General features: G+C 32.5%; 90 protein-coding genes, 1 tRNA gene and 16 pseudogenes (1 of these 107 running past the window's edge). 41 read left to right on the top strand and 66 right to left on the bottom strand.

Going from position 1 to position 115,343, the window contains the following annotated elements:
- The 4 genes from iolD to iolG all read right to left on the bottom strand — a co-directional run.
- Positions 1-307, bottom strand: partial view of a 3D-(3,5/4)-trihydroxycyclohexane-1,2-dione acylhydrolase (decyclizing) gene (gene iolD, locus DT250_RS04555; protein WP_149212658.1) — the start only. The gene continues 1,628 nt to the left of window position 1, outside the view; the window shows 307 of its 1,935 coding nt (coding positions 1-307); its start codon is at positions 305-307; the stop codon falls past the left edge of the window.
- Positions 308-461: 154 nt separating this feature from the next.
- The gene (locus DT250_RS04550) at positions 462-1,925 is read right to left on the bottom strand and encodes a CoA-acylating methylmalonate-semialdehyde dehydrogenase (RefSeq protein WP_149212657.1); all 1,464 of its coding nucleotides are present in this window, start codon (positions 1,923-1,925) and stop codon (positions 462-464) included.
- A 78-nt stretch (positions 1,926-2,003) separates the two neighbouring features.
- Complete coding sequence (gene iolC / locus DT250_RS04545; protein ID WP_016135862.1) at positions 2,004-3,002, bottom strand: 5-dehydro-2-deoxygluconokinase; 999 nt, start codon at positions 3,000-3,002, stop codon at positions 2,004-2,006.
- A 98-nt stretch (positions 3,003-3,100) separates the two neighbouring features.
- Entirely contained in the window at positions 3,101-4,126 is a 1,026-nt protein-coding gene (gene iolG / locus DT250_RS04540) for an inositol 2-dehydrogenase (protein ID WP_149212656.1), read from the bottom strand.
- 493 nt (positions 4,127-4,619) lie between these two features.
- Here iolG and DT250_RS04530 point away from each other — a divergent pair, with 493 nt between their 5' ends.
- Positions 4,620-5,900 carry an MFS transporter gene (locus tag DT250_RS04530; RefSeq protein WP_149212654.1) on the top strand — a complete coding sequence of 427 codons (1,281 nt, stop codon included), beginning with the start codon at positions 4,620-4,622 and terminating at the stop codon, positions 5,898-5,900.
- A gap of 88 nt (positions 5,901-5,988) precedes the next feature.
- Here the strand turns inward: DT250_RS04530 and DT250_RS04525 are convergent, their stop codons facing one another.
- Positions 5,989-6,990, bottom strand: a complete 1,002-nt coding sequence (locus tag DT250_RS04525) for a LacI family DNA-binding transcriptional regulator (RefSeq protein WP_149212653.1) — start codon at positions 6,988-6,990, stop codon at positions 5,989-5,991.
- A gap of 295 nt (positions 6,991-7,285) precedes the next feature.
- On the opposite strand from DT250_RS04525, the gene DT250_RS04520 reads away from it, so the two are divergent.
- The 3 genes from DT250_RS04520 to DT250_RS04510 all read left to right on the top strand — a co-directional run bounded on the left by DT250_RS04520 (position 7,286) and on the right by DT250_RS04510 (position 10,650).
- On the top strand, positions 7,286-8,275 hold the full coding sequence (locus DT250_RS04520; RefSeq protein WP_149212652.1) for an S-layer homology domain-containing protein: 990 nt from the start codon (positions 7,286-7,288) through the stop codon (positions 8,273-8,275).
- A 619-nt stretch (positions 8,276-8,894) separates the two neighbouring features.
- Positions 8,895-9,614, top strand: a complete 720-nt coding sequence (locus DT250_RS04515; protein WP_149212651.1) for an S-layer homology domain-containing protein — start codon at positions 8,895-8,897, stop codon at positions 9,612-9,614.
- Between the two features lie 739 nt (positions 9,615-10,353).
- The gene (locus DT250_RS04510) at positions 10,354-10,650 is read left to right on the top strand and encodes a hypothetical protein (protein ID WP_046955327.1); all 297 of its coding nucleotides are present in this window, start codon (positions 10,354-10,356) and stop codon (positions 10,648-10,650) included.
- A 128-nt stretch (positions 10,651-10,778) separates the two neighbouring features.
- Here DT250_RS04510 and DT250_RS31605 read toward each other — a convergent pair whose 3' ends face one another.
- Positions 10,779-10,871, bottom strand: coding sequence for an IS3 family transposase (locus DT250_RS31605; RefSeq protein ID WP_179952832.1), 93 nt, complete (start codon positions 10,869-10,871; stop codon positions 10,779-10,781).
- 23 nt (positions 10,872-10,894) lie between these two features.
- Entirely contained in the window at positions 10,895-11,065 is a 171-nt protein-coding gene (locus DT250_RS31600) for a hypothetical protein (RefSeq protein ID WP_046955328.1), read from the bottom strand.
- Positions 11,066-11,537: 472 nt separating this feature from the next.
- On the opposite strand from DT250_RS31600, the gene DT250_RS04500 reads away from it, so the two are divergent.
- Positions 11,538-12,212: a hypothetical protein gene (locus DT250_RS04500; RefSeq protein ID WP_149212649.1), complete on the top strand. Its 675-nt coding sequence runs from the start codon at positions 11,538-11,540 to the stop codon at positions 12,210-12,212.
- Between the two features lie 358 nt (positions 12,213-12,570).
- On the opposite strand, the gene DT250_RS04495 is transcribed toward DT250_RS04500, so the two are convergent.
- Both DT250_RS04495 and DT250_RS04490 read right to left on the bottom strand, forming a co-directional pair.
- On the bottom strand, positions 12,571-13,035 hold the full coding sequence (locus DT250_RS04495) for a hypothetical protein (RefSeq protein ID WP_149212648.1): 465 nt from the start codon (positions 13,033-13,035) through the stop codon (positions 12,571-12,573).
- Between the two features lie 246 nt (positions 13,036-13,281).
- Positions 13,282-13,536: a hypothetical protein gene (locus tag DT250_RS04490; protein ID WP_098654071.1), complete on the bottom strand. Its 255-nt coding sequence runs from the start codon at positions 13,534-13,536 to the stop codon at positions 13,282-13,284.
- A gap of 196 nt (positions 13,537-13,732) precedes the next feature.
- Between DT250_RS04490 and DT250_RS04485 the strand changes: the two genes are divergently transcribed.
- Positions 13,733-14,359, top strand: a complete 627-nt coding sequence (locus DT250_RS04485; protein WP_097816769.1) for an ATP F0F1 synthase subunit alpha — start codon at positions 13,733-13,735, stop codon at positions 14,357-14,359.
- 244 nt (positions 14,360-14,603) lie between these two features.
- On the opposite strand, the gene DT250_RS04480 is transcribed toward DT250_RS04485, so the two are convergent.
- Positions 14,604-22,202: a non-ribosomal peptide synthetase gene (locus tag DT250_RS04480; RefSeq protein ID WP_149212647.1), complete on the bottom strand. Its 7,599-nt coding sequence runs from the start codon at positions 22,200-22,202 to the stop codon at positions 14,604-14,606.
- 366 nt (positions 22,203-22,568) lie between these two features.
- Between DT250_RS04480 and DT250_RS04475 the strand changes: the two genes are divergently transcribed.
- The 3 genes from DT250_RS04475 (at position 22,569) to DT250_RS04465 (ending at position 26,380) form a co-directional block, all read left to right on the top strand.
- Positions 22,569-23,495, top strand: coding sequence for an aldo/keto reductase (locus DT250_RS04475; RefSeq protein WP_098602066.1), 927 nt, complete (start codon positions 22,569-22,571; stop codon positions 23,493-23,495).
- A gap of 483 nt (positions 23,496-23,978) precedes the next feature.
- Complete coding sequence (locus DT250_RS04470) at positions 23,979-25,631, top strand: pyridoxal phosphate-dependent decarboxylase family protein (RefSeq protein ID WP_149212646.1); 1,653 nt, start codon at positions 23,979-23,981, stop codon at positions 25,629-25,631.
- 104 nt (positions 25,632-25,735) lie between these two features.
- Positions 25,736-26,380 (top strand): GNAT family N-acetyltransferase, encoded by a 645-nt coding sequence (locus tag DT250_RS04465; protein WP_149212645.1) that lies wholly within the window; start codon positions 25,736-25,738, stop codon positions 26,378-26,380.
- An 842-nt stretch (positions 26,381-27,222) separates the two neighbouring features.
- On the opposite strand, the gene DT250_RS04455 is transcribed toward DT250_RS04465, so the two are convergent.
- Both DT250_RS04455 and DT250_RS04450 read right to left on the bottom strand, forming a co-directional pair.
- A complete protein-coding gene (locus tag DT250_RS04455) occupies positions 27,223-27,633 on the bottom strand; it encodes a hypothetical protein (RefSeq protein ID WP_149212644.1) in 411 nt (136 codons plus the stop codon).
- A 127-nt stretch (positions 27,634-27,760) separates the two neighbouring features.
- Positions 27,761-27,979, bottom strand: coding sequence for a helix-turn-helix transcriptional regulator (locus DT250_RS04450; RefSeq protein WP_149212643.1), 219 nt, complete (start codon positions 27,977-27,979; stop codon positions 27,761-27,763).
- A 144-nt stretch (positions 27,980-28,123) separates the two neighbouring features.
- Here DT250_RS04450 and DT250_RS04445 point away from each other — a divergent pair, with 144 nt between their 5' ends.
- Positions 28,124-28,450, top strand: coding sequence for a helix-turn-helix domain-containing protein (locus DT250_RS04445; RefSeq protein WP_149212642.1), 327 nt, complete (start codon positions 28,124-28,126; stop codon positions 28,448-28,450).
- Positions 28,451-28,674: 224 nt separating this feature from the next.
- Positions 28,675-29,463: pseudogene (locus DT250_RS32650) on the top strand (tyrosine-type recombinase/integrase).
- A 650-nt stretch (positions 29,464-30,113) separates the two neighbouring features.
- Here the strand turns inward: DT250_RS32650 and DT250_RS32155 are convergent.
- The 3 genes and pseudogenes from DT250_RS32155 to DT250_RS32645 all read right to left on the bottom strand — a co-directional run.
- On the bottom strand, positions 30,114-30,509 hold the full coding sequence (locus tag DT250_RS32155) for a Cthe_2314 family HEPN domain-containing protein (RefSeq protein WP_255450005.1): 396 nt from the start codon (positions 30,507-30,509) through the stop codon (positions 30,114-30,116).
- A gap of 428 nt (positions 30,510-30,937) precedes the next feature.
- Positions 30,938-31,726: a TRADD-N-associated membrane domain-containing protein gene (locus tag DT250_RS04430; protein WP_149212641.1), complete on the bottom strand. Its 789-nt coding sequence runs from the start codon at positions 31,724-31,726 to the stop codon at positions 30,938-30,940.
- 443 nt (positions 31,727-32,169) lie between these two features.
- Positions 32,170-32,584: pseudogene (locus DT250_RS32645) on the bottom strand (site-specific integrase); the annotation flags it as partial.
- Between the two features lie 988 nt (positions 32,585-33,572).
- On the opposite strand from DT250_RS32645, the gene DT250_RS04420 reads away from it, so the two are divergent.
- Positions 33,573-34,496: a hypothetical protein gene (locus DT250_RS04420; RefSeq protein WP_149212640.1), complete on the top strand. Its 924-nt coding sequence runs from the start codon at positions 33,573-33,575 to the stop codon at positions 34,494-34,496.
- A gap of 270 nt (positions 34,497-34,766) precedes the next feature.
- On the opposite strand, the gene DT250_RS04415 is transcribed toward DT250_RS04420, so the two are convergent.
- From DT250_RS04415 to DT250_RS04405, 3 genes are all read right to left on the bottom strand, one after another.
- A complete protein-coding gene (locus DT250_RS04415; protein ID WP_149212639.1) occupies positions 34,767-35,033 on the bottom strand; it encodes a hypothetical protein in 267 nt (88 codons plus the stop codon).
- Positions 35,034-35,247: 214 nt separating this feature from the next.
- Positions 35,248-35,553 (bottom strand): hypothetical protein, encoded by a 306-nt coding sequence (locus tag DT250_RS04410; RefSeq protein WP_149212638.1) that lies wholly within the window; start codon positions 35,551-35,553, stop codon positions 35,248-35,250.
- A 29-nt stretch (positions 35,554-35,582) separates the two neighbouring features.
- Positions 35,583-35,954 (bottom strand): hypothetical protein, encoded by a 372-nt coding sequence (locus DT250_RS04405; protein ID WP_179952831.1) that lies wholly within the window; start codon positions 35,952-35,954, stop codon positions 35,583-35,585.
- A gap of 568 nt (positions 35,955-36,522) precedes the next feature.
- Between DT250_RS04405 and DT250_RS04400 the strand changes: the two genes are divergently transcribed.
- From DT250_RS04400 to DT250_RS32135, 4 genes are all read left to right on the top strand, one after another.
- Positions 36,523-36,593 (top strand) — tRNA-Val (locus tag DT250_RS04400).
- Positions 36,594-36,759: 166 nt separating this feature from the next.
- The gene (locus tag DT250_RS32145; RefSeq protein WP_255449999.1) at positions 36,760-36,960 is read left to right on the top strand and encodes a hypothetical protein; all 201 of its coding nucleotides are present in this window, start codon (positions 36,760-36,762) and stop codon (positions 36,958-36,960) included.
- 140 nt (positions 36,961-37,100) lie between these two features.
- Positions 37,101-37,409 carry a tyrosine-type recombinase/integrase gene (locus tag DT250_RS32140; RefSeq protein ID WP_255449998.1) on the top strand — a complete coding sequence of 103 codons (309 nt, stop codon included), beginning with the start codon at positions 37,101-37,103 and terminating at the stop codon, positions 37,407-37,409.
- Positions 37,390-37,821 (top strand): tyrosine-type recombinase/integrase, encoded by a 432-nt coding sequence (locus tag DT250_RS32135; RefSeq protein ID WP_370513116.1) that lies wholly within the window; start codon positions 37,390-37,392, stop codon positions 37,819-37,821. Before DT250_RS32140 ends, DT250_RS32135 begins: the two co-directional genes overlap by 20 nt.
- Before the next feature lie 116 nt (positions 37,822-37,937).
- Here the strand turns inward: DT250_RS32135 and DT250_RS04390 are convergent, their stop codons facing one another.
- The 3 genes from DT250_RS04390 to DT250_RS32130 form a co-directional block, all read right to left on the bottom strand.
- Entirely contained in the window at positions 37,938-38,678 is a 741-nt protein-coding gene (locus tag DT250_RS04390; protein ID WP_149212637.1) for a hypothetical protein, read from the bottom strand.
- A gap of 10 nt (positions 38,679-38,688) precedes the next feature.
- Entirely contained in the window at positions 38,689-39,624 is a 936-nt protein-coding gene (locus tag DT250_RS04385) for a DUF4747 family protein (RefSeq protein ID WP_149212636.1), read from the bottom strand.
- A 230-nt stretch (positions 39,625-39,854) separates the two neighbouring features.
- Positions 39,855-40,178, bottom strand: coding sequence for a helix-turn-helix domain-containing protein (locus DT250_RS32130; RefSeq protein ID WP_255449996.1), 324 nt, complete (start codon positions 40,176-40,178; stop codon positions 39,855-39,857).
- A 541-nt stretch (positions 40,179-40,719) separates the two neighbouring features.
- Here DT250_RS32130 and DT250_RS04375 point away from each other — a divergent pair.
- Positions 40,720-41,226 (top strand): hypothetical protein, encoded by a 507-nt coding sequence (locus DT250_RS04375; RefSeq protein ID WP_149212635.1) that lies wholly within the window; start codon positions 40,720-40,722, stop codon positions 41,224-41,226.
- Between the two features lie 841 nt (positions 41,227-42,067).
- On the opposite strand, the gene DT250_RS04365 is transcribed toward DT250_RS04375, so the two are convergent.
- Together DT250_RS04365 and DT250_RS04360 are read right to left on the bottom strand one after the other, a co-directional pair.
- The gene (locus DT250_RS04365; RefSeq protein WP_149212634.1) at positions 42,068-46,276 is read right to left on the bottom strand and encodes an NACHT domain-containing protein; all 4,209 of its coding nucleotides are present in this window, start codon (positions 46,274-46,276) and stop codon (positions 42,068-42,070) included.
- 455 nt (positions 46,277-46,731) lie between these two features.
- A complete protein-coding gene (locus tag DT250_RS04360) occupies positions 46,732-46,923 on the bottom strand; it encodes a hypothetical protein (protein WP_255449995.1) in 192 nt (63 codons plus the stop codon).
- Positions 46,924-47,240: 317 nt separating this feature from the next.
- Between DT250_RS04360 and DT250_RS04355 the strand changes: the two genes are divergently transcribed.
- On the top strand, positions 47,241-48,266 hold the full coding sequence (locus tag DT250_RS04355; protein ID WP_149212633.1) for an AIPR family protein: 1,026 nt from the start codon (positions 47,241-47,243) through the stop codon (positions 48,264-48,266).
- 998 nt (positions 48,267-49,264) lie between these two features.
- Here DT250_RS04355 and DT250_RS32125 read toward each other — a convergent pair.
- The 3 genes and pseudogenes from DT250_RS32125 to DT250_RS32115 all read right to left on the bottom strand — a co-directional run bounded on the left by DT250_RS32125 (position 49,265) and on the right by DT250_RS32115 (position 50,826).
- A pseudogene (locus tag DT250_RS32125) lies at positions 49,265-49,546 on the bottom strand (DNA/RNA helicase domain-containing protein).
- 62 nt (positions 49,547-49,608) lie between these two features.
- Entirely contained in the window at positions 49,609-50,136 is a 528-nt protein-coding gene (locus tag DT250_RS32120) for a DNA/RNA helicase domain-containing protein (RefSeq protein ID WP_149212631.1), read from the bottom strand.
- A gap of 189 nt (positions 50,137-50,325) precedes the next feature.
- Positions 50,326-50,826, bottom strand: coding sequence for a hypothetical protein (locus DT250_RS32115; protein WP_149212630.1), 501 nt, complete (start codon positions 50,824-50,826; stop codon positions 50,326-50,328).
- Between the two features lie 802 nt (positions 50,827-51,628).
- Here DT250_RS32115 and DT250_RS04330 point away from each other — a divergent pair.
- The 4 genes from DT250_RS04330 (at position 51,629) to DT250_RS04310 (ending at position 58,049) form a co-directional block, all read left to right on the top strand.
- Positions 51,629-52,810, top strand: a complete 1,182-nt coding sequence (locus tag DT250_RS04330) for an AAA family ATPase (protein ID WP_149212629.1) — start codon at positions 51,629-51,631, stop codon at positions 52,808-52,810.
- Complete coding sequence (locus tag DT250_RS04325; RefSeq protein WP_149212628.1) at positions 52,788-55,055, top strand: S8 family peptidase; 2,268 nt, start codon at positions 52,788-52,790, stop codon at positions 55,053-55,055. Before DT250_RS04330 ends, DT250_RS04325 begins: the two co-directional genes overlap by 23 nt.
- A 20-nt stretch (positions 55,056-55,075) precedes the next feature.
- Positions 55,076-55,372, top strand: a complete 297-nt coding sequence (locus DT250_RS04320) for a hypothetical protein (RefSeq protein ID WP_149212627.1) — start codon at positions 55,076-55,078, stop codon at positions 55,370-55,372.
- A gap of 841 nt (positions 55,373-56,213) precedes the next feature.
- Entirely contained in the window at positions 56,214-58,049 is a 1,836-nt protein-coding gene (locus DT250_RS04310) for a DNA/RNA helicase domain-containing protein (protein ID WP_149212625.1), read from the top strand.
- Between the two features lie 171 nt (positions 58,050-58,220).
- On the opposite strand, the gene DT250_RS04305 is transcribed toward DT250_RS04310, so the two are convergent.
- Positions 58,221-58,646, bottom strand: coding sequence for an HD domain-containing protein (locus DT250_RS04305; protein ID WP_149212664.1), 426 nt, complete (start codon positions 58,644-58,646; stop codon positions 58,221-58,223).
- Positions 58,647-58,809: 163 nt separating this feature from the next.
- Between DT250_RS04305 and DT250_RS31590 the strand changes: the two genes are divergently transcribed.
- The 3 genes from DT250_RS31590 to DT250_RS04295 all read left to right on the top strand — a co-directional run bounded on the left by DT250_RS31590 (position 58,810) and on the right by DT250_RS04295 (position 59,994).
- The gene (locus DT250_RS31590) at positions 58,810-58,953 is read left to right on the top strand and encodes a hypothetical protein (RefSeq protein WP_179952829.1); all 144 of its coding nucleotides are present in this window, start codon (positions 58,810-58,812) and stop codon (positions 58,951-58,953) included.
- Positions 58,954-59,222: 269 nt separating this feature from the next.
- Entirely contained in the window at positions 59,223-59,585 is a 363-nt protein-coding gene (locus tag DT250_RS04300; RefSeq protein ID WP_149212624.1) for a hypothetical protein, read from the top strand.
- Between the two features lie 136 nt (positions 59,586-59,721).
- Entirely contained in the window at positions 59,722-59,994 is a 273-nt protein-coding gene (locus DT250_RS04295) for an HU family DNA-binding protein (protein ID WP_048525006.1), read from the top strand.
- Positions 59,995-60,498: 504 nt separating this feature from the next.
- Here DT250_RS04295 and DT250_RS04290 read toward each other — a convergent pair.
- The 4 genes and pseudogenes from DT250_RS04290 to DT250_RS04275 all read right to left on the bottom strand — a co-directional run bounded on the left by DT250_RS04290 (position 60,499) and on the right by DT250_RS04275 (position 64,996).
- Entirely contained in the window at positions 60,499-61,077 is a 579-nt protein-coding gene (locus DT250_RS04290) for a GNAT family N-acetyltransferase (RefSeq protein ID WP_149212623.1), read from the bottom strand.
- 532 nt (positions 61,078-61,609) lie between these two features.
- Positions 61,610-63,040 (bottom strand): annotated as a pseudogene (locus DT250_RS04285) (IS4 family transposase).
- 107 nt (positions 63,041-63,147) lie between these two features.
- Positions 63,148-64,092, bottom strand: a complete 945-nt coding sequence (locus DT250_RS04280; RefSeq protein ID WP_149212622.1) for an ABC transporter permease — start codon at positions 64,090-64,092, stop codon at positions 63,148-63,150.
- On the bottom strand, positions 64,085-64,996 hold the full coding sequence (locus DT250_RS04275) for an ABC transporter ATP-binding protein (protein WP_149212621.1): 912 nt from the start codon (positions 64,994-64,996) through the stop codon (positions 64,085-64,087). The genes DT250_RS04280 and DT250_RS04275 overlap by 8 nt, the downstream gene beginning before the upstream one ends.
- A 274-nt stretch (positions 64,997-65,270) precedes the next feature.
- Between DT250_RS04275 and DT250_RS04270 the strand changes: the two genes are divergently transcribed.
- The gene (locus DT250_RS04270; protein WP_149212620.1) at positions 65,271-66,254 is read left to right on the top strand and encodes a glycerophosphodiester phosphodiesterase family protein; all 984 of its coding nucleotides are present in this window, start codon (positions 65,271-65,273) and stop codon (positions 66,252-66,254) included.
- Between the two features lie 330 nt (positions 66,255-66,584).
- On the opposite strand, the pseudogene DT250_RS04260 reads toward DT250_RS04270, so the two are convergent.
- Together DT250_RS04260 and DT250_RS04255 are read right to left on the bottom strand one after the other, a co-directional pair.
- Positions 66,585-66,791 (bottom strand): annotated as a pseudogene (locus tag DT250_RS04260) (IS4 family transposase); the annotation flags it as partial.
- Between the two features lie 334 nt (positions 66,792-67,125).
- Complete coding sequence (locus DT250_RS04255; protein ID WP_149212619.1) at positions 67,126-68,337, bottom strand: metallopeptidase domain-containing protein; 1,212 nt, start codon at positions 68,335-68,337, stop codon at positions 67,126-67,128.
- A 177-nt stretch (positions 68,338-68,514) separates the two neighbouring features.
- On the opposite strand from DT250_RS04255, the gene DT250_RS31585 reads away from it, so the two are divergent.
- On the top strand, positions 68,515-68,685 hold the full coding sequence (locus DT250_RS31585) for a hypothetical protein (protein WP_179952828.1): 171 nt from the start codon (positions 68,515-68,517) through the stop codon (positions 68,683-68,685).
- A gap of 410 nt (positions 68,686-69,095) precedes the next feature.
- Here DT250_RS31585 and DT250_RS04250 read toward each other — a convergent pair whose 3' ends face one another.
- From DT250_RS04250 to DT250_RS04230, 5 genes and pseudogenes are all read right to left on the bottom strand, one after another.
- Positions 69,096-69,821, bottom strand: coding sequence for a G1 family glutamic endopeptidase (locus DT250_RS04250; RefSeq protein ID WP_149212618.1), 726 nt, complete (start codon positions 69,819-69,821; stop codon positions 69,096-69,098).
- Between the two features lie 263 nt (positions 69,822-70,084).
- Positions 70,085-70,561 (bottom strand): annotated as a pseudogene (locus DT250_RS04245) (phage portal protein); the annotation flags it as partial.
- Positions 70,562-70,630: 69 nt separating this feature from the next.
- A pseudogene (locus DT250_RS04240) lies at positions 70,631-71,032 on the bottom strand (terminase B); the annotation flags it as partial.
- A gap of 157 nt (positions 71,033-71,189) precedes the next feature.
- Positions 71,190-71,997: pseudogene (terS, locus tag DT250_RS04235) on the bottom strand (phage terminase small subunit).
- 21 nt (positions 71,998-72,018) lie between these two features.
- A complete protein-coding gene (locus DT250_RS04230; protein WP_098347573.1) occupies positions 72,019-72,198 on the bottom strand; it encodes a hypothetical protein in 180 nt (59 codons plus the stop codon).
- Positions 72,199-72,295: 97 nt separating this feature from the next.
- Here DT250_RS04230 and DT250_RS04225 point away from each other — a divergent pair, with 97 nt between their 5' ends.
- A complete protein-coding gene (locus tag DT250_RS04225; RefSeq protein WP_088123119.1) occupies positions 72,296-72,517 on the top strand; it encodes a hypothetical protein in 222 nt (73 codons plus the stop codon).
- A 130-nt stretch (positions 72,518-72,647) separates the two neighbouring features.
- Here DT250_RS04225 and DT250_RS04220 read toward each other — a convergent pair whose 3' ends face one another.
- From DT250_RS04220 to DT250_RS32110, 5 genes and pseudogenes are all read right to left on the bottom strand, one after another.
- Positions 72,648-73,076: a tyrosine-type recombinase/integrase gene (locus DT250_RS04220; protein WP_088123118.1), complete on the bottom strand. Its 429-nt coding sequence runs from the start codon at positions 73,074-73,076 to the stop codon at positions 72,648-72,650.
- Between the two features lie 459 nt (positions 73,077-73,535).
- Entirely contained in the window at positions 73,536-73,853 is a 318-nt protein-coding gene (locus tag DT250_RS04215; protein ID WP_149212616.1) for an LCI fold-containing protein, read from the bottom strand.
- 803 nt (positions 73,854-74,656) lie between these two features.
- Positions 74,657-75,217 (bottom strand): hypothetical protein, encoded by a 561-nt coding sequence (locus DT250_RS04205; RefSeq protein ID WP_016089897.1) that lies wholly within the window; start codon positions 75,215-75,217, stop codon positions 74,657-74,659.
- A gap of 374 nt (positions 75,218-75,591) precedes the next feature.
- Entirely contained in the window at positions 75,592-76,062 is a 471-nt protein-coding gene (locus DT250_RS04200; RefSeq protein WP_255449993.1) for a DUF6773 family protein, read from the bottom strand.
- A gap of 1 nt (position 76,063) precedes the next feature.
- Positions 76,064-76,260 (bottom strand): annotated as a pseudogene (locus DT250_RS32110) (helix-turn-helix transcriptional regulator).
- A 368-nt stretch (positions 76,261-76,628) separates the two neighbouring features.
- Here DT250_RS32110 and DT250_RS04195 point away from each other — a divergent pair.
- Together DT250_RS04195 and DT250_RS04190 are read left to right on the top strand one after the other, a co-directional pair.
- On the top strand, positions 76,629-77,075 hold the full coding sequence (locus DT250_RS04195) for a hypothetical protein (RefSeq protein WP_149212614.1): 447 nt from the start codon (positions 76,629-76,631) through the stop codon (positions 77,073-77,075).
- Positions 77,076-77,821: 746 nt separating this feature from the next.
- A complete protein-coding gene (locus tag DT250_RS04190) occupies positions 77,822-78,367 on the top strand; it encodes a GNAT family N-acetyltransferase (protein WP_227557853.1) in 546 nt (181 codons plus the stop codon).
- 161 nt (positions 78,368-78,528) lie between these two features.
- On the opposite strand, the gene DT250_RS04185 is transcribed toward DT250_RS04190, so the two are convergent.
- The 6 genes and pseudogenes from DT250_RS04185 to asnB form a co-directional block, all read right to left on the bottom strand.
- Positions 78,529-79,128: a TasA family protein gene (locus DT250_RS04185; protein WP_149212612.1), complete on the bottom strand. Its 600-nt coding sequence runs from the start codon at positions 79,126-79,128 to the stop codon at positions 78,529-78,531.
- Positions 79,129-79,386: 258 nt separating this feature from the next.
- On the bottom strand, positions 79,387-83,628 hold the full coding sequence (locus DT250_RS04180; RefSeq protein WP_149212611.1) for a S8 family serine peptidase: 4,242 nt from the start codon (positions 83,626-83,628) through the stop codon (positions 79,387-79,389).
- A 403-nt stretch (positions 83,629-84,031) separates the two neighbouring features.
- Entirely contained in the window at positions 84,032-84,673 is a 642-nt protein-coding gene (locus DT250_RS04175) for a response regulator (RefSeq protein WP_088123113.1), read from the bottom strand.
- A 1-nt stretch (position 84,674) separates the two neighbouring features.
- A complete protein-coding gene (locus tag DT250_RS04170) occupies positions 84,675-86,507 on the bottom strand; it encodes a GAF domain-containing sensor histidine kinase (protein WP_149212663.1) in 1,833 nt (610 codons plus the stop codon).
- Between the two features lie 454 nt (positions 86,508-86,961).
- Positions 86,962-87,516: pseudogene (gene satA, locus DT250_RS04165) on the bottom strand (streptothricin N-acetyltransferase SatA).
- Between the two features lie 216 nt (positions 87,517-87,732).
- Positions 87,733-89,559, bottom strand: a complete 1,827-nt coding sequence (gene asnB / locus DT250_RS04160) for an asparagine synthase (glutamine-hydrolyzing) (RefSeq protein ID WP_149212610.1) — start codon at positions 89,557-89,559, stop codon at positions 87,733-87,735.
- Between the two features lie 402 nt (positions 89,560-89,961).
- Between asnB and DT250_RS04155 the strand changes: the two genes are divergently transcribed.
- Positions 89,962-90,531 carry a TetR/AcrR family transcriptional regulator gene (locus DT250_RS04155; RefSeq protein ID WP_149212609.1) on the top strand — a complete coding sequence of 190 codons (570 nt, stop codon included), beginning with the start codon at positions 89,962-89,964 and terminating at the stop codon, positions 90,529-90,531.
- 90 nt (positions 90,532-90,621) lie between these two features.
- Here DT250_RS04155 and DT250_RS32105 read toward each other — a convergent pair.
- The 3 genes and pseudogenes from DT250_RS32105 to DT250_RS04140 form a co-directional block, all read right to left on the bottom strand.
- Positions 90,622-91,063, bottom strand: a pseudogene (locus DT250_RS32105) (ArpU family phage packaging/lysis transcriptional regulator).
- Positions 91,064-91,609: 546 nt separating this feature from the next.
- A complete protein-coding gene (locus tag DT250_RS04145; protein ID WP_149212608.1) occupies positions 91,610-92,953 on the bottom strand; it encodes a patatin-like phospholipase family protein in 1,344 nt (447 codons plus the stop codon).
- Between the two features lie 174 nt (positions 92,954-93,127).
- Positions 93,128-93,574, bottom strand: a complete 447-nt coding sequence (locus DT250_RS04140; protein WP_097892073.1) for a hypothetical protein — start codon at positions 93,572-93,574, stop codon at positions 93,128-93,130.
- Positions 93,575-93,810: 236 nt separating this feature from the next.
- Here DT250_RS04140 and DT250_RS04135 point away from each other — a divergent pair, with 236 nt between their 5' ends.
- Positions 93,811-94,266 (top strand): exosporium protein D, encoded by a 456-nt coding sequence (locus DT250_RS04135; protein ID WP_088123109.1) that lies wholly within the window; start codon positions 93,811-93,813, stop codon positions 94,264-94,266.
- Between the two features lie 773 nt (positions 94,267-95,039).
- Positions 95,040-95,226, top strand: a pseudogene (locus DT250_RS32010) (hypothetical protein).
- A gap of 438 nt (positions 95,227-95,664) precedes the next feature.
- On the opposite strand, the gene DT250_RS04125 reads toward DT250_RS32010, so the two are convergent.
- From DT250_RS04125 to DT250_RS04115, 4 genes and pseudogenes are all read right to left on the bottom strand, one after another.
- The gene (locus DT250_RS04125) at positions 95,665-95,889 is read right to left on the bottom strand and encodes an XpaF1 protein (protein WP_016136195.1); all 225 of its coding nucleotides are present in this window, start codon (positions 95,887-95,889) and stop codon (positions 95,665-95,667) included.
- Positions 95,890-96,307: 418 nt separating this feature from the next.
- Positions 96,308-96,563 (bottom strand): annotated as a pseudogene (locus DT250_RS04120) (rod shape-determining protein MreC); the annotation flags it as partial.
- A 13-nt stretch (positions 96,564-96,576) separates the two neighbouring features.
- A pseudogene (locus DT250_RS32640) lies at positions 96,577-96,719 on the bottom strand (hypothetical protein); the annotation flags it as partial.
- A gap of 147 nt (positions 96,720-96,866) precedes the next feature.
- On the bottom strand, positions 96,867-97,373 hold the full coding sequence (locus tag DT250_RS04115; RefSeq protein ID WP_149212607.1) for a hypothetical protein: 507 nt from the start codon (positions 97,371-97,373) through the stop codon (positions 96,867-96,869).
- Between the two features lie 440 nt (positions 97,374-97,813).
- On the opposite strand from DT250_RS04115, the gene DT250_RS32100 reads away from it, so the two are divergent.
- Together DT250_RS32100 and DT250_RS04105 are read left to right on the top strand one after the other, a co-directional pair.
- On the top strand, positions 97,814-98,011 hold the full coding sequence (locus tag DT250_RS32100) for a hypothetical protein (protein WP_149212606.1): 198 nt from the start codon (positions 97,814-97,816) through the stop codon (positions 98,009-98,011).
- A gap of 18 nt (positions 98,012-98,029) precedes the next feature.
- Entirely contained in the window at positions 98,030-98,245 is a 216-nt protein-coding gene (locus DT250_RS04105) for a hypothetical protein (protein WP_149212605.1), read from the top strand.
- A gap of 75 nt (positions 98,246-98,320) precedes the next feature.
- Here the strand turns inward: DT250_RS04105 and DT250_RS04100 are convergent, their stop codons facing one another.
- Positions 98,321-98,635, bottom strand: a complete 315-nt coding sequence (locus DT250_RS04100; RefSeq protein ID WP_149212604.1) for a hypothetical protein — start codon at positions 98,633-98,635, stop codon at positions 98,321-98,323.
- A gap of 583 nt (positions 98,636-99,218) precedes the next feature.
- Between DT250_RS04100 and DT250_RS04090 the strand changes: the two genes are divergently transcribed.
- From DT250_RS04090 to DT250_RS04075, 3 genes are all read left to right on the top strand, one after another.
- On the top strand, positions 99,219-99,503 hold the full coding sequence (locus DT250_RS04090) for a DUF4183 domain-containing protein (RefSeq protein ID WP_001123250.1): 285 nt from the start codon (positions 99,219-99,221) through the stop codon (positions 99,501-99,503).
- A 530-nt stretch (positions 99,504-100,033) separates the two neighbouring features.
- The gene (locus tag DT250_RS04085) at positions 100,034-100,480 is read left to right on the top strand and encodes a MarR family winged helix-turn-helix transcriptional regulator (protein ID WP_149212603.1); all 447 of its coding nucleotides are present in this window, start codon (positions 100,034-100,036) and stop codon (positions 100,478-100,480) included.
- Positions 100,481-102,042: 1,562 nt separating this feature from the next.
- Positions 102,043-102,966 (top strand): S-layer homology domain-containing protein, encoded by a 924-nt coding sequence (locus DT250_RS04075; protein ID WP_370513115.1) that lies wholly within the window; start codon positions 102,043-102,045, stop codon positions 102,964-102,966.
- A gap of 143 nt (positions 102,967-103,109) precedes the next feature.
- Here the strand turns inward: DT250_RS04075 and DT250_RS04070 are convergent, their stop codons facing one another.
- Positions 103,110-103,508, bottom strand: coding sequence for a hypothetical protein (locus tag DT250_RS04070; RefSeq protein ID WP_149212601.1), 399 nt, complete (start codon positions 103,506-103,508; stop codon positions 103,110-103,112).
- A 319-nt stretch (positions 103,509-103,827) separates the two neighbouring features.
- Here DT250_RS04070 and DT250_RS04065 point away from each other — a divergent pair, with 319 nt between their 5' ends.
- Together DT250_RS04065 and DT250_RS04060 are read left to right on the top strand one after the other, a co-directional pair.
- Positions 103,828-104,601 carry a hypothetical protein gene (locus DT250_RS04065; RefSeq protein ID WP_149212600.1) on the top strand — a complete coding sequence of 258 codons (774 nt, stop codon included), beginning with the start codon at positions 103,828-103,830 and terminating at the stop codon, positions 104,599-104,601.
- A 390-nt stretch (positions 104,602-104,991) separates the two neighbouring features.
- On the top strand, positions 104,992-105,204 hold the full coding sequence (locus DT250_RS04060; RefSeq protein ID WP_149212599.1) for a hypothetical protein: 213 nt from the start codon (positions 104,992-104,994) through the stop codon (positions 105,202-105,204).
- A gap of 2,034 nt (positions 105,205-107,238) precedes the next feature.
- Here the strand turns inward: DT250_RS04060 and DT250_RS04045 are convergent.
- Positions 107,239-107,721 (bottom strand): annotated as a pseudogene (locus DT250_RS04045) (RNA-guided endonuclease TnpB family protein); the annotation flags it as partial.
- Here DT250_RS04045 and DT250_RS04040 point away from each other — a divergent pair.
- Positions 107,715-108,791: pseudogene (locus tag DT250_RS04040) on the top strand (S-layer homology domain-containing protein); the annotation flags it as partial. The pseudogenes DT250_RS04045 and DT250_RS04040 overlap by 7 nt on opposite strands.
- Before the next feature lie 259 nt (positions 108,792-109,050).
- Here the strand turns inward: DT250_RS04040 and DT250_RS04035 are convergent.
- From DT250_RS04035 to DT250_RS04005, 7 genes are all read right to left on the bottom strand, one after another.
- Positions 109,051-110,112 carry an N-acetylmuramoyl-L-alanine amidase gene (locus DT250_RS04035; RefSeq protein WP_149212597.1) on the bottom strand — a complete coding sequence of 354 codons (1,062 nt, stop codon included), beginning with the start codon at positions 110,110-110,112 and terminating at the stop codon, positions 109,051-109,053.
- Complete coding sequence (locus DT250_RS04030; protein WP_149212596.1) at positions 110,109-110,348, bottom strand: holin; 240 nt, start codon at positions 110,346-110,348, stop codon at positions 110,109-110,111. The genes DT250_RS04035 and DT250_RS04030 overlap by 4 nt, the downstream gene beginning before the upstream one ends.
- Positions 110,348-110,584 carry a hemolysin XhlA family protein gene (locus DT250_RS04025; protein WP_000348873.1) on the bottom strand — a complete coding sequence of 79 codons (237 nt, stop codon included), beginning with the start codon at positions 110,582-110,584 and terminating at the stop codon, positions 110,348-110,350. Before DT250_RS04025 ends, DT250_RS04030 begins: the two co-directional genes overlap by 1 nt.
- A gap of 83 nt (positions 110,585-110,667) precedes the next feature.
- Positions 110,668-111,027 carry a hypothetical protein gene (locus tag DT250_RS04020; protein ID WP_098375462.1) on the bottom strand — a complete coding sequence of 120 codons (360 nt, stop codon included), beginning with the start codon at positions 111,025-111,027 and terminating at the stop codon, positions 110,668-110,670.
- Positions 111,028-111,446: 419 nt separating this feature from the next.
- Entirely contained in the window at positions 111,447-112,409 is a 963-nt protein-coding gene (locus DT250_RS04015) for a M23 family metallopeptidase (RefSeq protein WP_149212595.1), read from the bottom strand.
- A 106-nt stretch (positions 112,410-112,515) separates the two neighbouring features.
- Positions 112,516-113,634 carry a lysozyme family protein gene (locus DT250_RS04010; protein WP_149212594.1) on the bottom strand — a complete coding sequence of 373 codons (1,119 nt, stop codon included), beginning with the start codon at positions 113,632-113,634 and terminating at the stop codon, positions 112,516-112,518.
- Between the two features lie 398 nt (positions 113,635-114,032).
- Positions 114,033-115,085, bottom strand: a complete 1,053-nt coding sequence (locus DT250_RS04005; protein ID WP_098048272.1) for a glycoside hydrolase family 25 protein — start codon at positions 115,083-115,085, stop codon at positions 114,033-114,035.
- Positions 115,086-115,343: the final 258 nt, after the last annotated feature.

Raw genomic sequence — 115,343 nt, 5'->3', positions numbered from 1 at the left:
CTGCAGAGGTAATCATATTTGCTGATCCAGGACCAACAGAAGAAGTACATGCCATAATTTGTTTTCTATGTTTTTGTTTTGCAAAGGCCATCGCAGCATTTGCCATTCCTTGTTCATTTCTCCCTTGGTATACTTCTAATTCCCCTGCATCTTCTTCTAAAGCTTGACCTAGGCCTACTACATTCCCATGACCAAAAATCGTAAAGATTCCCTTAATAAACTTTTGTTGCTTTCCATCAAACTCTACATACTGCTCGTTCAAAAATTTCACCAATGCTTGCGCGGTCGTCATTCTAACAGTTTGCATATAATTTGCTCCTTTCTATCTCTAACAGTCATTCTGCATATGAAAAAGGAGTATTAGGAATTTGATAGACTCCTAATACTTCCTTCTTATGTTTTACTACTTCCGTTACTTTTGCTTACAAGCAACTAGACAGATTCTACTTCTCTCTTAATAATTACTTTTCCCAACGAGATGTAAGCATTTTCTTTCTTGTATAAAACTCAACGCCGTCAGTACCGTTCGCATGAAGATCACCATAGAAAGAGTCTTTCCAGCCAGAGAACGGGAAGAATGCCATTGGCGCCGGAACCCCAACATTCACACCTAACATACCTGATTCAATAGTTTCACGGAATTGACGTACACTTGCCCCGCTATCTGTATAAATACAAGCTCCATTTGCAAAACGAGACTCATTGGCAATTTCAATCGCTTCATCCAATGATTTCACACGAACAATAGATAAAACAGGAGCAAAAATCTCATCTTGCCAGATTTTCATTTCTTTTGTAACATGGTCAAAAATTGTTGGCCCAACGAAGTAACCAGCTCCTTTTACAGCTGTATCTTCGCGTCCATCACGAACTAATGTAGCGCCCTGTTCTACACCTGAATCGATGTAATCAATTGTGCGCTCTTTATGGTTATCACGAATAACGGGTCCTAAAAACACATCTTCATCCAGACCATTGCCGATGACAATTTTATTTGCTTCTTCTACTAGTCTTCCAACTAATTGATCTGCAATTTCTTCTTCTACTGTTACAACAGAAGCAGCCATACAACGCTCACCAGCTGAACCGAATGCAGCACTAATAATTTGCTTTGTTGCTAGCTCAAGATTCGCATCATTTAATACAATGGAATGGTTTTTCGCACCCGCTAGTGCTTGAACGCGTTTTAAGTTTTCTGTTCCTTTTTTGTATACATATTCTGCAACAGGCTGAGAACCTACAAATGAAATTGCCTTCACTAATTTATGTTCAAGAAGACCGTTTACTACATCGTGAGCACCATTTACGATATTTAATACACCTTTTGGTAAGCCTGCTTCTGCAGCTAATTCTGCTAATTTTGCTGCTAGAAGTGGTGTACGCTCTGAAGGTTTTAATACAAATGTATTACCACAAGCAATCGCAAGTGGGAACATCCAGCATGGAACCATCATTGGGAAGTTAAAAGGTGTAATGCCGCCTATAACACCAATTGGGTAACGATACATGCCAGACTCAATACCTGTTGCAATATCAGGTAACTGTTTTCCCATCATTAATGTAGGAGCACCCGCTGCAAACTCCACGCACTCAATACCACGAAGAACTTCACCGTAAGCCTCGTTATAGCTTTTTCCGTTTTCAATCGTAATTAGTTTCGCTAACTCTTCCCAGTTATCTACTAGTAATTGTTGATATTTAAATAGAATACGAGCGCGTTTTGGTACAGCAGTTTTAGACCACGATTTGAACGCTTCATTTGCTGCTGATACAGCTTGTTCAACATCTACTTTTGTTGAAAGTGGTACTTGAGCGATTACTTCTCCTGTTGCAGGATTATATACAGCTTCCATCTTAGTTGAAATGGATTCTACCCATTCGCCGCCAATGTAGTTTTTTACAATTTGTGCTGTTTGTACTGTCATATTCATTCTCTCCCTTTTATGTAATGTAGAATCGTCCAGTAGGATACGCCCTTACTTGATTATTGATTTATGAAGTTTTTATACCAATTCTTCAGCCGTTTCCATGAATGCAGAAATCTCTGCTCTTGTTGGCATTGCATCAGAACAACTATGTTTAGAAATAACGATTGAAGCAGAAGCACCACCTAATCGCATCGCTTGAGGAATCTCAAGCCCTTGCATTAGGCCATAAATAAACGCAGAAGCATACGAGTCGCCAGCGCCAAACGTCTTTAACACCTTTGTTTTAAAGATACCGCCGCGGTGAGATTGACCGTCTCTCGTATAAGCGATTGAACCATCACCGCCATGTTTAATTACAACGATTTTCGCATGATGAGAAAACCATCTTTCAGCCGTAACTTGGTCATTAGATTGTTCGTAGTTTAATAGTTTTTCCATCATATCGAATTCTTCACGCGTTCCAATAATGACATCAGATTTTTCAGCCGCTAGGTTGTAATACACAGCCGTTTCAGCTTCTGACTGCCATGTATAAGGGCGGTAATCTACATCAAAAAATACAACTACATCATGCTTACGCGCATATTCTAATGCTAAAAATACCGCCTCGCGAGAAGGACTTTTCGCTAAAGCTGTTCCTGAAATTAAGAGTGCTTTTGATTGTTTAATATAGTCCTCAGATACCTCTGTTGGATCAAGGTTTAAATCTGCGACATTGTCGCGGTACATTAAAATACTGCAATCCTCAGGGCTTTTAATTTCTGTAAATGCTAGACCTGTCACTGCACCTGTACGGTCGATACATATCTGATCTGTATTAATCTTATTGTCCTGTAGATACCCTGTAATAAAGCGGCCCATTTGATCGTCGGACACTTTACCGATAAATCCTGTCTGTAAGCCGAGACGCGCCGCACCAATCGCAATGTTGGCAGGAGAACCTCCCACATACTTAGTAAACGTTCTTGTTTCTTCCATAGGACGTTGTGTTTCATTGGCATTTAAGTCAACGCATAAACGTCCAACTGCAATTAGGTCTAATGGACAATCTTCTTTAAAAATAAGTGGATTCATTATTACTACCTCCCATGCTTTATGGATGAATGATAAGGTTCATATTTTTTAAACCTACTATTCATTACTCTTTATCCATCTAGAAGTAAGCGCTCTCTTTATTGATTTAATGCAGGCTGTTTATGTTCAATTTGTACAGGTTTTCCTGTTAGTAAGGATTCCTTCGCAGCCTTCGCAATTCGCTCTGCTTGTAATCCATCATTACCACTGCAAATAACAGCTTGTCCTTCTATAATTGACTTTGTAAATTGTGTTACTTCCTCAATGTAAGCTTGCGTGTAGCGCTCTAAGAAGAAATAAAGCGGCTTATCTTTTACAATACCTTCTGTTTTTGACACTTGAACTGTTGTCGGGCAGCAATTATCCGCAGCAACCGCGCCTTTTTCACCAAACACTTCCACACGCTGGTCATATCCATAAACAGCTTGGCGGCTATTATCAATTACCCCTAAAGCTCCATTCGCAAACTTTAATGTGACAATTGCTGTATCCACATCATTTACTTCCTGAATGGATGGATCAATTAATGTTGTTCCATATGCAAATACTTCAACGACTTCACTATTCATCACATAACGAGACATATCAAAATCATGAATCATCATATCCATAAACAATCCGCCTGAAGAGCGAACGTATTCTATACTTGGCGGTTGTGGATCCCGAGACGTAATTTTTAAAATATGTGGCTGCCCCACTTCACCTTGTTGAATCAGATCATAAACTTTCCTGAAGTTCGGATCAAAACGACGATTAAATCCTACTTGAAGAGATACTCCCTGTTCTTTTACCACTTCTAATGCTTCTAATGTTTCTTCTACTGAGAAACTAACAGGTTTTTCACAGAAAATATGTTTTTTCGCAAGAGCTGCTTCTTTAATAATTTGCGCATGTGTATTTGTTGGTGAACAAATAAAGACAGCATCAATTTCTGGATCTGCTAATAAATCCTGATAGTTTGTAGTCAGAGTAGAAATCCCTTTATCTTGAGCCCACTTTTCTAGATGACTAATTACTACATCTGAAACCGCTTTAATTTTTACTTGTGGCATAAGTTGCAAATTATCAACATGTAGTTTCCCAATTCGCCCAGCACCAATAATCCCAATCTTTAAAACGTTCATATGATTTCTCCCTCTATATTAAAATTTAAGAAACGAAATGAAAGTCTATAGGGTTTAGCGTATCAAATCAGTTAAGCGCTTTCCCTATTTTTCTTCATTATACACACTTGATTCTAAATTGAAAACATTTTTATTTTTATGAATACTCCCCTTTTCATCCGAATTTTAAGTTCCCTCAATAAACGTATTACATAAAAATAAAAAATAAGAATTAGAAATAAATCATCTAAAAAGCTATAAATATATTCTTTTAAAATACTGATATAACAAAGATAACGAAGCCTTTTAAATAGTAATCCCCCATCTATAAGGTATTTCTTTCTTTTCATACTCACTATTATTTTATTGTCCAATAAGTAAATAGAATGACTCTATAAAAGAAAGTTGTAAATTGTCAAAAAATTTAATTGACGACCTCATAATGTAAGCGTATACTTTTTTTATCAAAAAGAATTAAGCGCTTAACCTAAAATAACTTATCGGTGGTGGGAGAATGAACGTTATTAGTTCAAACAAAACATTTATGGACAGGATTGGGATCCCTTCTAATTTAACTTGGGGATACATAGGAATTATCGTTTTTATGATTGGGGACGGGTTAGAACAGGGATGGTTATCCCCTTATCTCGTTGAACAAGGACTAACGCTAGAACACGCGGCTTTCCTGTTTACTATTTACGGAATTACTGTATCTGCTTCTTCTTGGTTTTCGGGGGTATTTGTACAAATGTGGGGACCAAGAAAAGTCATGACGTTTGGTTTAATATCATTCATTTTAGGTTCAATCGGGTTTATAGGTATAGGAATTCAACATATGAATTATCCCGTAATATTAATTTGCTATGCCCTACGAGGGTTCGGTTATCCCTTATTTGCTTATTCGTTTCTAGTTTGGGTATCTTACAGTACGCCTCAACAAATGCTTTCAAGAGCAGTTGGCTGGTTCTGGTTTGTATTCCAGCTGGGGCTTAGTGTTATAGGAGCCTTTTATTCTAGTTATATGGTTCCGAAAATCGGAGAAATTGCTACATTATGGAGCGCTTTAATTTTTGTTGTCGTCGGGGGATTATTCTCAATTGTTGTAAATAAGGATAAATTTAAAGCACAAACCGTAAGTGCTAACAAATCAAGCGAATTACTAAAAGGCATTACCATCGCATTTGAAAATCCTAAAGTTGGTATAGGTGGTATTGTTAAAATTATAAACTCGGCGGCTCAGTTTGGATTTGTTATTTTCCTACCTACCTATATGATGAAATACAATTTTACGATGACTGAATGGCTTCAAATTTGGGGGACTCTATTCTTTGTAAATATGGTGTTTAATATTATTTTTGGTATTGTTGGAGACAAGTTTGGTTGGGTAAATACAATTAAATGGTTCGGAGGAGTCGGTTGTGGAATTGTAACTCTTGCACTCTATTATGTACCACAAATGGTAGGACATAATTATTGGGCAATATTATTTGTTGCCTGTTGCTATGGAGCAACACTTGCCGGTTATGTACCTCTTACAGCATTAGTCCCATCTTTATCTCCTGAAAATAAAGGAGCTGCAATGTCTGTTTTAAATTTAGGTTCAGGATTATCAGCATTTGTTGGACCATTAGTAGTTACTGCCTTTATCGGTCCATTAGGTGTCGGCGGCGTGATGTGGATCTTTGCTGGTTTGTATTTCTTTGGTGCATTTTTAACTCATTTCCTTACTATTCCAAAGGAAAATAAGATGGAGCAGGATTTAAATACGAAAAGCGGTGAACAATTCTCTGTATAAATCCTAAATATAAAAGAAGGTCATCCTAACTATACTTAGTTACGATGACCTTCTTTTGTTACATTCAAATAGGCTTATAAAAAATCTATCATGTAATATCCTTTACTGAGGATCGCTCTACTAACTGAGGAATAATTGTAATTTTTTGCTTAGCATGCTCCTTCATTTCCATCGTTTTTAAGAGTTGTTCAAACGTACAGGCTGCCATTTGTGTAATTGGCTGTTCAATCGTCGTTAACCCTGGATCTGCAATCTCAGCGTAGATTGTATTATCAAATCCGATAATCGATAAATCTTCCGGAATTGAAAGCCCTTGTTTTCTTGCTTCATTCATAAGGCATATAGCAATCAAATCTGTACAAGCAAAAACCGCTGTAGGCCTGTTAGGCAAATAAAGTAATTCCTTACTTGCACGTTTACTATCTTCCACTGTCGAATAGCAGCTAATGATAGCCTCATCATCTAATGAAATCCCTGAATCCGTAAGAGCTTGTTTGAAACCAGTCAGTCTCCCTAAGCTACTTTTTCTATCCTTCTCCATCATAATCGTTAAAGATGTATGGCCTTTCTGCGTTAGATAACTTCCAGCTAGATAGCCTCCCCTCATATCATCAGTTGTCACAACATGAGTGGTGATGGAAGGATGATCTACAGTGAATAATACAAGTGGCAAATCTCGATTCACGATTTTTTTTACAAGTTTATAATCATTTAGTTCCGTTGCAATAATAATGCCATCTACTTGCTTTTTAAATAATAAATCAATGTATTCATGCTCACGTTTTGTTTGATGATCTGTACTACATAAAATGAGTGTATACCCTGATTCTCGTGCACTATTTTCAAAGGCTCTTGCTACTTCTGCAAAAAATGGGTTTGAGATATCTGGGACAAGTACCCCAATCGTATATGTTTTTTTACCTGTTAACGCTGCTGCTACACTACTTGGCTGGTAATCTAATTCATCCATTACCTGATTTACTTTGTTTATTGTTTTTTCACTAATACGCCCAGTTTGATTAATTACCTTGGATACAGTTGCTATTGATACACCTGCTTTTTCCGCAACATCATAAATTGTTGGTTTCACTTTAATTATCCCTTCTTAATCATCTTTTTCTATATTTTATCATAAAAATATTTTGCTTCTTGGTACACAAAAGGAATTCTTTTAAAATTTGTAAATACCTCTACCCTTAGGCGTCGTTCCTCTCATTAACATAACAACTAGCTCAAAGTGAATATTTCAACTAATAAATATCACATACCAACTTTTTACAAAAAGCACAATTTACATCTATACTAATGTCTATATAAATATTAATATGTATTATAGATATATATTGTATATAAAATCAAAAAATTTATTTTGGGAGAAATTAACTATGAAATTCAAAAACGTAATCGCAACTGGTTTAATTGCTGCTACTTTATTTGGCGCAACAAATCCAACACATGCACAGACTAAACATTTCAACGATGTACCACAAGGACACTGGTCTGAAGAATCGATTTATTATTTAGCTGATAAGGATGTAATAAGTGGGTATGGTAATGGAAATTTTGGATTTGGGGACAAAGTAACACGTGGGCAAGTTTCTGCTATCATTTCTAAATATTACGGTTTACGGGATGACAATTATTATGGTAAAAACTTTTCAGATATCAAAGGACATATGTTTGAAAGTAATATCAAAGCTGTTGTACATGCAGGTTTTATGAGTGGAGACAATACAGATAAATTCCGACCTGATGATACGTTAACTCGTTATGAAATGGCTGTTATTCTTCAAAAAGCTTTTGGTTTAGAAGTTAAAGGGAATGTGCCATTCAATGATATACCAAGGGGGCATTGGGCAACAGACTACGTACGTGCCTTGTATAGCAATGGGATAACAAGTGGTGTCGGACAAAATCAGTACGGTGGGCAATATAGCGTAACAAGGGAACAGTTTGCTAAGTTCATGTACAATTCAATCTTCATTCATGGTAAAGAAGATAGATCCTCAGAATTAATTAACCTTGCAAAATCTTTAGGTTTTGTTGATAGGGATGAGGAATATGGAACACTTGGATATAATCTCCATGGAAAAAAAGCTGACCCTATGTCTGACATTATAACTATATTCCCATATGGTAACGGTGGTGGTTATTGGGACTCTATAATTTTTATCGAGAGTAAAGATTCTGCAATTAATGAGCCTATCAAAGCATTATTCAATCAATTGCTGCCGACAAAAGGAGATTATTTATATTCTATAGTTAATAATCCAAGCCTACCGAAAACAAGACAAACTTTTGAATTAGATGGTAGAGAAGTTCAAGTAGATAATACATATAAACTAAGTGTTTCTTTTGGGAAGGTAAAAAAATAATTTACAAGAAAAGAGTTATTTAAATGTGGCTCTTTTTATAATATATTGAAATCTTTTTATTTATTCAATTCCTTCATTTTGTTCATTGTAATTCCTAATATTAAGATGTAAAATAACATTATCTTATATGCGCTTAAGATAGATCGGAATAAGAAAAGGAACCCTTCTGGGTTCCTTTTTCTATATTACACTAATTCCTATTGCTATAAGGATACCTCATACAATACATAGTAACCCAAAGTGCCCAAGTATCATACATAGAATTAAGCCTATAGAATATACAAAGACTTCTTTCCAATTTATCCATTCATATAGGGCAGGTAATTAAACGATGATTAAAACTCCTAATACAATTAAAACAACACACTTTCTTCAAAGTTAATCCTTTTTACTTGTCCTTTTACTGTCTCGATAATTGAAACTATCCCTTTCCCCTTTATAAAATCAACAAGATTTTATCCAAATCTAGTTACTAGTCCATCTCCAATTTTTAAATATGGCACCATTATATTTTATATCTACATAAATATATCTATCAAATACTTTATATTTATATATAATTATAATAGGTTTAAGTGTACTTATTAAAATAATATATCGCTTTTAGGGAGGAAATGTTATGAAAATAAAATTAGTTACATTATGCACTGCACTATCTATTAGTACCTTAACAATAGTTGGAGTTGGACATTATACCGCCCATGCCGAAGATGGCTTTATTGATGTACCACAAAACCACTGGTCATTTACAGCCATACATGACTTAAAAGAAAAACAGATCCTATCTGGATATGGAAATGGGATATTTGGCTTTGGGGATGATGTAACACGAGAACAAGTTGCCATTCTTATGTACAATTACCTCAAACCAGAAAATAAAGAAACATATACTAATCCTTATTCAGATATCAATTCTCTCACAACCCATTACTCAAAGGAGATTTTATCTCTCACAAACTTAGGAATCTTCACTGGAGATGAACATGGTAACTTCCGCCCTAAGGATACTTTAACACGCGCTGAAATGGCTTCTGTATTAACGAAGGCATTCCAGCTAAAAGCAACGGGAGCATTTACTTTTAAAGATATACCGAATGGATATTGGGCAAAGGATGCGATTCATGCGATTCATTCCAATCATATTGCGGAAGGCACAGGTAACAATAACTATAGTCCTTATATGAAGGTATCTAGAGAACAGTACGCACAATTTATCTTTAATGCTATGAACAGAAATAATAAACAAGGTAATAATAATTTACCGCTTATTCTTGTTGAAGAAGTTGGGGAAATTGGAGAGTCCCATGTTACTAATGGAGGAACAATATTTAAAGGATAAAATGCACTAATACAATATTAATAATTAACCATCTATATCTACTATTGAATAATACACCGTAAGTTTGCTAATAATATAAAATACCAAGTCTCCAATTCCCCTGGAGCTGAGCAGTTAGTTCATTCTAACTGCTCTTTTTATTTTTTATCGTCACGCTTCCATAGTATCTCCATATGTTGTATAGAGATATCTCCTTCTAAATTGTCATTGATGCCTCTTTCAAGTCCTAATGCACATCTTAAAAAGAGCACTTTTAAAAAGTGCTCTTTTTACTTTGCGTGTCACTTATCCAACGATGAATTGAGATTTTAACTTATGAATAATTTATAGAATTATTTCCAATACTACGAATAGATTGGTAACAGCCAATCTGTATCCATAATTAATCTCTAATTTTCTTGGATTCTCCCTGAGGCAAGGCGGTTATTTTTAATAACCGCCTTTCTTGTTTAGATTATAAATATTTACACATACTATTAACGGAATGGTTGAATCATTGTCATTGAAAATGTTCAGCGCTTCCGCTCCTTAAGAGAACAGTCTACGCAACTGTTCTCTTTCCTATTTCCTTTTTTCACACATATAATATGACAAGCATTATTAACTCCGCTACAATCAATCGCATTACAACATTTTCAACGTTTCCTCAACAATTTCTCAATATTTTTCATGGACAACAGCACACTTTCTCAACAGGTTTAATATCTTAATATTAAATACTGAAAGGAGATGTTGAAAAATGACTTGGTTCATTATTTTAGGATTTATGCTTATTTTAATAATAGGCGGTTTTCATGCACATAGTATTCATATCATTTTCAAAATAGGTTCAGATACAAAAGCTGTGCCAAGTTGGTCTTTCGTTAATAAAATAAACTTCCAAACATTAAAAGAATTAATAAAAGGACTAAATAAGGATAAACTTAAAATCCTTACAATAGGAGAACTTGTTATTCCTTTAAGTTTCTTTAATAGATTATTTAGCAAAACATTAATTTTTCTATTCCTATTCTTTTACTCTCAATATTTAAACTAACGTAATATGAGATGAGTTAAAGAATAGCAATCACTACGCGTAGCAAGCCAACAATCGATCGCCTATGATGAACTGGACCTGAAGAATTAAACAAAAAATTAAGCGGCTGTTTGAATGTGAGTCCGGTATTATACTGGACTCATTCTTTTTAACTGTACTTTGATTTTTTTACGATTGTAATAAACTATATAATTATCTAATACTATCTTAATATGTTCCATACCTTCGAATTTTTTAAGATAAATTACTTTTGCTTTGTCTTGTTCTGTAATTCCATCTCTTTTTGAACGAAGACCTTTAACTTTTTTAAGTAATCGATTTCCATACGTAAACATTCATTTTCATCTTTTAATGCCTTTATAGCCTCTTCAATAGCTACATTATCTAACTTCGATCTTGTATTTGTAATTCCCATAGCTGGATCCCCTTTCTTCTTTTATATAGGAAATACATGTCTTTTAAATCATATATTCCCCTTCATCTACGAACTATTTCAATGAATTCCTTAACAAAAACGATTCATTTATTTCCTTTGTTTTTAATCTATTTCTAAACATTTCAGATATACTCTTTGATAAATCCCACTATATTCATTCCATATTTTTCTCTCCAAAACGAACCGTAGTACATATTATCTACAACATATTTATAGGTTTTAATAGTATTTTTAACAAAATCTTCTTACATTTAAATAGACATACCACTTTAATCTGTCAACTCCACCTATATTGATAAATATGAAAAAACAAATTTATTTGACATTTCGATGACTTATAACAGGAAAATATATACATTAAATGAAACCTGATATATCTTTAATTTGTAAGTTGTAGTTAGTTGGCCAACTTTCCATACAATTTAATAATTTAAAATATGGGGGATCTAAAATGAATCAAGTATTAAGAAAAAGTAAGAAAAAAATGATGTATCTAGTTGGTTCACTTCTAATTTCTCTATCAATGTTTTCAACTACTAGTTTTGCAGCTACAGAAGGTGCTGTAAAAAGTGTTACAAATAGTACCTATACCGGGATTGCAGCTGATATAAATCTACCAAAATCAGTTGTTGTTAAAGATGGGTATGTGAATTGGTATTTAGGTATTGGAGCATCTAAAGTTGAGGGTGGTATTTCCAAAACACCAAGTGGATATAAAGTATTTCTAAATTCAGGATATAATGAATCAGGTCAAAACAGTAAATATTGGAACACACAGTTTGATGCGTCAATTAAAGATGGTGATCGAGTAAATCTTAAAATAGTTAATAACGGAAATGGTACGGTTACTATGTATGTAAATGGAAACCCTAGATATGCAAATCAGCCTGTATATGGCTCATTTTCTCAATATGAACCAGTAAAAATGGTTCAGGGGGTTGAAGATACTGGACGTAATTCCTTTAGCCAAGCTAGCTTTTCAAACGTACTTCTAAGAACAGATACATCTGGGGCTACCTACAAAAGTTGGAACGGTTCAATTTCTTCCTCATTTTCAAGACACGGTACTTATGGTAACAATTTCACAGTTTATTCTCAAGTACCATTAAACGCAAGTTTACGCTAAATGTGTTATTTGAATCATAATGTTTTTGAAAAAAAGTAGTAGCACTTGCGACTACTTTTTTTATAGGGTCCATTGTAATAGATATTCGCGCCAATATAAATACCATCTTTCAACTTTTTCAAAAAACAACCTGTTTATTTAAAAGTTATGTACAAAAAAACGTAGAAATATTTAATTCCTACGTTTTTATAGGTTAATCAATTCATTCATTTACTATTACAATTCAAAGTCATACTTCGTTTGATAAGCCACTAAGTAAAAATAATACTTCGAAAAAATAACCCCAACTGGCTTTACGCATATATCTCTTGAAAAAACAAAAAACCACCCAATTGGATGGCCTCTAAATTTACTAGTTTTAATATTTTTCTGCTACTAAAATATAATCAAAGTTATTATCTTCATTCCCTCTTACCGATGAACTTACTTCAATATAATAGTCTTCCCATTCTTCTGCTTCAAAGACGATTTTTTCCATATCATTAGAAAGGTTCAAAGATTTTTTAATTATTTTACCTTTCGAATTTCGTACAAATAGATCAAAATCATTATCATCATGCATTCCCTGCAAAGTAACTTCAACTTTCATGGTATCACTTGGGGAAAATCTAAAGATATCTATACCGTCTTTATCGTCTAAATTTAAATTGCCATAAACCACACAATCATACCCCAAATCTAATCTATTGGCTGTTTCAAGTGTATTATTTGGCTCCGTATCTCTAAATTCTTTCTGTTTTCTAGCAGCATCTACAAAATTTGTAGTACTAAACACAAGTGTTACGGTTCCTAATAATATAATCCCTAATTGTTTTAAATTCATTTTCCTTATCCCCTCTTTATTTTTTGTCTTTATTACGAAATCATATACCTATATTTTACTATTATGTAAATATTTTTACTATTGATAAAATCTGTTTAGCTTTATTTACTTTACAATCATTTTATAAATGTTTTCTAAGAGTCAAAGTTTTCGAGTCGGTATGTTAAAATTTGTTTCCCCATCTTTTAGAGCTCTAAAAAAACAGGTGGATTCAGCGGATTAATTTGCAATAAAAAATAGAAATAGTCAGTCATGGTAGCCTATTTCTTCTTTTTTAGATGTATTAAATGGCTTGTATTTCTCTCTTAATCCTTCGATTTCCTTACACTTCTCCTTAATATCCTCTCGAAGAGATAACCTAACCTTGTATAATTTTTTCACAGTTATAATTTTACACGGTTTAATTAGGAAATTCATATGTTGACCATTTACGCCTAGGATTTTTCTTTCCCCATTTCGCACGAAGGTTCCTTTTTGCTCTACGGTAACAATTTCATACATACACATCTTCCTTTCCATTTGAATGATAAATTATTAAATCAAGATTTATTATTATGCAAAATTACATTTCAATTGTAGTTGATAATCATTCTTAATGTAACTATAATGATTACATGTTAGGTGATATAAGAAAGTTATTTACGAATTAAACCTAACTGCACATTTAAATACAATCGGAATGGAGATGTTATAAGGTATGAAAAAAATCATTTTAGCTGGTGCATTAGGAATTGCAGCTCTTGCAGGCACAAATCTACCAGGATTAGAAGTAACAAAAGCAAGTGCAGCTTCTATCGAGTCAAATTTATCAACAATTGAAGGGCGTGTAGTTGAGGTTACTGATAATGTTATCTCTGTTGAGTCAACAAAGTATTCAGAACCTATTAGTATCTATTTAAACTCTACACCAAATGTAAAAGTTGGTGATCAAGTAAAAGCTACTGGTGCAATAATGCGTAATTTTACGGACTATATGATTGCAGAGTCAATTGAAAAGGTTCAAGGTACTGATACATTACACCAGGGAAGTTATTTAAAACATGTTTTTGCATACGAATATGAAATAGGACATGTTACAAAAGTAGATAAGTTTAAATCTGGAATAGAAGAATATAATTATGTAATTGTTCAATATACTGGAAATGACGGAAGTAAACGTAATGTTACAGTTTATTTGACACACGGGCAGAAATTTAATGTAGGTGAAAAAGTTAAAGTGCACATGGCGAACGCTGAAAGAAGTAATGAGTGGTCGATAACAGATGAGATTGAAAAAGTTAATGATTCTCAAGCATTAACTGATGATCGATGGATTTGGTCTTAATATAAAATTGTATTTTTTCTCTAATTAAAAATAATTATTTGTCTTAGTTAATTTCTTCTGTTTGTAATATGAAGAATTGAAATATTATCCAACCAACTAAATGTATAAACCTTTTAATTGAAAAGAACTTGTAGATAAAACTACAAGTTCTTTTTAATTTCCCAAACGATAAGGGGAAGTAAGTAAGCAAACATTCAAAACTTCATATTTTATAGACCAATCTATTCAAAATCGATTATATATTCTATAGCAATATTGGTTCTTTAATGGTTGGTAAAAACTCGATACTCATAGCATAATTTAATAACAAATTGATATACTCTTGATTTGGTTCTAAACAATGTACATTCTTTAAGTATCCTTGCGTGTATAAACAAGATGGTATAGCTACTGATAGCTCTTCTACAGATTCTAATAAAGGCATTATGAGCTCTAAAGCTTTCTGTTCATCAGTGGTTAGATTCGTATTAAAAAACTTCTCTATATACTTTTCTTGTTTCATTAACATAATGTCGTATCCAAAAGCTTGTAAACTATTAATAAATTGGTCCCATTTAAGCTGAGTTGGATTACAAATATGCATGGTTTTATTTATTGTATTGACCTTATAGGATAATTCAGTAATAGCTAAACTTCCATAGTCTACAGGCGTTAAATCTACATACGTATTGATGTCAGGTGCTATGCTAGATAGGCATATCCCTTTTAATAATCTATAAAATGCGTTTTCATTAATATTGTATTGAAATTTACCTGTTTTAGAGTTACCCACTAAATTCCCCACACGGTATATCGTGGCACGAACTCCATTTTCCATTGCTTCTCTGACCATTTTCTCGCCTTGAAACTTACTTTCTAGGTACAGATTATCTAAATTTTGCCCTCTATCAAAATTAGACTCAAAGAATTCAAATTCTTTTGGATCGCTTTCAGCCTGACCTACTACACTTAAAGTCGATATATAATGAAAACGTGCATTTGTGTTCTTAGCTAATTCCAATAAGTATTTTGTAGACTGAACATTTACCTTTTGAAAATGCTCACGTTCTCCATAGTGTCTAACTTCTCCACCACAATGTATGATTGACTCTACCTTATTCTTTAAATGGTCCAATTGCTTTGAATCTAGACTTAGATTCATCAAAGATAAATCTCCTTCAATTAATTCTACTCTCTCCTCTAACTTTTGAAGGATTTCTTTACCGAAATAAAACTCCATTCTTTCTTTTAACTTTGCACCAATTACTTGATTCTCATTTTTTCTTACTAAACAGTATATAGTCGTAGATGGCAACTGTAATAACCGTTCTAAAATATATGCCCCTAAATATCCTGTTGCCCCTGTAAGAAAAACTGCTTTTGGATAATTCACCATATCTAACTCACATTCTTCTAATTTAGTTGTTTCATAAACAGGAGTCGTTTTCGTTTCATTTTCCATACGAGCTACATTCATATTTTTCTCTTTCTTGAACGACATATCTTCCATCTCTTCAATATGAGAGGCTAATTTTTCTATTGTTCTATACTTAAAGAAATCTTGAATTTTCAAGTTAGGATATAACGGTTTTAATTTGACTAATGCCGGCATAACTTTTAAAGAATGTCCACCCAAATTAAAGAAATCATCTTTTAAACCTATAGATTTTATGTTTAGAACTTCAGACCATACTTTTGCAATGTTTTTTTGCACTTTAGTTTGAGGTTTAAGTTTGCACTCATCGTTTTGCTCATAATCAAACTCTATTTTGGGCAGCTTTTCAAAATCAATTTTCCCGTTCGCCGTTATTGGTATTTCTAACACATGAGAGTAATATTTAGGGACCATATATTCTGGCAATACATTTGATAAATGTATTGCTAACTTATTTTTCTCTATCCCTATACCGTCCACTGTTTTATAATAAGCTTGCAGTAACATTCCATCTTTCGTTTGTGTTACCACAGCCTGACTTATCCCCTCAAGTTGTAACATTGCATCTTCTATTTCTCCTAATTCAATTCTGTGCCCTCTAATTTTAACCTGCTTATCTTTTCTTCCCATAAATTCTATATTTCCATTTGATAACCATCTTGCTAAATCACCTGTTCGATATAATCTTTTACTCTTATCTTCCGAAAATGGATTCGAAATAAATGCCTGTTTTGTTTTCTCTTCCTGCTTCCAATACCCTTGAGCCAATCCTAAACTCTCAATATATAATTCACCCATGCCCCCTACCGGACAATGTTGCATATATGAATTCAATATATGAACCTTTGTATTAGAAATTGGAATACCAATCGGTATGCTTCCTAAAAGATTATTTTCGCTTTCTAAGACTGGTATGAAATAATACATTGCTGAAACAGTTGCTTCAGTAGGGCCATACTCGTTTACAAGCTGTACTTGGTTTTTAAAAGTACTTTGCCAACTTCTAATAGCATTTGTTGATGCAGCTTCCCCTCCCATTATTATAAATCTTAAAGAACGTATCTTTTCACTATCCAGTTTAGTTAATGAAGTCGATAATTCATTGAAAAATACTGTTGGCAAGTCAGAAATAGTTGCTTGTGTTTCTTGAATGGCTTGAGCATATGCGACAGTCGAATAGCGCTGTTCATCACTTAATACATATAGTTCCGCCCCATTTAACAAGGTAGAAAAAATTTCCGATACGGAAGAATCAAAACTATGGGAATAAAACTGTGTTACTTTATCATTTGGAGAAATCTGAAATACTTCATTTCTCCATTCAACTAAATTTAATACTCCTTTATGTGTTAATAATGTACCTTTAGGTTTACCTGTTGATCCTGAAGTATAAATTACATATGCCAAGTCATCTGGTTTATTTAAAATTTTCACATCATCATTTATAGTCGTACGATATATATCCTCTATTATTGAAACCTTATACTCACTTAAATTCAAATGACTTTTGTATTTGTTACTCGTTATAATTCTACATGCCTCACTGTCACGAACTATATAATTTATTCTATCCTCAGGGTATTTTACATCGATTGGTATATAGGCAGCACCGGCTTTTAATATTCCAATCATAGAAACGATACTATTCATACTTCTATCTAAAAATATGGCTACCTTGTCACCTTTTTTTATACCTTTATCAAGCAAATTTTGAGCTACTTGATTAGAACTCCTATTTAATTGCCTATATGTTAAAGACTCTGTTTCAGTCGCTATAGCAATCCGATTTGATTGTCTTTCTACTTGCTTATAGAATTGCTCCTGTATATTTTGAAAATAAGGATATGTTCTTTCTGTCTGATTTACCTTTTTATATAGAGATTCCTCTTCCTGTGATAGGAATGAAAGATTTTCAAATGCTACTGTTCGTTGATGAATAAATGCGTCCAGTATAGTAAGTAAATTTTGAGTAAACCTATTAATTGACTCTTCCTTGAAGAGATTAATATCATACTCAAATGAAATCCCTACATAATCCAATCCTTCTTCAACAGCTAAAGAAATGTCAAACTTGCTAACATCTTGTTTATTTGGTAACAATTGAAGCTTGTACGCATCATGTTGCTGCAGAATATCTTTCTGATAACTAAACATAGTAGAGAAGATCGGGTTATTTCCAAAGCTTCTATCAGGATTTATTTGCTCAATTACTTTATCAAATGGGTACGATTGGTTTTGGAAAGAATTCAAACATTTTTCTCTCACTACTTGTAATAGCTGTGTTAAATTTTTCACATCATTTAATTTTGTTCTAATCGCTAAAGTATTTACAAAAAAACCTTGTATTTGTTCAAATTCTTGATAATTCCTTCCAACAACCGGTGTACCTACAATAATATCTTTTTGATCCGTTAGATAATGTAACAATTGAATATATGCTGCCAAAAATAGCATATACATCGAAACATTCTCTTGTTCACATACTTGTTTCAAAGACTCTTTCATTTTATTATCTAACTTCATTTCAAATACTGTACCTCTATTTGTACTTTGATGATTCTTACTAAAATCTAAAGGAAGATTTAGTATAGGGAGAGGTGCTGCAAGTTCGGCCATCCAATAAGATTTTTCTGTATCCCACCGACCTAATTTTAACTGCTCCTGTTCCCACTCAACATAATCTACATATCGATTAGAAATAGTTGGCAACTCAGGATTTCTTCGTTTAGCAAAGGCACTATATACCTTCATTAATTCATCTAATAAATTCCTTACACTCCACTCATCAGTAATAATGTGATGTAAATTGATATATAAATAGGATTTTTTCTTATCAAGATTAAAAATTCTAATCCGGAAAAGCGGTCCATTTTCCAAATCAAATGGTGTATGATCCGTTTGATTTATTGTTCTACGTATATATTCTTGTTGTTCCTTTTTAGCCATGTGTTCAATCTCATGGTGTATCAGGTCAATCGCTATTGATTTTAATATGACTTGTCTAGGCTCCCCATTTTTTTCAATAAACACTGTGCGGAGCATCTCGTGTCGTTCAACTAAAAACCTTATGGCGTCCTGTAAAATATCTTTTTTCAAACTCGGCTCAATATATATGTGTAGTGGTGTATCGTATACTCTATTAATAGCGTTTGATTTATTTAAAAACCAGATTCTTTTTTGAGCACTTGATAACTGATAACTTTCCTTATCTGCAACTTTTAATATTTGCATCTTCTGTTCTTCCCTATCATGATTTACTTCCAATAATTTATCGATGTAAGCAGATAGACTAGCAATTGTTGTATGCTCAAAAATATCTCTAATTTCTATTTTCAAATGAAACTCTTTTTGAATTTGATTTAATACTTGCACAGCAATTAATGAATGTCCCCCAAGTTTAAAAAAGTCGTCATCTCTACTGATTCTATATTTCCCTAAATTTAAAATCCCTGACCATGTTTTTGCCAGCCTTTTTTCTGTGCCACTTATTGGTGGTATATATTGATTTTGCATATTTTCAAGTAAAGATGGGATTTGTAATTCTAATTTTTTTCTATCAACCTTACCACTTGGTGATAATGGAAATGTTTTAAGATGAAATATATAATTTGGCATCATAAAATCTGGTAATCTTTCACTTAAGAATGTTTTTAAGTTCTCTTGTTTTATCTCTGTATTGTCTTTTGATACATAAAAGCTAGCAATTTTGTCATTTTGATAAGTTACTACTACTGCATCTTTTACCTCTGGGTGTTTAAATAATGCCCTTTCTATTTCATCAAGCTCAATTCGATACCCACGTAGTTTTACTTGATTATCTTTCCTTCCGATAAATTCTAAGTTTCCATTTGGTAAAAGACGTACTAAGTCCCCCGTATGATATATTTTTTTATTGCGATTATATGATTTTTTGAAAGAAATAAATGCCTCTTCTGTTTTTTTCTTTTGATTTATATATCCTTTCGCAACCCCATCACCACCAATGAATAATTCACCTACTACTCCTGACGGACATAACGTGTTGAACGGACTGACCACGAAAACTTTACTATTAGCAATTGGTTTACCTATTGGGATATTAGAAGTTTCTTCTTTTATCTCATGATTTACTTCATAAATGGTTGTACATACAGTAGCTTCAGTAGGACCATATGCGTTAAGAATTGGAATCTTTAACCCTACTTTACTTTGCCATTTACGAACTGATTCAGCAGGTATGGTTTCCCCTCCTACAAATACACATTTTAAGGAATTTAATTTAAGCAACATTTCTTTTGGCATATCAGCTATTAATTTAAAAAATGCAGTTGGTAAAAGAACAAATGTAATACCATTCTTGTTAATTACATTTATAAATTCTTCTGCAGAACGTTTTTCCATTTCAGAAATTACATGCATTCTTCCTCCGCATAACAAAATCGGAAACATTTCCATAATGGAGGCATCAAAAATCATTGTTGCAAATTGTAAAAATACATCATTTTTGTCTAAATTAAATTGATTCATTAATGAATATGATAAATTAATTACTCCTCTATGTGGTACAACTACTCCTTTTGGTAAACCGGTTGAACCTGACGTGTAGATAATATACGCAGCATCTTCTATGTTATGTGTAGACGCAATATTTTCTATAGAATTAGTGTAATGAAAATCCTCTAGAAAAATTGTATGAATCGCAAAACTTTCAATTAATCCCCTAAATTCTTTCTTTGTAATAATCATTTGACTTTCACTATCTTTTAATATAAATTCTATTCTTTTTTCAGGAAACTTTGGATCGATTGGTACATAAACTCCACCTGATTTTAGTATACCTAGAATGCATACAATTGTATCGATCTCTCTCACCATAGTAATACTTACACGCTGTCCCTTTTTTATATCATTTTCACGTAAATAATTCGCAATTTGATTTGACCTTTGCTGCAAGTCATAATAGGTAATCGATTTATCCCCCATTGAAATCGCTATTTGATTTGGCGATTTTAATGCTTGTAGATCAATTAATTGATCTAATGTTTTTGAATTAGGATATGCAAGAGTATTTGAGTTTATATCTTTGTATAAACGATGATCCTTTTTTAAAAGTAAATCCAATGAATGGATAGGTTCGTTCACATTCTTCATTAGTTTTTGTAACAAATATATATATCTTTCAACTAAATCATTCATACTATCTGGTTTATATAATGCTGAATTATAGTCAATCTCAATTTTATTCTCTGTTTCCCCTTCATATCTCATTATTCTCCAGGTCATGTTAAAAGGATTTACTCTTTTACAATCTGTTAAAACTGTGGACTCAATATCGGGAATTTTCAATTGAGGTATCCTTACCGTATTAAATGCTGTTGAATAAATCATATTATGATGTGTATTATTATTTAGATTTAAATCTCTTACTATATGTGAATATGGATTATGTTTATATTTAATAGCTAAATGAACAGATTTATTCACCTTGTTAAGTATTCCCTTAAATGTATCACCTTTTTCTATTGTTATACGTATAGGTAATGTATTAACAAAATAACCAAAAGCATTCCCTTCTTCCGTTTGTGGTCTAGTATTAATTGGAATACCTACAATAATTTCTTCAGCATTTGTCATTTGATGAAGTAAGGCACAATAAGTACTTAACATAACCCGATAGACACTTATGTTATTTCTTTTAGCAAAACATTGTATTTGATAAAATAGATCGGCATCAATATTCTTACTTATATTTTTGTTCGTATATATCGGTTTATTCATTTTATTAATAGTAGCAGGAAACTCTGTAGGAGGTAATTCACCTTGTAAATAATCTTTCCAATAGGATGATCCTTCTCTATATATTGCACTGTCAATAAAACCTTCCTCAAATTCTACAAGGCTCTTATAAGGAGATTCAAATACTAAACCCGTATTTTCTTGAAGTAATTCACAATACGTATGAGACAATTGTTGGATAAAAATCCCTAAACTACATCCATCATAAATAATGTGATGAAAAATCATATGTAAAATAAATTCATCTTCACACAATTTAATGATGTGGAATTTAAACAAAGGCCCTTCTTCTAAATTAAATTTCTCATTCACTATAGAGTCTAAGAATTTTTTTAAAATAAATTTTTGTTCTGTGTTTTTAAAAGCAGTTAAATCCTTAATTGGTATATCAAAATCTATACTCTTTTGAATGAATTGTTTAATTTTTTCGTCCCTCTTAATAAATAGTGTACGTAGCGCCGGGTGAGATTGCACCATTAAAGTAAGCGCTTTCTTAAAGTTATCTATTTGAAGATTTCCTTTTAGCTTTATTATGGTAGCTTCATTGTTCATTCCATTTTCTAATTCCATTTGATGAGCTATCCATAATGCTTCTTGCCCTACTGTTGCATCCAATTCTTCTACAATTTCATATTGCTTTTGTATTTCCTTCATATGAATTTCTCCTTTTATAAATATTTCAAAACGGATAATATTTACAATTACAACTATATGTACACATTCTGCGATTTGTAAATGTATATTTTCCGACTAAATTCAACATTTATTTCGCTTATTGCATAGTTATTAAAATGATGAATAAAATTCATATTTATACCGTGAAAGTTCATACTTTTATTCAATTTAAGCATAAAAAACCATTTAACTAATAATTCAAATTACTTTTTATAAAGTAATCTCATATATATTTATTAAAATATATACTCTAATTTACACCCCGAAACCAGATTCAAGAATATTCCAACTGGTCACTATGTATATTTCTAATAATATACACTGAAAAGGAGGAGTCCGTACAAAATGGAATATAGATTATTAGGTAAAACGGGATTAATAGTTTCAGAGATAGGATTCGGCTCTTGGGCGATTGGTGGAGATGAATGGGGAGCAGTAAAAGATAATGAATCCATTGAGGCAATCAATAAAGCAATTGACCTAGGGGTTAATTTTATTGACACAGCTGACGTTTATGGATTAGGTCATAGTGAAAAGTTAGTTGCAAAAGCTATAAATAAACGTAGGCAGGATATCATTCTTTCTACAAAAGGTGGATTAATTGGTCATCATTATGACCCAAGTCAACCAGCAGTTTATGGAGATCCCAAAAAGATCATTGATGCGTTTGATGCTAGTTTACTGCGGCTTAAAACGGATTATATAGATGTGTACTTTTGTCATATTTGGTGGGATAAACATGAAGAAACAGAAGCCTTTCTACAAGCTTTCCAAACCTTAAAAAAATCTGGCAAAGTGAGAGCAGTTGGCGTTTCTACTAATGATTTAGATTATATTAAACATTTTAATCAGAATGATGATTTAGATGTTGTACAATTCGATTATAGTATTTTAAATAAAGAACCTGAAAAAGACATCCTTCCTTATATTGAAAAACATAATTTAGGTGCTGTGATAAGAGGTCCACTTAAGATGGGAATTTTAACTGGGAAATTTAATCATGAAACCAAATTTCCAGACGATGATTTAAGAAAAGATTGGCCCCAAGAAAAGTGGTTTAAAGATAGCTTAAACAAAGTAGAGAAATTAGGTTCACTTGTACGATCAAATCGAAGTCTAGCGCAAATTGCCCTACGTTATGTTTTAAGCCACCCAGCCGTTTCAGTTGCGATTCCTGGTGCAAAAAATTCTAATCAAGTTGAAGAAAACTCTTCACACTTAACTCGCCCATTATTATTAGATAATGAAATTGAATTTATTAAAAAACTTTAATCAAATAATTATTCTTTCATAAAAAATTATGCTGATTTTACTACCAAATCTATACCATTACTTCTTCTCCACTAGAACATATCTTTAACACTTCACCCTATTTTTTCTCTTTTCCCAACAATATCTACAGTTTATAAGGTAGTTGAGTTCTTATATTCAACTACCTTATAATAGTTCTACATTATATTAAAATATCTACTAAATTAGTTGAATACATGCTAGGGCATCATGCAAACTAAATAAACAATTAATTCAGAAATATTTTTAGAAACTTCATTATCTCACAATTACTATTTTTAAAATAAATCAAAAAATTTTTCTTTACTTTAAATTCCATAGTTCATATAATCTTCTATGGAATTACATTTTTTTCTAAATAGCTCCTCATTTCTAAGTATTCAAAAGGGCAATTACAAATTATTATACCCTTATGTTTAACCAAGTAAAATAAAAATCCAGTTTTTCACAAGGAGAAGTGACTGCATGCAAGATATTTTAAAACTATTTCCGAGCGTTGACGGAAATGAAGAAAAACAACAACTTTTATTAGAATCTATGCAGAAAATAATTAAAAATCTTGACCAATTAAAAAATGAAGAGCGAGCTACTTTAGGTAAATGTGAGGAAAAATCAGAAGGATACTATAATAGCTTAATTCACCAAAGTCATATACCACTAGATGGAATCACTATGTCTGAGGTTATAGAAGAGCTAAACCAATTTATGAATGGCCATCCTTATCCAAATAAATACTACTTGTCTAACGCTGTACCACTACCAAGTATTCCATCACTATTGGGTATACTAACCATGGCACTTTTAAATGGTAATGGCGTTTGGGATGTCTATGGCCCAGGGGCAGCTGAAGCAGAAGTAAAAGTTGTATCCATGCTTTCAAAACTGATAGGTTATAATCCACATAATAGCGGCGGCTATACAACATGGGGTGGACAAGGTTGTGTATTTTCGAGCTTACGTTTAGCAATTTCTAAACAATTCCCATCTGCAAAAGAACATGGTGCTCCACAAAATGTATATTGCTTTGCTTCTGAAAATGCACATTATAGTTTATTAAAGTCAGTTGAAGCAACTGGCATTGGGTCAAATCACTTAATAAAAGTGAAAACTGATCCCTTTACAAATTCTATGGATATAGAAGATTTAGAGGCTAAAATGATACAAGTTATTAAAAATGGCGGTATCCCCCTTTATATTCTAGCTACTATGGGGTCAACAGATACATTTACTATTGATGATATAAGAAAAATTAAAGAAAGCGCTGAAGCAATACAGAAAAAATATAAATTAAAACCTATTTATATCCATGCTGATTCTGCAATGGGCGGATTCTATAGTTTCTTTAATAATTATAGTTTTGAAGAAAATTCACTCTCGTTTGAACCTAATGTAAAAAATGCCTTACAATACGTACAAGATAAAATGCAATATATGTCCCTTGCAGACAGTGTATGTTTTGATTTTCATAAATTAGGTCAAACACCTTATGCTTCAAGTATTTTAATCGTAAAAAATCATACTGATTTACAACTGATGGACATTGAACAAGATGATACACCTTATCTTGGTAATAGATCCTATGGTAGTTATCATACAGGCTATACCTTAGAATGTTCACGAGCTGGTAGCGCTATTCCCATGTATATCAATCTATTAGCCTTTGGAATTGAAGGATATCAAAAATTATTAGCAAATTATGTTCGTGTAAATCTATTATTTAGAGAGAAGTTGCGTGAGGCTCTACCTCAAGTCGCAATCACAAATGATTTTACATATGGACCAATTACAACTTTCCGGTACTATCTGAATGGAGATGGTCAAGAAAATTGGGAAAAAGAACGAATGGGTCTTGCAACAAAAGAAGAGATTGAGGATACAAACCGATTAAATATAGAACTATTTAATTATCTAGGAAAAAATCGCGATCAAGTATTTTTTGGTGATACAACTCGTTCTTGTGTAGTAGATGTATTAAACAGTAGTGATAGAAATCCGATTTCCACATTAAAATTCTTTTCTATCTCTCCATATACAACTGTTGAATGTTTAGATGATATCGTAGCATTTCTTTATAAACATATTTCGATTGCTACTAAACAGATTTATTCATATGTTTAATAATCATATTTGTTAGCGCTTTAATAGTTAAATTGAACTACATTAAATAAAAATCTTTATTCTTATAATTACTATTAACTATATCAGGAAAAGAGGAAAAACATATGAATATAGAGCTACTAGATACACACCACGTGAAAGATGCAGCACATTTACTTGCACATTCTTTTGTGAATAACGAACCTCTTGTAAGCAGTTTACAAATTCCCTATACTCCTTTTCACAAAATGTGCGAAGAAATGATAAAGCAGGCTGTATCTCAAGCAATGTCATTTGTAGCAATAGATAATTTTCAAATTGTCGGTGTTCTTTTAACAAAAAAAGTAACACAGCCACTAATAGATACAGAGAAAGCGATTGAACTATGCCCGCAAATGGAACCTATTTTTCAACTTTTAGATACATTAGAGACAGAATCTATTGAGTTTTCTCATTTAGATAAAGAAAAATTAGTCTATCTAGATATGGGCGCTTGTCATCCAGATTGGATGGGAAGTGGTATAGTCACCAGCCTTCTTTCACATGCCATTCAAGAAATAAGTAAAAAAGATTTTGATTTTATTGCTGCTTGTACAAATAAAATCTCTCAAAACATTCTTAAAAAACTGTTTACGACCTTGGAAATGAATGAAATAGTGTATAGTAATTTTCCTTATAAGGAAACATACCCATTTGCTAACACGACAACTTCTTTAGCAGCTCAATTACTATATATACCTCAATCCCAATTCGTCATTAAGGCCATATAAATTTGTGTAGAAGTCTAGCTGTACTTTTGTACAGCTTCTTTTTTATATAGAGTAAAATAGAAATAGATATTCTTACATAAGTGACACCTTTTACACTTTAACTTCTTCGAATTCAATAGCCACTTTCTCAGCATGCCTTATTTCTCTGCTTAACCTACCTCAAGATCCCCTTCTATTTATTTCAACATGTTTCATCGTGTTTTAATTTGTTATGCTCCATTATTTCATCTATACAAGTAACTTAAATACTTTTCCCTATTTTAATGTCTAATCTTTTACTTTTTAAGTAACGAGTGATACATAGATTCCCACTTTTAAACACTTTAAGACATATTATTTGATAACCCCTTAATATTCCCTATAATACTGACGGTTACAATTCTCTTTCATTTTGTTTATCTATTCATATTGCATACCCTATAGCTATCTAACTTCCTTAAAGAATCCCATTTAAAATTCATGATAAAAGGAAACAAACGTGTCATATTTAGCATTTAAGAAAAAAGAGTGAGAATTACTGGATTCCCCTTTCTTCTCTTCTTTTTAAGAAGCTCTTTTAAGTCTAATTCAATTGTATTCCTGTTTAATAACATGCTCACTAATCATTAACAATTTGTATAACTGTATAAAGACTATACTAAATTACTAAAGGAATCTCCTTTCCCCTATCGAATTATTGTAGAGGAAAGGAGAGGAATACATGGAAATTCTAGGATTAGATCCTCGCGCATTAGCGACTTTAGGTGCACTTGAATACACCAATCGCCGTAATAAATTAATTGAAGACTCGGAGAATAATTTATACGAATGTAAAGAAATAAAAGAAATACTTCAATCACTTCCTAAAGAGAAGCAGATTGAGGTTCTTGAGAACCAAGCTCACTTTGAAGCTGTGGCAAAGATGATTGAACAAAACAATTTAATTCTTTTAGAACAGATGAAAGCTCTACAGCTAATTCAGAAATAATAAACTTATGATTAATTAATTCTACATATGCTTCCATAAATAATGTATCTTTATTTATATCATCAGCCTCTGTTTTTACAGGGGCTTTTGTTATGCGTTGATTCATATTTTGAATTTGAATGGTTTCTTTCACATGTATGAATAGATCTTCTAATAAACCTGGTGTAGACTCTAATTCTTGCTTTTCAATTTCCTCTGTTACAGCACTTATAAACTCCCATAGTACTTTTGCACCAAGTAGTTCTGCTAATCGTTTTTCACGCATTTCAAATGTTTTCATGTTCATGCAAATACCCCCTATTATATATATATATAATGATAAAAATATTATTTTTTATGTAAAATTCCCCAAAATACTTTCCAAACTTACATTTCTAAAAAATAACTACATTGTCTTAAAAATCTAATATTATTCAACACACTTCGTGTTGTTCTGAATCAAAAAAAATTGTTTGGACTGTAACACCATAAAAATTCGCTAATTTTATTTTTATATTATCCCGTGGAATTCTCTGACCATTTTCATACATTTGCAATGTACTAACACTGATTCCCACAGCCCTTGCCACTTCTTCTCTAGATTTTTCACTTCTTAAATTAATTAGATTTTTGGCCACTCTTTCATAATTCATGTCTTCTCCCCCTAAAACCACATTTCGTGTTGTTATTTAAAATATAAACTGCACACTTTGTGTTGTCAATAGATTCTAATTATCAACTTTTAAAAATTTTAATTATTTAACACATATTGTGTTAATATATTATCAGGTGATAGAATGAAAACGTTTGGAAATATAATTCGTGATTTAAGAAAACAAAGAGGAATTACACAAAAAGAACTTGCTCACTCGCTTCAATTAAGTGAAAGTACAATTGGTATGTACGAACGGAATGAACGTCAACCTGATTACAATACCTTGATACGTATAGCAGATTACTTTAATGTATCTACTGATTTTCTTCTAGGGCGAGATTTTAATGTTACAGAGGACGAAAACAAAATAGAACTAGATCAATGGCTAAAAGATATAAAATTTGCACCTTCCCAAAAGCGTGAAGAATTAAAACGGTTTTGGAAATTTTTAATGCAAGAAGAAAAGTAATCGAATAAACCTCCACCTTGACAGGGGGGCGTGAGTTCGAGCCTCTCCGGGGTCATAAAACCTAATGGTATCAAGGCTTAGAGGACATTCTCAAAATCTAAAACTGTGGAGGTCTCCATCAGACACCACAAGTTAAAAAAGGACTACTTCTAGTCAGCAAACCAGCTGGCCCAGGGGTAGTCCTCTTTTTGTTCTCATAAAACTGAGAAAAGACTAAAAAGAAAATGCTACTTAAGTTTGCTAAAAAGGATTTCAAGGAGGAAAAAAAGTTCGCTAATCTGTCCCCTCGTACAATTCAATCTTATATGGCTACCATGCGTGAGTTCCAGATCTTCTGCTCTGAGAGAGAACTGATAGATACACGAGATATTAGAGAAGCAACTGTTAAGAGTTACCTCATGTATTGCCAAAAGACAAGAGGTAACAACGTAGTAACTAGAAATACCAAGCTTCACCATCTCAAGATTTTCTTTAATTATTTACAACATGAGGAGATTTTCACTGAGAAAGAAAACCCTATTCGTAAAATAAAGCTTGCTAAAGAGGAAGTAAAAATTGAGGTCTTTCAAGATGAACATATCAAACAGATGCTTCGCTACTATAGGAGACTTAAAGCAAGAAATAAAAGCTTCTAAGCCTACAGAGACCACACTATTATAGTTTTCCTTTTAGGAACTGGCTCAAAGTTAGGAAAGCTTATCAATATACGTTGGAATGAATTAGACTTGGTAAACCAAACAGTAACCCTATTCGGTAAAGCTCGTAAGTAGGAGACTGTCCCTCTCACGAAAAAGCTTGTAAAAGAGCTTTGTGAGTACAAGGTGTTTGTAGAACGGGAGCTAGGTAAAACACCTAATGGAATCAAACTCATATTTAAGCGACTCAAACAAGTAGTGAACTTCTCAGATGTTCGCTCATCAGCTCATACTTTTTCTCATCGCTGCTTAATGGCTGGTATGGACGTTTCCACTCTTCAAAGAATGCTGAGACATATCATTAATTATGTAAACTGATTAATAGTAAATACAGAGTATCTAATGAACTAGGATGCATTAGTATATCTACATAGCCTATCTGACAAGTAGCTTCTGCATAAAAAACTGTATAAGTTAGCGTATAAAGGTGTATATTCAAACAGGTAATATACAGGATGTAACCGTGTAATAGTTTCTACTAATCTATTTCTATCGAGCAATGCTTATGCAATCACTGTTGGGGATGGGTTTGATGAGGTGGCACAATTAGAGAAGTACCTAGCAGGGTATAATTTAAAGAGGGATTACCTTCTCAGGTACGCCTAAATAGTTATAATTTTATAACTTTAAAGTTCCTATGTTGATGTGCTGAAAAGTAATCCCATCGAGATGGGAGTTTTACCTCGATGGGTAATCACAGAGAGACTCTACACAACTCCAACCCTCGGTTTCTATCTTATAATTAACTACAATTGGATTCCACCTCGTGCATTCCCAATCTAGAGTAATAACTTATAAAATACTAACGTATATAACAGCCTAATTTGCTAATCCAATTGTTATCTACCAAGGTATAACAATGTAAAAATTTTTACGAACACGCTATTTTCTTATTAAAATAAGCCTTCAATATTTCACATATCCGTTTCACACATTCAAGCATACCCAGTGCAATCTCTAACAGTCTTTTAGAAGGTGTATATTGAACTACTAACTAATGAGATTATACCATCTGAGTCTTCGACTATTTGATTTCGCTTCTCATAAGGTGGCTGATTGTGTATTATATCATTCCTCACTTTAGAAGCTTCTTGAAACTCTACAGAGCTCATGATTTCCTCCAATTTATTATAAAGCTCTCTATCAACAAGCTTGACCTGAAACATTGCATTATGAAAGCTTTCCTTAATCCTTATCAATTCCCCCTTTCTTTTCCTCTCAGTTTTCAATCCTAAACAGGCAAACAGTAAATGAGCTAATAAATCTAAAGAGATAAAAGCTTTTTGAAATAAGCTATCAGCATTTTGATCAAAGTATACCTTATTTTTCCATTCTTTATCAGTAAGGTTCTTTAAGTATGGAATTTCCTCATCAGGGATGCCACTATGTGAATATATAAGAGATATGCATAACTCAAGTTCAACTGAAAAATTCGTTTGTTTAACGTGCTAGCTATATTACGAATTAAATTTAAATAGTCTATTATATCAAGTCCAGAAAGTTTTTGGTTTGTCTAATGAAATAATTTACTATCAATTACGTAGTTATAAAGCAGACTTTCTTTTAATAGAGGTGTCATCTCTTCTTTAGTTGGAAATTCAAACATATCAATTTTAATAACCATTCTTCTCCCCATGTTTATTTTAAGTTTATATTAATATCACAGGTATGTTAATACTGTTTTATAGGAGGTCCCTACCTCACCAGCTTAACTAAAGAGTCTCTTTCAATTACCGAGTAGCAAGCTCCATAGAAAAACACTGCTTAGATTTAAACAGTGTTTAGGTGATACCTATTTACTTTCTTCCCCCTGAGCTGGAGCCTTTGGAGAAATACCATTAATCTTTAAAGCCAGCTCAACAAGTGCATCTTCTCTCTTGTCCTCATTCTGAATCTTAGATAATAAAAAGTTACTAAAGTAGAAATGATGCGTATTTACAAATCGGTTATGAAACTCTGTTAACGATTTTACTGCCTCAGAATGCATTTTTAAGTAGATTACAGCAATAAAGTTAGATAATATCGCTCCTATCGCTCCCACCGAAGCTACAATTATTTTGTTTTCCAATTCATTAGAAAGGTTAGAAATCAAGAAATACATTGTAAAACCTATAATTGCAAATCCAATAATTATACATGCTATGCCAACAACAAAAATCCACGAACTTTGTTTTAAGTTCTCATCATAATATCTCTTTAATTCAAAATGATGATGCTTAAAAAGCTTTTCAGACCTTTCCTCTAATGACGAATGAGAAATACTTAATAAATCTAACTCATTCTCTATTTCCTGAATTTCAATTACGTACTCACTAGATACTCTTAATATTGGAAAAGCCCCAAACATAATTGAATAAACTAAAAAGCCAATGGATAAAATCTGACCCATCAATGGATCTAATCTAAAAAGCTGTGGACTTAACCAAAACAAGATTAATGCAATAACGAAACAAATTATTGCCATAAGTATATATTTCTCATTTTTTCTTTTCTTTTTCGCCATTATGTCTTTTAATTCACTTCTTCTGTTTTCAAGGACTGTTTTACGGTCAGTTGATTCATTCTCCGTTGTTTCTACCATGTTTATCCCCCATATTAATAAATCTTTTCATAAAATTATAACATATTAGATCCTCGTTAAATTATACTTTCCAATTCTTTAATATTTAAAGAAAACCGCCGAGACAGCCTTACTGGAACATCAAGTAGGTTGGAATTTGAGAGCAACAGTCCAAAAATATTTCCTGTGGAGGTCGCAACAAAAAAGGCGTGACTAAATATTAAAACTACTTTAGTATTTTTAACCGAAGTGGTTCTCAATGAGGATAATAACTTGAGAGCCTTGATACATATAAGTTTTACTGATCCCAAACCTCTACAGTTTACTGGGAAGTTCCCTTGACAGGATGGAGGTCTTGAGTTCGAGCCTCTCCGGGGCATAGTATTAGAAACCGTATCAATTTAATGTTTGATGCGGTTTTTATTTTTCATCCTCAACTCCAAAAGAGTCAGTGGTCACATTCTCTACAAAATCTCTTCTATTTTGTTAATTGCATCTTCTTTCATCGTTGATAATACATGCAAATAGGTGTCTAGTGTGATTTTGATGTTACTGTGTCCCAAGCGTTCAAAATCACCTTCACATTCACACCCTTAGCTAGTAGTAGTTTAGCATGTGTATGACGTAAATCATGAAAACGAATCTTCGGCACAGCTGCTTTCTGAATCAAAGCATTTAAACTTCTTCTAATATTAGCTGGATTAATTGGCGTTCCAGAAGGAGTAACATCACCAAATCATTATCTTAATATTCCTCACCTTGACTCAGCTTCTCTTTTAACACGATTGCTCTATTTTTCTTTAGCTTCACTATTGTTGATGCAGGTAATAGTATCTTTCTTAAACCTGATTTTGTCTTTCCTCCAACTAAGAATGTCTCTCTTTCTAAATAAGTGTATTCAAATAAACGCTTTAACACACTATAATAATTTATTTTCTCAGCATCACTATATTCTAAAGCTTTTTAAAAACATATCCACATCAAAATATGTTATAGCATTTAAAGGTTTATCCTTATTATCTGGTAATCCCATATAATCTAAAAAGAAGTTATAAATTCTACTTTTATAAAATGTTAAGCTTTTCCCTTTAATTTCATAAATTCCGCCATTTTATTTATCAGTACCTCAATTTCTGTCAAATACGTATACATTAATTTCACCTCTACAAATTTATTTTTTATATAACCTCTATTTTCACCTCCTGATGTAGAAAATAAAATACCTAAAACCTTATATAAATATTGTCAGTTATCGACTACAAAACATCACTTTTTTTTAAAGTAATGTTTTTCCGAACTTTAGCTCACAATGAGTTATTCAAAAAGTATTCGCCAAAAATTCTAAGTAAACTCCAATTCTGTTGTTAATAATATTTTCCCCCTTGTATATAACCTTAAAAACTTGAATACGTGATTCTTTTTACTTGTGTAAACTGTTTTATTGAATCCCAATCCCTTCATAATATAGTTAGTCAACTTTTATATTGAAAATAAATCATCATATAAAGACAACTAAGAACATAATTTTGAGGTCAAAATGGTCACAGAATTTACAATAATCATTGCTTTTTTAATAAAATTTCGTTTATATCCCCCCCCCCTTTAAACCAACGTTTTTCTCGTAGCTCAGCATGGAGAGCGCCAGCTTGATAATGCTTATATTTTTTCATCCCATCATCTCCCCTTTGGATTCTATTTATTCCAGAGGAATTTTTTATTCCCTTTATACAATTAATTTCTCTCCCTTAGGTTTCATTTATTTTTAAAATTTATAATCAGGAGCTTTTATATAAATTATTTTGATATAATCCATATAATATGTTTTTTTCATTTAAGGAGAATGTTTCTATGAAAGGTGATGATTTGAATGAGTCTCGAATGGGTAATAAAATATAGTATCCTAACACTTTTTCCAATATCAATAATTGTATTTTTAATATCACTTATTTTTATTATTTATGTAAAGTTTATTAAAAAGAAAAAGGCTGATAAAAAAATATTTATAACTATGGTAACTTCCATTATTGTATTTCTTATTACAGTCGTTTCAACTATATATATGCTTGAGTGGGACAAAAAACAAGAAAAAAAGCAGCATGAAATGTGTCAAAAGGGCAATATATCGTATTGTAATAAATATAATACCAAAGTAGTTTTAGACAATCTGAAGAATGCAGATGGTATAATGTATATCACCGCATTTACAAAAGAATACAATATGTACCGTGAAATATATGACCCTGATAAATGGAAAATTCAGCAACTTGGAATTGAACATTACTTTAAGTATATATTTGGGGATATATTATACACTGACGATAAAAAAATCGGTATTACATATAAAAATGAAGGTACTGGTACTATGTACGCAAAAATTATTGATAAAAGAATATTAAATTCTAAGCAAGATGTTAAAGATTTCAAAGAAAGTATAGATAAATTATCTTTTAAAGTTAATAAAGAAAACGAAGAGACTGAAAAAGAGAAAAAACGACAACAACAAGAGAAGGCAATGGCAGAAAACGAAAAAAGAGAAGAAGAATTACGTCAAAGTTATGAGAGACTACAGAAACTCGAAGATGCTTATATTACATTAGATGAATTTCAACAATTGCAGTTGGGCATGACATATGAGGAATGCATAAAACTTATTGGTGGTGAAGGGAGATTAACCTCCGAAAGTTATAATTATAAAATATATGAATTTGAATCTTTATCTGGTAAAGGTATCGCACTACTAAGCTTTTATAACAATAAATTAGAATCTAAAACACAAAATAGTTTAAAGTAGTTTTCATTTTTTAGTGTTTTATTCCTGAATCCTTAAAATCACTCTTTATAAGCTGCTCCTTTTTCTTCTATAAAAGGAGCAGTATTTATTTATATATAGACAGACAGCTAAGAGCATAATTATGTGGTCACATCTCCTCCTCTTATCAATCCCTACTTATATTTTCAATAATCTCTCGTAGAAACAAAGGTAAAGATAAAAAAGACCTCCTAAAGGAAGTCCATTTTTAATTAAATAGTGTTATTGGCGGTTCAAGTATTTGTTCTCCACTTACTTTTCCTTGATAGCTCTTAGAATTGAACCAGTTGCTATTAACATCGTACCTGCTACAAAGAATGACGCACTAAGTACAAAGAAACCTGTAAGTACATTTGTATTGATAATATAATTATACGCATCCCCGCCTACATATGCGTATTTATTCAAATCAGTATATGTTTCAGAATTTTGATATCCTCCGAGTCTATCAAATCCTAAGAAGAGTAATACCGCTGAATGGATGTAAAAGATAATTCCCCAAATTGTCCACTTCTTCATTCTGTTCCTCCGAATTGTTAACTTTATTAATCCATTTATAAAGTTTAATAGTTTATAGCGTATATATCAATTGATTTCTATGCATTCTTTTTCTTTCTTTTTCTTTCTTTTTCTTTCTTTTCAATAAATCGATAAGCATTGTTCTTTCGACTGGGACTAAAGGATTCCCTGTTCTGAGTTTGGATATGATGATCTATTTCATTTGGTCATTCAATTAACTTCTCTCCCAACTAGAATAGATTCTATAGCCAATCTTATATGTAATCCATGTAGCAAGTGCTATTCCCACCATTGCAAAGAATTTAGGGAAGAGCCATATTAGAAGCAATAGTACAGGAATCAAAGCAGACATCGATAGGAGTATTGACATAATATCTCCTATCGTCCCACCACTGCTCGCATATCTTTTTCTTGGCGCTCTAACTACTCTTCTTCTGCTAGGCACTAAATTAACGCTAAAACTATTAGTTCTATTTGGATTACTTTTATTCGTTTTCATATATACACCTTTTCTAGCCATTACTCTTCCTCCTGTTTCTCATTGGGTCATTAATTTCTCATGCGCTCCCATTCCTCTTTATATTTCCCTTCCAAATCTCCCAAATCTACACGAGGGAAACATTGGTCGATAATCCATACCCCACCTCCATCTCGCGTATCTAGTTCACAATCATGCTTTCTCTCTAACATGTCATAATATGAATTCTTTGGTTTCTGTTCGACTGGCTCATTCATAGAAGAATTTACAGCCAGTACAACGACTAGAACGAGAGTTCCAATGGTAAGCACTGTCCATAGTAGCGCCTTTCTTCCCAATTCATTTCTAACTATTTTTGCTTGCTCCTTTAAATCCCCTTTCAGAACCCATACAAGTACGCAAGCTATTAAGAAGGCTAATATTGCAGAGATTATATTACCCATTACGTATTCACTCCCTCAATCTTTACTAGTTATTGCTTTTCCAATTGAATTATGATGGCATCACCTCTTCCTTCAAGAAATCTAACTCATAAGCGTTCATCTCTTTTTCAATTCCATAGATTTCAAAGCATTTATTGTGATTCCCCTAAATTTCCTATATCAATATATCATATTTTCAATCTATCTATAACTTACAAAATATAAGATTTTGATTCATACCATTGTGCATAGCTTCCTCTTTCAAGAATCCTAATTCATAAGATTCTTTTTCTATTTCTTTTTCAGCTTCCACGCTCTTATATTTCTTTCTCGGCCATTCAACATTTCCATACCATGTGTCTGAACCAACCTATGCCTATTCTCTCCACAAGTCCTCCTCTAATTGTGGAAATTATCCCCCTCTACATCAAAAAAAGGAATGAGTCGCCTCATTCCCCTTACCATTATACAGATAGCTAAGCACATAATTTTGTGGTCACAAATGGTCACATAATTTACAATAACCATTGCTTTTTTAATAGAATTTCATTTATACAAACTTGTAAGAATGCCTTTAAATCAACATTTCCCCCGTAGCTCTGTAGGAAGAGCGCCACCTTAACAGGGTGGAGGTCTTGAGTTCGAGCTTCTCTGGGGTCATAATTTTCATGAGACTTTACTCCACAAAGGTTTGTAAGTGTTAAGGTTTTATCCTTTGTACATCAAAAATCCTCCTAGTGTTGCGGTCATTTACTTTTTAGGGTTCAAGTCATTCACGTCTTCTTATACGGTAAACCAAATTACCGATATAGGGAGGCGTTTTATTTTGTCTAGAACAGGTAAAAGAGGTAAAGCAACGTTAAGTAGTACAAGTATTGAGGTTACACAGATTGAACCTTACACGTTCCAAGAGTTATTTAACATTTATATGTTTGCAAAAAAATCAGAAGGTCTTGCAAGAAGAACACTTGAAAATAAGAAAATGTATTTCTTATTATTTCACCGATATTTTAGAAGAACATCATGAATACGTAATGCCTAATACACTCGATACAAATACTATTAGAGAATTTTTATATTACTTGAAGAATGACCACCACGTTAAGCATAAAAATAACCATTGTGTAAAAGAAGAATATAAATCCAGTTTCCTATATGAATACTATCATGAAACATATGAGAGCATTCTACAACTTTCTCGTTGAAGAGAATTATGTACATTTAAGTCTTTTTACAAAAATTAAGTCATTAAAAGAATCACAAGATAATATAGAAGCATTATCCGTGGATCAATTAAAAACTTTACTTAAACAGCCAAATCAACGAACCTACGCAGGGTTCAGGGACTATGTATTAATGATGTTACTTGCTGATACAGGTATGCGAATTAGTGAAGCGTTAAATCTTCAACAAAAAGATATTGATTTTAAAACGAATGTGATTGAGTTAAAAGGTACTGACACAAAAAAAACGTAAAACGCGATATGTACCTATTTCCCAAAAGACTAGTACGTTACTACGTGAATTACTAGTTGAAATAGAGGAATTCGATACCCTCCATATATTTGCTACTGTTTATGGAAATACCATTGATCCTGAACGTTTCAGACAGAGATTAAAAATGTATGGTAATAATTTTGGAATTAAAGGAGTAAAAGTCTCTCCTCACACTTTCAGACATACATTTGCAAGGTATTTTTTGCTCAATAATGGTGGTGTGATGACACTGCAAAAAATTTTGGGGCATTCCTCAATTGAAATGGTTAGAAAATACATTAATATGACAAACAAAGATATTATAGTTCAACACAATAAGTATAGTCCAGTTAATAATTTAAAAATACAAATGAAAAAATCTGCAATAAACATAAGTTTGTTGCAGATTTAATAAAGATTTCTGTTGTTATATAATTTAATACACTTTTCAAGTTATTATAGTATCTCAGCATTATACTGGATATTTAGGAATAAATTATGTACCATGAAATTCCCTCTAATACAGTATTACTCTTTTGATACACCATAATAACTTTTAAGATATTTTTTCACTGCTTCCTTATCAGAAATATTAGTCGAATCAACAAACTTATCTAGGTCTTCAAGAAGCTCTTCTGGAGATAACTTTGCTGTTTTATGTAAATAATAAAGAAGATAGTCAATCCTCACTTCATTTACTTCCTCATATATACTTTTTTCCTTATGCGAAATATTTGCATATAGATCATTAATATAAAATACTCTAATACAGTTACTTGTCAAACTAACTGTATAAAAGATAATAAACGATAAAAAATATGAGATAACAACTAAAAGACAATAGAACCAAACTACATGCACTATACTTTTTTCACTATACAGAATAAAGTTAATTAAGAAAAAAACAAATATTCCCATACCAATATTAAATGTTAAAAACTCAAAGCTAACTAATACCTTCTGTATTGATCCTTTTCCATTAATCTTTTCTATAGAATTAATAGAATCTTTATTTAAAACTCCAACTATAATAGCTAACCCAGCTAATATAACCCCTAACATCCCAATTAACGCTTGTGCTATATATATAGTCATATTCTGTAAGGGGGTTAAATAATCATTAAAATCATCATATATGCCCATAAAATAGAAAAAAAGGGAAATTATCATTGTCATTATTAAAGACATTCTACACTCGAAAGATTTTAAATTATAATAATCTTTCCACTTTTCATTCTCTTTAAACCGTCCCAATATCCGTTTATTCATATTGTCCCTCCTATTTTAAGGAATTAACAACTGAAGCTATCTTTCTTTTACATATGGTAGCAAATTTCATAAAATTCTCAGGCTTTTCTTCTATTTTATCTGTAATAGCTTTATTGTTATTTGTTGAATAACGTCTTCCACTTTTATTTGTAGCCTCAACTGTTACATACCCTTTCATAGTAGCTTCTTCATCTGTTAACTTGGAATGAATTTTACTAACTTTTTTAAATTCATCTTGAATAATCTTTGCATCTATATTCAATCCTTTTGTTTCTTTAGAAGTAAATATTGTACTCGTATGAGTTACATTTCCTTCTTTAATATCTGTAATATATTCTTCCCCGTTTTCTTGTATCTCATCTAAAAGATCATCATCTGGATTAGGTGGAATAATCTCTATTTTTAATGTTTCTAACTTCCCTATTGCTTTTAATTGTGTTTGTATATCCTCAACGTTTAATCCCTCTCTTAACAAAGCTACTTCAAAATGATATTGTTCACTTTCCTTAGACATACATTTATTCACTAACTCTTGAAATGCTTCAGTAAATTCCACATGTCCAAATCTATTAGTTTTATAAAATGTAACTATTTCTTTATATACATCAAAGTAAAATTCTATAACTTCGGAGTTTTCTACAGGTATTTTCTTTCGATCCCCTGTTTCTTTATTTACCTGGTTAACAAATAGAGTTGAAGTTTTCATTACAGTCCCAGCAATTGTATTGTCATTTAATTTATCAATAAGATTAAATTTATATTCCGCATCATATGTATATGTATTACCATGTTCTACATAATTCAAATTCTGCTTTATATAACTAACATCCTCTTCTATATTTAAATATAATTTTTTTAGTATTTCCTTAAGTCTATCTTTATCCTCATATACATCAAAGATATGTGAATTGATATTTACTTTCGAAAAATATAAGGTAATTGACATAAAATATCCCCTCCAAAATAAGTCCTTTTCTATAAGTATAATATATTATCGTATCAATTTTATCCTTTTTTTAAAAAAATATTTAAAAATCCATCTATACCAATGTTATTTATAATTTTATAAAATTTTCAATCTGAATGCAGGAACAAATATGCTAATATCAATTCATCGTAAGAGTTCACTCAGGTTGGTGAAAAGTACCCTCACTAGTTTCAGTTATATATAATAATTTATATATATAATAATTTATATATATATAACTTTTCTAAATCACATTTTTGTTTCCGTACTGCTCTATAAAGAGTAGCCTTGCTTACCTTGGTAATCTCCTCAATCTCTTTAACTGTCATCTTATTGGTGGGTCTATTGTGAAATAACTCAAGGGCATACTGTAAACCTCTGTTATTTTCTGTATATTTCTTAGGTCTTCCTTTGAATTCTTTATTTTGCTCCAACATCGGATTTCCGTCTTTATCAATTAGACAACCATAATCTCTATATTCTGTAATAGCAATTATAATTACTTTATGATCTTCCTTTACGAGTTCTAACATTTTCTTTGCAAGCCTTAATTTTTGATATCTAAATCATTTAAATTTATCACTTGCATATTTATTAATTAATTCCATAAAATATTCCCTTCCACATTATTTAGAAATCTATCTTTTATTATAAATTATATAAGAAATAATGTTTTTTAAATTTTTCCTTATAAATAATTAATATAACTTATCAACCCTAAGCAAAACCCAAGTTTAAACTTGAGTTTCATTCTAACTCCTCTCTCTATTTCTACCTGAAAATTCACACGTAAAAAACGGTGTCATTTTACCTTATTTCCTTATAATCCAGACAGTGACTATTTTTTATTCTAATTGCACAAGTATCTGTCCCCCCTCCTAACATACACAGTATTATATTTTATTGAAAATACCCCACCCCCTATATAAAAAGAAGACACTCTTGAAGAGTACCTACAATTTTCACTCTATTCCCTTCTCCAAAACAAATTACCCCTCACATTCTTTTAATTCGTTCTAATAATTGGTACAATCCCTATACTAACTATTTTTAATTAAAAAGGAGGTTACAGTTGTGGCAAAATCTTTGATTTTTTTATTTTTAGAGTTAATTCTACTAGGAATAGGTATTCATTTTATTTTTAAATCTATAAAAATAGAAAAAGACAAAAATGTAAGGCTTGCACTCTTATTAAATGCCTTTGCTTTTGGTTCATTGCTTGCTATTCCTTTTCTTATAAGTGATGGACAAGAATTTAATGGTATTTTTTGGTTTACTTTCGTTTCTTTTATTATCATTGAAATAGTTCTTTTTCTTATGACTATAAAAGCGATAAAGCAGTGGGATAAGTTTATAGAAGTTTCGCTAAAAATTTTTGAACTGTATATTATTGTATTTGTTTTTCTTTTTTTCAAAAGTTCAATTAACTTTCAGGAACAGATAAGTCAGTTGCCTAGTTTCGTTGCAGGTATCCCACCTATAATCGCTAACATCTTATACATAATTTTCGGGATATTAAAAACTCTAGATACCTTTATGTCCCTTAAAAACTTCATAGATAAAGATAAAGATAAAGCATAGCTTTTCTGACACATAAAAAACCACTTCGAATTTTGAAGTGGTTTTACTTATTTAAAATCTCTATAAAAACTCTTTGCATAGCCTTTCTTTATAAAAAAATTAAATTTTTTTATAACAATAAACATTGAACATTTCATTTATACGTTTTTCCCTATAATAAACTAATAAATTTGTTTATATTCTGTAATAGACAAATCATAAATGATAGATGCAAAATTATTCGTATGTTTTGAATTTGGGGCTTATGCAAGGAGCAAAAGTATAGGAGGCAATTATATATTAAATTTAAAATAATCAGCATAGGTCAAACCGAACTTATCACTAAACAGACGGTTATTGTGTAGTAAAGATCAAGACATTAAAAACAAGGGAGTATCTTATGGTGAGGTTTAATCATGCTAATTTCCCTAGAGCTTGTTGTTGGCCTATTTCATAGTTGTGGACTTCATCATCACCTATGTATATCCATGCACCAATGGACTTAACATATTTACTCTTCAATATCTTTTTCTATTTTCTGTTAACAGTGTGTTAGTTTCATCTATATACTTCTTCTCTAGGTTTCCACCGCAGAATAATTTGATTTCCTCTTGTTTATTGCGTGTGATGAATATACCCGCTTTCAAGTTCTTATCTTCTACTTCGTCATTTTCATTTCAATCGAATAACATTGAATAGCCTACTCTGAATTACACTTACAGTAGGCTATTCAGGATATTTAATTTTCAATGATACTACTTTAAATTATTTCATTTTAGGAAACAGCTCTTCAACATTAGGCTACTCAACTTTAGCAGAATATAGAAAGAGAAAAGAACCGCTTTAAAAATAGTTCAATTAATTAAAACATATCTTTCATATCCATATCTTTATATTCATCTAAAATTTTATAATTTATATCTTTTTTGTCATCAATCCAACATATAAACCATTCTTCTTTCCGACTACGCTCAGACATCTTTTCCATATAGCAATCCCATACAACCGATAGATTATTTTCTTTTAAATATTCTTCTAAATAATCCGCTCTAAATAATAAGTTGCTTTCATATCCCAAATACTGTGCATCAAAGGCAACTAAATTTTTTAATTTGTCTTTCCATACACCCTCAGAAGTTTGATCTAATTCAAAAAATCTTACTAAATTAGGATTTGGTAAAAGATAACTACATGAACCTCTTTCTCCAGAAATAGAATTTATATTTTTTTCCCATAAATATTCCCAAACTGAATCCTCACATTTTATATTATCAAATTCATTTTCATAAAACATATCTCTAAAGGCTGGATGCCAATAATGTTCAAATGCAAATACAGTATGTGTATTTGCCCAAGAAACGCTTAGATCACCTTTCTTTACAGACTTAAAATCGATATAATTCTCTTTTTCTTTAAGCGGCAAAAAGACTGCTTTTGTCTTTATACAAAACTCATCCTTATCAACAATTTTTTTACCATGGTCTCTATTTTGAATTAGTAATTGCGCTAAAGATATATATTTTTCTCCTTCATACTCAATAAATATGAAATCACCTAGACCTTTGAACTCTTCTTTACTTTGAGCCCAAATTTTATTTGGGTTATTCGGTAAATTAGATTTAATTAAATTACGTATATTTTTTTCAGGTGGATAATTTAATAAACTAGGATCAATAGTCCTTAAGAACGGATCCCATGGTCCATTATATGTCTTGTAATATTCCTTTTCTATTCCTAGAAAGTGTTCTTCTTCTTTTAAAATCTCTTCAGGTTCTTGTTCTAATAACCTTATCTCTTCTTCTGATTGCATACTAAAAAGTTTTCTTGCATATTCATAGATTTTTTGATTTTGTAACTCTTTATATTTCTCATATTCAGGTGTGTATCTCTTTATTTCTTTATAGATAGGGTAATTATCTGCTAATTTTGCTAGTAATTCATATAATGCAATCCATTGATACTTTTTACCAATCCTTTCTACTAAATTTTCGTGCCTATTATAATTTCTTAGGTTCCTATCATAATAACCATGTGTTTTCTCATCATATCCATATTCAATGATCCTCATTGTAGCAATATTACTTAAATCTTGATCATTAAATTGATTCCTCCAATCATGCAACGCGCTTCCAAAAACATACCTGCCAAAGTCACCATAAGCTCCAGTGCCTCTTCCATATTCCGTAGTCATAGATCTAACTATCGAATGAAATCCACAATACACTTCTCCTGATGTTTGTTGCATTTCTTTCAACTTGTTATCTATGTCTTGTAATGAATATGTTTTTTTATACCAACTACTAGAATGCGGGGAAGCAATTCCATCATATTCTTCAAGGCTAATACTTCCTTTATTAACAGCAAATAAAATGATACTGCCCGCATAATCTCTAATTAAAACGTTTTGATAAACTTCATCTTGTTTAAATATATTAGTATAAATAATATCAACTATTTCATTTAATTGCGGTACTTCATTTGTTCTTAAAATCGCACCATATACGCTTGCAAATAATCTTTCAAGAACATACGGATCATTTACACCAATAAACCTTTTAATATCCTTTAAAATAATTGACGGTTCATTCATATATAAATTTACTAGAGCAGTAGTAGCAATATCTCTTAATTTTCTATCTGTACACGTAAATAACCAGATGATAGTTGTAGATAACAACTCAAAATTTCCACTCTCGAAATGTTTATAACTTAGATTTCGTTCTAAAATAATTTCTAAAAGTCGCGTAGGTACTTCTGAGTTGTTATTTATAGATATTGTCCAATTTTCATCCCGTATAGACATAGACATTTCGTTAAGAACATCATGTAAATATTCTGCATTTAATGGTGATTCTATAATATAGGATTGTTTCAACAATCTTTCGTATATTAAACTTTGCAAATCTATATCTTTTTTTCCTAAACATAAATTAATCCACCAGAAAGTTCTTTCATTAATATTCTGTACATTTCTCCATGAGATTCCTCGAACAAATGCTTCTGCTATATCAAAAGTTATAAGTTCATTGTCAATTAAATCTAGCCATTCTACTTTTAATTTGTCTGGAATAACTATTGATAAACTCTCAAAAACCCCATAATAATATGGATTATCCAATGACAATATGTCTTTAAATAAATTTTCATCTTGCTGGTATCTTTCTAATAAAACTAAAGAAATATATATATCTGCAAATCGCTCATAAGTAAAATAGACTAAGTCTTCACCATTATTCATTTCATTAATTGATAAAATGTTTTCTTCGGCTAAACCCAAAAGTATTTCCCTATACCCGCTTGTATATGGCTTTGCAACATCCTCTATCACTTCATAAAGTCGTTCTAATTTAATACCATACCTCTCACTTTCAATAAATTCCGAGGCAATTTTTTTCAAAATTTTATCTATTAAATTTAAAGAATTTAAATATGAAAACCGTTTATCTAACGATAGTCTATCATTAACTTTCTTAATATATTTCTCTAATACCTGAACTATACTCCATCCCCTGAATCCTACATATTCTTCTTCAATTGCCTCACAATAAATTTGTAAGAATAGGGGATTATAACACTCATTTTCTAAAGAAGGAAATATTATCGGATTTATCTTATAAAAATTAAAAAAGGGTTCCAATGCTTCCAAACTTAAGTTATTAAATCCCCTGTGTTCTAATTTATACAATGGAAAATCTTCATAAATATTTTCAGGTAATATACTTTTTAAATAGTTACTCCTAATTGATAAAACTATAGCAATATTATCAAATTTTTTAAAAGTATTTAAAAAGTTTAATAAATACCCTTTCCAGAAATATTTACCTTCTCCCTCATTTAAAGCATCTATTATAATTACAGTTCTTTTATTCTTCTTTTTTGCTCTGTCATTAAATTCTTTAAAGAAGGACTCTTTAGAACCTTCATAATCAATCAAATCAAATAATTGTTTAAATGGGTGGTCATGCGTATTTAAATGTTGGCCTAAAAATAAAAAAACACTATGCCCAGCTTCTTGCAATCTTTTAGCATTGTCAGCTAATAAGTGTGATTTCCCAATCCCCGCGTCTCCATATACCAATAGATACGGTTCATTTATCAACATTGGTTTTACCGATTCAATATAATCAACTATAGCTCTTTCATGTTTGTTTATTTGATTGATTATATTAACCACTTTACCTTTAATGCTTTTTTTAGTTTCTTCATAAAACTTATATCTTATCCTCTCAACTTCTCCCATAAATCTATTAATCTCTTTTCTAAAGTTCTTCAAACTATTATCTAAATAAAACTCTGTATCATTATAATTTATATGTTTTAAATAGGTTAAAGTTTCTTCAATAAAAGACAAATCCTTAAGTTCTACATCTTCCTTATAAGAATCTAAAACAACATTTAAATTCATAATACTATTTTTAAACTCATCCATTAATACAGTGAAATTTTTTGGGATTGACTTGTCACTTACTAATGAATCAAATATAACATTAAAAGCTGTTTCTACATTAGCTTCGGAATTATACCTTTTACCTAAATCTAATATATTACGTTCAAGTAACTCCTCTAAATATTCATCTGTATATTTTTTTATATAAGCCCTTTGTTGAATCTCATATAAATTTTTTTCAAAGTATTCTCTTAAACCGTCATTACTTTCTACAATACTACTTTGAATATTAGCCAATATACTCATTTCATTTGATTTAAAGCTTTCATTTCTATATTCTTCAAGATATGTAATCAACTCACTAAAATATTGTTTTATAACTGGATGACATTCTAATTCCTCTAGCTGCACAGATTTTCTATATTTATTTATTTTATTCATTGCCATTTCAGATAATTGTTCTACAAAAGCATCTTTAGTAATAGAGTTGTATGTAGATCCAAATACATAGTTAAATATTAAAAGCCCATTCCTTTCTTCATTTAAAAACTTTTGAAATGTATTTGAATCAACAAACGTGTCTTCATACTGTTTTTGAAATGATTTTATCTTCTTTAGTTTCCATTTAATTTTCAATTTTTCGAAGAAAGGGTTAGTTAACAATTCTGTTATTTTATTTAACATAGGTTTTAGGATAAAGGTAAACTCAAGCAACTATTTCACACCTTTTAAATTAAATTTTTTCCCTTCTCTTAATGATAATACTATCGGGATATTATTATTATACAATATAAAAATTAAGCAAGATATAAAAAACTAAACTTTAAAACACATTATTCCCCCCTTATTATCAGCCCATAGATCACATGCTGTCCTTCCTCATATACATACTTATATACACATTTTCTATATGTTTTAATTAATAAAAAGTTTAGAGAACCATGTTGAAAATATATAAGTAAATACTTTTTCAGATAAATATTTTTTTGTTGCTGCACGCAAAAAATAGATACATAAACAATTAAAAATAAAATACTTTCCTTTAGAGATTAAGGAGCTATTTTATCAAATAATTTCGATATATATTAGGCGAAATCTTACAAAACTACATTCTCAACAACTAACAAATTAGCTCATTTTTAAATAATATATAAATGAAGACCGATAATTGAAGCTGCATTTCCCATATATGTATCTAATTGTTTCATCTCTTTGAGGAATTTAAAAAGAAACATAAATGATTTATCCGTAGTATTACAACTATGTGTATATCGATACCTCATTACAGGTAGTTCATAAATTTCTTTTATAATTCCTTTATGCGTGATCATCGGTGCCCCTGGGATTTTTTCTTTTCATATAGAAAAAATAATTAAATATATTTTTGATAAATTTAATATGTAACTATTCTACAAACCTCTGTAACAAAAGAAAATTTTCATATTTAAGTTTAGTGTAATCTCTATATTGAACATTCAAAATTTTGATCCAACACTTTTATGAAATCCCATTTTTATTTATATAGTATCTAAGAAATGTTCCAGATCTATCTTCCTATTAATTAAATCAAATCATAGACAGTATTATATATTTGTTATATAAATATGTAATAAAACAAATTAGCAAATATTCATAAGGAGGTCATAACATGAGATGGAAAACAATTAATATAGAGTTCCTTAATGCAGCGGAGCTCGATGATGGTTACTTAGTATTTATAACGAAAACTAGCTCACTTAGGGGGCTCGATATCCCACTTGGGGCTAACCCACGTAAACCCTCTATGTCAAATAAAAATGTAAAGGCAATGATAACTCAACTTGAAAAGGATCCCAAAAACTTTAGAAGGAAGAATGAAGGGATCTCTATTATTGCTAACAAAGCTGCAATTGATGAAGTAACTAAGAAGGTAAGTTTTGAAGTAAATGAAAGACAAGGAATTATTAACGGTGGTCACACCTACTTTACACTGAACAAAAATGGAGTTGAGGAAGCAACAGTAAGAATTGAAATTAACACTGGTGTCCCTGATGATCTCACTGTGGATATAGCTTCATCAAGAAACTCCTCAAAAAAGTTGTCCACCGAGTCTGAATTAAACCATCTCGGTATGTTTGAATGGATAAAAAGCAGCATTTCTCCAGAATTAAAGGCTGATATTAGTTTTTATGAGGGGGATGACGGCAATATAGATGTCGGGGAACTATTACAAGTTGCAAACGTGATAAATCCTAGTAAAGGAACAATTGATAATGCTAAACGATCTTATAATTCAAAAGGCGGTATCCTTGGTTCATTAAAAAAACATCAAATTAATGCCTCGATAACAAGAACTTGCAATCATATTGAAGATATGTGGAACTTATATACTTATATTCGAACTGATCAAGATCTTAAAGAACGTTTTATGCCGATGATTTATGAAGGAAACCAAATGTATAAAGGAGTCGCATTTTTTATTATGGCAGGTGTACTCCAACAAAGAACTGAAGTAGTAAATGGTTATGTAAAATTAAAAATAAGCGTCGATGATTTAAAAGATATAATTCATTTAAAAGCAGATGCAGTTAATAATAAAATTATGAGACTAGGTCAACATTTCGTAGGTGCCATAGATTCCATGGTAGCTTCTGATACATTTGTTGACGGTATCGAAATTGTATTCCTTAAGTAATAAGTGTAACATTTTACAAAAAAACAAACCCTTTAAAAAACTTACATAAACAGATACATTTTTTCAATTGAAACTAACTTCATTATTTGACCTAAGTCAAATAATGAAGTTTTAGAAAATAGTAATATACCATTGATAAAATTTAAAACAATACACAAGCTAACAAATTATCTTAGAAAATTTTAAGAATATAATTGATGTAATCTACTGGTAACAGAACTAGGATTAAATTAACTAGACCCTCCTCTTACAAATCTTCTTTTCGGATTAAGTAGTTTTATTCTCCTTAAATGCTCACACATTAATGGCAAGAAATATTCCCCATAAGATCTAACTTCAAAATATTAACAATTTTTAATTTTTAATCCCCATAGATCCTATGAGATCTTCACCCCCATAACACTGCCCATTGAGTAATATATTTTTCATTTTGACATACCACTTGCTACTTTAAACCCAGCAAGAAATTTCTCCTTTATTGTTACCTCATTATATATTACTTTTAATATATTCATTACTAGCCAAGAAATATGTGGTTCATTAATTATTCGATTTATGATTATATTTCATTTTATTTTTTCCCCCTTCATCGTGCCCAATAAAAACAATAATTTTATTGGGTACCTGTTTCACCGATCCCTTCAGGGGCATATTCTAAAACATTTTGTATGTAAATTAAAAGCATGCTTTTTCATCTTCACCCACATTCTTTTCTATATTATACATAGAAAACTGCCCGTAACCTTTAACTTTTCAATCTATCTCTTTATTTCATTTACTATTTAAGTTAATTCTCTGTGAAGGATAATCCAAAATGCTTTCAAAAAAAACTTTCGGTTTCCTTATGTTTCAACCACATATACATACCGTTTTCCCTTGTAGAATACCACTCTATCTTTTCTAATAAATGAACCACCAAATGCTCTAACTACTTCATCAATAAACGTATTATCGTAATTATCCTTTAGCGTCATTTTCCACTATTGATTCTCATTATCTTAATACAAATCATCCCAAAAGATTAATCCAACATAATCAAACTCTAGGCCCTGTGCTGTATAGATACATCCTACTTTATCTAATTAACCAGTATTTTTTTGTTTATACCATTCATATTACTTAGCAACAGTTGAATTCCATGCTTTTTCAAATAGCTGATCATCTTCATCAGTAATACTTATATCATTTACCTCTCCATTCCACTTCCAACAGAATGGTGCAAGCCATTTAACTCTATAACCATCAGATATTTTTTGTTTTAACAAATAATCAATCTCCACTAAAGAGTCTAGTATTCGCAAATCATATTTCTTTAAATCTACTTTTTCATACTTTGAACCTTCTAAAATGAATAAAGGTTATTAACTAAAGTCCCACTATATTTTGCCCGCTGTTGAGTTTTAAGAGTTAATATTTGTGGGCAATAGCCCAAATAACTAGTAATATTATTCAATGTACCTTGCTCAGTTATTTTAATTCGCTGCTTATCATCTTGTAATAAGATTATTATTTGAAACCTAGTACATAGGTTTCTAAGTGCCTTCTCTATATTTGTTAATCGATGAGCTTCATCAATAACAACAATTTGTCCTGAATCTCTTGATTTTAGAATTGCATTTACAGTCGGTAATTTGGCGGGTTCATCTAACCCATGTTCTGTCGCATAATCTTTATTAAGACCATCAATTATAGTTCTTAAAGTTTGCGGAATTGTACCGAAAAAGGTTTTTGAATATTTCCTTATATATTGACGTATTATATCCAATCCTAAAATTGTATTGCCTGTTCCTGCTTCTCCTTGAATTACTAGTACAAGCTGTTTACCTTGCGAGAAGGCATAATTAATTAGTTTAGATGCTTTAAGTTTCACGTCCCACTAATCATTTAATAGTGCAATAAACTGTTCAACTTTCATTGCTTTCGTTATTCCTGCAAGGCTCGCTTTGCTCATCGAGTAAGTTCCTTTTGTGAATAAATTCAGATTCTCAGTAGTTACTGCTTTATTTACAAATGAATGTTTTAAAAATTTTTGGAGTGCTTTTGCACCTCCTTTAGTAAATCAAGATTCCATATAATTTGCCTTGTATATTTCGTGTAGAAATTTAAACAACCTATTTCTATATTCGAAGTTTTGAATACAACTCATTGAACTTAATTTAATAATTGGAGAATTCCTTTGAAATTCACTATGATAACATTTCAACGACCTTAAATAATGATGTAATTGAGCAGCTGGAGAACCTTTAATACTTTCACACTCTTTTAACTCCACAACCATAATTTCCAGTTTTATTCCATGTGCATACCCAACTAGTACCGCATCATGTCTTAGCATATTCCCTGGAACAAAATACTCAAGTATAATTGAAATTTCATCTAAATTAGCCTCTTTTATTTGTTGGACTAACTTATGAATCGAAATACCACAGATTTTTTTCTCTCGTTTATTAAATTCCTCTAGGACAATTTTATTTTGATATAAGCCTCTAATCATCACGCTATTAATTTCTTCTGGGCTTAAAGCATAAAGTGATTTAACTTTTCCACAAAATAAATACACTATACTACCACTTTTTACAAAATACTTCTAAAATCACCTTTATATAATGCATTGTTTTTTCGCCCTCTAAGAGGATATCAATTTTGAATAAGCCTTCTAGCAAGCAAATATCTATTTATTAATTAGGAGATCTTAATTTTACACAATATACGTTCCTTTATTTTTGACACTCCTTTTCTTCCATTTTATCTTGCTACTTACTGCCAATACCACTAAACATATTCCATCGAGATTCTTCGTGTAAAATCATTTTTTTCTCCTATTCGACTAATTCGGGGCTAATATGCTGGACTTTTTTTCTTTATAAATCTCCCCCTTACACCACTTCTGTATCTCTTACTAATATTAAATATATAAAATTAATATTTTATGCCTACTCTACTTCATCGAAGAATAAACACATTCTAATATATTTCCAATGCAAAAAATAACTTCTACTATCCAAGAATCAATTCCAAAGTAACCAAACTCCTCAAAGTGTTATTTAACGGACTTTATAGATTCCAAATACAAATGTATTATCTACCTCTCTGAAAATCCTTACAAATGAATCTGAGCACCCTTTTTCAGAAAAAATGTTAAAAATCATCCTACTTTTCACAAAATGAAATTAACAAGCATCTTTTCACTATTCATAAAGTACCTCCTCCTCTAAATAATCCGCTCCCCATATATCACAACAGGAATATTTGTCCGGATTTGTCCGAAAATAATTGGAATAGAACACTTGTTTTATGGTATAATATTAAAAAGAGTACGGATTTGTCCGAATCATAAAAACATAAAACGAGGTGTATTCTCTATGCGTTCCGACTATATAATAAAACTCATTGAAGCCCATAATAACGAAGATGAGTTAGTATTTCAAAATTTAATAAAACAAATAGCCTATGAAGAACAAAGAAAAGGAAATGATTCAATTGCTAACAAAATATTAAACGCTTATAATAAAAAGGTAAAAATAAGAAATTATTCCAACAAAGATCAAAAAACTTATTCGCCATCCAGTGGTCTTATTATGTACGAAACAAAAACCATTGTTCCTCCTAAAGATAAGGCCAACAATTTTGATTTATTCGAACTAATATATCCTAATGATGAAGAGTTACAAAATCTAATTTTATCAAAAAACATAGATAACAAAATCGATGAAATTTTATATGAATTTAAAAACCAAGATGAAATAAAACGATTAGGTTTCCCAGTGGAAAACAGGTTATTACTATGCGGACCTCCAGGTTGCGGAAAAACTTCGGCAGCTAGGTTAATAGCTAAACGCTTAAACCTTCCAATAGCTTATGTTCGTTTAGATTCGATGATTTCCTCATTATTAGGTCAAACAGGAACGAATATTAGAAAAATCTTCGAAGAAGTAAATGGAAAAAATATCATATTATTTCTCGATGAATTTGATGCGATAGCAAAAAAACGAGATGACAATAAAGAATTAGGTGAGTTAAAGAGAGTTGTTAATACTCTTTTACAGAATATTGACCTTCTATCATCAGACGTTTTTGTAATCGCTGCAACAAATCATGAAAAACTTTTAGATCCTGCGGTTTGGCGTAGGTTTAATTCTACTTTATATTTAGATTTACCTGATGAACACATGCGGTCCCGTTATCTAAAACAACTCTTAGATTCATACGATACCGATCAAATAAATTATAATAAACTGTCGAAACTTACAAAGGGATTAAATTTCTCTGAAATACAAGAAATTCTTTTAAAATCAATAAAAAAGGTTTTCATTCATCAAAGAACGAAAACAATCTCTACACTAGACGTTGTACAAACTATATATGACGTAATGACACTTTATAATACAACTACTAAAGATGACACTAACAATGAAGTTCTTATGAAATTTAAAGATAGCGGATTAACTTTAAGGGAGATATCGGAGATAACAAAAATTCCAAAAACAACTATTTCAGATAGATTAAAAAGGGGATACTTAAATGTCAAAGGAGAAAAAGAATAAAGAAAATGAAGTGAAAAAAAGAGAACATAAGGGAGAAGCTCGTGATCACCTTTGGATTGGCAAAGATGAAGTTGAAAATGTTCAACATAATCCAACCTCAAGAACTAAAAAGTTGAATATAGATCATTATGAACATGGGCAACGTTTATCTGAGGGAATTAATAACATTAAGCATAAACATCAAAGTAAAAAATCACCAATATCTGATGAAATCATTATTTTCAAAGTAGAATTAGATGAAAATAATGCCGTTGATTCCAGAGGAGACCATAAAAGTATTTTCTCAGATAACAACTTGAAAATAAATTCAATTCAACGATCTCATCAAGCTATAGTATCGACTAGTCCCGATGAATTCGAAAAATTGGATAATAAGTTAAAAAAATATATAGAGAAAAATGGACATTCCTCTAATTTTTTCCAAAACATTAAATCAATCAACGAAGTAAGTACTAATGAAAAAGAAGTACGATTACCTGAAAAAGGTAAAGAAGAGAAGAATGACCTGCAGATTACATTAATGCCCAATCTTGACCAAAAAATCTATAATAAAATGATAACATACATAAAAGGAGAGATAACTAACCTACAAGGAGAGATTATAGATGAGTATTATCTATCTGATAATACTCCTGTTTTAAGAGTTTTATTACCCTCATCAGGTATCAGTATTCTTGCAGATCAAGAAATTATCTTGCGACTCGAGCCTACTCGATTCTTTGGTCCAACAAGCTCCAAGCCAAACACGACGCAAGAACTAAATGGAGTCCAAATTCAATTCGATACAAATCCAAAGGAATTACCAATAGTTTGTATTCTTGATGATGGTATCAACTTCCCAGAATATTTATCAGACTGTATAGCTGGTAAGTGGCCATCAGCAGATATTGTAAGTACATGCGAGCATGGAACAAAGGTAGCTAGCAGGGCCATTTTTGGAGATAACTTAGATGAACAAGTACATAAAGGTATTCTCACTCCAAAAGTACGGGTAATTGATGCTGTTATAAGTGATGGACAGAGTGGCATTTCAGAAAAAACACTTATAGAACGAATCCAAAGTGCCGTTATGGCAATAAAAAATACTACTCAGATATTCTGTTTATCGTTTAATGATGGGGAGCCAATTGATGAATTTATGGTGAGCGATTTAGCTTATGAATTAGATGTTTTATCAAAAGAACAGAATGTCCAGTTTGTTGTACCTACTGGAAATCACCGTTTATGGACTGCATACCCTACATTAGCTGATATTATAGATGACGATGATTCTAGAATTGCTGCCCCCGCTGAGTCATTTTATGGATTGACAATCGGTTCTATAACTAGAGGAGAACATATCCATAGCCTTTCTAGAAAAAATGAACTTTCTCCCTTTAGCAGAGTTGGGTTTGGTATTGCTGGTACTGAGAAACCGAACTTAGTATATCCAGGCGGAAATGTTTATATCGACCAAGAAGAAGCGTTTATTGATAGACATTCTGCTGCATATATTATAAATAATCGAGGGCTTATGGTGCAAGATTATGGAACTAGTTTTTCTACTCCTTTAGCTGCTGCGGATTTAGCTATTTTAACTGCTGACACACCAGAGAAAGATTCACTGATTGCTAAAGCCTTATTAATACATCACGCTAACAATGAAATTTCTTCCTTACCAGATGATGAAATGGAGCTATTCAAAAAAATGCATGGAAATGGCACCGGAAACTTAACTATCGCCAAAAATTCTTATTCGAATATAGCTACCTATATCAGAAAAGGAACAATGTCAAGACTCGTAAAGCAACGCGTTAAATTTCACATGCCTACAAATTTAGCAGACCAAAAGAAAGCTGGAAAGGCAGTATCAAATGTGAAAGTTACTTGCATATCCATCCCTCCTGTAAACAAAAGTATGGGAGAAGCTTATTTACGAGGATATATAAGCGCTTCATTGCATTCAAGAAATTCAAATGATACACTTAAAACTACAAACCCTCCTAATGAACAGGGTAGAAAAAAATGGAAACATATCCACCATTTTTCTAAAACGTTTAACATGTTTAACCCTGGGGATTGGGAGATTTGGCTTCAACTCTATACTAAACCTGAAATAGATGATGAAGAAGAGGTAAACTATGTTTTAATTGTTAGTATTGAAGATTTATCAGGAGCAGAAATTGATATATATGATGGAATTGAATTAGATGTTGGTTCTCGCTTCCAATACCTTACTGAGATTGAGATTGATAACGAAGATTAAAAATTGAAAGGATGTTTTTTATGGAAAAGAAAACAACAATTCTAATGCCAGTAATTGAACCAGAAAAGACGGAAAAAGTTTATTATCCCTCTGGTGGAGCTGCTGGAGCAACTCAAATGCTAGACAAAGTAACTGAGATTTCTATGGAAGCAATTCAAGATTTAGTTGGCTTTTATAATGGATATGAACTAGATACTATTGAATTGCACGTAAAAGGAGCAGTAAAATCAGGTCCCTTGACTCAATTAGTAGTTGGTTTATCTGGCGAAGCTGGAATGAAACTAACTTTAAAAAAGAAAAAAGATGAAGAAGCTTAAAGAACCGCTGTTTAGCGGTTTTTTAGTTTTTTATTGTTTTAAGGATTTCGGTACTTCGGATTTTTATTTCAACGGAGTTTGTGCCAATTAGTACCTTGGGTGTAAGTGGAACTCTCACTGTTATTGCATGTATTTTTACGTTTTTTCAAAAAGGGTAGGCACTTCTATTTCACTTCTACATTTTAAGATTATGCCACTGTTTTTTCTTTTCATTCTTTCTAATAAAACCATAATTCCAAATCTTTTTACTTCAATACATCATTTTAAAATATATATTCTTCCTCCTTTAAGGTATTTTTAAGATTCAACACTGCAATATATACTCCCTCTTATTTTTCAGCAACTGTTTCCAATCTATTGGCTCCCTCTCTTACACCAAACCATTTATTTATATCTTTACTAAGTATTTCTTTTATTTTTTTGATAATTGTTAAGCATATCTATAGATAATTCCCCTTCTGCTTTTCCAGCAATGTAATATTCTATACTGTTTTTCGATTCTCTTAAACTACTTAACGTTTTAACATCTTTTTCCCATAAACCTCTATGATTATAAAAACTATCAAATCCACTTATTACAATAACACTAGCTACTAACAATAAAGTAAAATCAGATAATAAACTATTATTTATACTCTTTAACCCTAAAATACAGTAATATCAAGAATTTTATACCAAACACTCTTTTCTTCTTTTTTCAAAATATAACGAAAATCTTTTATTACTACACAATTTTCCAGAAAAAATACGACTTAACTCTTTTCTTATTCCAAACTAGTTATATCATTTCGTATAATAGAAATATACATATATCCTACTACACTTCAAGGAGGCCTTTATCTTGAACTATGGCTGGGCTGGAACTATTGAACAATTTAAGCAATTAGATGTACAGTTTTTTGTTAAACAATTGCTAGATCATGTCTATAAGACCAATACAAATGATCCAAAAATAGATTCTCAAAAAAGAGCATGGATTGATAGTTTTAATAAGCTACAAGATTTATTCAATCGATTTTCTAATTTAGATGCATCACTTATTTTTGAATATGAGATTTTACGCGGAGGCGGTCGTCGTCCAGATGTACTTTTATTGATTAATGGTTATTTGATCGTTCTCGAATGTAAAAGTTATAATAATGTTTCACCTTCTGAATATATCCAAACATCTCTTTATATGCGTGATCTCGAACATTATCACTCGGCTATTCAAGAATCTAACATGCAAGTCATAGGTGTTTTACTGCTTACAAACTATGAAGGTGAACACTGGATTTTCCAAAAAGATTACCAGGTAACCCTTTCTACAGTTGATGGATTGGAAAGCATTCTTAAACGAATATTAAATAAAACAGAAGCACCAACTTTGACGCTAGAGGAAATAATCAATGGTGTCTATGAACCCTCACCTTCTATGCTAGAAGCTGCTCGATCCATTTTAAATAATGAACCGCTACCTGACATTAAAGCTGTATCAAGCAGTAATTTTCCAGCAGTACAACAAACTGTACGCTCAATCATTGAAGAAGCCCAACATACAAATACCCATCATCTCATTTTAGTATCTGGCGAGCCAGGAGCAGGTAAAACATATTTAGGTCTGACCATTGCACATGAGATGAAAAATGCAGTTTATTTATCTGGTAACGGTCCATTAGTAGACGTATTACAAGATACGTTGAAAAATAGAACCTTCGTACAAGGTCTGTATGGCTATAAAATGGACTTTCTCGAAAAGAGAATGATTCCAAAAGAACAAATCATTATTTTTGATGAGGCCCAACGAGCATGGGATACAAAAAAAGTCGATCAATCGCTCACTAAAAGAAATCGAAAAGCCCAAAACTTAAGCGAACCGGATATTATAATGAATATTACAACAAATAATAAGCCGTGGAGTGTAACAATTGGCTTAATTGGTGACGGACAGGAGATCTATTCTGGAGAAGAAGGCGGTCTCGCTCTGTGGAATCATGCAATCGCGGGAAAAAACGTGACTGTTCACTCTAAACATCCTAATTCTTTCTTTACAAATGCAGCACATTATAGAACACATTCTCAGCTACATTTAAACTCATCTTTCCGTGCTCATGCAGCTTTAAAATACTATGAAATTATTAATACGTTATTAGATGCTAATTTTAATCAAACAAAACAACTAATTCATCATCTACCGAAAGAACATTATCAACTTTTTATTACACGTGATTTAAACAAAGCCAAACTCACTTTACATCAGCTTTATCAGGATGATACAAAAACAGTTGGTGTTGTCTGTGCTGGAGGTGCTGATCATCAAAAAGAAGTCCCTGTTCTACCAAGAGATAAACGCTATGAACGCCCTAGTAAGATCGCCCAATACTTTAACTATCCCCAATCCCAATACTATTGTAGAGCGCTCAACTACAGCTCAACTGAATTCCAAACACAGGGACTTGAACTAGATATGACGCTCGTTCATTGGGATGATGATCTATATCTACAGAATGGAACTTGGGAGGGACAGCACTATCAATGGGGTGTCGAAGATCCATTCCAAATTAAACTCAACGCTTATCGAGTTATTTTAACAAGAGGTCGGGATGGAACAATTATTTACATACCACCAAAACCCATTCTAGATGAGACTTGGAACTTATTTAAAAATCATTTACATATTCCTGAATTGATGTTTTAAAGCTTATAATAAGAGACTATATTCTAGGCTCCTTTAGAATATAGTCTCTTATTTTTTTATTTTACAGCAACCAGAGAATTGTTCTTACATGACTTAAAATTTTTGTGAGAAGTAGTCTCTTCAAGCGACTAGTATTCTAGAAAATTACTACGAAAGAAGTTGCTGTTTCTTCTATTCCTCTAGAAATTGAATCGCTTTACGGTACTTCTCCAATCGTTTTAAGTCTTTATCTGTTATCCTACCAAGGCGTGAGCGGTCAGAATTATGTTTTAAGTCTGCAAGTTTGACAGTACGGGCAAAAGAATTTTCTTTCACTTTTCTCAGATACTCAAAATAAGGCGTGTATTTCTCTTTTGTCAGTACCTGCACTGCCTCCACTACGTTATGAGGTATACCAGCACTTAACAGATCATTAGCAGTTATCTCAGTATCTTCCAGAACATCATGCAAATAAGCAGTAGCTTTCTCTTCGGCCGTATTTACAAAGCTAGCAACTGTCTCAGGATGTTTGATGTAGTCAATTCCTGCTTTATCTACTTGTCCAGCATGGGCAGTTTTAGCTATCTCATGAGCTATCTCTATATAATAAGGTATCATCACAAAAGCTCACTTTCTATTATCATTTATCAGTACTGTATTCAATAATTTCTTCGGTTATTTTCACACAATGAAACACAATAAGCAAGGTAAAAAAACGCCTTCCTTTCCCTTCCCCTATGAATCTACAAAAAAATATATTTAAAAAATAGAATCTGATCTCATGATTAAGCATGCTGATTTACCCCATACAGAAACGAAACAACAAATAAAACGTGGTTCAGAGGCTTCTAAAGAACACCCAAAAGAATATAAAAATTTGAGCAGATTGAAAAATCGACAACAAAAACTAATAAAGCAAAAGTAAACAACATATAGATTTGTATTATATTTCTCAACAACCAAAATTACTTAATGTGGTAAAATAATAATTGGATTGGCATCCAATACCATATTACGATGGTTCAAATCGCAGGAAGGCACCTTAGGGTGTCTTTTCTTTTGTTTGAAACACATTCTGCCAAAATACCTGTATCTTTGTTGAATTACGACTCATATATTCCAACAAACTTCGTATATATAATTTGTTACCCTAAATGGGTTGACAATACGATCAGTTATAGGAGGATTTTGTGAATGGTAAAAACAGCATGTGTAAGTATGATTACTGGCATTCTTTTAATATGTTCAACAGGATGTGCCACTCAAACTGATTCCATTACAACTAAAACTCAATCAGTAGTTGCTGGCACATATACAACAAAAGAGCTCACAGACACATTTCCTGTAGGAACACCCATAACTACTTACATTCGAAAAGAAGAAAAACTGAACGTAAAACATCTCACCAGTATTACACTTACAGATGGTGGCATCGGTAGAGTTTTGGAAGCAACAGATGGTTTTGTTGTCGTATGTGGGAATGAAAAAGGAATTTTTGATGTGTTAATATTTAAAACCATGGAAGATGTAAAGAAATATGAACAGAGTTTAAAGTGATAATTCATATCCTTCTTATGCCTTTTACACAGAAATTGTCCTCTATCTCTTGCTATGGCTTTTCCTATGTTTAATTGCATCATGAGTAATCACACGTTATAATAGTCACCTAATTACATATGAAGAGGTGCAGAAAATGAATAAAACAGAATTAACAAAAGTAGTAGCAGAAAAAGCTGAACTTACACAAAAAGATGCTGCTGCAGCAACACAAGCTTTATTAGATACAATAACAAATGCGCTAGCAAATGAGGAGAAAGTACAGATTCTTGGTTTTGGTACATTTGAAGTACGTGAAAGATCTGCACGTACAGGACGTAACCCACAAACAGGTGAAGAAATGCAAATCGCCGCTTCAAAGGCACCTGCTTTTAAAGCTGGAAAAGAATTAAAAGAGGCAGTGAAATAATTATATATAGTCAAAAGGGTTTGATATTTATCTCAAACCCTTTTTTAATAGCCTTTTTTTCATAAAACAAAAAATATCATCCAAAGTTTATATAAATAATATAGATTCCCCAAAGAATGTAACTAACTTGTGTTATGATATACATTGTAAATTCGAAACCAGTGAGCTTTCTTTCTCTTTTTATTTTTCGTAAATACAGATAAAAACAAAAAGTAGATAAAAGCATTAAGAATACAGAAACATTATATATATTCTCTATACTAGTAATAACCGATCAACTCCTCACCTGAAAATTAGTTAGTATAGAATAAGCATATCATATGAAAGTTTAACTTACTTCAAATCTACTTTTTTTCAACAGAATATACTTAATATTTTCATATTTAACAGAAATACTTGTTTAAAAAGATAAAAGAATCTCTTTTGCATCAATAGATTCACAAAAGAGATTCTAATAAAATTAGATAAAAACATTAAAATATAGAAGCTTTATATAGATTCTCTTTATTTATATACAGCGAGTTTTTGTAATAGTTGTTCTTTTATAACCGGCCATTCGCTTGCAATAATACTATATACAACTGCATCCCGTACATAACCATTTGGCAATTGTCTCTCGTTTCGCAATACACCTTCTTTTACAGCACCAAGCCTTTCAATTGCTCGTTGTGCTTTTCCATTTCGTAAATCCGTTTTTATTTGCACACGTAACATGTGTAATTCTTCAAAAGCATATTGCAATAACATATACTTACACTCAGTATTTATACTTGTACGATGTACACTTGGATGATACCACGTTTGCCCAAGTTCAACCGTTTTGTTATCATTTGAAATACTGTACAAACGTATACTACCTACAATTTCATTCGTTTTTTGATCTACAACAACAAATGGTAACTCAGTTTCCCCTTCAAAACCTCTTATTACTACTTGAACATACTGCTCCATATCTTGATAGCTATCCATTTTAGCTATTAAATACTTCCATATTTCTTTATTTTCTTCCACAATGGTAAATAAACTTTCGACATCATTTACATGCATTAATCGCAACATGGCTCTATCATTTACTATTTTCATAGGCTATTCTCCTTTTCAATAGATGCTCAAATAGTTGGCAATTCACAATCATTTTTTCAAATGATTATGAAATTGGATATAAATCGAATGATTTGCTACAAACTTAAAATCATTAAACATTTCCTTGCCCTTCTTACTATAATTTTCACGTAATTGTATCTATTTTAAAAGATCCGCCATATATATATTCTCTTTAACTAGTGGTATGGTTTAACACACCATTCTTACAGATCTTTTATAAATAGCATAATTTCATTTTAAACCTACATTGTTGGCTGTACTCCATCACTATCAAGCTATCAAGAACGAGTTATCCCATAACAATAAATACGAGCAACACGCACAAAATTTTCGTTCTAGGAGTATTATAATATCTTAACTTGATGGGCATGTGGTGCTACCCCATCGCTATCAAGCTAAGCTTATACAACGTCAAGTATAGTAGAGATTATTTCTTTTTTTCTAAAAGTCAGGCTTAGAGAATTTAAAGATTTGCATGCGAAATAAACCCTATCGGGTTTCATTTTTTGAATTAGGCCGCTTGATCATCAGAAATGGTATAATTGTAAACGACACCTAATATATCAAAGACTGTTTTTTCTCGTATCGATGAGATTTTCGTCCATTTTGCTGTAGGAGGTTGAATAGGCGAATGAGAATCTTTGATAGTTCTTGGTTGTCTTTCTGTATGGCTTGATAAATAAGAAGAAAATAATCTTTAATCATATATATGGCCTTATATTCACTCAGTTCTCGTTTCTTTTTCATAAGAAGTAATTGACGCATTTGAAACATAGTAGAAGAGCAGAGTAGAATGGCGATCAGTTACCCATACAAATGGCATTCCAATCTTTCTCGTTTTATCTTTTTACAATGATGAATATGAAAGAATGATTTCCATGTTTTAAATAAAATCTCGATTTGCCAACGTAAAGAGTACCAATCATGTACTTGTCCAATCGGGACAATATCTGTAGAGGTGTTTGTCATATATACATTGATACCACTGAGACGTTTACTACGAGGGGAATACTTCATCCCTTTCTTTTTCTCTCTTACAGCTTGATCTTGCAATCGTTTTTGTTGTTGTTCTTTTGTTAGCCGATGAACAATCACACGAGTTGGTACTTTTATCAGTCATTCCTACATAAGCGTCGGATATTTCATATGTTTGTCCTGGTTGAAGAGAGTTCATTAATACCTCCATATCTATCTGTATATACTCTGTACCTTTCTTAATTCTTCCATCCTGAAAATAATCAGGTGTGGGATTATTTTGATAAATACGTGTATTGGATTTAATACGAGAGATATAGTAAGCCTTTTTATCTTGTATATGTTGAAGATCTTTTAAGTGAAAATATCCTAAATCACGGATGCATAAATCATTCGGTGTCACAGTTGGGACACACAGAGAACCATAGGTTCAATCATGTTGTTTACCTGGGCTTGTATGGATATGTAGGAATTGTCCGCTTAATAAGTCATATTCAAGTTGAATTTTCATCCCAGCAGTATGGCTACATCCTCCCGTCCCAGGATAAATGGGTGAAAATATATCTGGAAGCTGAAATGCAGTGGAATCTAAAATACGAATACGTTTGAAAACAGATGTGTATGGAGAAGAAATTCGCATAGATGAAGTTATTTTTTTATTTAGAAGGTTAGTCAATATATGTTGTAAAAACTGAACGGCTGATGTATTAAACCGTTGATTCAGTCCTTCCGGACTGATGAGTACCTCTGTGGATGCTTCTAAACAGCTAGATAACTGAGCTAAAGAGGTTGTAGCGATATTTTGACTCATCCATATACATAAAGCGACTAAATCTTTTGCTTGGTATTTACTGGTTCGTTGTACGAAACCAACATCTCTAGCAAGATCCCGTAAGAAATTTGGGGATAAAAAGCTTTGAATTTCTTGAGCAAATAGTTGTAATTCATCAGATACAGAAATAGACATACAAAAACGCCATCCTTTCCTATGGTTCTACAGAAAGAATAGCGTATTTTTTTATTTTGAGATATTTCTTTTTTGTAAATTTGATAGTAATGAGTTAGAACACCTTACTATATTAAATCACGTTTTAAGAACACCACATAGGAAATCCCTAAAAATATGAGTAAATAAATAAAGAGCATACTAGAAGCAAATGGTAGTGTTATCCCTGGAATAAAACTACCTCCTTTTAAAATTCCATATAACCCTGTATTCGCTGGTAATAAATATTTTGCCCATTCATATCTTGCAAATGGAAATAATATGAGACTATCAGATAACGCCATGAATAAAGAAATACCGATTGCACCACCGCTGGATTTCGTTAGAACGGAGATCATAAAGGCGAATGCTGCATATACTAAAGTTGGTAACCATGATAACAAGTAATATTTACTCACTTCTAAGAGAATATTTTGTTTAACAATATGACCATTTTGTACAAAAAACTCCGTCCATGCAGGTTGTTGGAATTTATAAATAATTAAACCATAAAAAAATGAGAATAGCATACTAAATATAAATAACAAAGCTGAAAATATAACAATTGCAATATATTTGGCAGTCAAAATCTTGAATCGGGTTGCTGGACGAGTCATTAAGAATTTATATGTCCCCCAGTTGTACTCATTTGCAAAAATAGTACTTGCGTATACAAGAATAACAGGTAATAAAATAGGAAACACAATTTCCCCAGTTTTTTTCATAAAGGAAAGAGGGGAATCGCCAGCTGGTGGAGTATTTGTGTCCAAGTACTTCATTTTTAACTGGTATTCTTTAACAAGCACATCTCCTGATTTTTGATTTATAAGTTCTTGCTTTGTGCTTCCAAGTCTTTTTTCAATCTCCACTGTTCTTTCTGTATACTCTTTCTTCCAATCTCCTGATGTATTTGGAAAATATTTTACCGCAATGAATCCAAAGCCCATTATCAAAATTGCAATAGCTATAAAGAGTAACGATGTTTGCTTTCTCTTAAAAATTTTATATATCTCGTTATAAACTAAGTTAAACAATATCTTTCCCCTCCGTAAGTTCTAAAAACTTTTCTTCTAACGTTTTTCTTTCTTCCTCAATACGATAAATACGAATGTTGTTTTCTATTAATATTTTAATGATATTAGGAATCTCTTCATCTTTAACTGTAAGAATAATATCCTTATCTTTAATTTCAACATTATACTTTAAAAGAATTTTTGCTTGTTGCACATTATCAACACGTATATGAATAGTTGCTGAATCTTCTTGGACATTATTTTGAATCACTTGTTCTGCAATATACCGTCCATGTTGGATAATAATTACTCGATCACACATCAATTCAACTTCTGATAATAGATGGCTAGACACAAGGACAGCTTTCCCTTGCTCATGAGCAATCTTTTTTATGTACATTCGCATTTCATGAATGCCATTGGGATCTAACCCATTTGTTGGTTCATCTAAAATAAGTATATCCGGATTGTGTATAAGTGCTTGTGCAATTCCTAGACGTTGTCTCATACCAAGCGAATATGCATTTACTTTACGGTCAATGACTTGTTGCATACCTAATAGTTGAACAACTTCTTCTATTCGTTCTTTGGTAACGTTCTCATTCATTCGTCCAAAATAAGTTAAATTTTCATAACCACTTAAAAAAGGATAGAACTCTGGATTTTCAATCACTGCACCAATTTTTGCAGTTGCATTTTCAAATTGCTCTTTTATCGATTGACCATTTATCCATACTTCACCTTTAGTCATACTAATCATACCAACCATCATCCGCATTAATGTTGTTTTTCCAGCACCATTTGGACCTAACAAACCAACAACTTCACCTTTATTTACTTCAAAGCTTATATTTTCTACTAATGTCTTTGAGCCAATCTGTTTTGTTAATTGGTCTACTGTTATTATAGATTGTTCATTTCTCATTTGGATACAACCTTTCTCTCTAAAGCTTTTCAAACAATATTTACTATATCAAAGTTATTTTCCACCGTAAAATGTCTGTATTATTATAGAAAGGAGAATTCTGTGTAGCGATGGAACAAATTTATACAATAAGCAGTAGTGAACAGTAGTTTTCACTAGGTCTTAGATTCCAATGATACCCATTGTAAAAGAACAAAACAAGGTGTAATATGTACCAGTATTTACATAACAAACATTGATTGAACTTTTAATCGATATTTAGAAGGAGAATACAATGAACAAAATAAACAGATTATTAAAACGTAAAATGACTTGGGTTATTTTTATCCTAATCGTATTTATCTATGTGAATAATAGTTCCTTTTTTGCTAAGCGTAATGTCGATTCCCCTCTTCTTCTTGCTCATCGAGGGCTATCTCAAACATTTGCTATGGAGGACATAGAAGGGGATACTTGTACAGCTGAGCGTATACATGAACCTGAACACTCTTATTTAGAAAATACAATTCCATCTATGGAGGCGGCATTTAAAGTGGGCGCAGATTTAGTAGAGTTTGATGTTCAACCAACTAAAGATAATAATTTTGTCATTTTTCATGATTGGACTCTTGATTGTCGTACTAATGGTAAAGGTGTTACAAGGGATTTTACAACAAAAGAATTACAGGCACTTGATATTGGTTATGGTTATACAGCTGATGGGGGAAAAACATTCCCGTTTCGTGGTAAAGGAATTAATCTTATGCCAACATTGGATGAAGTACTTAACCATTTTCCAGATCGTACTTTCCTTATTCATATTAAAAGTGATGATGAAAAAGAAGGAATTCAAATGGCTGATTACCTGAAAAAACTCCCAGCTAAACGTCTTGAACAGCTAACTATATATGGCGGCGATAAACCGATTGCGGCGATAAAAGAGCGTATCCCTAGTTTACGCACCATGTCAAAAGCAACCCTGAAAAAAGATCTTCTTACTTATATCGCGTTAGGGTGGACTGGATACATGCCTTCAAGCCTGAAACATGGGCAGTTACATATACCTGAAAAAGTGGCACCTTGGCTTTGGGGATGGCCAAACCGATTTCTTAATCGAATGGATAAAGCAGATACTCGAGTTATCGTTGTAGGAGGAAATGGACTTGGATTTTCAAGTGGATTTGATTCGCAAGATGACATAAAACGCCTTCCCAATGATTACACAGGTGGAATTTGGACAAATCGCATTGATAAAATCGCACCTTTATTTAATAAGTAAGAAATCTTATAACAATCGAAGTTTTATGTACCAATAATAAACAAATCTGGTTTCCTAAGCATAGCGGAAATCAGGTTTGTTTTTTGTATGAATAGAATTTGCTAGATGTATATTCAGACGGAGATACAACTACAATTAAAGTATTAGCTGCTAGATAAAAACCATTTTGATATGAAAATTACATATAATTTTCATTTAGAGTGAATTTAAAAACCTTAGCTTATGCAAAGTCAATTTTAGGTGAGATTGTTTCTTTTTTCTAAAGGGCAAGTGTAGATGATTGAAAGATTTGCATACGAAATAAACCCTAACGGGTTTCAATTTTTTGAATTAAGCGGCTTGATTATCAGACATGGTACAATTGTAAACGACACCTAATATATCAAAGACTGTTTTCTTTTCATATCGATGAGATTTTCTCCCGTTTTGCTGTAAGAGGTTGAACAGGCGAATTAAAATCTTTGATAGCTCTTGGATGTCTTTCTGTATCGCTTGGAAAAGAAGAAGAAAATAATCTTTAATCATATTTATTTTCCTTTATTTTCTAGATACTATTATATACTAAATGGTTAAATTAGGTACATTCCAAATTTAATTTTCCAATATACAGGAAAAACTCTACAATAGGAGGCGGTTTCGTAGGTGGATTTTATAAATCATTGAGAAGTTACACACAGACAGCCAACTTTTTTTATTACAAGACAGTCTGAAAATTTCGTTCTGGGGGTTGTAATAAATCTTTAGCTTGATAGCAATGTGGCGGGACCCCATCGCTATCAAGCTGACAATATTTTGGTTTCGTTAGGATAGCAATCTGAACAATCATGGCGTTCTTCAGGCTCTTAGCTGCCCTTGAAGATATCATCGAGGATCAAGGACAACCTGAATTTTCCCATTCGTCGAATAAGACATCGAAATCTTTCTGGTTTTCTTCAATCTTACGATCAAGCTCTATTTTTTCTGTATCACAAGTAGTGTTCTGCCGGCGGCGGGATAATTCTTTAAAATCTTTACTGTTCGCATCCATCATCCTCCGTAGATTATCGCACACAGAAGGATGTGGTGGATTTGATGGTGAATTTGGTGGTCCGATGGTTACAGTTGCATACCCCTGAATGGAGTTGATTGTCTCAACCTTAATTGTAACACCCACATCTAAGAACACATCTCCTTCCTGGAGGTCCTGAGTGTATTTACCCTCTTGTAAGTAAGAACTTCCATTCTGTAATTTATGAACCAGCACTGCTTCATGAATAATACCTCTGTCCCATCCCGCTTTTTTTCGATATTCCACCGTGTATGTTGAACTACCGTACAAAACCCTTACGAAAGCCGAAGAGCCACTTGAAACCGGTTGATTGAGTGGGGAAAGATTTACACGTTCCCGCCAGTTGTTCAAGTTCAGGTCCACGTCCGTGATTTGGTTGGTAGCCCAACCGAGCACGAGATGATTTAGCGCGTTCAATCCTGGTCCGCTCGCCCCAAAGCGTGGATCTTGAAACGTCGCACTGCATCCTGCGAATGTGAATGCACTCATAATATCCCATTTATCACCGTAGGCACCGGGTCTTGAGTCATCATTAGGGTCATAACTTACAGGATTTGTATCGAAGGAATGATCGAGACCGTAACCGTGCCCCATTTCATGGGCCGCAAATGTGTTATTCCAAGCACCGGGGTCGAGCACGAGAAGTCCATAATTCTTGATTGTGGAGCCGAAGGTAAGTTGCTGGATACCGACGCTACCCGAATCGACTTGTGCATTTAGGATTACGATGATCCCGTAGAAAGGTGAAAAATCGACCTGGTTCTTGACAGCATCAATTGCGGATGTAATTCTCTGCATTCGTGTTCTTTGCTTATCGGTCGCCAATGTGTATGGCAACTGGAGCCAGCCAAATACTTTTGAATACGTGAGGTCAATCGCTCCGTAAGAGATGTCGTGCCAATAGTCAAACATTCCACCTGTCGAAGGATTGACAAAAAGATCTTGAAAAAACTGAGGGTTTTGAGGTTCTTGGTTTTGGTCGGAAAACTTGCAAAGAATAATTGCCCAGGGAGTTGGTCCAGTGATATTTGCCATGTTCATTTCTCCTTTGTGTTAGTACAATTTCCTTCTTCATCGCTATCCCAACATTGAGAAGAGAGGTGTACCGTAGTATCACGTTATCTTAGTTTCGGTTTTTATATCTGCAAACCTAGTTTATATTATGTTCCATTATGATTTAATTTAAAACTTACATAAATGAAGTGGGTGTAAGTGACAGTATACATTTACGAATTAGGGAATTCAAAAGGCATTGTTTATGCAGATAATAAATTTGAAGAGGAAATAGATGTTGCGGACTATTACTCTACAAATAGTGATGAAGAAGAAATTAAATTGAAAGAAATAATAAATTTAGAAGAATTAAGAGAATACACCAAATGACCATGAGAAGTAATAACATTTTTTAGGGGGCATTAAATAGAGAAAGCTTAGTGCTATGGTTAAAATTATTGGAAATCTAAATATAGAAGTTGAAGGTTTAAATTAAATGATTACAAGTATATGTATTGTAGGTATGTGGTAGCACACTTAGAAAGTATTCGGATGTTTCAGTCCAAGTATGCGGGACGATGGCGACCCTTTAGGATGTGCTCATTATGGTGGCGAATGGGATACTGGTGGTTTTTTTAGAGGAGCCAAATGGCTTTATAATAAAACTGATGAATCAAATAATAAATAACAAAGAGCATACCATTTCGGTTATGCTCTTTGTTATTTACTCTATGAACACTTAGAAGAATCTGTTTGCTGCCAATAATAATATATGTAGGCCTGGACAATACTATTTTCATTTAGTGATGATGTCTAGTAGGCATTGGTGCCGGTGCCGGTGCCGTCCCCCATACAACGCTAAACCCGTCTCCAGTAGTAAATGGGTTTAAAGAATTACATATTATTTTACTTGGATTTTTAGGGTCAGTCATAAAACCACGATCTATATTATAATCAAAGTTTGGGTTTCCATTTGTATACGTACAATCTCTAAAAGTTACAACTCCGTAAAATTGTGGTAAAGGCACAGGATTATAACTACTATCCAGTGGAGCTTCTACTATAAAATTAAATGTTGATTTGTCTCCAGTATACGGTACTCCACTCTGATGAAAACTCCAATTCTGAGTATAGTTCCATATTGTAATATCCCAACCTGTGTTAGAAAAAAATATCTGAGCTCCGACATCATCAAGGGGCTTAACTTTATATTGGCTCAGAGGTAAAAGTCGTTGTTCTGGGTTCGCAGGGAAAGTTTCCCAAAAAGCAAAATATTCAGGATTACCAGATGAATCATAATCTGCTCCTATGCCAGCCTGGATAACACCTGACCTAGGTACATCAGGTGCACCAAACAATGATTTACCACCACCTATCCCTACCCATACTAATACTTGTGCATTTGAATCTACCGGAGTGGCCTGGATTTCAGGAACGTTCCATTTAGCGGAAATAGAGGGATTTGAGGTATATCCACTGACAGGAAATTTTATATACCCTGCCCAGTAATTAAGGGACCAAGTCATTCGATTCACCTTCCTAAATTATCATATAACTTCCTTTTAATATGTCCTGTTTCTTCATGAAAAATACAATTTGTTCACCTAATATGATTTTAAGAGTTCTTGTTTTAATTTCTTTGGTCTACCCCCATGCCCATCAAGCTAACATTTTGAAGTGTCTCCAAAACGAAGGTTTCAACTTTTTATAGGTGTCCATGAGGATTTTGTTCATTTTTTTGTTTTGGGGGTATTTGCTTTTCTTAGCTTGATAGCGATGTGGTGCTACCCCTATGAGCACGAACTGTATGAGCTGGAATGTGGTATAGTTCTGACGGTTCACCTTTGTTATTACGAACAACTTCAATAATTCCCCAGCCAACTGTCTCATAATCATCCCATACGGCTCTTATGATTTCTGAACTTGTCATTTCTGGATTACAATTACGCATGAATTCTTTTAACCTTTTATACTGCTCCTGGCTCGCTGCTTCTTTTACTTCTTCAAAAGGGGCAAAGTCAAAACCAACACCAGCAATATCATCGACTTTTGCGCTAATACAAGCAGAATGAATAGGATTACTTTCCTTTATATCCAGTAGAGTTGCCATATCATAAGGAGGTTTAATTAATCCTTTATCAATATATGATTGAGCGAATGGATCAACTGCCATTTGCTTGCTGTTGTCTTCCTTATTCTTCGGATCATCTGCAGCTTTATTAATACCAAATACTTTTACATTCTTAATTGTCTTCTTATCGCTCATATCGTTTGTATATCCTCCTTTCTTCTATTAATTGGAAGCAAAAGAAATAGCCGAACAATTAATGTCCGACTACACTCTTTTAACCTTTCCACCCATAACTACTTTTGGTTTATAGAAGGCTAGAACTATAGCATCTGCTCTATCAGGTGATTGCAATCCGCGTTTCTTCATTTCCTCTTTTCGCTCTAATGCAATCTTACCTCTACTTGTTATCCTGTATTTACGGCTAGAAAACTGAGAAATCATTTTTTCATCATTTGGAATCTCCATTGTAGGTTCTTCACCCTGTATAAATGCTTTCATATTCTCTTCCAGTAAATCCCTTACTACAGCCCAACCTTTAGCACCTGCATTATCATAATGCTCATCATCAAGCAGCTTCCCGTTATTCACAACCGGATATACTTTGAATGGTAATCGTTCAGATTTAATAACTTCTTTCAATCTGTCCGTAACACCACCAACAACACCCTGGCCAGAACGAACTGAAACCTTTGGACTTTGTGCCAAATCCATAAGAACTTTTCTCTGCCATTCATCTGGATAAAAACCAAGCATATCCTCGGCAAACGCAACTGGATCATCCCAATAAACATCGATAATCTCCATAAATTCACTAAAAGCCGTATTACTCATTAGCTTCAGCTTCCTTTTGTTTACGTCTGCGCTCTGCTATCTTCATAAGTGACTCTTTCCAGTCTTTTGTATTCTGATTAGTGTCACCAGCAACTTTAATAGAAGCAATTTCTTTCTTAAGTTTCTCAATTCGTAGCTTTTGTTCCTCGGTATTAGCTAACCTATCGTATTTTTCAATAAGGGTTACTAGCGTTGACATTGCTTTCGATTGAGCATTTAAGAAACTAGCTTGCTTATCCCAGGCGAATTGAATTTCCCATTCTTCCTCAAATCCGCTTTCGGTGAGCTTTTTCTTTCGAAGTTCATTTGTCATGTCCTCTTTATCTCTAATAAACATTATACGTTGAGCGTGAATGATTTGAGTGTACTGCAGCATAATGCTTTCCCAGATGATTGCTAAAGGGTCGTTATTAATTGCTTCTATTAATTCTTCTTTTAAATCAAATATTTCTTGAGGTAAGTACTTTCTATATAAACCATGAGTAGCTGCATTACCATTACGTAGTGGAGCAGCACCACCGGAATTACCGACAGCATTCTTATTACCTTTGGGTGCTCCTGGTTTCTTTTTTGGAGTACTCCGTATCTTTCTTTGGAGTACTCCGTTCATTTTTATGGAGTACTCCATTTAGTTTGTCTATCCATCCATCTTTTGATTTCCATCCGCCAACCGTTTTTTCACTTACAGTTTTTTCGGATGTAGACAACAATTCAGCAATTTTACGATTCGTAATATCACCATTATGTTCTTTAAATATTTCATACGCTTTGTTACGGTGTGGACTTCGTTGTCTGGCCATAATTACATAACACCTGCCCCCTTATCCAATTGTTTGCACTTCCTTCTCTAAACACTCAATGCATATATGAGCATTATCCGTATTCACTTCACGAATATATGTTTTATCAAAATGAGTAATAGTTAATGGCATTTTTAATGTCCACATGCAAGGCTCATTACAAACAGAGCATGTAGGAACATTTATAGTTTCTTCTTCCATTTACACCACCTCACGATAATTTCTTTGTATTTTATTGTTAATCTATTAATTTAAATGTAGTATTATAAGTAACTCATAATAAAAGGAGCTGATACATATGTGGAAAAAAATCAATAATTACAAATATCATTTAAAAGATTTGAAATTTATGATTTGGCTATTCCCCATCATTGGGCTAATATATACTTATGATTTCTTCTATGGACTAATGTTCCATCAAGAATTTTATTGGACTAACTTAATATTTATAGCAATGATGCTTATAGGATTTTTAGATATAAAAAAGAAAATTAGAAACAACGATTATAGAACAGATTGAATTAACAAACGATCTTGAACTCATTTTCGAATCTTATTTATATAAATCATTGTCAGGAGAATCTGCAGGTTTGCAGGTTCTTTTTTTAAATAAAAAAAGCAGCGGATTCGCTACTTTAGTTGTTTCTTATTTATAAACTGAAATCTTCTAGTGATTTATCAATCTCATCTTGTTGGATCCCTATATAACGCAATGTGATTGATGGGGCAGAATGATTAAAGATTGTTTGTAGCATTACTACATCTTTTGTCTTTTGGTAATAATGGTATCCAAAAGTTTTTCTAAGAGTATGCGTTCCAATTTCATCAAGCTCTACTTTTTCAGCAGCAGCGTTCATGATTCGATAAGCTTGAATTCTTGTGATAGGTTTTCCCGTCTTCTTAGAAGCAAATAAACAATCTGTTTCTTTCATTCCGTTTACATACTCATTTATTTTTTCTCTTAACGCTGTATTGATTCCCATTTCAAATAAAAACAAATCACGATAAGATTGGCGACGTAAAACCTCTTTCACTTCTTCTAATTTTTTCTTATCTCGAATTGGTTGCACAAACTTCATTCCTTCCCCCTCCATACGTTGTGTTACATTAGATGGTTTTCACTTCCTTTTTACAATATTTAGTCTGTGTTGAGTTTGTTTTGCAAAATGCAACACGTTTGCGCTGACCTTTCCTTAACGACAAACAAGACATCTAGTGTTAAAGTCACCTCTCATTTCCTTTACCGATATCCATTTGGTCCAAAATAAAAAGTTCACCAATTAAGGCGAACTTTTTATGTACTATTGCTGCGAGTTTCGTTCACATCATTTTGTCCGTTATTTGAAAAACAAAGAAGTTTTTCATGATATATAATATGTATCTCTAAGAATAATGTGCTTATACCCAATTTCTTTTTAGGTGTTAAATTTGTTCATGATTGTGTAATTTCTATATAACAAAGAAAAAGCACCCATTACGGATGCTATTCTTTAATTAATACCTTTCTTGGTGTACTTCCTTTATAGGGGTATTTTTGATTATTTCGTTTTTCCCTCGTAGCATCCAATGGACTTATGAGCCCCAGTTCCTTTAAAGTACCAAGTGATTCCTGTTTCTGGATCAGTAAAAGAGTTAGCGAAAATCCCATTTTCATTTATCATTGACATTCTATAGGGAGCATTACTAGTAAGCCTAGGACAACTAGTATGATATTCATACATTTCATAAGATGAAAACTGTGGTGAATCAAGTTTTTTATTAGTATGATCAACTGTAGATGTTGCAGCTGAGGCTCCCATACCCCCCGTTAATACAAAACCAGTTGCTAATGCTCCCACTACTAATTTCTTGAACATAAAAATTCCCCCTTTAATAGTTTTATAACTCATACCTTAACTGCAACAAAATTTACATTATCGTGAATATTCGTAATATATTTGAACTACCCCCACTTTCACTTCGTTTAGAAGTGAAAGTGGGGGTAGTTCAAATCGGGATATTTCCGTACCCCTTTAAATTGACACCCTATTAGTAGGCACAGGTATAAACTTAAAGGAGAACAGAAGCTCTCCTCCGCTTAGACAATTTAAATTAATGAAGTTTTGAAGACTATTTCAATTACGAATGAAATCAAGAAATACATACAGAGTAAGGCTCGTTACCTCTTACTTGCATGCTAATTAAAAGATCCTGCGAATAAGGAAAAACAACGTTATACGTTCACTCAATATCTCATCAGCAGGAACTGGTTTCGGCCTCTCATATATAGGGGGCATTCTGACGACAAATTTCGACGTTTTTTCAAAGAGAATTTATTATGAGAACGCGTTTTAAAAAAAGGGTTGCTGTTACAAATATGGAGAAATATAGAAAATCATCGAAAATGATTGCAATTTGAGTTAACAAAGTATTAAGGTAACTTACTTAAGTAAGTATTTAAGGGGTGAATAATTTGAGTTTCACTTATAAGAGACCGTTAATTTTTATAGTCCTACTGTATATTGTATTGATAGCTTTTAACTATGCTAATCATAATCATTTCAATTGGTTTGAAAACCTTATAAAAACACTATTTATAGTAGCGTTTTTTGAAATTATGATGTGGTTATTTTCTTCAAAAAAAACACCCTCTAGAAGATAAGAGGTTGTTTTTTATTAATCACCAAGTTTTTCCAGTCCATCCTTCTTCTTCATATATACATGTACCTAGATACCAAGCAAGTTGACCAGCTAAACTAACTAAATTACCTTTGACGCCTAATCTAATCATTTTTCTAGCTGCTAATTCATATTCTTTGTTAGTAATATTAGCAATAATAGAACCTAAAAAACCTACTGATAGAAATTCTACATAATTTGCAATAAGTTTTCTTTCTATACAGTTATCTACAGCTTCTGTTTCTTGTTTGAATGGATCTTCATAGCCAGGTGGTGTATTTACACGTTGGATTTCTTGTCTCAATTGTTCTAATTCTTCAGTTTTACCATATTTGTTTTCTATCATATCAATATCAATATCTACTACTCTTCCATGTTTATCTCTAACTGAAGCTTCTTCAACAACAAATTTCAATTGTGCAGCTACTTCTTGTACTAATTTTTCTTCTTCACTATTGATCTCTTGAGCTTTGGAGATTCCAGCGAAAGAAGTTGTAAACAAAGCTAGTACGAGAGCCATTGATACAATATTCCTTAACATAGTCTTCATTTTTAATCCCATCCCTTTTCCTTATTTATGCTTTTTTACCGGTATTTTCTAGAGAAACTCTATCTTAATACATAAAGCTATAAAAATATATACCCTACAGAAAGCGGAAAAATAATAAAATTCAACGATTATTACCTTTAAAACCGCGGTTTCAAGATATTTACAATTTTATTATTTGAATATTATGGGTTTTATTTATCAATTAAATTTTGGATACAGATATAATACTAGATATTAGATTTACTGTTTTTAAGAGCACGATTCGGGAGGGCCACATCACTATCAACCTAAGAGAAGCAAGTACACAATAGCAGAAAAATAATGAAAAAAATAATAAAAAAGCTTATCATTAAGTACTATAGGATAAGCTTTTTTGTCTATATGTATTAAATTTTATTTGATCTCTTCCAAGCTATTACTGTAATAAGATATTGAATACCAAATAGGAAAACGAAAAGTATAATGAATTTTGCTATTGCTGCTAACCATCCACCCAAATCTTCAGGGAAGTAATATTTGTATGTAGTAGCACCTATTGCGACAAAACAAAAAATAAAGGTATTACTCATTTTTTCTTTTAATTTTTCTTTTAATTGCTCTTTATTATTAATATCTGTTTCATAAACACCAGTTAGAATAGATTTAATAAAGAAGAAAATCATATAACAAATTATAATGGCTAATGAAGCAATCCATTCTAGGAATGGGTGGTGTAGATATGCTCCCCTTATTACAACATCTATAAAAGCTAAAAGTAGGACAATAATTCCAGATTGCGCCCAAATTTTCATTTCGATTTGTTGAATTCTTTCATCTGAGTGTGTACTGAGTGAAAACCATTTTTTTAGTTTTTCCATTTTAGAGTTCCTCCCAAAATAATTTATCTAAATTCTTATCTATTGTTTTAGCTATATGCATACAAAGCTTTAAAGAAGGGTTACACTTATTGCTTTCAATAAGGCTACTGGTTCGTCGCGTAACGTTTACAACATCGGCCAACTCCTGTTGAGTTAGACCTTTTTAACTCTTCCCATTTTCTCTTTACTTACAAACATTAAATAAACCTCATTTGTAAAGTTAACTTCATACCACAATATCTTATATTCTATATATTAAATTATCAACAAAATTTATGCAATATATATTTTACATTAAGACACATATATATTACTAAACTCTTTATTTTTTTATCTAAAACTATCCTACAAATATAAGAATAGAATTTTTTTCTGTAGACGCCTTTTTCTTTTAGTTATTTTCGTAACCCTAATGTAACAGCAAGGGATTTATGTATCCGAGTTTTGGTGTACTTTATATCAAATATGCATAATTACATAATTATTCTTTATATAACGATATTGAAATTTACATTTTTAACCTGTAAAATACAGGATGTTAAATAAATACCTAAGGGGTTGTTAATATGAAAAAATTTATGAGCATGTTAGCTATGTGTTTTGCACTTACACTAGCATTTTTACCAACAATTTCAAAAGCGGATTCTTCTCCACTACGAAGTGTTAGCATTAGTGCTGTAGGCGATAATAACAAAATGTATAGTGCAAGTTCTTACTTATCTATTCCTGTTCTTAAAGGCGATTATCTTTATGTGAAAGTTAGTGAAGTAGGTACACCGGATTCATATTCAGAAGCTTTAACTATTAATGGTGTTAGATATGCAGGAAGTTCTTTAGACGAAGTCAGTTCTTATACTGGTCCATTCGGATCTGAAAAAACATTTAGATTACGTATCAAAGATTCGTACATCTTCTCAAACACACCAAATTCAACAAACACTATAGCTTTTGAAGCTAGAGTTCCTTTCTCAATGCAAGTATTATCTAAAAGCATATCGGTTCATGTAGAATAATTTATAACATTATCATTAAATAAAAAATACATCCCTATAAGGATGTATTTTTTATTTAATAGAAACATAATTTGAACTTACCGTTATAGAAAAAGCGGCATCATAAAAATGGTGAACTTAATATTGTTCAAAGTTACTTATACTTATCCCCCAATTAATTGTACAATCTACCCTTTTCATCTACTAAGTTCTTTTACTAAAGAATAGAAACTAAAAAAGAAATAGAAATGAATCTTTTTTATTATTTTGTTCATCTTTTTTCGTTTTAGGAGGGATTTTATCTTATGGCTTGGTAACAATGTGAAGGGAGCCTAAGTTTATAAACCCCTGTAATTACTGCATACTAGCAACAACCTTTTGAATTTTAGGTTACTGCGATGTATAATTATCAAAAAATCTAAGGAGTTATATATACGGCTAATTTAAAACAGTTCTTTTAACGTTTTGTCACTTTACCCATAAGCTGGCCATTAGTTTATGCGAAATTTTATACATATGGAGTAAAGGAAATGATTGCTTTTAACCACTGATATAATAGAATGAATAAGAAACTGCATACATAGGTGAATAGGATGTTTCACGAATATAAATTAGTCGGGGATTGTTGATAAGGAGAACTTCTGATATTGAGACGTTATGTTAACCGGGCATGTATAGAATATACACTACTTTTTTAGTAATGATGAAGTAATCAGTAAAATAAGAAATGGTATAATCATTTCTTATAAATTTCTTTTTTAGGTAAGGTGGTTCATTTGAAGATTAGAAAAGCAAGTAAACAGGATATAGAAGGTGTAGCAAAGGTCTATGTTGATGGATGGAAAACTACGTATCGGGGATTAGTGCCAGATCAATATCTCGATAAGTTATCATACGAAGAGGCTGAAAAACGCTGGAATCAGTTTTTGGATAAAGAGAATGAGTCTTTTATATATGTTGCCATGAATGATAAAGGAAAAATTGTAGGCTTTGCATCAGGAAGAAGCATTGAGGAGAAACATTTTACTGGTGAATTATATGCACTATATCTTTTACAGGATTGTAGAGGTTTCGGTGTAGGCAGACAACTTCTTTCAACTGTTGCTCGGCACTTTAAGGAAAGCGGTATACATTCTATGTTAGTATGGGTCATGGAGCAAAATAAGTCTGGACTTGGTTTTTATAACCGAATGAGTGGAAAGGAATATATTCGCAGAACCAGCACGTTTGGAGAAACAGTAGTAGATGATGTAGCTTATGGTTGGAATGATATTTCGGTGTTATACGATACAGAACTAAATAAAACAAATTGACTTCCAATAACGGATTTTGCATCAACTAGCATCTCTTACGAGGGGCTAGTTGTTATTTTTGTTGTATACATATTAGAAGCATAAGTTGGCCAAGTTGATCAAAACGGTCATCTTATGCTTCTTGTTACAGTTTTGAACATAGAGTATACAAATTATTACACTTACTTTTCTTCACCGCTTGCTTGCATGGAATTAAAAGTCCAATTTAATTTCAATGCATCTCCCTGAAATACATTTTGGTCTTCACCGCTATCTACAAATGTGAACATTACATAAAATGTATCCTCATCACCAGGTGCAAGTCCGTTTCCATCTCGATCTACAATACCTTTCTTTACAAGGTCAGGAATACTTCCATTTTGCGTAGCTACCTTTAATTCAGATAATGTAGTAGACCAAATTGGAACCTCATTTTTATCTAAATTCCACAAGAAATCAACACGGATATGATCACCAAAATCAGCATTTCCATTATCCCCTTTCGCATCGATTACACTATAATCTGTCAGGAGTTTCACATCTCCTATTGCTAAGGTTCCTTTGTTAACTAATTGAAAACCGCGCTCCATTTCATCACCTGGTTTCAGATTGTCGACATTAATAACAACTTCAGGATTTACACTCAAATCTAAAGTACCCGCTGCAAACGTGTTTTGTGATACTTCCTTATCACTGAAATACGCGTATGTTCCCCCGCCAATTAAAGATAAGCCTAGCGCTGCAGTTATGACACCCATACCAAGTTTTTTCTTCATACCCATTTCACAAGTCCCCCTATTTTTAAAGTTCAAACTACAAACCTTATTTCCATCCCACAAACAATAATCATTAAGCAACTACCTTGTCCCATAACGAAAGCGAACTTAGTTTAAACAAATTACTTCATGTACCCAAACGACTATAACTTTTAAAATGACCGGTAATATTACCGTGAATCATTACCGGTCATTTGTTAGCCAATCTCATTTCATTTACTATTCATTGTCTGATTAGTTTATTTACTCTAGAAGTTTGTCCACTTATTTTTTGGGTTCTAAGCCGATAGAGCGTAAGATTTTTTCTAACGTCACTGGCCCTACATTTTCTTTCGGTTTCTGATTTTCTTTGGCATCTGGACCCTTTTTCAAGAAGTTTTTCTCAATAAAACGAATATCTGTTTCATCTACAACACCATCTTGATTTATATCTCCATCTTTTACAGATACTTTTCCTTTTCCATATGACAGAGCTGCTATTCTAGCATCTTGAATATCTACCATTTTATCGCCGTTTACATCACCTGCAAGGTTATCATCCATGTCAGCTCTAAAGTTTTGTCCCACTAATTCACCGTCTTGCATCTTCCCTATTTTTGTTGTTAATTTACTATTTAAATGACCTGGCATTTCTACGAAAATATCATATTCTTTATCGCTTACTGGAACACTATGAATCTCAAATTGCCCATTTTCATTAATCGTTCCTGTATATTTCTTTCCATCCTTGCCAACTGCGTACACTTTTGCTCCTAGTTTTGTATAGTCTTTCTTACCTAAATACCCCTCTTCATTCAAGAAAGCTTCCGGACCAATATATCCTGTAACCGTTGAATGTTTTGAAACAATAGCAAAAGATTTATCTTTAAACGCAGGAATCTCAATGCCTTCTGATGCACCAGCTTTTGTATAAGAGAACTTATCTACTCCAAATGCAGTTAAATCATTAAAGTATTCATCGTTCGTCATCTCGAATGTAACATCTAAAAATGGTGTATCTCCATCTAATCCTTTAAATTCTTTTCCTTCCAATGATGCGCCAACTTTCACCTTGTTTTCCCAAGCCCCTTCTTCATTTATCTTCGGATCTTCTAATTTAAGGTTCAGTCCATGTTGTTTTACATATTCCGTAAGTGCTGGATTTGGTTTCACATCTGTAAATTTAAATAGCTGCTTGTAATAAGGGATTTCAAATGTACCTGACATAAGCTGTTTTACATTATTAAGATTCAATGTTAACGTAATTTTCTCTCCTAATTTAATTTTATCTTTGTTATAACTTGGAACAGCGTATTCTGTCCCTTCATTTACAAAGACATAATCTTTATATCCAGTTGCCATATTCCCTGCAGTTGCGAGGTCATATCCAAATAATTTTAAATTTAACGGTTCATTTATTTCCTCTGGAAGTACCCCAAATTTAAAATCACCATTTGCTTGAATTGTATTCAACCAACCTGATGGGAAGGCTGAGTTTTGATAATAAACGATTTGATTCGCTTTTTGATCATACTGCAAACCTTTGGCCTTTAATGCATCTACTGTAGAATCATAAATATTACCATGCACCCATAATGCACGCTGGCCGTCTTCTTCTTTAAACATAGAATCATTGACTTCGTGAATACCAGGTTGTACATCCTTAAATTTCATTTCAGGTATTACATTATCAATGATTATGTTATCGCCTTTTGTATACGATTTTCCTTCTTTATCATATCCAACAAAGTTTAATTCGTAATCTCCATCAGGCAACATAACAGGTTTATCCCCAATTGGATGAGTTGGATCTCCTGTAAATGGAAGTACATACCCTCCCATACCAGAAAACATCATATATTCAACATTCGGTGTTAGACTACTTGCATTAAGTGTACCAACGACTCCTAATGCCTTCCCAGTCTTTCGGTCCTTCACAACTGCATCAATGGTTTCAAGAGGACTATTCAATTTAAATGTCAACGGCGAACTTGGTCTTTCCATAAACGGATGGAATTTAGAAGCATCTGTTGCCATTGCATCTCTCAGTAAATCTACAGACGCAATCCCTTTTTCTGTGAATTTAACTGCAAATGGTACTTGATATACTTCTTTTTCATTGTTTTTATTTGTAATATGAATATATCCCTCATATCTACCAAATTCAGCGTTTCCTGGAATGATAATTTCAGGGCTAATTTCTTCCGATGTACCAGGAGCTACTTTAATAGACTCTTGTACGTTTAGCTTCACACCATTCTTCGCTGCATCTTGCACACCTACACTTGTAGGTGAAAACTCTACTTCTAATTTAAACTCTTTCCCATCTGTTTTACTGCTGTTCTTAATTAACACTTTTCGGCTATCTTTAATAGGCCCAGTTTCAATTTGATTTTTATACCCAAATGCAATAGAACCTGTTTTTTCTTCAATCTCTACTTCTTCATCATCTACAACGTTTGATGTTTTATCGATAACCTCAATAGATGTATCTGCATGAACTGCACGATATGCATCAATTCTTCCTGATCCCACCTCAAATACAGAACGCTCTTCTTTTAAGTCAACTGCAGTATTCATAAGTGCTTCTTTTACTTCAAATGGACTATAGTTTGGATGTTCTTGTAAAATCAGTGCCGCAACCCCCGCAGTATGAGGAGTTGCCATAGATGTACCTGACATACGTCCATACGCTACCGGATAATTTTCTCCATCCTTTGGATCATTAATATATTCAGGAACAGTTGAGAAGATAGACACACCTGGTGCTACAATATCTGGCTTAATATCATCTGTTTTAGTTGCAGGACCGCGGGAGCTGAAATCAGCTAAGTGATCTCCCTCTGTTTTTATATTACTAAGTTCTCCAAAAGCTAACGACACATCTCCTTGTCCAGCTTTTACTTGTAATTTCTCACCATCTACTTTTGTTAAGCGGAACGATGGAATAGATGAAGTACTTTCCCCAAGATAACTTGTAATTTCCCCATCTACATTGTTATATACAATTACTGCCTTTGCGCCTGCTTCCTTAGCATTTTTAATTTTTTCATCAAATGTAATCTCACCGCGTTGGATAAGAGCTAACTTCCCTTTTACATCTTTCCCTGTAAAATCACCTGATTTCCCAAGCCCTGCATATACAACCGATAAGGATTGTCCTTTCAAATCTTCAATCTTATCAGTAAAGCTTTTTCCAAGTAGCATCATCTTATCTACATGTACATCACCTGCATCGGCGGAAAACGTTGGAATAGTCATTGCAGCGTCACTGGCTCCAACTGTAATGGGAAGTGCTGCTGCACTAGGTGATCCAATGGTACCTTCTTGTGGACCACTATTACCAGCTGCTACTACTGTAACAACACCAGCTAACATCGCGTTGTTCACTGCGACAGAAGTAGGATATAAAGGATCATTAATAGACGCTCCTAGTGATAAATTAATAACATCCATATCGTCTTTCACTGCTTTATCAATCGCAGCAAGAATACCACTTGTTTGTCCACTTCCATATGGACCTAATACGCGGTATGAATATAAATCTACATCTGGGGCAACGCCCTTCACTGCATAATCCACACTATTCTGTTTGTCTGCAGCAATCGTCCCAGCTACATGAGTACCATGGGATGTATAATATGCACTTCCCTCATAAATCTCAGGATATCCTCCAGAATTTTGCCAATCCTTATATGTTGTTTCCATTGGATCAGCATCATTATTAACAAAGTCCCATCCTTTTATGGAGTTTGGATCTATTTTACTTGGGTCCTCACCTTGTTTTGCACGATATCCTTTATATGCATCTTTTAAATCTGGGTGGTTGTAATCAATACCTGTGTCCAGTACACCTACCTTAATTCCTTTACCTGTTATTTTTTCATCATGCAGCTTGTCCACACCAATTTGCGGTACACTATCTGCCATTTTTGGTTCAACAGCAGTCTTAGCTGTTTCTTTCGGCAAATCAATTTTAACCTCATGATCTTCCCATACACGCTTAACCATACCGGTACGAACTAAATCTTCAATCATGTTCGCAGGTATAGAAATCGCTACACCATTAAAAGCATTCTTATATTCTCTTGTTATTTTGGCAGCTTTTAAATTTGTCCCTTTCTCTTTATTCTTTTGAAGCTGTTCAAGCTCTGCTTTAAATCCTTTATGTGATGCTTCTACCTTTTGTTCCGCATTTGAAAGAGCTACCTTTTTCCCTTTAGCCGCTTGTTTTAATACTTCAATTTTGCTAGGTGCTTGCTTAAATTCTATAATCACATTCACATTATTAGGACTTGCGGTATTGATACCTGGCGAAATAACAAAACCCGGTTTTGTATCTAACGTTTTTAAGGCATTACGTTGTTCCTTTGTAAGGCCTTTTAAGATAGCATTTGCATCATCAATTCCAGTTAAAGTAGATGTATTTACCTCTTCCGCTAATACGTTATATGGAATTCCTTGAGACAATAACATTCCAGCTGTTAACGTTCCAATAAGAATCTTTCCAAATTTCCCTCGTTTCATATTGCATCTCCCCATTTTTAATATTATTTTTTGAAACAAATTGATTCTTAAATTCCCATTTAGCATTGGAAACTCTATTAATCTTAATCATTTGTATCATGAAAGATTTCCAACACTACAACCATCCCCATACCTCATATAGCTAATCACTCACTTTACTCTTTCTATAAGAGCCCCCCATCATTTATTTTCAACAAAATATTTTTACAAAATGAATTATTAACAAGGTTAAAATGTAATTCTATTTTTATTATTCCACATTTAGATTATTCTGAAAATTGAACAAAAGGAGTATCTTTTCTCTAAGGATTCTATGCCTACATAGTACAAAAGAACTATCTTGTCCTTTATTCTTTGTTATACAGAATAAAGCAACACGATAGTTCTTTGAAAGATTTCTTATTTAATCTAGCGGAACCAATTGATTTCGGACTGCATAAATCACTGCTTGCGATCGACTTTTCACATTTAGCTTTTTAAAAATTTTATTGATGTGAATTTTAACTGTTTTATCACTAATATATAAAACTTCAGCAATCTCTTTATTACTAAGTCCTTTTACTAGTTCAAAGAGAATTTCCTTTTCACGTTCCGTCAGTTCATTTTCATTTGATTCTACTTTCATTTTTTGCTGATGATATGTAATTAATTTTTTAGTCATACGCGGATGAATAACTGAATCGCCTCGATATAACATTCGAATTGCTGCTACTACCTGCTCTGATGAGGAATCCTTCAATAAATAACCATCAGCGCCGGCCTGGAGTGCATCCATTAAATACTCATCATGCTCATACATTGTAAACACAAGTACTCGGCAATTTGGATATTTTTTTTTCACTAACTCGGTAGCTTCAATCCCATTTTTCCCTGGAAGGTTAATATCCATCAAAATACAATCTGGTCCGCATTCTTCTACTTTTCCCAATACTTCATCCCCAGAGCTAGCTTCTCCAACCACTTTCATATCAGATTCATCCTCTAGTATGCTCCGAATTGCATCCCGTAAAAAAGCATGATCATCTACTACTAATATTTTAATCATTTTACGCACCCCTTGTTTGTGAATCTGGAATTAACAGTGTAATTTCTGTCCCCTTCCCTACAGAACTATCAATCTGTAAAGTAGCCCCTAATTGGTCAGCTTGTTCATTCATATGTAATATACCATAATGTGGCTCATTCTTTGTTTTAACCATAGACTCAAATAGTGAAAAGCCAACTCCATTATCCTTAACTCTTAAAAGCACGTGTTCACTTTGATAACTGAGTAAAACATCAGCCTTTTTTGCTTGCGCATGTTTTACAATGTTTTGCAAACTCTCTTGTAATGTATCAAATATCACTCTTTCTTTTGAAAAGCTAAGCGCTCGCGCATGACCTCTTTCATGATAGGTAATATCTAGTTCATATTCTTGTTTTAAAGATTTTATTTTACTTGCTATCGCCTGCTTAAGGCCTAATTGTTGTGTTGGATATGGTTTTAAAGCATAAATAGAATAGCGAACTTCTCCTAGACTTCCTCTTAAATCTTTTATGCTTTTCTCTACTACTTGCTGCATATCTATTGGTTTATCACGGTATTTTTTCTGAGCAGATTCTAGTTGGAATATCACCCCGGCTAATGTTTGCGCAATACCATCGTGAATTTCACGAGCCATTCTATTTCTTTCTTCTAAGATCATTCTTTTTTCCTGTTCAGAAATCAATATCCTTGTTTTAACTACGTTAGCTAATTGGTTAGAAAATGTAGCTAACGACTGTACATCTTCTGGAAAGAAACCCGCATTTCTACTTTTCCCTGCAACAAACATTCCGATTAATTCATCATTTACTATAAGAGGAAAATATACAAGTGATCGTATAACACTATCAAATATTTCATCTCCAGGAGCCGTACCAATTTTCCAATCATTAAATACAAGATTTTTAGAGATTCCTTCAAACGCCCTAAACTTTTCTGAATCATCAGATATATAAGAGCGGACTTTCCCATCTTTTAATAGAATATTCCAGTTCCCATCATCTTTTGTCCATATTACATATGCTTGTATGCCAAAAAAACCTTTAAGTGCTTGTTTAATATGTTGCAAGTTTCCTCCGGTTAATCCTCGACTAATTTCGGTCGTAATAAGAAATAACTCATATAATCGTTCCTTTTCCATCCTTATCCGTACAGAAAAAGAACTAATAACTGACGTTGCTACAAGTGGAAAAAAGAAAAACAGTACTGTAATCCCGTTTACTTCCACACTATATGTACTAATTAATACGTGCATCAATGCCGCATAAGAGAAACCAAAAGTTTCGCAAAGAAATACCGTTACAGTTTTTTTATACCACTGATAGATTGAATATGACTGCGGAAGGAGTATCATTAACAAATCGTAAAACCGATTGTTGAAAAAACAAAAAAACACGCAAAATAATAACAAAGATATTAAATTTTCATATAGAACTGACATAACTATCTTATTAATTAATAAGGACATACATTTGTTTGAAAACCATTCGGCCAAGATCAAACTAAGTGCATGCTGAGTACTATTAAATAACATTCTTTGTATCGGTGAACGACGGTGCAGGTGAATAAGTAGCGTAACGAGTACAATAGCAATAATAGTTACATGGATTCCAAACTGCCAATTCATTGCGTAAATGATCGGAAAGGTAAGCGAGCTAGTTCCTCTCCAAAATCTTACAGGAAAATACTCTGCGATCCCCATAAATAGTAACAACAATATTAGTATTGTTGGATGAGAAGGGATTTTAATTTCAAGTAAAGATATAGTTATAGTAACCAAACCAAGAAAAGAAATAAAATAAAGATAAGAACTAGCAATCTTTTCTCTCATAAAGATAGAATTTACATCTTTCAAAACAACCCCTTCTTTCTTTATAAAAACTTCATTTTCTTTATTATCCACTAAAAAACCGGCACTGGCAAAATGGAAGAACATCCACTAGCCAATCACCGGCTGTGTACTGCACCTAAATAGGCAAGACACAATACTAGTATATATCAGTTCGTAAAATTTACCCACTAGCCAAATGGTGTAATTGTACATACTTTTAGACTTATATCTACTAGTACAAAAGATATATACAAAAATAGAATTTTGATTCACTAAAACAATTCTAAAAAAATAGAAAGGCAACCGTAAATACTTACCTATTGATTTTATTCAAATCTAATTCACATATCATTTGATTATTGGTAGCAAGATCAAAAATGCCCCCTACTCTCAGAAAGAAACCTCCTTTTTCTTTTAGTTATTTGCTTGTCCCGAATGTAACAGCGAGGAATTTATATATTCGAGTTTTGGTGTACTTTCATTTGAAATGCAAATACCAATACATTGCAACTTCATCGCTTTCTTCATGTATCCCTTTATATACTAAAAAATCCAACCCACCTATTACAAACCCACATTTTTCATAGAACCTACATGCTGCTACATTATTATTTTGTGTTTCAAGCATTATACCTGGCATATTGCTTACTTTTGCCCACTGCGTTGCTTACTCAATTAACCTCCTACCAACTCCAAGTGAACGATATTTTTTATCCACCTTTATATCCTCTATGTAAGCATAGTGATTCCAATTCTTTTTCAATACCATTTCTCCTATAATTTGGTCATGTAAAATTGCTATGTAAATTACTTGATCAGGCTTATTTATATATTCAGTGTAGGCTAATTCATCATTATATTGATCTTGTAAATAACTTTTCTCATAACTTGGAACGTCTTCTACTGTATATTCTATTTGCTTATTTACTTTTGAAAGAGAAAGAATTAACCGAGAGTCTACTATAAAACTATCATCAATCTCCGGTAAATTGTCTAAATCATCTACTTCTAATTCTCTAATTAAAAGGTTCATCGTATTCTCCTTTACGTGGGACCTCCAATTCATATTATTCCCCCTAGTTCTTTCCATGTCCCTTATTCAATTCTAATTTACTAACTGATTAGCGTTATTGCAAATCAAGATAATAAAACCGCATCTCCAAATGTTAGATAACTATCTAATACATTGGAGATGCGGTTCACTTAGGTCATTAATGTTTCAGCTATTCTCTTTATTTAAAAATTACATCTACCATACTAATTTAATATTATATTCCTGAAGCCAACTATTAACTTGAAGTAAATAATCTATTATACCTCGTGCATCATTACCTGAAATTACTTCGTCTTTTCCTTCTGCAATAGCACGAACTCTTTCTACATTAATTAATGGCAAAATAGGTGATTCAGGATTGTTCAACACATGCAACATCCAATCACTAATACCTTGTAGATAAGAGGCATCCTTAGTGCTTGGATATGCACTTTTTTTGCGATAACGTACATCCTCTGGAAGTACATTTTCAAAAGCTCTACGTAAAATACCTTTTTCAATATTGTCTATGCTTTTCATTTCGAATGGGACATTCCATAGGTATTCTACAAGCCGGTAATCGCAAAATGGAACTCGTACTTCAAAGCCATTCATCATACTTGTGCGATCTTTTCGTTCTAGCATAAATGGCAAGAAACGTGTAATAAACATGTAAGACATTTGACGTTGCTTCATTTGCAGATTACTTTCACCTTCTAAAAAGGGAACCTCAGCAACTGCATCTTCAAATTTTTGTTTTTGATATTTTTCAGGGCTAATCTTCGCTTTAAAATCCTCTGATAAAATTTCTGTACTATACCATAAATTAACACTCCAAGGGAATATCTCTGCATCTAGAAACTTCTCTTGATGGAACCATGGATACCCTGAGAATACTTCATCTGCGGATTCGCCTGAAAGTGCAACTGTTGCGTCTTTTTTCATTTCCTTAAATAGCAAATAAAGAGACGTTTCTAGTTCTCCAACTCCAGGTAGATCACGCGCTCGCATTGGAGTTAATAAATGCTCTATTAAACTATCTGATCCCAACTCTATAGAGTGATGCTTTGTTCCAACATATTCAGCCACACGTTTCACCCAAGGTTCATCACGATCGAAACGAAGGAAGTCTTGCTCAAAGTCTTTTTCATCATTGATGAAATTCAGGGAATATGTATGAAGGTGTTCCCCTTTATTCCCAAATTCGTTTCCTGCTAAACCTGTTAGACCACTTGAATCTAAACCCCCGGAAAGCATAGATACCACTGGTCTATCAGCAATTAACTGACGTTTAACCGTATCTTGTAAAATGGAGCGGATTGTCTCCACTGTCATATCAATATCATCTATATGGTTTTTACTTTCAAGTTTCCAATACTGTGTCGTATCCGAGCCATTAGAGGTAAACGTTATATAATGACCAGCACGCACTTCGTGTATATCCTTGAAAATCGCATGACCTGGGGTACGTGTTGGTCCAAGACAAAATATCTCAGAAAGTCCTTCTTTATCTACTTCTGCATCTACAAGTGGGTGCGAAAGTAAAACTTTTAACTCTGAACCAAAGAGAATTGCACTCCCTCTTTGAGCGAAAAACAAAGGCTTCACACCTAGATGATCACGACCAAGCATCAATTTCCCAAATCTTTCATCCCAAATACCAAAAGCAAAAATCCCATTTAAGTGTTGAACACAATCTTCTTGCCATTCTAAATAGGCATGTAGTAATACCTCTGTATCAGACTTTGTCTGAAATTCATGACCTTTCTCCTCAAGTTCTTTACGTAATTCTTGATAGTTATAAATTTCTCCATTGAACGTAAGACCAATCGTATCATTTCCATCTTTATACAGCATAGGTTGAAGGCCACCTTCAGGATCAATAACGATGAGACGTCGATGACCTAATGCCGCTCGTTTTGAAAACCAATGCCCCTCTGCATCAGGTCCTCGGTGAATGATAGCATCTGTCATTTTTTTTAACGTTTCTTGTTCATTAGACAAGTCTTTAGACCAGTCTATCCACCCTGCAATTCCACACATAGTGTCTACCTTCTCTCAAATAGTATAGAAACCGACTAAAATCAAATACCAGTCGGTTTTTCATAAAAAAATCCGACTAAAAACATCTTTTAGTCATGTTTATATAATAAAATGAATTGAGTAAAAAATCAAATTATTCAATCGATGAGGAGATCGCCGTCTCCTTTCACTTGAATTCTCATCATCCAATTAATAACCTATGATCTCATACTCTCATTTCTATTCTTAAGATGTAAAATCGTATTCTATTATGGTTATATACTAGATATAGGAATGATGTGTGTTATTCTATAAGAAGCAACTAGAGGACTTTCTATTAGGCGTTAATAAATGACAAATAGACTGATAGAGAATGTAATGACAGAAAACTTCGCTAAATATCTCAAGGATAGGGTGTAGACGATGATAAAATTAGAAAAAGAAAATAAAAAAATGAAAATCATTCAATCTGCCACAATACTGTTCTCTACGCGTGGTGTCCGTAACACAACGGTTGATGAAATTGCAAAGAAAGCTAAAGTTGGTAAAGGAACTATTTATTATTACTATACAGATAAAACTCAAATATTATGTGACTGCTATATGCGTCATATTCAGCTTAAACGCTCACAATTATTTGATTTATATAAAGAGGAAAAGGATGTTTTACTTCGAATACAAAAAATCCTTCATTATATCAGCCTAGAATATCATCAAGACCCATTTGTTTCTACACTCTTTCAAGAATATAAAGAATACCATTCACCTGAAATTATAGCTTGTTTTAAAAAATCTGAAGAAGAAGCAATTAAAATGATAAGTAATTTGCTTGAAAAAGGTTATCAGCAAAGGACTTTTCATAAGGTACCATTACCGCTAACAGCTTTTATGTTAGTGCGAATGATTTTTAACTATGAACAGGATTATATGAAAGATGATAAAAGTGATAAAGAATTTCTGCAGTTGCTAAAGCATATGCTTCTTAAAAACTAGTTTTAACCACATACAAAAAAATAATTGTGGTACAAATATATGAATAAGAAAACCGCCTAAAAGGGTGGTCTTTTTTTAGCTTTAAATCAATTACTTCTTAATTTCTAATTTAAGAGCAAAAGCTAAATTAGAAATTGCTCTGAACTTCCAACGATGATACATACGTTCAGCCATTCCAATTTCGCTATAGACCATATAATCACATACAGATTCTTCTAAATAACGCTTATTAATAATCTCCCTCTGTATCTTACCAGTACAGCCATGTTCTAAGCGGCTTAAAAACTAATCAATACAAAATGACATTAACTCCAGCCACTCTTCATGCTCACTTTGTTGCAAATTAGCAATCGCTATATCCTCCAAAGCCTTTCTAACAGTATGTATAGGGCCATGTTCTCTCCTTTCATAAGGAGGGGTGACTTTCATTTCCTTACAAATCATTCCTAACTGTTTATATAAGAACACCCTCTAACTTCTCTTGCGTTGCTGCTCTATCGATTTTTGGTAAGAAAGATAATTGTTTAATCATGTAAAAGCACTCCTTTTTATTTTAAAATCACTTTTTTCTTAACGCTTCGCGTCTACGTTCATAATAAGGACTATGCATCCTCATTCTCCCCAATTTCACGAGTACTTAATTTCTCTTTTTGTTTTTTCTTCTTTCTTTTCTTGGATTGCTTTTTCACTCACGTAACTGATCTCTTAGTACCTTCATTTTCCCATCTCTCTTTTCAAAATAAAAAGAACACCTATTCCTAAAACAACTTTCATTGCTGCTTTAATGAATTGATGTCCTCTAGTTTTCTAATCGGACTATATAATATCCCTTTAAAATCCCTCTTCTAAAATTTATTAATTTCTTTTGATTAACTTTATCACTCATGCATGACAACTATGATTTTCTTTTATCAACATAATATTCAGTTTTATCTATTGTTTGATTTAGCTAATTCTCATTTTGGCTATTTTAATTTATTTTTTTAAATTCCCCATTTGATAATTTCAAACTACAAGCGTATGAATATTATTAGTATTTTTAAACAAAATAAAAATTACACAAAACATTTTCATTATTTTAAAATTTATCTACATCATGTAAATTCTCAAAAAATCCTCCCGTAAATCTATGTTTTCCACCTCGGCGTAATATTTTTTCTAGATCATCCATATCTTCCGAAGGAAATACAGGTATAGGCACGGTATTTATATTCTCCATGTACTCAGGTAATAACGACCTTAACGCGATATCCATTCTTATTTCGCCCGCACGCATTAAAGTATTAATCTCACTATCATGAAAGCTGTCTAAATCAGTGCGAAGACCAGCTAACAGACTTTCAACATCCTTAGAACGATTTGGTAATTTATAATCAGGTAAAGGAGTTTTATCATTATAAAAAGGATTATTATTTTTTTCGAATAATGATTGAATAGGTTTACTAAGAATAAGTTGCAATCCTGGGTATATTTTGGAATCTAAGATTTTTAATAATCTTCTCCTTAAAACTACAATTTGACTATTAGATGTATCTAAAATCCGTTTAGTTAATTCAAAATGTGAAGGTATTTCATCTTCTTTCCAAAATTTTTCAGATGCAGAAGCGTCTAAAACAAGGTAAATTTCATCAATACCTGCGTCTGGATCAGGAATAAATTTCATAGGCTCTTTTCTATGTTTTGTATTTGAAGGGGAGCTACTGTTTTTGTTCTCACCATCTGATATTAATATCGGCTCAGTCCCGATATTATCAAATACTCCTCCATCAGAAAACCAAAGTGTGTCAAATTTCAACAAAGGATTCCCCTGCATTCTATTTTCTGGATCACTAAAATTTCTTCCCTCTAATGATAGTGATATAGGTGCGAATAAAACTGGAAAAGCAGCTGAGGTCCCAACAGCATAAGAAACTGTAATATCATCAAAATCATTTGATTTTCCAATAAGTGTTCCATATATTTCTTGATTGGAAAAATAAAACATCCTCATCGTATCTAAACAAGTTGTATTACAGTACCATTTTATAGGGGAATTTTCTAATTCCTTCATTCTTACCCCTTCACATAAATATTTATCTAACATTGTCGGAAAGGCCTTGCTGCATTTTTCACGAATAGACTTGAAAGATAACGCTTGTTTTGTAAACGAATTCGTGAGTAACTTGGTACGAAGATCTATTTGTCCTAACTTTACCAATGGATTCACTACGCGTTCTTCAAAATCATTTACATTACGGAATGATCCACCTTTATGCAATGCAAGCATAATAGCGGCGGCAGTAATGCTGCCACCTGAAACAGAACTAATACTATTTACACAATGATCTAGCTTGCATTCAACTAAACGTTTATATCCCCCTAATGCATAAAAAGTCGCTCTAAACCCACCTCCAGAAAACGCTAATTTCAATTCCTTCTTCATCTATGATTCCTCCTTAACTCTTCCACCCATAAAGTTCGAGTAAAGTTATGCAAAACGTTTAAATATAAAATACTTATTAGTAATAAAGTAATTCATGGAATGTATCACTTACATGTGATACATTCCATTCGAAAAATTGGAAATTAGTTTTGTTTTTTTCTGATATTCAAATCTCTATCTGTACTCTGTCCCATGATACGTAATAAATCCTACAGGGCGATGAGTAAAGTGTATTACCACATACCCAGGATTCCCTTCGCTTGGAGTCGCAGTAGTTTTATCTAAATACTCACCTTGTAATTCAATTTCTTCTCCCTCTTCTAAATCTGGGATACGATTTCGTATTCCTAAATTATCCCCATAACGAATTGCACAAAATACTATCGTATCGATGGTTAATGATTCTGGTAATCCATGGGCATCAATAAGTTCTACTTGATCAACTATAATATGTTGATGAGTACCCCCTTGAGGGTTTGTATCATCTTCTTCCACTTGTTTTATGATTCCTTTAACATGTACAATAGGACCGTGATGTGATAATGGATGACGATGATGCTCCATAGGATGGTCAGCTAAAGTGTGACCATAATGAGGATGGCGTTTTAAATTTCCAATCATAATTCTACCTTCAAATGTTATTATGGATATTGCTCTTTCTTGAACAATCTTTTGTATGTTATATCAAAATTATTCATTTTTTATTTATATTAGTATAAGTAGAAATTTAAAGAATACCTTTTAAAATAGCGTTTTCATTCAGCTTTATAGAGCGAATTTCATATTTTTGTACAAGCACTTTTCCTTTTTGATAAATAGAATATATTGATACCTCGAAAAAGGAGAGTAAGATAAAGATGGCTGATTACTTTTACAATGATAGTAAAAAATGTTATAAAAAACGGTCGGATTCTGAACAGCAAAAAGCTTCTTGCTCCATTGCAACACATACGATATCTGGTACTGGGATTAATTTAAATGGAAATATACTACTAGATATTTTTGTTCCCCCTAACTCAACAATCACTGCATTTGAAGATTTCACTAACAACCATAATAAAGCATTACTTCAATTTTTTGTTATTGGTGGTCTCCCTCCTGTTACAGTAACCATTGTGACAAGGAATTCTTCTAGACCAATTACTGTTACTTTGGAGGCGCTTGATACTAGAATATTTCAAGTAGAAGATTTTAAAAGTCTTATTTTCACAAATGCAACTAACGAAAATGGTGGTGTTAGTATATTCGTTGAAAAAACATTCTGTATTTGCTGTAATAGTGAAAGCAACTCTTGCGATAAATATTACAGTTGATTAAGTATGTAGTAATTATCTTATGCTATTTTCTAAAGGGCACTTATACAAAGTGCTCTTTTTCTCTTGTTATGAAATAAAGACTTCACATACATTAAAATCTTAAGTTGATGGACATGTGGCGGACCCCTACTAATATTCTTGCTTTTAAATCATTTTCAGTATATTATATTCATATGGTAATATAGGAATTATGATATACAGAAAGGGATCAAATCTATTTGTAAGATTTAAATCCTTTTCACAGATAAAAAAATTTCACCAAAACGTAATATAACTTATACTTGTCTTTTTAAGATGTATCTAATAAAAACGCATTTTTTATCAATAAAATTGTGTTTTCAATATAAATGAGTACTTTTAAATAGAAGTTTATTTACTTTCAATGATAGGAATTAGTGTTCTAAAATATAGAGAAATAAGGCACCATACATAGTACCTGACAAACTTGAGAGGTTTTGTATGTATTTTGCTCATCACAGATACAACAAAAGAGCCTTACCTATCAAGGCAAGACTCTACTAGTTTAGTTATATAATTTTTACATAACAACTAAGAAACTAAAAACATATAACACCAAGTAGCAGAACCCTAATATTCCTCCTACAGCTAATACCTGTTTAGCCCAACTTTTAATTTTCAGATTACTGTAAATCACTTGTACTCTTTCCATATTTCCTCCTATTATGTCGAACCCTTAAAGACTCTCACCTCCGTATGGTACCATTAAAGAATGACTAGTAGAGATATAATTTTTGTCTAAACGTATAAATATGCAATATTGCATACAAAAATGTATTGTTATATATGTAAGCGCTTACTATAATAAGGTTATAAAGATTCAACACATCTTAATACAAAAACAGAGGAGCGAATAATATGGAAATCGCAATGGCAGTTTTAAAATTTATAGGTGGAGCAATACCATTAATTCAAGAACTTCTAAAAGCATTTATGTAATTTCATTGTTTAGCAATTCTTTATAAATATTATCATACAAATGATCTGTATATCAAAGATAAATTGATTTACAGATCATTTGCGCGAGCAAAGTCCCTTTAACATTATTGAGGGACTTTTTTTAATTTTTTAATACTGAAGGTTACGTCATATCGACATCAAGTTAGCAAAACAAAATGAAAAATACCAAGCCCCCCTCCTATCCAGGGCCATCTTAGGATTTTTTAAGCTCGCATACAAATTATTATTTGTATTGTTGCATTGGTTCCCTTTTAAATTATATACGTCTACTTTACTATCGATAAACAATGACTACTGTCTCCCATTTAATCTTACAGATCACTTATGCCATGTTCTAAAGGAACCCTCTTGGCTAAAACGATAAAAATAAAGAGAGACACGTGTCCCCCTCTCCATAAATACTTTTATTTTTAAATTTTAAATCATGCCTTTTAATATTAAACCCAAAACCGACATAGTGATTGCACTAATAATAATTCGTAAAATCCAAGTTGTATTCATGCTAATCTTTTCTAATTGCTTATTAATTGTAGCTATGTCTTTCTCATTAATTGTTGTGCGAGTTTCTAAATTACGAATATCTCGCATAATTTCTTTTTGTTCTGCTTTTAGACTGTCAATTTTTGCATAAACATCTTCCAATACGTTCACACCCTTTTATAATCGTAATAAAGCAATCCTTACATGATATGAGACAACCCTATTCATGGTGAATTCATTGGAGGAAATTCCATATCAAATCCGTATTTTGTTAAAAATAAAAAAAGAGGCAGTTTTGCCTCTTTTAATACATAAAACTTGATTTTATCCAACTTTATTATTAATACCATTGATTTGTTGCTTTAATTTTAATCCAATTAACCTGCTTGAGTCCTATTTAAATTGATGGTTTCTCAATTGAATACTACACAATTCTAGACATTATGATTGATATCACGAATAATCTTATGAGCATTTCGTATAAGTGTGATTTAATTACAGCTATTTTCAAAAACGACATATTAGCGATTATTTTTGTCTATTCTACATAATTGTTAGCACTTATAAATTATTTTTTACCCTAATAAATGATTTGAGTAAGACCATATTCATCTGACTCTTGGTCCACCACTTCTGCTACTTCAAGACCAGATATTATCTTTTCACTTAGACTAGATGTAACAAATTTATCACCTTTTTTAATTTTTTCAGATTTATCTTTTGGTATTTTTTTAATTTTAAGAATTTTCTTCTTCCCATTGTACCCTCCCTGTAACAAACCCTAGAATAGATTAATCGGTTTGTAATGTTACTGCCAAACGATTCGTTCTTTCATCTTTACGCATCTGGGTGCATCCATTTTCGATTCCAATCATGCCTTTTTCTCCAAGACTTAACAATATATTAATACTAATCTCGTATTTCTCAGCCAGTTCCTTGTACTTCATACCATGCATGTAATCTTCTTGAGCTAACTCGTTTTTTTGCTTCACTTCATATCACCCACCGCTTTCTATACAACTAGGAAGAAATTCGGTTATTTTCCTCTTTGAATAACTTTTTTACAAAGAAAAAAGACCTTGTAAACTACAAAGTCTTTTTTCTTATATATAAACTTACAACTTTTATATTAGTATTAGTTAAATTCCCCCACCAGGCTCTGTATTAGCTGGTGCTCCAGTATTTCCATGTGCATAACTCGGAGACCATGTATCTCCTTTATTATGAGCCGGTGTCCCTCCTGTATTCCCATGTGATTCTGATTTCGGCGCAGGGAAATGTCCATGAGTATAAGTTGGCGCTCCTCCATGATCCCCATCAGCTTCTAACTTCGGTGCAGGAGTATCTCCTATATTAAAAGAAGGTGTTGGATAGTCTCCATATCCATAAACTGGTGCTCCCGTATGCCCATGAGTATAGGACGGTGCTCCTCCTGTATGTCCATGTGCATAACTCGGAGACCATCCCTCTCCATGAGTATAAGATGGTGCTCCTCCATGATTTCCATGTGCATATGCAGGCGCTCCTCCTCCATCCCCTTCTGAAGCCGCTTGAACAATACCTCCACCATTTCCATGAGTAAAACCAAAAATTCCAAATCCTAAAACAGATAAACCTACGACTGCTGTACCAATTTTCCTTTTCATAATCGCTCTCCTCTATATGTATTTCATGTTAATTGAAATGAACATATTATGGATATCAGTCATGATGAAAATTCGACTCATTTCATTATCATATATTTATATTTCTATGTATTTTTTTGTAAAACCTTCTTGAAATCTGAAGAAAATGGTTATTTTTTGTAAAAATTTAAATATAGTAACAAATTATTCACTTTACAATTTAGGCTTTGTTGCCTAACCATATTCACCCCTTGCGGTAATCCCTAATTTAGTATTGAAATTCTCTAAATCTCGATGTATTATATTTTTGTATTTTCTCAGTTCCCAAGCCGAGAATACATCATCACTTATGAAAGGACCCGAACTCCATCGGGTTCTTTTTCATTCCTCTTCTTGTAAATCTATTTATTTAAATGTAAAATTGTAAATAAGTTCTAACATTTTGAATCGAGGTGAAAATCATGAGAAGTTTTGGCTCATTAATGATCTCTACTGTCTGTTCAGTACTTCTAATTATTTGGAATGTCTATTCCTTCTATAACGGATTCACAACCGGGCGCACATACTACTGGATTAATGGCATCGCAGCTGTTATCTTCCTTTTATTCTTTATCCTCAACATGCGCGATTTTAAAAAGAAAAACTACAGAACCGCATAACAGTAGGAGTTGATATATATGTGGGAAAGATTCAAAAACTATAAGTATTCTTCAAAAGAATTAGAGTTCATGCTTTGGTTATTTGGTATTACTTGCTTTGTACACTCGGTCGCTTTCTTTGGCGGACTATTTTCTTCTGAATTTTTTTGGTTTAAAGGTTTTTGCGCTACTGCAGCACTACTAGCTTTTATGGATGTTAAGCGAAAAATTAATAAGTATAAGGTAGCATTGTGAAAAGGAGCCACTGCAGGTTCTTTTTTTCTGTTCAAAATAAAAAAGCAGCTGTTAGGCTACTTAAAGTTTGTCTTATCACCAAATAAAATGATATATATATTCTCCCGCTATACTTTCATCAACTCCAGCAACCCTAGCAAATCTCACCACATCAGCACCCTGAAGGAAATACATTGTTAGCATAACTGGCACACGTGACCACATAAACCGATAAAGTTCATTCACTCTTTGCTTAGTTGTAACAATTAAATCGTTCGCAGGTCCATTAATCCACGCAGAAGTTCTAACTGAAGTAAACGGAAGATCTTTCCCATTCACCACTATTCTCGCCATAATATGTGTTATATCCACATCGATCCCCTCATTCCAAGAATCAAATCTGTTTCCCATATTTACATAAATATTCGTAACTATAAGAAATGTTTAAAGTTAATTTTTTATAAAATAAGAACGCAGCTGATTCGCTACTTTTATTTGTTCCCATCTTTAAAATCAGGGTATTTACTATATTCTTTTTTAATAACGTCTTCTCATGCATTTCGCTTGTAAAGCCCGTTGCTCTTCCTCATCCAAAAATTCTTCAAATGCACATTTTAATCTTCTATATCTAATTTCATCATTTGTACTTTTCCTAAGTTCCGGAAATAGTAACTCCGCTCCTGTATGTTTTGGAATTTTACTTTTAACAGCCGGTAATCACGTAATACCTCTATCACGAAAGGACGTATTTCCTTCTCATTTATATTTCTAGAAGAGTAATTCATACGATACGGTTGCCCTCCGTTCAATCTACTTACTTATAAACGAATTATTTTGTTTAAATTTATACAGCATCTATTAAACACATAATAATTATACTTTTTTACTAGTATACAAGCCGTATCTTTTAAAAGAAGCACAACATAGAATAAAATACAGGACAAGACTTTCAAAAAACTTGTCTGAGTTTATTCTCAAAAAGAGGTGAACATAAATGCCTATCGTTAAACCCTTTATAGCTGGAAGACGATTTGTAAGTACTGCAGCAACAGGGACTGTCGCTGGAGCAGATTTAACTTTTGCTAACACAGACTTCACTGATGACACTGGTGCTGTAACAACCTTCCCTGCTTCTTATGCTTTTTTAACGCTTTATATTAATGGCGTTATTCAAACAGGTGATACTATTACTGGTGTGACTACTACAGCTGCTACTATTGTAGGAGGCGCTGTCCTAGATGGAGGAACTCCTATCGCAATCGAATTTACAATAACGTAAATTTAGTAATTTTTTAGAGGTTTCATTAAAAGAAACCTCTAATTTTAAAAAATGAAGTTAATTTTAGTATCAACTACATGATACAGTGCATATACTAGTACAGGATGATTGGTATTTATACTCACTCTTAAAAAGAGCACTTATATAGTGCTCTTTTTAGGTTTGCTAGAATAAAACTTAATATACGGTCAATACTGTAGACACATGGTTATGTTTCTACGATTTTCTTATAAAAGTAATTAGCTTTTGCTAGCTGCTCTTTTGTGATTCATCGTCACATTATGATGAAATGTTCATATATTATCTCGAAGCAAAAAACTAATTTACTTTTCAATATCTCACTTTTCCCTTAAAGAGCACTTTATTTAGTGCTCTTTTTGGTGTTTCAAATTAATACAAAATGAAATTTTTATTAAGCTTTCTATTAATAACGTATATTGATTTCTTTTCTAAATTAATTTAGAAATAAATAGTTCATCGATGAACTATTCTATGTTAAACTAAATAAAAAAAGAAAAGGGACGAGTATTATGAGTTTAAAAAATCAAAGTTTCAAACAAGCAGGAGAAGTTGTCCAGTCATTTGTAGCAATAAACAAAGAAATTATAAAGTTCACACATCAAAACGCCTCCAGTTTAGGATTAACAGTACAACAAATGGGTATTTTAAATACAATTTATGTAATTCCTAATATCACTCTTAAGGAGATTTCAGAACGTCTTTCAGTTCCTAAAAGTACAGTGAGTGTAAATGTAGATGATTTAGTTAATCTAGAGTTCATCGAACGAAAACAATCAGATGAAGATCGTAGAGAAATAAAATTAAAAGTAACACCCAAAGGACAAGAGGCATCGAAAAAATCCATTGAAAACTCTACTTCCTACAAAGCGATGTCCCTAGCATTACAGCAGCTTCAAGCAGACGATGTTCAAACATTATTGCGTATTCATAAAAGTTTATTAACCTCTATAAAGTAATTTCGTTGATTGATGTAAAACATTAATAAAATAAATTCTAATTCTTATTTTTCAAAGAACTGAGCAGTTAGATTTCACTAGCTGTTCTTTTATTTAGTTGCGATAGGTAAGACTTTGAAGTTATCTCCATCTTTTCCCCCGCTTAGCACTCTGTACGTGCGACTTTCATCGCATACAGCGCCCCATCTTATCCTTTTATACTAAAGCAACTAGATTACAAACAATGTTGTACTCACCAACGTATTCATTCCCCTTTCTTGCGAAAGGCCACATCATCTTACTCGATCCTGTGAGTTACATCTAATTGATTTAGTTTTCAACGAACAAGACTAGGGACTATCCCTCCACATTCATTACATGCCTCGTCAGTACTGTGTCCCCACCTTCACAAGAATAAAGTAATTTCGGTTCGTTAGAACCTTATATACACCTGTCTGTTAGTAGACATTAATGACAGTTTCTTGCTTACCACGTTCCAATTGACCTAGCTATACATATATCCTTAGGTGCTTGCTTTAAGCCTGTTATCTTTACATCCTCATCGTTAGATGTTCCGAATTTCATACTATTTAATCTTACTTCTCGGTAGATAACGCCGTCGTTGACGACATACACATTTCTGATGTATTAAACGTTTAGACCTGTACATTCGCAAGTTCGCTAGTCCGTTCGGACATTCTCACCATAGATATTTTGTAGCATCCTGACCTATCCATTACCATATGATTCCTCACTTAGGTTTTGTTCAGCCGACTTCACCTAGCTTCATACAATTTGTAACTACTATCACGCCTTGCATGTAGGAGTATCAGATAAGTAGTTTCAGCTCAACCTGACGGCTTTCATTCCTACTTTCGGTCAATCCGTTGTTGCCATCAAAATTGATAACCCTCCCATTTCGTGTTTACACACTTATAGGGAAACGTGTCGTACAAATAGCGTTTTTATTCAAATTAACAATCATATATTTGGACAGATTTACCAGTATTATTACCAAAAAATTCATGATATGGTTATTTAGTCGAGTACGTCATTACTTGACAATTACCCTTAGGAGCCCCGCAGACAAACGGGGTTTCTTTTATTTAAATAACGATTTCATTAAAATTCCCACTTGCCTCTTTTCTTTAATGACATGCTCCATAACTCCAAGTAAGGCATACAATATAAAAAATTAACTCATAAAAATCTGATTACAACTTTTTAGATTTGTATTTTATGAGACATTCGCCTATCTTACTAAGAGTGCATATAAAAATGCGCTCTTTTTCATTTTTTCTTTTACCAAAATCGTCTTGAATCTTGAATAAATTCCATATACTAAACCAAATAGTCGTTACAGTACATTCACCCTTAGGGCGTCTTTCTCCCAAGGCGCTCTATTCATTTATTGTTGGTTTCAAAAAATACTTCTCACCTTTTAACTGGACAAGCATATGTTATTGTATGGAGACTCTCCGCTCATAGAAATCTATCTTTCTTGTCTAAGAGCACATATATTGTGCTCTTTTCTATGTCTAAATAAGGATTTTGTTTAGATTTCAAATTGTTATATACAACCAGTGACTGATCCTACTAATGCTCCTTTCAAAAATCCATTTAATGATGTGAAAGGTACTATGTTTGAAAAAGAAATTTTAGCGATTGCTAAAGCTGGAATTATGAGTGGATATGGTAATGATAAATTTGGCCCAGATGATACTTTAACTCGTGAACAGTTGGCTGCTGTATTAAAACAGGCTTTCAAATTAAGTACAACATCTATAACTACATTTAAAGATGTTGAAAAAAATTATTGGGCTACTGACGCAATCAGTGCACTTCAAGAAAATAAAATTGTTGTTGGAACAGGAAATAATATGTTTGAACCTAAAAAAATTGTGACTCGTGAAAAATATGTACAGTTTCTATATAATGCAATTAATTTGGTAGAAGCAAAACCTGAATTACCACCGTTTGATCTCCCTAGCTCTATGATTACAAGTGATTTTCTTTACGACAGTAGTAACTGGATAAACAGTTCACCGTTGCTTCTAAAATCTGTATCTAAAGAAGCTCAAAATCTAATAACTAAAATAAACAAGAATTATAATGAAGATTTCAAATACGAAAGCGTATATATCAGCGGCGGTCAGATGGGCGATGGTGAAAGTGTAGGATTACTTTCCTCTAACCCCAATTTAGGAAAGAGTTATGATTATGGACAAAGGCAACTCTATATAATAGGTAGGAATGAAAATGATTTCCAAATTGTATTTATAATTGATAAATCCACTGTAGAGTTAGCAAAAAATTGGATTACTTTAATAAATCCAGATTTAAATCTAGATAAAGAAATTAACGATATTGTTGCATTACCTTTCAAAAATTCTGGCGAGCGAGATTATCACACATACTTAGATAAGGGTAACTACAAAATGGAGTTGGGCACTATGCCTGCATCAAAAGATTATGAATCAATTTCCATAAGTGTTAAAAGAAAATAATTAATAGATAAAAAACAAGGTTCTCATTGGAAACCTTGTTTTTTGTTTCAATTGAATAGTTTCACATTTTATTAAAAATTAAATGTAATAAAATAAAAATCTCATACATCACTATTCTTCGTTCGCTGTGTTCGTTTGTTTTGTTAAACGTGAAACCCGATTGAAACTACAACTTTTAAATTATTAAGTATTAAAAACACAAAAAAGAGTGCTATAAAGATATGCACTTTTCGAAGGTCATGTTCTAGTTCATGATTCTTTTCAGTAATTGCATTAAATTGGTTAAGTAATGTGTTGTAATCCTCATCACGAGATTGTAGCTGATTTCGCATGAATTTGAGCGCATCCTTCGCTTCCAAGCATAATATTATTTCTGCGATAACATCTTTCGCTAACTTTTCTTTTAAACCTTTTAATTCCTCGTACATTTTCGTTACTTCATTTAGCCCTTTTCGAAGTGCATCTTTTTCATCAAGAATTGTATTTAATCGCTCTTTCCAAAAAGTATCTAATGTCTCTGCTTTAACGATATGATTAGCCACTACAGAATCTAATTTAGGCGGTTCTGATTACACATAAATCCCCAATGGGTTTTAGCATAAAACAAAATTAGTGATTATAAAAATTTAATTAATCGTATTCATCAGGACATACTCATACTGAGGTGAAATGCATGATTTGGGCAATTTTATAAAAATGATATTCTTTTACTATATTTTCATCTACACCAACTACAAGCAACACATCATTACGGTCTATAATTATGAATACTTTCATTCCTCATTTTTTATGAAGTCACCCCTCAATTTATGTAAAAATATGTTATAATCTCTCTATAATTTTATAGAAAGGAGCAATTGCATGTCATTAGAATTATTTCAGTTTGTTTTTAGTCAAGTTATTACAGGAATCGGCGTATACTTTACATATAAATCTTATAAGCAAGCTAAACAAAAGGCCACACATCGGAAGTCAGAAGATACTTTTGAAATAATAGATTTTGAGATTTCATCTACCGACAAAAAAATTAAGCAAGTACTAAATTTCATTCCTTCTTTAATTGCTTTATTTTTTTGTGCATTTATAGCTCATTCTCTATATAATAATTTGTCTATTATTCAAAACTCTCCATTAATCTCTTTTAACGAAAGAGAAACTATGCTTTCTATTATTGCACGAGTTATATCTAATGGAGTGCAAACGTTTGGTTTGTTTATTTATGCATTCATCATTTTGTATGCCATACTTTTTATTATTAAGTATTCATTGTTACAAAGACCTTTTAAATTTATTAGTACACCCATACAAATTCTTTTTTGTATTGCGACAATATTTTTAACTTATAATATAGCCGAGATCTCATTACAAATTGAGTTGGGAAACTTGCTCGCAAGCTCAATAGAGAATAAGCAAGTTACACCACTTAATGATCTATCCTCCATACTATCAACTATGTCTCCCATCTTACTATTGGTACAAATCTTTATTTCTATGTTTTTCTTTGTAGAATTAATGAAAAACTTTCATACAAATCAACAATTCTTAACTTCTGACTTAAAAAAGGATGGATTCAAAATTACCCTAACTTTTATTTTGTTAACATATTTTATAATTTTCCACACCCCATTTAATTAAAAGGGGTGTTATCCTGCTGTTTTTCTATTAAATACATATCTTTTTATACTCATTCTCTTCATATTCAAATCATAGTAAAAACTAATTACATTGAATGCTAGGAAAAATCCTAGTATTTTTTTATTTCTCTCATATCAGTTGGTCCTTTCCATTTCTTCTCACTTTTCCACTTCTTTTTAAGCTTTCCAACATAAGTAAAGATACAATCATACATAATACTAATTTCCTTTTGATTTATACGATACGGTTCCCCTCCGTTCAATCTATTTACTTATGAATGGATCATTTTTTTGAGTTCTAATATGCAATAGTGCATATTTCGTACTTTCAATTTTTACACATGCAATAATTTATTTATAAAAATACAAAGTATTAGTAAGGATGATTTTTATGAACAAATTCCGAAAGAAGATTATTAAATCGTTACAAACATTTTGGGGAGGCTTAGCATTCGGTATATTAATTTTTGCTATCTTTTTAATTATGAATCTAACAGATACACCTTTAAATACATTAAGCTTGAGAGACTGGATAGGTTCTGCAGTAGGCGCAGCCATTATATCTGTAGGGATATTTACTTTAAGTAAATTGGATTTAAAATAAATTTCCCGTCAATACTGTATATGGGCTGTATGCCATAACTCATTTGAAGTAGTTTTCTTTGTATCTCCTTGTATTGAGCAGTTAGCTTTTGCTTGCTGCTCTTTTATTTACGAAAAAAGATGAGGTTCTTTATAATAATTCTTCTTTATTTCTCAATATAAAGAGCTTTGGATTTTCGTTAACAATCTTTTACTATATGAACAAGGAGTAATTAAAAGACTTACTCTTTGCTATTGAGGGAAGAGCCTGAGAGCCATATCAGGCTCTTCCTTGTTTATATACGCTGTAACCAAATAACAATTTTATTAAAATTTAATTCACGCCTTATTTTCAATTTCCATATACTTATACGGACTATAACAAATATGCAATATAGTTCTTGGTCAAAGAGCGCCATACGCTCTAACGGTACCCTTCTTTATTCAAATAATGATTTTGTTAAAAACTTACATAGATATACTTTTCGTTATATAATTAAATTATCAATATATTAGGAGTGTTAGTTATGACAGAAACAATTATGATTTTGTTATATATATGTTTCATAATGATTGCAGTTTTAAGCTTGATAAAAGAATTTCGAAAACCACAAAAAAACCAGTTCTTGATTTTAGTTGATTCTCTAATTTTGCTAGGAGCTCTATTCCTAGTAAGTAGTATTTTCATCTAAATTACATAACGAGAACTCCATTAAGGAGCAAAGCAGTCTAGCGCAAGCTGACTGCTTTTTTTATTAAATTAACTATTTTTTGAATTTCTCAATTCACAAAGTACAATCTTTATGAATTGAGTTCATAAAGATTTTTTGAATATATTTTAAATTCTTAAAGCATCAAATAATTTGGGAGTTGATAAATATGTCAAGTAAACCGCTAGTTATAACCCTTCTTTCTATTTCAAAAACCAAAATTACATTTTATTCTTCTTCCGGCCAAGTAATTAACCACACTTTTTAAACAAATAAAACTTTAGAACCTATCATAACGTTTGCATTTTGTCCTATAGACTTTGAAAGACTTGAAACTAAAAGGATGCCCGTCCTTATAAAATAATTTTTCATTCTTATTTACGAATAATCTTTTTTATTTTACACATACTATCTGCAAGTCAGCTTCCCAGAGCCACTCTCTTTCAAATCGGAGCTCTTTACTCCGTATCATTTGGGCATGGCAGGTAACTTAGTCAATTACCTGCCTTTTTTACGTATAAGCATAAATCTTTTGTACTACAAGCAGTTAGCTAATTGCTTTGTTGTGCTGAATGAATTTTTAATTTAGTTTTCTTTCCTGCATAATATTTCGATAGTTGTTTAAACTATAGTTGTAACTTTTTGTTACAACATATATCTGTATCCAGTGCAACTTCTAAAATTGTACAACTGAGCAGTTAGCTACATAGGCTAGCTGCTTTGTTGTGCAAAATGATTTTTTAACTTGTCACGATTTAATTAAACGAGCATATATATTATTAACATAGTTTTCTTTCGCTAATAGGGTCTCCTTTTTAAGAGCACTTGTGTATAGTGCTCTTTTTTGTGCGAAAAACTTTTCTCAACAACTATCGTGTAGAATACCAACTCCGTTTTTGGTAATATATAGGAAATCCCTATTATGCTTAGTTTTTATAAAAGGACCCACCCCCTCAAATGTGGGTTCTTTTAAATTTTTTCTACAAAATAACGTTTTGTTTAAAATAATGCTCCCATTAATTTGGGCCCATTTTCCACTATTTTTACCAAAAAATTCATGATATGGTTAATTAGTCGAGTACGTCATTGCTTGACACTTACCCTTAGAAGCCCCGTAGATAAACGGGGTTTCTTTTATTCAAATCACTATTTTATTGAATTTTCCAACTCATATTCCGCATATCATGCGCTAGGATGCTCCTGTAGGATACTATACTTACAAAAGACAATACGAAATCCAAGTCCACTTCAACGCGCGTATTATGCAGTGATTGAACTACCCCCACTTTCACTTCGTTTAGAAGTGAGGGATTCCTAAGTAAAGAGTTCTATCGAACTCTAATTGATTAGGCTAACCCCGTAGTCCCTGCGGTTAGAAGTCTTATTGCTTCATTCTTTATATTGATACTTGCGTTAATATCCCTATCATGGTGTGTACGACAAGAAGGACAGTCCCATTTACGTAGGTTTAGATTTTTAACGTCTTTGTTTTGATATCCACAACAAGAGCATAATTGGCTGGAAGCAAATGTTTTCGATACGACAATGACTTGTTTGCCATACCATTTTGCTTTATATTCCAACATGGTTCGAAACTGTGACCAAGATACTTCACTAATTGCTTTTGCTAACTTACGATTTTTTAACATATTTGATACTTGCAAATCCTCTATACCGATAACATCGTGGTTTTTGATGATTTCAGTTGAGATTTTGTCTAAGTAATCTTTTCTAGCATTTGATATGTATTCATGAATTCTAGCTATTTTTACTCGTTGTTTATTCCAACGAGATGATCCTTTCATTCTTCTAGAAAGAACACGCTGAGACTGGATTTCGCGATGTTCCTTCAGATCACTGGTCTTATAAAGCAATTATGGATTTAAAAGAGAGAAATATCTTTTCTGGTTATGGAAATGGTATTTTTGGTTTTGGCGATCCTATTACACGTGGTCAAGTTGCTAGATTATTATATGCTTATTTACAACCAGTGGATGATCCTTCTTTCAAAAATCCATTTAATGATGTAAAAGGTACTATTTTCGAAAAAGAAATCTTAGCAATCACAAAAGCAGGGATTATGAGCGGATATGGTGATGGAAAGTTCGGACCAAACGAGGTCCTAAATCGTGAGCAATTGGCAGCTGTTCTAACACAAGCATTTCAATTAAAAGCAACATCTATAACTACATTTAAAGATGTTGAAAAAAATTATTGGGCTACTAACGCAATTAGTGCACTACAAGAAAATAAAATTGTTGTTGGAACAGGAAATAATATGTTTGAACCAAAAAAAATTGTAACTCGTGAACAATATGCGCAGTTTCTATATAATACAATGAATACGGTAGTAGTTAAACCTGAATTAACACCTTTCGGTATCCATAGTTCTATGTTTACAAATGATTTTTATTACGACAGTAACAACTGGAAAAACGCTTCACCAGTGCTAAAAAAATCTGTATCTAATGAAGCTCAAAATTTAATTACCAAAATAAACAAGAAATATAATGAAGATTATAAATACGCTAGCGCCTCTGTCAGCAGTATGGGCCTTCCTGAAAGTGTACAGCTACGTACTTCTAACCCTAATTTAGGAAGGATTTATGATTTAGGACAAGGGCAGTTCTTTGTAGAAGGTGAAAATGAACATGATTTCTATATTATGTTTATAATTGATAACGCAACTGTTGAATTAGCAAAAAATTGGATTACTTTAATAAATTCAGATCTTAATCTAGATAAAGAAATTAATGATGTTATAGCAATGCCTTCAAAAAAAGCAAGCGGGCGAGATTATCACACTTACTTAGATAAAGGTAAATACCAAATCGAGTTAGGCACAAGGCCTCAAACAAAAGACTATGATTCATTATTCATAGGTGTTAAAAGAAAATAATTAATAGATAATAAAAAAACAAGGCCTCATCGAAGACTTTGTTTTTTTATTTCACTTCAAATATTTATAGTATCACTTATGCACATCTAACCATCTAATAAAATTTTAAGTTCAGAGTTTGCAAGGTTTATTGTTAATACATTTTGTATATTGTACAACTGGATTCGATTTGAGTACTAATTTTAAGTTTAAAGAATTAGTGAATATTAACTAAACAAAAATAAAAAGAACCATCTCCACTACAGGAAACGATCCTTTTTCACCTCACATACACATAGGCTTCATTTGCTGTTACATAGTATGTTTTTCCTTTGCTATTGTGTACTTTATATTGTGACAATCCATTGACATTTACTTTCGCATCTATCGTAAATCCTAATGCTGCATCTACAAGACCAGCAACATCCTTATCCTGCCAAGATGGAGATTCATAGAAGCGTAAATTGGCCTCTTTAGAAATAACCCTTTTACCAACTACAGTAAAGGCTTCTGTCCCATTGTAACGAATGTATGAGGAATCATAATAAATCCATTCATTACCTCCAAGGCCTAGCCAGCTTCCTACTTTCCTACCTACTTTATACGCTTCTCCTTTTTGTAGTTTGCGAATGACACTATTCCATGTTGATGGTCCAGAACGAAGGTTTACATTGTATCCCTCAATATATACAACACCATTTGCCTCCACTGTGCTAGATAATTCATTTGACTTTTGTGGTTTAACATCAACCTTAACTGAATCTCTGTTATAGGCATTTAGTACATCCGCTCGAAATTGAGCCTCAGATACACCATGACTACGAAGATAATCCAGAGGATCTTCATGATCTGTCCCACCTAATTTATAAGTAACATCCCTATGTGTCCATAGCCCTTTAGAAGGATGAATATTTCGTTCCCGCAAGATTGCTCCGATTAACTCTACATACCGTTCATAAGAACGTTTGAATTTCAATGAATTACTTGTTTCACACAATTCAACATGAACAAATCTTACATTTGCTGCCGAACCTGCGCCCCATGCTCGATATTTTGTTGATGCAATTTGAATCTTTTCATCCCAATCAACTGCATAGTGAACAAATGCTGAACGCCATGTACGAGACTCATATTTTTGAATATTAATTGCTGGTGCCTCAGGGGTGGCTGTAGAATGTGCCACAACACCTTCATAAGCATCAACACCGTAACGATAAGGCTGGTTAGGTACATCTGGAATAAGTAGCATTCTATCAGCAAATGTGTTTGTTCCAATTGATATTACTAAAATCATAGCAACAACTATGGATAGAATGTATTTGTATTTGTATTTCTTTTTCATTTCCTATTGTCATCCTTTTTTATAATTTTCGTATGGTCAAACAATCCACTTGCTGACAATCCGATAATCATTCCTTGAAATATATTCATTTTGAAATCTTGAGACAAAAATAAAACACCCAGTATAATGCCAAGCGTCAAATTAAATATTGGGATATATTTTGTTTGCAATCCATTTGTTTTAGCAATTTGCGATAACCCTATAACAGCCCCAATCATTGCCGTAATTTCAATCATTACATACCGCCACCTTTCAAGAGGAAGGTCAGAGCTGCTCCAATTATTCCACCAATAATAAGGCGTAATATCCATGTTGTATTTGCACTAATCTTATCTAATTGCTTATTAATATTAATAATGTCTTTTTCATTACCTGCTGTCCTCATTTCTAGACCTCTAATCTCTAATCGTATATCTTTAATATCTTGTCTTATTTCCTGAACATCACCTTTCATCTCTTGCAAACCATCCATTATTTCCACCTCTCTCCTACTTCGTATTTAATTAAAAATTAAAAATCTTAATATGCATATACTTGTATTTTCTTTTCATCTCATCATTTAATCCCTTCTGGTTTAACGTCCACCTCAATATGTCCCTCAATAATATCCTCGGTAACTACTTTTGTAGGAACCTCTGTTGCTGGATTTCCCGTTTTTACAATGGAAACAGTAATTGGACTTCCTCTAAACAGCTCGACGTTGACGTTAAAATTGCTAGCGGTAATAATCCCAGCATTCACTAAATTATCCACAACGTCATCAATTTCCATAAATTTATTGTCATTACCTGGAATCGCATCCTCGTTCGGTTTCGGGTTTTGAATGAATTGCATAACTAACTTCTCTAGTATTGGCATAATTTGATTTAGAATTTGGTTCTGAAATTGATTTTCCTCTGGATGTGTATTTGGCATATCGTCCTCTCCCGTTTTAAACAAAATTAAAAGAGCAGTTCTAGCTGCTCTTTTAATTTTGTTTATTGATTTTCTAACAATCTCATTTAGTACGTCAATTTTGCTATGTAGTTTTGAAAAATAATATCTTAATTTAATGAAAGGAGTAATATTTACTCTCTGCTTCACAAGAATATTCAGATATTTACAGAGTACAGTATTTAACAGAAAAACTACCAATTCGGGTCACTTACGTCGTAACCTAATATCAAAAATATTTTCTAGTAAACATATACTATTTCTAAAACACAACATTGATTGTATACACTTAGTTCAGCTACACTAAAAACAAACGATTTGTGAATTTAAATCTTCTAATTATAAATTTTAATCCCTGTCCATTAGACAGGGATTAGTAGAATAAGAATCAAGCTTTTTATTTAATTAAATACTCCATTATGCGCACATCGTTGTAGAATGTGCACTAAAATTTCCTCTGTCACTTTTCCATGTGGATGTGAATTCCCATCAATAATTCCTCTTTCTAATCCCCATTTCCATGCATCTCTTGCCCAATCTGATGGCTCTCCATTTTGGTAGCTCACATTAGAGGCGATTGACACTGTACTTCTAGAATCTGAGAATACCTTGTTATTGTATATACGTTGCAGCATGTGTACCAAAATTTCTTCCGTCACTTCTCCATGTGGATGAGAATTTCCATCCACAATCCCTTTTTCTAGTCCCCATTTCCATGCATCTCTCGCCCATTCCGATGGTTGCCCATTTCGATAACTTGTATCAATAGAAACAGATACTACGCTTCCAGTACCTAAGAATACTTTGTTATTGTATACACGCTGTAACATGTGTACTAAAATTTCTTCTAAAACTGTTCCATGTGGATGTGAATTTCCATCTACAATTCCTTTTTCTAATCCCCATTTCCATGCATCTTTTGCCCAATCTGATGGCTCTTTATTTTCAGAAGGATCGGGCCCTTTTCCTAAATGGTCTAATGGGTTCACAGCATTACTCTTATTAATATTCCAGCCGCCTTTATGCAGTTCAAAATGTAAGTGTTGGCCACTAGAATCCCCAGTGTTCCCCATAACTCCAATAGTTTGTCCTTGGGTAACATAATCTCCTACGTTCACCGTTCGAGAACCACTACGCATATGAGCGTATACAGTCTCCCATGTAACTCCATCAATAGTATGCACGATCATAATACATTCACCGTAACTAGATGAAAAATACGAGCGACTAACTTTTCCATTAGCCGCTGCATAAATCGGATGATACCCTGCTTCAGCAAGGTCTATCCCATGGTGATTTGGTCTGCTGCCTCTAAAACCACTTGTTACTCTCGTTGTATCTGTTGGATAAATAAACTTTGCCATACTAATCTTCCTTTCTTTTTTGCACAGTATAATCAAGGTACTTAAATGAGTACCTTCGTTTACTTTTTTATTTGACAAGAATCTTTATAATATGAAAGTCTTATAATTACTTAAATACCCCATTATTTGTACATCGTTGTAGTATGTGTACTAAAATTTCCTCTGTTACTTTTCCATGTGGATGTGAATTCCCATCTATAATTCCTTTTTCTAATCCCCATTTCCATGCATCTCTCGCCCATTCTGATGGCTCTCCATTTTGATAACTTACATTAGTGACAAATGCTCCTGAGCTTCCAGTACCTGAGAATACTTTGTTGTTGTATACACGTTGCAACATGTGTACCAGAATTTCTTCTGTCACTTCTCCATGTGGATGTGAATTTCCATCTACAATCCCTTTTTCTAGACCCCACTTCCATGCGTCTCTCGCCCATTCTGACGGTTCTCCATTCCGGTAACTTGTATCAATAGCGAAGGATACTGCACTTCCAGTACCTAAAAATACTTTGTTGTTGTATACACGTTGTAACATGTGTACCAAGATTTCTTCTACTACCGTTCCATGTGGATGTGAATTCCCATCTACAATTCCTTTTTCTAATCCCCACTTCCATGCACTTCTCGCCCACTCTGATGGTTCTTTATTTTCAGAAGGATTAGTTCCCCCATCAAAATCAACATATTGCTTAACAATTTCAGCGTAGAAGAAATTCCCTCCGTTTTTATATCGGTAGCCACCATTGTATGCCACAGCAATTGGGTTACTATATCGAACCATGGAACCTGTTGTATTTCCAAGTGATGGTGCAACAACCGTTTTAGAATACAGATCCGCCACCGGTAATGAATGTTGTTTCTTGTTAGAAGCTAACCAGCGAAGGTAAGCTCGTCCAAAATTATATGATTGAACAATGGCACTTAAATCTGTAATACCATTTTTTTTCGCATCATCAAAAGCTCCTTTTAGATGCTTTACTCCATAATAAATCGAATCTTTAGGATTTTTAATTGTATTCATTGGCCACCCTTGTGATTCACTTGATTGCATAATATCAGGTTTTTTTTCAGAATTCCCGTCACTTTCCACCATAATGATTCCAAGTACGTAAGGAATTAACTCAGGTACTCCTTGTGCGGAACATTCACTTTCTACCATTGATTTCCAACGTAACACTTGTTGTGGCAAATTCTTTGTTTTAACTGAAGCAGCTAATATACTCACTACTAAACATCTCCTTATTTTCCTATTATGTTTGCCTAAAAAACTACTACTATACTAAATATGACTATCAGCCAAATACCCATTAATCTATAAAATTACTTCATGTTGCTCACCTTCTTTCACAACAAAAAGAGCAACCATAAAATAGTTGCTCTTTCGTCGAAATCTTATATTACTACTATAAATCACTTTTTCAATACTTTCTGTACACCGCATGTAGCCTACAAAAAGGTAACATTAATACCCAACTAAAAATTTGACAATCTTTCTTATTTCAGCATATTTTCGTCGGATGTACCCTGTACTATAATGCAACTCAAACACTACTTGCTCTAAAACTATCCTATCGATATGTTTCATCTTTTTTAGTTTTACTTTAATACAAATAATTTTTTTAATTAGCGAATCCAGCGAATGATTTTTTCATCAAATTCTACCCAACCTTTATCTTTAATGTAAATCCAATTGTTATCCCTAAACTCAATTACCCATTGTCCTTCGCTTACTCGATCACGTATACCACTGTTGTAATTCGCATGATGGTAACACTCTAATCCTTTCCATTCATTCCAAATGACACCTTTACTCCTACCATCTTTTTCGATACGTATTGCTGTTTCAGGAACCCAGTTGTCATTGGCGATTTTAAACCAAAATCTTTTCCCATCCCATGCACTCTCTAAATATACATGGCCACTGCCAAGAGGAATCTTTCCTACTACTTCCGCAAGTTCATTTGGTTCTTTATATACCCAAGACTGTCGCTCTACACATTGTAACCAACCTAAGTTATTGGTTAACCAATCTGGTGGTAATGATACATTCTTTCGGGTGTCTACATCTGTAGGATCAGGATTATTTGAATTAGAGCCCTTTCCTATAAACCATTCAATAGTTTTATTTCCTACTAAGTAATTTAAGTCTACATTACCAGTAATTCCTGCAACGCTACCAGTTTCAGTATATTGCCATAGATCACAGCTATATGCAGGTTTACTGCCACCATAACGAGGAATCCATAAGAAATCTGCACTCACACTATTTAGTCCATAACTTGTATACATGTGATGTGACACGTATAATCCAACTTTCCAGCCCGCTGCACGACATGTATCAATGAAGGCCTGAGATGCTTTTGCTAAGTTAGTGGGTCCACAACTAGCAAGTGTGTCATCTTCTACATCCAATACAAGGAATTTTGCATCCTTGTCTGCACGATTCATAAAATCTCTTGCTTCTACAATAGCGTCTTGGACACTTGTATAACATCCATAAGCATAATGACCAAATGGAACTCCATATGCTTTACAACCTTGGACATATTCTTTATATTTTGAATCAACCTTATTAGATCCATATTGTACACGAATAATAGCCAGCTCCAAATCATTACTCGCTTCAGCCCAATTTATATTTCCATTATGATAAGATATATCTGCTATTTTCTTCATTTATACATGCTCCTTTGTTAATCATTGATAGAAATCCTTTTTCTAGCTACATTGTTATTTAGCTTGTGATTCTAATTAATAAAAAATAAAGAAGAGTCGCTCCATAAGGACCTACTCTTCTTTTTAACAAATCTATCGAATCCAACGAATAATTTTTTCGTCAAACTCTACCCAGCCTTTATCTGTAATATAAATCCAGTTGTTATCTCTAAACTCAATTACCCATTGGCCTACACTTACTCGATCGCGTATACCACT

This window comes from Bacillus sp. AR2-1 (assembly GCF_008368755.1).
GTDB classification, from domain to species: domain Bacteria; phylum Bacillota; class Bacilli; order Bacillales; family Bacillaceae_G; genus Bacillus_A; species Bacillus_A wiedmannii.
This window is presented reverse-complemented; position numbering and strand designations above follow the sequence as displayed.

What these genes read in the sequence shown, in the direction of transcription:
- DT250_RS04060 (WP_149212599.1), top strand. Translation starts at nt 104,992, where the DNA reads ATGAACAAATTCCGAAAGAAGATTATTAAATCGTTACAAACATTTTGG.
- DT250_RS04485 (WP_097816769.1), top strand. Translation starts at nt 13,733, where the DNA reads ATGAAAAAAATCATTTTAGCTGGTGCATTAGGAATTGCAGCTCTTGCA.
- DT250_RS04185 (WP_149212612.1), bottom strand. Translation starts at nt 79,128, where the DNA reads ATGGGTATGAAGAAAAAACTTGGTATGGGTGTCATAACTGCAGCGCTA.
- DT250_RS04355 (WP_149212633.1), top strand. Translation starts at nt 47,241, where the DNA reads ATGAGATGGAAAACAATTAATATAGAGTTCCTTAATGCAGCGGAGCTC.
- DT250_RS04030 (WP_149212596.1), bottom strand. Translation starts at nt 110,348, where the DNA reads ATGATTGAAATTACGGCAATGATTGGGGCTGTTATAGGGTTATCGCAA.
- DT250_RS04115 (WP_149212607.1), bottom strand. Translation starts at nt 97,373, where the DNA reads ATGAAAAGGAAAATTGGTACAGCAGTCGTAGGTTTATCTGTTTTAGGA.
- DT250_RS04360 (WP_255449995.1), bottom strand. Translation starts at nt 46,923, where the DNA reads ATGATCACGCATAAAGGAATTATAAAAGAAATTTATGAACTACCTGTA.
- DT250_RS04410 (WP_149212638.1), bottom strand. Translation starts at nt 35,553, where the DNA reads ATGGCTAGAAAAGGTGTATATATGAAAACGAATAAAAGTAATCCAAAT.
- DT250_RS04365 (WP_149212634.1), bottom strand. Translation starts at nt 46,276, where the DNA reads ATGTTAAATAAAATAACAGAATTGTTAACTAACCCTTTCTTCGAAAAA.
- DT250_RS04500 (WP_149212649.1), top strand. Translation starts at nt 11,538, where the DNA reads ATGAATCAAGTATTAAGAAAAAGTAAGAAAAAAATGATGTATCTAGTT.
- DT250_RS04490 (WP_098654071.1), bottom strand. Translation starts at nt 13,536, where the DNA reads ATGTATGAAATTGTTACCGTAGAGCAAAAAGGAACCTTCGTGCGAAAT.
- DT250_RS04205 (WP_016089897.1), bottom strand. Translation starts at nt 75,217, where the DNA reads ATGGGATTAAAAATGAAGACTATGTTAAGGAATATTGTATCAATGGCT.
- DT250_RS04420 (WP_149212640.1), top strand. Translation starts at nt 33,573, where the DNA reads ATGAGTCTCGAATGGGTAATAAAATATAGTATCCTAACACTTTTTCCA.
- DT250_RS04250 (WP_149212618.1), bottom strand. Translation starts at nt 69,821, where the DNA reads ATGACTTGGTCCCTTAATTACTGGGCAGGGTATATAAAATTTCCTGTC.
- DT250_RS04515 (WP_149212651.1), top strand. Translation starts at nt 8,895, where the DNA reads ATGAAAATAAAATTAGTTACATTATGCACTGCACTATCTATTAGTACC.
- DT250_RS04550 (WP_149212657.1), bottom strand. Translation starts at nt 1,925, where the DNA reads ATGACAGTACAAACAGCACAAATTGTAAAAAACTACATTGGCGGCGAA.
- DT250_RS04520 (WP_149212652.1), top strand. Translation starts at nt 7,286, where the DNA reads ATGAAATTCAAAAACGTAATCGCAACTGGTTTAATTGCTGCTACTTTA.
- iolG (WP_149212656.1), bottom strand. Translation starts at nt 4,126, where the DNA reads ATGAACGTTTTAAAGATTGGGATTATTGGTGCTGGGCGAATTGGGAAA.
- DT250_RS04200 (WP_255449993.1), bottom strand. Translation starts at nt 76,062, where the DNA reads ATGGAAAAACTAAAAAAATGGTTTTCACTCAGTACACACTCAGATGAA.
- DT250_RS04035 (WP_149212597.1), bottom strand. Translation starts at nt 110,112, where the DNA reads ATGAAAAAGAAATACAAATACAAATACATTCTATCCATAGTTGTTGCT.
- DT250_RS04415 (WP_149212639.1), bottom strand. Translation starts at nt 35,033, where the DNA reads ATGAAGAAGTGGACAATTTGGGGAATTATCTTTTACATCCATTCAGCG.
- DT250_RS04105 (WP_149212605.1), top strand. Translation starts at nt 98,030, where the DNA reads ATGTGGGAAAGATTCAAAAACTATAAGTATTCTTCAAAAGAATTAGAG.
- DT250_RS04090 (WP_001123250.1), top strand. Translation starts at nt 99,219, where the DNA reads ATGCCTATCGTTAAACCCTTTATAGCTGGAAGACGATTTGTAAGTACT.
- DT250_RS04290 (WP_149212623.1), bottom strand. Translation starts at nt 61,077, where the DNA reads ATGAAAATAGTAAATGATAGAGCCATGTTGCGATTAATGCATGTAAAT.
- DT250_RS04390 (WP_149212637.1), bottom strand. Translation starts at nt 38,678, where the DNA reads ATGAATAAACGGATATTGGGACGGTTTAAAGAGAATGAAAAGTGGAAA.
- DT250_RS04215 (WP_149212616.1), bottom strand. Translation starts at nt 73,853, where the DNA reads ATGTTCAAGAAATTAGTAGTGGGAGCATTAGCAACTGGTTTTGTATTA.
- DT250_RS04180 (WP_149212611.1), bottom strand. Translation starts at nt 83,628, where the DNA reads ATGAAACGAGGGAAATTTGGAAAGATTCTTATTGGAACGTTAACAGCT.
- DT250_RS04320 (WP_149212627.1), top strand. Translation starts at nt 55,076, where the DNA reads ATGGAAAAGAAAACAACAATTCTAATGCCAGTAATTGAACCAGAAAAG.
- DT250_RS04255 (WP_149212619.1), bottom strand. Translation starts at nt 68,337, where the DNA reads ATGGCAAATATCACTGGACCAACTCCCTGGGCAATTATTCTTTGCAAG.
- DT250_RS04270 (WP_149212620.1), top strand. Translation starts at nt 65,271, where the DNA reads ATGAACAAAATAAACAGATTATTAAAACGTAAAATGACTTGGGTTATT.
- iolC (WP_016135862.1), bottom strand. Translation starts at nt 3,002, where the DNA reads ATGAATCCACTTATTTTTAAAGAAGATTGTCCATTAGACCTAATTGCA.
- DT250_RS04005 (WP_098048272.1), bottom strand. Translation starts at nt 115,085, where the DNA reads ATGAAGAAAATAGCAGATATATCTTATCATAATGGAAATATAAATTGG.
- DT250_RS04465 (WP_149212645.1), top strand. Translation starts at nt 25,736, where the DNA reads ATGAATATAGAGCTACTAGATACACACCACGTGAAAGATGCAGCACAT.
- DT250_RS04480 (WP_149212647.1), bottom strand. Translation starts at nt 22,202, where the DNA reads ATGAAGGAAATACAAAAGCAATATGAAATTGTAGAAGAATTGGATGCA.
- DT250_RS04510 (WP_046955327.1), top strand. Translation starts at nt 10,354, where the DNA reads ATGACTTGGTTCATTATTTTAGGATTTATGCTTATTTTAATAATAGGC.
- DT250_RS04135 (WP_088123109.1), top strand. Translation starts at nt 93,811, where the DNA reads ATGGCTGATTACTTTTACAATGATAGTAAAAAATGTTATAAAAAACGG.
- DT250_RS32130 (WP_255449996.1), bottom strand. Translation starts at nt 40,178, where the DNA reads ATGTTAGAACTCGTAAAGGAAGATCATAAAGTAATTATAATTGCTATT.
- DT250_RS32140 (WP_255449998.1), top strand. Translation starts at nt 37,101, where the DNA reads ATGAAACATATGAGAGCATTCTACAACTTTCTCGTTGAAGAGAATTAT.
- asnB (WP_149212610.1), bottom strand. Translation starts at nt 89,559, where the DNA reads ATGTGTGGAATTGCAGGGTGGATAGACTGGTCTAAAGACTTGTCTAAT.
- DT250_RS04230 (WP_098347573.1), bottom strand. Translation starts at nt 72,198, where the DNA reads ATGGAAGAAGAAACTATAAATGTTCCTACATGCTCTGTTTGTAATGAG.
- DT250_RS04195 (WP_149212614.1), top strand. Translation starts at nt 76,629, where the DNA reads ATGAAAAAATTTATGAGCATGTTAGCTATGTGTTTTGCACTTACACTA.
- DT250_RS31600 (WP_046955328.1), bottom strand. Translation starts at nt 11,065, where the DNA reads ATGGGAATTACAAATACAAGATCGAAGTTAGATAATGTAGCTATTGAA.
- DT250_RS04175 (WP_088123113.1), bottom strand. Translation starts at nt 84,673, where the DNA reads ATGATTAAAATATTAGTAGTAGATGATCATGCTTTTTTACGGGATGCA.
- DT250_RS04085 (WP_149212603.1), top strand. Translation starts at nt 100,034, where the DNA reads ATGAGTTTAAAAAATCAAAGTTTCAAACAAGCAGGAGAAGTTGTCCAG.
- DT250_RS04385 (WP_149212636.1), bottom strand. Translation starts at nt 39,624, where the DNA reads ATGTCAATTACCTTATATTTTTCGAAAGTAAATATCAATTCACATATC.
- DT250_RS32100 (WP_149212606.1), top strand. Translation starts at nt 97,814, where the DNA reads ATGAGAAGTTTTGGCTCATTAATGATCTCTACTGTCTGTTCAGTACTT.
- DT250_RS04430 (WP_149212641.1), bottom strand. Translation starts at nt 31,726, where the DNA reads ATGGTAGAAACAACGGAGAATGAATCAACTGACCGTAAAACAGTCCTT.
- DT250_RS04305 (WP_149212664.1), bottom strand. Translation starts at nt 58,646, where the DNA reads ATGATACCTTATTATATAGAGATAGCTCATGAGATAGCTAAAACTGCC.
- DT250_RS31605 (WP_179952832.1), bottom strand. Translation starts at nt 10,871, where the DNA reads ATGGAACATATTAAGATAGTATTAGATAATTATATAGTTTATTACAAT.
- DT250_RS04405 (WP_179952831.1), bottom strand. Translation starts at nt 35,954, where the DNA reads ATGGGTAATATAATCTCTGCAATATTAGCCTTCTTAATAGCTTGCGTA.
- DT250_RS04530 (WP_149212654.1), top strand. Translation starts at nt 4,620, where the DNA reads ATGAACGTTATTAGTTCAAACAAAACATTTATGGACAGGATTGGGATC.
- DT250_RS04155 (WP_149212609.1), top strand. Translation starts at nt 89,962, where the DNA reads ATGATAAAATTAGAAAAAGAAAATAAAAAAATGAAAATCATTCAATCT.
- DT250_RS04295 (WP_048525006.1), top strand. Translation starts at nt 59,722, where the DNA reads ATGAATAAAACAGAATTAACAAAAGTAGTAGCAGAAAAAGCTGAACTT.
- DT250_RS04025 (WP_000348873.1), bottom strand. Translation starts at nt 110,584, where the DNA reads ATGGATGGTTTGCAAGAGATGAAAGGTGATGTTCAGGAAATAAGACAA.
- DT250_RS04475 (WP_098602066.1), top strand. Translation starts at nt 22,569, where the DNA reads ATGGAATATAGATTATTAGGTAAAACGGGATTAATAGTTTCAGAGATA.
- DT250_RS31590 (WP_179952829.1), top strand. Translation starts at nt 58,810, where the DNA reads ATGATTAAGCATGCTGATTTACCCCATACAGAAACGAAACAACAAATA.
- DT250_RS04225 (WP_088123119.1), top strand. Translation starts at nt 72,296, where the DNA reads ATGTGGAAAAAAATCAATAATTACAAATATCATTTAAAAGATTTGAAA.
- DT250_RS04220 (WP_088123118.1), bottom strand. Translation starts at nt 73,076, where the DNA reads ATGAAGTTTGTGCAACCAATTCGAGATAAGAAAAAATTAGAAGAAGTG.
- DT250_RS04455 (WP_149212644.1), bottom strand. Translation starts at nt 27,633, where the DNA reads ATGAACATGAAAACATTTGAAATGCGTGAAAAACGATTAGCAGAACTA.
- DT250_RS04100 (WP_149212604.1), bottom strand. Translation starts at nt 98,635, where the DNA reads ATGGGAAACAGATTTGATTCTTGGAATGAGGGGATCGATGTGGATATA.
- DT250_RS04015 (WP_149212595.1), bottom strand. Translation starts at nt 112,409, where the DNA reads ATGGCAAAGTTTATTTATCCAACAGATACAACGAGAGTAACAAGTGGT.
- DT250_RS04445 (WP_149212642.1), top strand. Translation starts at nt 28,124, where the DNA reads ATGAAAACGTTTGGAAATATAATTCGTGATTTAAGAAAACAAAGAGGA.
- DT250_RS04330 (WP_149212629.1), top strand. Translation starts at nt 51,629, where the DNA reads ATGCGTTCCGACTATATAATAAAACTCATTGAAGCCCATAATAACGAA.
- DT250_RS04450 (WP_149212643.1), bottom strand. Translation starts at nt 27,979, where the DNA reads ATGAATTATGAAAGAGTGGCCAAAAATCTAATTAATTTAAGAAGTGAA.
- DT250_RS04495 (WP_149212648.1), bottom strand. Translation starts at nt 13,035, where the DNA reads ATGAATTTAAAACAATTAGGGATTATATTATTAGGAACCGTAACACTT.
- DT250_RS04020 (WP_098375462.1), bottom strand. Translation starts at nt 111,027, where the DNA reads ATGCCAAATACACATCCAGAGGAAAATCAATTTCAGAACCAAATTCTA.
- DT250_RS04325 (WP_149212628.1), top strand. Translation starts at nt 52,788, where the DNA reads ATGTCAAAGGAGAAAAAGAATAAAGAAAATGAAGTGAAAAAAAGAGAA.
- DT250_RS04300 (WP_149212624.1), top strand. Translation starts at nt 59,223, where the DNA reads ATGGTAAAAACAGCATGTGTAAGTATGATTACTGGCATTCTTTTAATA.
- DT250_RS04065 (WP_149212600.1), top strand. Translation starts at nt 103,828, where the DNA reads ATGTCATTAGAATTATTTCAGTTTGTTTTTAGTCAAGTTATTACAGGA.
- DT250_RS04470 (WP_149212646.1), top strand. Translation starts at nt 23,979, where the DNA reads ATGCAAGATATTTTAAAACTATTTCCGAGCGTTGACGGAAATGAAGAA.
- DT250_RS04275 (WP_149212621.1), bottom strand. Translation starts at nt 64,996, where the DNA reads ATGAGAAATGAACAATCTATAATAACAGTAGACCAATTAACAAAACAG.
- DT250_RS04140 (WP_097892073.1), bottom strand. Translation starts at nt 93,574, where the DNA reads ATGATTGGAAATTTAAAACGCCATCCTCATTATGGTCACACTTTAGCT.
- DT250_RS04145 (WP_149212608.1), bottom strand. Translation starts at nt 92,953, where the DNA reads ATGAAGAAGGAATTGAAATTAGCGTTTTCTGGAGGTGGGTTTAGAGCG.